103 protein-coding genes and 1 pseudogene (2 of these 104 only partly in view) are annotated in these 112,694 nt (G+C 72.3%); 60 read left to right on the top strand and 44 right to left on the bottom strand.

Translation table 11 applies throughout. The features are described 5' to 3' along the window. The 7 genes and pseudogenes from IO39_RS12965 to IO39_RS12940 all read right to left on the bottom strand — a co-directional run. Window positions 1-457 carry the 5' portion of a GNAT family N-acetyltransferase gene (locus IO39_RS12965; RefSeq protein WP_245641941.1) on the bottom strand. The gene continues 53 nt to the left of window position 1, outside the view, so the window shows 457 of its 510 coding nt (coding positions 1-457); the start codon lies at window positions 455-457; its stop codon lies off the left edge, out of view. Between the two features lie 83 nt (window positions 458-540). Then, window positions 541-1,689: a methyltransferase domain-containing protein gene (locus IO39_RS12960; protein ID WP_043620985.1), complete on the bottom strand. Its 1,149-nt coding sequence runs from the start codon at window positions 1,687-1,689 to the stop codon at window positions 541-543. 220 nt (window positions 1,690-1,909) lie between these two features. After that, window positions 1,910-2,458: pseudogene (locus IO39_RS59635) on the bottom strand (radical SAM protein); the annotation flags it as partial. A gap of 671 nt (window positions 2,459-3,129) precedes the next feature. Next, a complete protein-coding gene (locus IO39_RS12955) occupies window positions 3,130-3,363 on the bottom strand; it encodes a TetR/AcrR family transcriptional regulator (protein WP_043620981.1) in 234 nt (77 codons plus the stop codon). Between the two features lie 139 nt (window positions 3,364-3,502). Beyond that, entirely contained in the window at window positions 3,503-4,873 is a 1,371-nt protein-coding gene (locus tag IO39_RS12950; protein ID WP_052422819.1) for a hypothetical protein, read from the bottom strand. Between the two features lie 254 nt (window positions 4,874-5,127). Next, window positions 5,128-6,873 carry an acetyl/propionyl/methylcrotonyl-CoA carboxylase subunit alpha gene (locus tag IO39_RS12945; RefSeq protein ID WP_043620979.1) on the bottom strand — a complete coding sequence of 582 codons (1,746 nt, stop codon included), beginning with the start codon at window positions 6,871-6,873 and terminating at the stop codon, window positions 5,128-5,130. A gap of 26 nt (window positions 6,874-6,899) precedes the next feature. Continuing rightward, a complete protein-coding gene (locus IO39_RS12940) occupies window positions 6,900-7,640 on the bottom strand; it encodes an SDR family NAD(P)-dependent oxidoreductase (RefSeq protein ID WP_043620976.1) in 741 nt (246 codons plus the stop codon). A 121-nt stretch (window positions 7,641-7,761) separates the two neighbouring features. Between IO39_RS12940 and IO39_RS12935 the strand changes: the two genes are divergently transcribed. From IO39_RS12935 to IO39_RS58875, 3 genes are all read left to right on the top strand, one after another. After that, on the top strand, window positions 7,762-8,034 hold the full coding sequence (locus IO39_RS12935; protein WP_043620972.1) for a WXG100 family type VII secretion target: 273 nt from the start codon (window positions 7,762-7,764) through the stop codon (window positions 8,032-8,034). Between the two features lie 149 nt (window positions 8,035-8,183). Continuing rightward, window positions 8,184-9,392: a S8 family serine peptidase gene (locus IO39_RS12930; protein WP_084772757.1), complete on the top strand. Its 1,209-nt coding sequence runs from the start codon at window positions 8,184-8,186 to the stop codon at window positions 9,390-9,392. Between the two features lie 184 nt (window positions 9,393-9,576). Then, window positions 9,577-11,853 (top strand): serine/threonine protein kinase, encoded by a 2,277-nt coding sequence (locus IO39_RS58875; RefSeq protein ID WP_169789060.1) that lies wholly within the window; start codon window positions 9,577-9,579, stop codon window positions 11,851-11,853. Between the two features lie 62 nt (window positions 11,854-11,915). Here the strand turns inward: IO39_RS58875 and IO39_RS12920 are convergent, their stop codons facing one another. Genes IO39_RS12920 through IO39_RS12910 form a run of 3 tightly spaced genes read right to left on the bottom strand, consistent with a single transcriptional unit; the run spans window position 11,916 to window position 17,371 of the window. Next, window positions 11,916-13,034 (bottom strand): transglycosylase SLT domain-containing protein, encoded by a 1,119-nt coding sequence (locus IO39_RS12920; RefSeq protein WP_043620969.1) that lies wholly within the window; start codon window positions 13,032-13,034, stop codon window positions 11,916-11,918. Further along, window positions 13,031-13,363, bottom strand: coding sequence for a hypothetical protein (locus IO39_RS12915; RefSeq protein ID WP_043620967.1), 333 nt, complete (start codon window positions 13,361-13,363; stop codon window positions 13,031-13,033). The genes IO39_RS12920 and IO39_RS12915 overlap by 4 nt, the downstream gene beginning before the upstream one ends. Window positions 13,364-13,381: 18 nt before the next feature. Next, window positions 13,382-17,371 carry a type VII secretion protein EccC gene (locus IO39_RS12910; RefSeq protein WP_043620965.1) on the bottom strand — a complete coding sequence of 1,330 codons (3,990 nt, stop codon included), beginning with the start codon at window positions 17,369-17,371 and terminating at the stop codon, window positions 13,382-13,384. A gap of 101 nt (window positions 17,372-17,472) precedes the next feature. Between IO39_RS12910 and eccD the strand changes: the two genes are divergently transcribed. Further along, on the top strand, window positions 17,473-19,026 hold the full coding sequence (gene eccD / locus IO39_RS12905; protein WP_245641940.1) for a type VII secretion integral membrane protein EccD: 1,554 nt from the start codon (window positions 17,473-17,475) through the stop codon (window positions 19,024-19,026). 109 nt (window positions 19,027-19,135) lie between these two features. Here eccD and IO39_RS12900 read toward each other — a convergent pair whose 3' ends face one another. Beyond that, window positions 19,136-19,558, bottom strand: coding sequence for a YbaB/EbfC family nucleoid-associated protein (locus IO39_RS12900; RefSeq protein WP_043620962.1), 423 nt, complete (start codon window positions 19,556-19,558; stop codon window positions 19,136-19,138). Window positions 19,559-19,681: 123 nt separating this feature from the next. Here IO39_RS12900 and IO39_RS12895 point away from each other — a divergent pair, with 123 nt between their 5' ends. The 3 genes from IO39_RS12895 to IO39_RS12885 are packed head-to-tail and all read left to right on the top strand — an operon-like array spanning window position 19,682 to window position 21,449. Next, on the top strand, window positions 19,682-20,008 hold the full coding sequence (locus IO39_RS12895; RefSeq protein ID WP_157548264.1) for a hypothetical protein: 327 nt from the start codon (window positions 19,682-19,684) through the stop codon (window positions 20,006-20,008). Beyond that, entirely contained in the window at window positions 20,008-20,961 is a 954-nt protein-coding gene (locus tag IO39_RS12890; RefSeq protein ID WP_043620956.1) for a hypothetical protein, read from the top strand. Before IO39_RS12895 ends, IO39_RS12890 begins: the two co-directional genes overlap by 1 nt. Window positions 20,962-21,014: 53 nt before the next feature. Continuing rightward, a complete protein-coding gene (locus IO39_RS12885) occupies window positions 21,015-21,449 on the top strand; it encodes a YbaB/EbfC family nucleoid-associated protein (RefSeq protein ID WP_043620955.1) in 435 nt (144 codons plus the stop codon). 194 nt (window positions 21,450-21,643) lie between these two features. Here IO39_RS12885 and IO39_RS54315 read toward each other — a convergent pair whose 3' ends face one another. The 6 genes from IO39_RS54315 to IO39_RS12855 are packed head-to-tail and all read right to left on the bottom strand — an operon-like array spanning window position 21,644 to window position 26,095. Beyond that, window positions 21,644-23,092: a hypothetical protein gene (locus tag IO39_RS54315; protein WP_043620954.1), complete on the bottom strand. Its 1,449-nt coding sequence runs from the start codon at window positions 23,090-23,092 to the stop codon at window positions 21,644-21,646. A 19-nt stretch (window positions 23,093-23,111) separates the two neighbouring features. Beyond that, the gene (locus IO39_RS12875; protein WP_043620950.1) at window positions 23,112-23,531 is read right to left on the bottom strand and encodes a hypothetical protein; all 420 of its coding nucleotides are present in this window, start codon (window positions 23,529-23,531) and stop codon (window positions 23,112-23,114) included. After that, complete coding sequence (locus IO39_RS12870; RefSeq protein ID WP_043620949.1) at window positions 23,528-24,997, bottom strand: WXG100 family type VII secretion target; 1,470 nt, start codon at window positions 24,995-24,997, stop codon at window positions 23,528-23,530. Before IO39_RS12870 ends, IO39_RS12875 begins: the two co-directional genes overlap by 4 nt. Then, on the bottom strand, window positions 24,997-25,368 hold the full coding sequence (locus IO39_RS12865) for a hypothetical protein (RefSeq protein WP_043620941.1): 372 nt from the start codon (window positions 25,366-25,368) through the stop codon (window positions 24,997-24,999). The genes IO39_RS12870 and IO39_RS12865 overlap by 1 nt, the downstream gene beginning before the upstream one ends. A gap of 54 nt (window positions 25,369-25,422) precedes the next feature. Continuing rightward, window positions 25,423-25,734, bottom strand: a complete 312-nt coding sequence (locus IO39_RS12860) for a WXG100 family type VII secretion target (RefSeq protein ID WP_169789059.1) — start codon at window positions 25,732-25,734, stop codon at window positions 25,423-25,425. A gap of 31 nt (window positions 25,735-25,765) precedes the next feature. Further along, the gene (locus IO39_RS12855) at window positions 25,766-26,095 is read right to left on the bottom strand and encodes a WXG100 family type VII secretion target (protein WP_043620930.1); all 330 of its coding nucleotides are present in this window, start codon (window positions 26,093-26,095) and stop codon (window positions 25,766-25,768) included. A gap of 259 nt (window positions 26,096-26,354) precedes the next feature. On the opposite strand from IO39_RS12855, the gene IO39_RS12850 reads away from it, so the two are divergent. Together IO39_RS12850 and IO39_RS12845 are read left to right on the top strand one after the other, a co-directional pair. Further along, window positions 26,355-27,500, top strand: coding sequence for a WXG100 family type VII secretion target (locus IO39_RS12850; protein ID WP_043620927.1), 1,146 nt, complete (start codon window positions 26,355-26,357; stop codon window positions 27,498-27,500). A 9-nt stretch (window positions 27,501-27,509) separates the two neighbouring features. Then, the gene (locus IO39_RS12845) at window positions 27,510-28,379 is read left to right on the top strand and encodes a hypothetical protein (protein ID WP_043620925.1); all 870 of its coding nucleotides are present in this window, start codon (window positions 27,510-27,512) and stop codon (window positions 28,377-28,379) included. 119 nt (window positions 28,380-28,498) lie between these two features. Here the strand turns inward: IO39_RS12845 and eccB are convergent, their stop codons facing one another. From eccB to IO39_RS12830, 3 genes are all read right to left on the bottom strand, one after another. Beyond that, the gene (gene eccB / locus IO39_RS12840; protein ID WP_043620923.1) at window positions 28,499-29,917 is read right to left on the bottom strand and encodes a type VII secretion protein EccB; all 1,419 of its coding nucleotides are present in this window, start codon (window positions 29,915-29,917) and stop codon (window positions 28,499-28,501) included. A gap of 93 nt (window positions 29,918-30,010) precedes the next feature. Then, complete coding sequence (locus IO39_RS12835) at window positions 30,011-30,913, bottom strand: M23 family metallopeptidase (RefSeq protein WP_043620919.1); 903 nt, start codon at window positions 30,911-30,913, stop codon at window positions 30,011-30,013. A gap of 127 nt (window positions 30,914-31,040) precedes the next feature. Continuing rightward, window positions 31,041-35,771 carry an FtsK/SpoIIIE domain-containing protein gene (locus tag IO39_RS12830; RefSeq protein ID WP_043620906.1) on the bottom strand — a complete coding sequence of 1,577 codons (4,731 nt, stop codon included), beginning with the start codon at window positions 35,769-35,771 and terminating at the stop codon, window positions 31,041-31,043. A 329-nt stretch (window positions 35,772-36,100) separates the two neighbouring features. On the opposite strand from IO39_RS12830, the gene IO39_RS12825 reads away from it, so the two are divergent. From IO39_RS12825 to IO39_RS12770, 12 genes are all read left to right on the top strand, one after another. Further along, entirely contained in the window at window positions 36,101-36,769 is a 669-nt protein-coding gene (locus IO39_RS12825) for a CpaB family protein (RefSeq protein ID WP_043620904.1), read from the top strand. 1 nt (window position 36,770) lies between these two features. Continuing rightward, the gene (locus IO39_RS12820; RefSeq protein WP_043620901.1) at window positions 36,771-37,487 is read left to right on the top strand and encodes a hypothetical protein; all 717 of its coding nucleotides are present in this window, start codon (window positions 36,771-36,773) and stop codon (window positions 37,485-37,487) included. Further along, the gene (locus IO39_RS12815; protein ID WP_245641939.1) at window positions 37,484-38,779 is read left to right on the top strand and encodes a TadA family conjugal transfer-associated ATPase; all 1,296 of its coding nucleotides are present in this window, start codon (window positions 37,484-37,486) and stop codon (window positions 38,777-38,779) included. The genes IO39_RS12820 and IO39_RS12815 overlap by 4 nt, the downstream gene beginning before the upstream one ends. A gap of 5 nt (window positions 38,780-38,784) precedes the next feature. Then, window positions 38,785-39,636, top strand: coding sequence for a type II secretion system F family protein (locus IO39_RS12810; protein ID WP_043621332.1), 852 nt, complete (start codon window positions 38,785-38,787; stop codon window positions 39,634-39,636). A gap of 110 nt (window positions 39,637-39,746) precedes the next feature. Then, a complete protein-coding gene (locus tag IO39_RS12805) occupies window positions 39,747-40,667 on the top strand; it encodes a type II secretion system F family protein (protein WP_043621330.1) in 921 nt (306 codons plus the stop codon). Continuing rightward, a complete protein-coding gene (locus tag IO39_RS12800) occupies window positions 40,667-40,906 on the top strand; it encodes a hypothetical protein (RefSeq protein ID WP_043620898.1) in 240 nt (79 codons plus the stop codon). Before IO39_RS12805 ends, IO39_RS12800 begins: the two co-directional genes overlap by 1 nt. After that, on the top strand, window positions 40,903-41,352 hold the full coding sequence (locus IO39_RS12795; RefSeq protein WP_052422815.1) for a TadE/TadG family type IV pilus assembly protein: 450 nt from the start codon (window positions 40,903-40,905) through the stop codon (window positions 41,350-41,352). Before IO39_RS12800 ends, IO39_RS12795 begins: the two co-directional genes overlap by 4 nt. 98 nt (window positions 41,353-41,450) lie before the next feature. Next, complete coding sequence (locus tag IO39_RS12790) at window positions 41,451-41,828, top strand: TadE family protein (protein ID WP_043620893.1); 378 nt, start codon at window positions 41,451-41,453, stop codon at window positions 41,826-41,828. Next, entirely contained in the window at window positions 41,815-42,231 is a 417-nt protein-coding gene (locus IO39_RS12785; protein WP_063765260.1) for a TadE/TadG family type IV pilus assembly protein, read from the top strand. The genes IO39_RS12790 and IO39_RS12785 overlap by 14 nt, the downstream gene beginning before the upstream one ends. 110 nt (window positions 42,232-42,341) lie before the next feature. Further along, complete coding sequence (locus IO39_RS12780; protein ID WP_052422814.1) at window positions 42,342-45,191, top strand: BTAD domain-containing putative transcriptional regulator; 2,850 nt, start codon at window positions 42,342-42,344, stop codon at window positions 45,189-45,191. Then, complete coding sequence (locus IO39_RS12775; RefSeq protein ID WP_157548262.1) at window positions 45,188-45,838, top strand: hypothetical protein; 651 nt, start codon at window positions 45,188-45,190, stop codon at window positions 45,836-45,838. Before IO39_RS12780 ends, IO39_RS12775 begins: the two co-directional genes overlap by 4 nt. Next, complete coding sequence (locus IO39_RS12770) at window positions 45,835-46,767, top strand: hypothetical protein (protein ID WP_043620884.1); 933 nt, start codon at window positions 45,835-45,837, stop codon at window positions 46,765-46,767. The genes IO39_RS12775 and IO39_RS12770 overlap by 4 nt, the downstream gene beginning before the upstream one ends. Window positions 46,768-46,853: 86 nt before the next feature. On the opposite strand, the gene IO39_RS12765 is transcribed toward IO39_RS12770, so the two are convergent. Next, on the bottom strand, window positions 46,854-47,285 hold the full coding sequence (locus tag IO39_RS12765; RefSeq protein ID WP_043620879.1) for a MarR family winged helix-turn-helix transcriptional regulator: 432 nt from the start codon (window positions 47,283-47,285) through the stop codon (window positions 46,854-46,856). A gap of 91 nt (window positions 47,286-47,376) precedes the next feature. Between IO39_RS12765 and IO39_RS12760 the strand changes: the two genes are divergently transcribed. Further along, window positions 47,377-48,531, top strand: coding sequence for an MFS transporter (locus IO39_RS12760; protein WP_043620876.1), 1,155 nt, complete (start codon window positions 47,377-47,379; stop codon window positions 48,529-48,531). Between the two features lie 47 nt (window positions 48,532-48,578). Here IO39_RS12760 and IO39_RS12755 read toward each other — a convergent pair whose 3' ends face one another. The 7 genes from IO39_RS12755 to IO39_RS12730 all read right to left on the bottom strand — a co-directional run bounded on the left by IO39_RS12755 (window position 48,579) and on the right by IO39_RS12730 (window position 54,849). Beyond that, window positions 48,579-48,821, bottom strand: a complete 243-nt coding sequence (locus IO39_RS12755; protein WP_157548258.1) for a hypothetical protein — start codon at window positions 48,819-48,821, stop codon at window positions 48,579-48,581. An 89-nt stretch (window positions 48,822-48,910) separates the two neighbouring features. Next, window positions 48,911-49,789: an RpnC/YadD family protein gene (locus IO39_RS12750; RefSeq protein WP_157548256.1), complete on the bottom strand. Its 879-nt coding sequence runs from the start codon at window positions 49,787-49,789 to the stop codon at window positions 48,911-48,913. Between the two features lie 28 nt (window positions 49,790-49,817). Further along, a complete protein-coding gene (locus tag IO39_RS12745; RefSeq protein ID WP_043620867.1) occupies window positions 49,818-50,324 on the bottom strand; it encodes a methylated-DNA--[protein]-cysteine S-methyltransferase in 507 nt (168 codons plus the stop codon). Then, window positions 50,321-51,874 carry an AlkA N-terminal domain-containing protein gene (locus IO39_RS12740; protein ID WP_043620864.1) on the bottom strand — a complete coding sequence of 518 codons (1,554 nt, stop codon included), beginning with the start codon at window positions 51,872-51,874 and terminating at the stop codon, window positions 50,321-50,323. The genes IO39_RS12745 and IO39_RS12740 overlap by 4 nt, the downstream gene beginning before the upstream one ends. A gap of 121 nt (window positions 51,875-51,995) precedes the next feature. Beyond that, on the bottom strand, window positions 51,996-52,937 hold the full coding sequence (locus tag IO39_RS12735; protein ID WP_043620860.1) for an NYN domain-containing protein: 942 nt from the start codon (window positions 52,935-52,937) through the stop codon (window positions 51,996-51,998). A 107-nt stretch (window positions 52,938-53,044) separates the two neighbouring features. Then, window positions 53,045-53,254 carry an acyl-CoA carboxylase subunit epsilon gene (locus tag IO39_RS52525; protein WP_084772748.1) on the bottom strand — a complete coding sequence of 70 codons (210 nt, stop codon included), beginning with the start codon at window positions 53,252-53,254 and terminating at the stop codon, window positions 53,045-53,047. Beyond that, entirely contained in the window at window positions 53,251-54,849 is a 1,599-nt protein-coding gene (locus IO39_RS12730; RefSeq protein ID WP_043620856.1) for an acyl-CoA carboxylase subunit beta, read from the bottom strand. The genes IO39_RS52525 and IO39_RS12730 overlap by 4 nt, the downstream gene beginning before the upstream one ends. A 36-nt stretch (window positions 54,850-54,885) precedes the next feature. Here IO39_RS12730 and IO39_RS12725 point away from each other — a divergent pair, with 36 nt between their 5' ends. From IO39_RS12725 to IO39_RS12715, 3 genes are all read left to right on the top strand, one after another. Further along, window positions 54,886-55,758 carry an ABC transporter ATP-binding protein gene (locus IO39_RS12725; RefSeq protein ID WP_052422813.1) on the top strand — a complete coding sequence of 291 codons (873 nt, stop codon included), beginning with the start codon at window positions 54,886-54,888 and terminating at the stop codon, window positions 55,756-55,758. Further along, window positions 55,758-57,320, top strand: a complete 1,563-nt coding sequence (locus IO39_RS12720; RefSeq protein ID WP_043620853.1) for a hypothetical protein — start codon at window positions 55,758-55,760, stop codon at window positions 57,318-57,320. The genes IO39_RS12725 and IO39_RS12720 overlap by 1 nt, the downstream gene beginning before the upstream one ends. Window positions 57,321-57,433: 113 nt before the next feature. After that, on the top strand, window positions 57,434-60,010 hold the full coding sequence (locus IO39_RS12715) for a phosphoenolpyruvate carboxylase (protein WP_245641938.1): 2,577 nt from the start codon (window positions 57,434-57,436) through the stop codon (window positions 60,008-60,010). A gap of 51 nt (window positions 60,011-60,061) precedes the next feature. On the opposite strand, the gene IO39_RS12710 is transcribed toward IO39_RS12715, so the two are convergent. The 3 genes from IO39_RS12710 to IO39_RS12700 form a co-directional block, all read right to left on the bottom strand. Further along, window positions 60,062-61,153 carry an epoxide hydrolase family protein gene (locus IO39_RS12710; protein WP_043620845.1) on the bottom strand — a complete coding sequence of 364 codons (1,092 nt, stop codon included), beginning with the start codon at window positions 61,151-61,153 and terminating at the stop codon, window positions 60,062-60,064. Window positions 61,154-61,243: 90 nt separating this feature from the next. Further along, a complete protein-coding gene (gene fdhD / locus IO39_RS12705; RefSeq protein WP_043620842.1) occupies window positions 61,244-62,083 on the bottom strand; it encodes a formate dehydrogenase accessory sulfurtransferase FdhD in 840 nt (279 codons plus the stop codon). Continuing rightward, the gene (locus IO39_RS12700; RefSeq protein ID WP_043620840.1) at window positions 62,080-64,284 is read right to left on the bottom strand and encodes an FdhF/YdeP family oxidoreductase; all 2,205 of its coding nucleotides are present in this window, start codon (window positions 64,282-64,284) and stop codon (window positions 62,080-62,082) included. The genes fdhD and IO39_RS12700 overlap by 4 nt, the downstream gene beginning before the upstream one ends. Before the next feature lie 83 nt (window positions 64,285-64,367). On the opposite strand from IO39_RS12700, the gene IO39_RS12695 reads away from it, so the two are divergent. The 9 genes from IO39_RS12695 to IO39_RS12660 all read left to right on the top strand — a co-directional run bounded on the left by IO39_RS12695 (window position 64,368) and on the right by IO39_RS12660 (window position 71,653). After that, the gene (locus tag IO39_RS12695; protein WP_043620837.1) at window positions 64,368-65,189 is read left to right on the top strand and encodes a biotin--[acetyl-CoA-carboxylase] ligase; all 822 of its coding nucleotides are present in this window, start codon (window positions 64,368-64,370) and stop codon (window positions 65,187-65,189) included. Window positions 65,190-65,241: 52 nt separating this feature from the next. Beyond that, window positions 65,242-65,754 (top strand): PH domain-containing protein, encoded by a 513-nt coding sequence (locus IO39_RS12690; RefSeq protein ID WP_043620834.1) that lies wholly within the window; start codon window positions 65,242-65,244, stop codon window positions 65,752-65,754. A gap of 36 nt (window positions 65,755-65,790) precedes the next feature. Next, the gene (locus IO39_RS12685) at window positions 65,791-66,756 is read left to right on the top strand and encodes an adenylate/guanylate cyclase domain-containing protein (RefSeq protein ID WP_043620831.1); all 966 of its coding nucleotides are present in this window, start codon (window positions 65,791-65,793) and stop codon (window positions 66,754-66,756) included. 15 nt (window positions 66,757-66,771) lie between these two features. Next, the gene (locus tag IO39_RS12680; RefSeq protein ID WP_043620828.1) at window positions 66,772-67,857 is read left to right on the top strand and encodes an S-(hydroxymethyl)mycothiol dehydrogenase; all 1,086 of its coding nucleotides are present in this window, start codon (window positions 66,772-66,774) and stop codon (window positions 67,855-67,857) included. Beyond that, window positions 67,854-68,474, top strand: a complete 621-nt coding sequence (locus tag IO39_RS12675; protein WP_043620825.1) for an MBL fold metallo-hydrolase — start codon at window positions 67,854-67,856, stop codon at window positions 68,472-68,474. The genes IO39_RS12680 and IO39_RS12675 overlap by 4 nt, the downstream gene beginning before the upstream one ends. Before the next feature lie 174 nt (window positions 68,475-68,648). Continuing rightward, window positions 68,649-68,825 (top strand): (2Fe-2S)-binding protein, encoded by a 177-nt coding sequence (locus IO39_RS52520; RefSeq protein ID WP_084772747.1) that lies wholly within the window; start codon window positions 68,649-68,651, stop codon window positions 68,823-68,825. 25 nt (window positions 68,826-68,850) lie between these two features. After that, window positions 68,851-69,336 (top strand): bacterioferritin, encoded by a 486-nt coding sequence (bfr, locus tag IO39_RS12670; protein WP_043620822.1) that lies wholly within the window; start codon window positions 68,851-68,853, stop codon window positions 69,334-69,336. Window positions 69,337-69,706: 370 nt separating this feature from the next. Next, window positions 69,707-70,375, top strand: coding sequence for a response regulator transcription factor (locus IO39_RS12665; protein ID WP_043620820.1), 669 nt, complete (start codon window positions 69,707-69,709; stop codon window positions 70,373-70,375). Then, the gene (locus IO39_RS12660; protein ID WP_043620814.1) at window positions 70,376-71,653 is read left to right on the top strand and encodes an ATP-binding protein; all 1,278 of its coding nucleotides are present in this window, start codon (window positions 70,376-70,378) and stop codon (window positions 71,651-71,653) included. On the opposite strand, the gene IO39_RS12655 is transcribed toward IO39_RS12660, so the two are convergent. Next, the gene (locus IO39_RS12655; protein WP_043620811.1) at window positions 71,637-72,119 is read right to left on the bottom strand and encodes a GtrA family protein; all 483 of its coding nucleotides are present in this window, start codon (window positions 72,117-72,119) and stop codon (window positions 71,637-71,639) included. The genes IO39_RS12660 and IO39_RS12655 overlap by 17 nt on opposite strands. 308 nt (window positions 72,120-72,427) lie before the next feature. Here IO39_RS12655 and IO39_RS12650 point away from each other — a divergent pair, with 308 nt between their 5' ends. Both IO39_RS12650 and purE read left to right on the top strand, forming a co-directional pair. Next, complete coding sequence (locus IO39_RS12650; RefSeq protein ID WP_043620810.1) at window positions 72,428-73,576, top strand: 5-(carboxyamino)imidazole ribonucleotide synthase; 1,149 nt, start codon at window positions 72,428-72,430, stop codon at window positions 73,574-73,576. A 106-nt stretch (window positions 73,577-73,682) separates the two neighbouring features. Next, window positions 73,683-74,159 (top strand): 5-(carboxyamino)imidazole ribonucleotide mutase, encoded by a 477-nt coding sequence (purE, locus tag IO39_RS12645; RefSeq protein WP_052422835.1) that lies wholly within the window; start codon window positions 73,683-73,685, stop codon window positions 74,157-74,159. 67 nt (window positions 74,160-74,226) lie between these two features. On the opposite strand, the gene IO39_RS12640 is transcribed toward purE, so the two are convergent. Then, window positions 74,227-75,540: a UDP-glucose dehydrogenase family protein gene (locus IO39_RS12640; protein ID WP_043620805.1), complete on the bottom strand. Its 1,314-nt coding sequence runs from the start codon at window positions 75,538-75,540 to the stop codon at window positions 74,227-74,229. A gap of 125 nt (window positions 75,541-75,665) precedes the next feature. Between IO39_RS12640 and IO39_RS12635 the strand changes: the two genes are divergently transcribed. After that, entirely contained in the window at window positions 75,666-76,829 is a 1,164-nt protein-coding gene (locus tag IO39_RS12635; RefSeq protein WP_043620802.1) for an acyl-CoA dehydrogenase family protein, read from the top strand. 240 nt (window positions 76,830-77,069) lie between these two features. Here the strand turns inward: IO39_RS12635 and IO39_RS52515 are convergent, their stop codons facing one another. Beyond that, complete coding sequence (locus tag IO39_RS52515) at window positions 77,070-77,306, bottom strand: putative quinol monooxygenase (RefSeq protein ID WP_245641937.1); 237 nt, start codon at window positions 77,304-77,306, stop codon at window positions 77,070-77,072. 61 nt (window positions 77,307-77,367) lie between these two features. Between IO39_RS52515 and IO39_RS12625 the strand changes: the two genes are divergently transcribed. The 9 genes from IO39_RS12625 to IO39_RS12590 all read left to right on the top strand — a co-directional run bounded on the left by IO39_RS12625 (window position 77,368) and on the right by IO39_RS12590 (window position 84,142). Continuing rightward, on the top strand, window positions 77,368-78,573 hold the full coding sequence (locus IO39_RS12625) for a helix-turn-helix domain-containing protein (RefSeq protein ID WP_052422811.1): 1,206 nt from the start codon (window positions 77,368-77,370) through the stop codon (window positions 78,571-78,573). Between the two features lie 60 nt (window positions 78,574-78,633). After that, on the top strand, window positions 78,634-78,906 hold the full coding sequence (locus tag IO39_RS12620) for a hypothetical protein (protein WP_157548252.1): 273 nt from the start codon (window positions 78,634-78,636) through the stop codon (window positions 78,904-78,906). A 244-nt stretch (window positions 78,907-79,150) separates the two neighbouring features. Continuing rightward, window positions 79,151-79,342, top strand: a complete 192-nt coding sequence (locus IO39_RS12615; RefSeq protein ID WP_157548250.1) for a hypothetical protein — start codon at window positions 79,151-79,153, stop codon at window positions 79,340-79,342. Window positions 79,343-79,439: 97 nt separating this feature from the next. Beyond that, window positions 79,440-79,781 carry a hypothetical protein gene (locus tag IO39_RS12610; protein ID WP_157548248.1) on the top strand — a complete coding sequence of 114 codons (342 nt, stop codon included), beginning with the start codon at window positions 79,440-79,442 and terminating at the stop codon, window positions 79,779-79,781. A 322-nt stretch (window positions 79,782-80,103) separates the two neighbouring features. After that, the gene (locus IO39_RS56020) at window positions 80,104-80,247 is read left to right on the top strand and encodes a hypothetical protein (protein WP_169789058.1); all 144 of its coding nucleotides are present in this window, start codon (window positions 80,104-80,106) and stop codon (window positions 80,245-80,247) included. Then, window positions 80,244-81,368, top strand: coding sequence for a methyltransferase domain-containing protein (locus IO39_RS12605; RefSeq protein WP_052422810.1), 1,125 nt, complete (start codon window positions 80,244-80,246; stop codon window positions 81,366-81,368). The genes IO39_RS56020 and IO39_RS12605 overlap by 4 nt, the downstream gene beginning before the upstream one ends. Before the next feature lie 277 nt (window positions 81,369-81,645). Then, on the top strand, window positions 81,646-82,446 hold the full coding sequence (locus tag IO39_RS12600) for a hypothetical protein (RefSeq protein WP_052422809.1): 801 nt from the start codon (window positions 81,646-81,648) through the stop codon (window positions 82,444-82,446). A gap of 269 nt (window positions 82,447-82,715) precedes the next feature. Beyond that, window positions 82,716-83,564, top strand: coding sequence for an alpha/beta fold hydrolase (locus IO39_RS12595; RefSeq protein WP_245641936.1), 849 nt, complete (start codon window positions 82,716-82,718; stop codon window positions 83,562-83,564). Between the two features lie 26 nt (window positions 83,565-83,590). Continuing rightward, entirely contained in the window at window positions 83,591-84,142 is a 552-nt protein-coding gene (locus tag IO39_RS12590; RefSeq protein ID WP_043620779.1) for a TetR/AcrR family transcriptional regulator, read from the top strand. 44 nt (window positions 84,143-84,186) lie between these two features. On the opposite strand, the gene IO39_RS12585 is transcribed toward IO39_RS12590, so the two are convergent. Then, on the bottom strand, window positions 84,187-87,255 hold the full coding sequence (locus IO39_RS12585) for a S8 family serine peptidase (RefSeq protein WP_043620777.1): 3,069 nt from the start codon (window positions 87,253-87,255) through the stop codon (window positions 84,187-84,189). Window positions 87,256-87,706: 451 nt separating this feature from the next. Between IO39_RS12585 and IO39_RS12580 the strand changes: the two genes are divergently transcribed. From IO39_RS12580 to IO39_RS12560, 5 genes are all read left to right on the top strand, one after another. Further along, a complete protein-coding gene (locus IO39_RS12580; RefSeq protein ID WP_157548246.1) occupies window positions 87,707-88,678 on the top strand; it encodes a hypothetical protein in 972 nt (323 codons plus the stop codon). Beyond that, window positions 88,675-89,934, top strand: a complete 1,260-nt coding sequence (locus tag IO39_RS12575) for a S8 family peptidase (RefSeq protein ID WP_052422808.1) — start codon at window positions 88,675-88,677, stop codon at window positions 89,932-89,934. Before IO39_RS12580 ends, IO39_RS12575 begins: the two co-directional genes overlap by 4 nt. 134 nt (window positions 89,935-90,068) lie before the next feature. Further along, window positions 90,069-93,365 carry a hypothetical protein gene (locus IO39_RS12570; protein ID WP_043620771.1) on the top strand — a complete coding sequence of 1,099 codons (3,297 nt, stop codon included), beginning with the start codon at window positions 90,069-90,071 and terminating at the stop codon, window positions 93,363-93,365. A gap of 113 nt (window positions 93,366-93,478) precedes the next feature. After that, window positions 93,479-94,630 (top strand): hypothetical protein, encoded by a 1,152-nt coding sequence (locus IO39_RS12565; RefSeq protein ID WP_043620768.1) that lies wholly within the window; start codon window positions 93,479-93,481, stop codon window positions 94,628-94,630. Between the two features lie 106 nt (window positions 94,631-94,736). Continuing rightward, window positions 94,737-95,552, top strand: a complete 816-nt coding sequence (locus IO39_RS12560) for a hypothetical protein (RefSeq protein WP_157548244.1) — start codon at window positions 94,737-94,739, stop codon at window positions 95,550-95,552. 41 nt (window positions 95,553-95,593) lie between these two features. On the opposite strand, the gene IO39_RS12555 is transcribed toward IO39_RS12560, so the two are convergent. From IO39_RS12555 to IO39_RS12535, 5 genes are all read right to left on the bottom strand, one after another. Further along, on the bottom strand, window positions 95,594-96,319 hold the full coding sequence (locus IO39_RS12555; protein ID WP_157548242.1) for a DUF4097 family beta strand repeat-containing protein: 726 nt from the start codon (window positions 96,317-96,319) through the stop codon (window positions 95,594-95,596). Window positions 96,320-96,432: 113 nt separating this feature from the next. Then, entirely contained in the window at window positions 96,433-97,272 is an 840-nt protein-coding gene (locus IO39_RS12550; protein ID WP_043620756.1) for an LLM class flavin-dependent oxidoreductase, read from the bottom strand. Beyond that, a complete protein-coding gene (locus tag IO39_RS50555; RefSeq protein ID WP_052422807.1) occupies window positions 97,269-98,099 on the bottom strand; it encodes a GNAT family N-acetyltransferase in 831 nt (276 codons plus the stop codon). The genes IO39_RS12550 and IO39_RS50555 overlap by 4 nt, the downstream gene beginning before the upstream one ends. A gap of 258 nt (window positions 98,100-98,357) precedes the next feature. Next, complete coding sequence (locus IO39_RS12540) at window positions 98,358-98,705, bottom strand: STAS domain-containing protein (RefSeq protein WP_043620753.1); 348 nt, start codon at window positions 98,703-98,705, stop codon at window positions 98,358-98,360. A gap of 34 nt (window positions 98,706-98,739) precedes the next feature. Next, complete coding sequence (locus tag IO39_RS12535; RefSeq protein ID WP_043620750.1) at window positions 98,740-100,203, bottom strand: LCP family protein; 1,464 nt, start codon at window positions 100,201-100,203, stop codon at window positions 98,740-98,742. Between the two features lie 38 nt (window positions 100,204-100,241). Here IO39_RS12535 and IO39_RS12530 point away from each other — a divergent pair, with 38 nt between their 5' ends. Continuing rightward, window positions 100,242-101,300, top strand: a complete 1,059-nt coding sequence (locus IO39_RS12530; protein WP_500690332.1) for a glycosyltransferase family 2 protein — start codon at window positions 100,242-100,244, stop codon at window positions 101,298-101,300. A gap of 114 nt (window positions 101,301-101,414) precedes the next feature. On the opposite strand, the gene IO39_RS12525 is transcribed toward IO39_RS12530, so the two are convergent. Both IO39_RS12525 and IO39_RS12520 read right to left on the bottom strand, forming a co-directional pair. Further along, entirely contained in the window at window positions 101,415-103,151 is a 1,737-nt protein-coding gene (locus tag IO39_RS12525; protein ID WP_043620748.1) for a CDP-glycerol glycerophosphotransferase family protein, read from the bottom strand. Between the two features lie 26 nt (window positions 103,152-103,177). Then, window positions 103,178-104,614: a bifunctional cytidylyltransferase/SDR family oxidoreductase gene (locus IO39_RS12520; protein ID WP_043620743.1), complete on the bottom strand. Its 1,437-nt coding sequence runs from the start codon at window positions 104,612-104,614 to the stop codon at window positions 103,178-103,180. A gap of 112 nt (window positions 104,615-104,726) precedes the next feature. Between IO39_RS12520 and IO39_RS58870 the strand changes: the two genes are divergently transcribed. The 6 genes from IO39_RS58870 (at window position 104,727) to IO39_RS12490 (ending at window position 110,460) form a co-directional block, all read left to right on the top strand. Continuing rightward, window positions 104,727-106,145 carry a CDP-alcohol phosphatidyltransferase family protein gene (locus IO39_RS58870; protein ID WP_043620740.1) on the top strand — a complete coding sequence of 473 codons (1,419 nt, stop codon included), beginning with the start codon at window positions 104,727-104,729 and terminating at the stop codon, window positions 106,143-106,145. Window positions 106,146-106,156: 11 nt separating this feature from the next. Beyond that, window positions 106,157-106,765: a DUF5941 domain-containing protein gene (locus IO39_RS58865; RefSeq protein ID WP_281200073.1), complete on the top strand. Its 609-nt coding sequence runs from the start codon at window positions 106,157-106,159 to the stop codon at window positions 106,763-106,765. A 77-nt stretch (window positions 106,766-106,842) separates the two neighbouring features. Then, entirely contained in the window at window positions 106,843-107,577 is a 735-nt protein-coding gene (locus IO39_RS12505) for a phosphocholine cytidylyltransferase family protein (protein ID WP_043620735.1), read from the top strand. Between the two features lie 28 nt (window positions 107,578-107,605). After that, window positions 107,606-108,646: an iron-containing alcohol dehydrogenase family protein gene (locus IO39_RS12500; protein WP_043620733.1), complete on the top strand. Its 1,041-nt coding sequence runs from the start codon at window positions 107,606-107,608 to the stop codon at window positions 108,644-108,646. Beyond that, window positions 108,624-109,391, top strand: coding sequence for a CDP-alcohol phosphatidyltransferase family protein (locus tag IO39_RS12495; RefSeq protein WP_043620730.1), 768 nt, complete (start codon window positions 108,624-108,626; stop codon window positions 109,389-109,391). Before IO39_RS12500 ends, IO39_RS12495 begins: the two co-directional genes overlap by 23 nt. 184 nt (window positions 109,392-109,575) lie before the next feature. Continuing rightward, window positions 109,576-110,460: a glycosyltransferase gene (locus IO39_RS12490; RefSeq protein WP_043620727.1), complete on the top strand. Its 885-nt coding sequence runs from the start codon at window positions 109,576-109,578 to the stop codon at window positions 110,458-110,460. 18 nt (window positions 110,461-110,478) lie between these two features. Here the strand turns inward: IO39_RS12490 and IO39_RS12485 are convergent, their stop codons facing one another. Then, window positions 110,479-111,192 (bottom strand): acetoacetate decarboxylase family protein, encoded by a 714-nt coding sequence (locus tag IO39_RS12485; RefSeq protein ID WP_043620724.1) that lies wholly within the window; start codon window positions 111,190-111,192, stop codon window positions 110,479-110,481. Window positions 111,193-111,285: 93 nt separating this feature from the next. On the opposite strand from IO39_RS12485, the gene IO39_RS12480 reads away from it, so the two are divergent. Together IO39_RS12480 and IO39_RS12475 are read left to right on the top strand one after the other, a co-directional pair. Further along, a complete protein-coding gene (locus IO39_RS12480; RefSeq protein ID WP_084772738.1) occupies window positions 111,286-111,744 on the top strand; it encodes a sigma-70 family RNA polymerase sigma factor in 459 nt (152 codons plus the stop codon). Further along, a complete protein-coding gene (locus tag IO39_RS12475) occupies window positions 111,737-112,663 on the top strand; it encodes a hypothetical protein (RefSeq protein ID WP_157548240.1) in 927 nt (308 codons plus the stop codon). The genes IO39_RS12480 and IO39_RS12475 overlap by 8 nt, the downstream gene beginning before the upstream one ends. Here the strand turns inward: IO39_RS12475 and IO39_RS12470 are convergent. Beyond that, a protein-coding gene (locus IO39_RS12470; protein ID WP_043620718.1) for a glycosyltransferase crosses the window boundary here: on the bottom strand, window positions 112,660-112,694 show its final stretch. 928 nt of this gene lie beyond the right edge of the window; 35 of the gene's 963 nt are visible here — the last part of the coding sequence; the start codon falls outside the window, past its right edge — the gene reads right to left on this strand; the stop codon is at window positions 112,660-112,662. The genes IO39_RS12475 and IO39_RS12470 overlap by 4 nt on opposite strands.

Here is a 112,694-nt window from a genome sequence, read left to right as displayed (position 1 = left end):
CGTCGATGAACTGGAACCTGGGCGAGAAGCCCTCGCGCCGGAAGCCGACCCGCTTGACCAGGTTGAGCGAGGCGGTGTTGGCGGGCTGGATGTTGGCCTCCAGGCGGTGCAGCTCCATCTCGCCGAACGCGTACCCGACCAGCAGCCGCAACCCCTCGGTCATGTAGCCGCGGCCGGCGGTGGAGGCGTAGGCCGAGTAACCGACGATGGCGCTCTGGTGGGTGCCGCGCAGGATGTTGTTCACGTTGATGCGGCCGACGATCGCCCCGCTGTCGCGCAGGCAGATCAGGAAGCCCTCGTTCGCGGGGCCGTCGAACCTGGTCAGATAGCGCTCGAAGTCCTCGTACGTCCTGGTGACCGGGGGGCCGGGCAACCAGCGGGCGAACAACTCGGCGCTCTCCTCGTGCAGCGCCGCCAGCTCGTCGAAGTCCCCCAGGCTGAGGTAGCGGATGGCCACACGCGACCCTTCGGCAAGATTCATATCACCAGAAACTTTCACGGTCACGGGCCTCGAATCACCCGCGCCGGACAGCGGGTGCGTCATCGAATGACTTTGCGCCAACCGGCTCTGGCGACGCGGATCGCACCGTCCGGTTGAATGAACACCCGTGCTCCGTACAACGGCAGCGCTCCGTTGAGCAGCCAATATTCACGGATGTCGTCGAGGATGTCCCAGAGCCGGAGCGGACCTGATTGATGGACCTCTGGCAACTCGGCGCCACGTGCGCAGGCCCGCGCCCAGGAACCACCCGGATGCACCAGCAAAGCCGTCCGCCGCCCGTCGTCGTCCTCCTCATAGGCATGCTGGATTCCGCCGGAGGTCATGACCTCCAGCATGGATCTCAGCTCCCACGCGCTGCCGGCGTCCACGACCGGGTAGCGGCCCCGGCTCACCTGCTCGCCCGATGCCCCTTGCGCGAGGCCGAACAGCTCATCCTGCCGGGGCGGATAATCACCACCGGAGCGCGTGGGCATGAACATCGCCCAATCCCGCGCGATGTGCCCCACGGCCCTGCCATCCGCTGTCTTCGTGGCCGTCACGATCAACGAGGTGTTCGCGATCACGGTGACGAGCCGTCCACCTGGCTTCAGCGCCGTCAACCAGCTCGGCGGGATCGGACGTACCGACACCATCGAAACGATGCGCTCGAACTCCCCCGGCAATGGGCCGGTCGCGTCGCAGGCGACGACCTGGGGATGCAGGCCGATGGAACTCAGACGTGCCGAGGCTGCCTCCACCAGGTACGGCTCCACGTCGATGCTGACCACACGGTTGTCACCGAGCAGCCGCGACAACAACGCCGCGCTATAACCCGATCCCGTCGCGACGTCGAGCACCCGCGCCCCGTCATAGACCTCACTGTGCCGCAGCATCCGGACCACCAGGCTCGGCAAGGTGGCCGATGACGTCGGACGCCCGGACACGATGTCGCCGGGCTGTGCGTGATCGGCGTGCCGGCCCGCGACTTCCGTGATCAGCGTCTGGTCGCTGTACGCCGCCGCGAACCAGCTCTCCTCGTCGCCGGTGCCGTCGTGCACCTCCCACTGTCCGAACTCGGCCCCTGGAGGCGTGTCCCACCAGCGGGGCACGAACAGATGACGGGGTGTGGACGCGACCGGCCCGCGCCAGCGCGATCCCGCCGGTGTCACCCCGGCCGCGAGCTGTTCGGCGTACACCTGCCACGTCATATGTCTCCCTACAGATCAGGATCGCAGTAGGACGGATCGCACGCCTCGGTCTCCGCGGGCGCGCAGTCCGAGCCGTCCCCTGTGCTGGGCTTGCACTCAGGGTTGCACGCCATCGTGTGAGGCGACGGTGGAACAGCGGCGACGAGCCGCCGCCACAGATCCCCGCGAGGAGGTCGCCCAGCGGAGCCGCCTTCACGTTGCCCGCTGACATCCACCGCGCCATGACACACGGCCACACCTCACCGTCCGGGCTGACCGCGACCTTGGTTCGTCCGCACTTGCCGCAGAGCTGCCCCACATCGGGCGACGTCGTCGTCCCGCGACCTATGCTCCTGACGCGATCCGTGCCGATCCTGGTGATGCCCAGATTCTTCAGATCGGCGATGGCTCCTTCCACTCGTTGGTCGGGGAACATCTCGACAATTGCCGCTCGAATCGGGATGTTGCGGCGCACTGCCTCCACGATGTTGGCTCGCGTACGGGCATGGCTGCCTGGACGCGTCGTTATCCGGTCATGCATTTCCGGATCATCGCTGTAGTAACTGGTCGCGAGGGAGACACCGGGCAGGGCGAACAGTTCCTCCCACCACGAGTTACGGATATTGAGCAGATTGGAGAAGACCTCCACGGACGAGCCCACGTCCACCGCGTGCCGCAGAAGCGAGGGGAAAGCAGGGTGAATGGTTGCCTCTCCTCCGATGAATTGGACCTGTGTGATTCCGAGGTCCGCCGCCTGGGTGATGACGTCCGACCAGTCAGCCGGTGTCATGCTTCCGTGCGTTCCCAGAGGTCCTGAGCTGGCATAGCAATGTCAGCACTGGAGAGAGCAGCGGCCGGTCAGTTCGAGTTCGGCTACCTTGATCATCATTGGCTTGCTTTCCTTCGGGAAGCCTTACGCTCTGAAGGCCGGTCCTTCCGATCTCGGTGGACGGCTCAGTATCCGACCGGCGGTTGGACCGTACGTAAACAGAGCCCGTTTGTCTACCGTTGCAGTCGGTGACAAAGCTGTGTCCCGGGCCGTCCCTCGGAGAATAGTTATTCGATTTCTCCGTAAATGCACCACCAAGGGCGTCCATGAATCCAGGAGGCTTGAGGGACGGCCGTTGTTGCGTCTGGTCGACGATCAGCGCGGCGCTCTTGCTGATGGCGGAGAGGGGAGGAAAGTGGCAATGCCGAGAACTCGCTTCAGCAGCCCTTGGCCGTCCGCTCGGTCCGTCGAATGTGGCCCAAGCCGTCCGCCGCGCACAGTCTCATCCGGTGGCAGAATTCTCACAACATGAACGCCCCAGATCGCGAGCGGACTGGCCGCAATCTGGGGCATTCACGTTGCTTGCCCGAAGCCGGTCAACGTTGGGGGCCCGGGGGCCGGGAGGTCCCCAACCAGGGGGTGTGGGGAAGCTAGGCTCCCCGCGGCCGTCCCCGCCACGCCGGGTGCGGGGTTCAGGTGAGGGCGAACAGCCGGTGGAGGGCGTCGTTCAGGACGGCGCCGGCGCGCGGGCCGGCCGTTTTCGCCGCGTAGTGCAGGGTGGCGACGGTGATGCCGGCCTCGGCGGCGACGTCGCGCGTGCGCGCCCCTTCGAGACCGGAGCGCACCATGGCGCGATAGCCCGCCGCGATCAGCCGGTCCCGCCGCTCCTCGGCCCTGGGGCCGGGCTTGGCCCGCTTGACCGTCATATGCCCTCGCCGCCGTGTTCTATCACTTGATAGAAAGCCGGAGGCCGGTGCCGACATGACAAAAGCCCCAGATCACGACTTTCGTCATGATCTGAGGCTCTGGTCGTCAGTTCAGACCGGCGTCAGCCAGCAGCGGGGACTACCAGTCGCCGCCGCCGAAGTCGCCACCGCCGAAGTCGCCGCCGCCGCCGCCGAAGTCGCCCCAGCCACCGGCGTCGCCGCCGCCGCCGAAGTCGCCGCCGCCGTCGGCGTAGCCCTCGGCGTAACCGGCGCCGTAGCCGCCGTAGCCGAAGCCGCCGCTGAGCATGCTGCCCATCATGGTGCCGATGAACATGCCGGTCATGACGTCGCCGAAGCCGCCGTAGTAACCGTAGGCGTAGGGCTGGTAGGCCGGGCCCGCGTCGTAGTAGGGCCGGCGCTGGCCGTCGATCATGACCTCGCGCATCTGCGGGTCGAAGCCGCGCTCGACCGCCTCGGCGTCCATCTTGCAGGCCGGCACGTCGCGCACCGCGCCACCGGGCGGGGCCCAGCGGACGTCACGCACGGACGGGCCGTGCTGCGGGTTGAAGAAGCAGGGCGCGCGCCGCTCGGGCACGGGCTCGTTGTTGACCTTGGCCTTCACCACGGCCAGCGCGTAGCGGCCGTCTTCGAGCGTCTGGGTGACCTCGCGCACCTGGTCGGCGCGCTGGACGTTGTCGAGCTGCGTCTTGGCCTTCTCGTAGGAGTCGAGAGCCGTCTGCCACTCGTCGATGTGGGAGCCGCCCTGGCCGGCCAGCGTCACGTCGGTGTCGAGGGCGGTGATCTCCTCGCCGAGCTTGGTGACGTCTTCCTCGACGGTCTGCTTGACCGCGGCGAGGTCCTTGGCCTCCTGGATGGCGCGCTTCTTCTTCTTGTTGCTGGAGTAGAGGAAGTAGCCGCCACCGCCGACGAGGACCAGCGCGCCGAGGGTGATCAGGGCGGCGGTGCCGCCGGCGCCGGGGTTGGCCTGGCTGCCGGAGTCGAGGGCGGAACGGTCGCCCTTGACGGCCATGTCGACGCGGTTGGTGAAGTCTTTCATGCCGGCGACGACGTCACCGCTGTTGGCGGTGGTGGACAGCTTGGCCAGCTGGCCCGCCAGGCCGGGCCGACGGATGGAGTCGGAGGCGGCGTAGAGCGTCGTGCCGTCGAGCACGGCATAGGTGGACGAAGGGCCGCTCTGGGCCTTCATCGCGGAGTTGAGGCTGGACATGAAGGACGCCACGTTGGAGTCGTTGATCGTGCCGTCAGGCAGCGCGACAGCGTAGATCTTGCTGCTCGCCCCCTCCAGCGCGTCACGGATCTCACTCTGCTGGACGGTCGTCAGTGGCGAGCCCGGCTGAACGTAGAGCGGGTCCCTCTTCCATGACGAAACGACCGAGTTGGCATCCGGGGGAGCCGCCGCGTTGGCGGCAGGGGACAGCGCAAGAACGACGATGAGACCGGCGATCAGAGCCGCGAACGCGGCCCCTGCTCGGCGCAGCGAATGGGTCATTGGCAGCAAGCCTCCTTCGCCCTTGAGGACGAATGGGCGGTCGGCAAAGTTCCTCAATCGCACGCTACCCGTCCGGGGACGTGCAAGAGCACATCGGAGCCGAAAGGTCGGCCCCGTTTGTGCGACGACCGGGTCGATCACCGGTCAAGGAGCCGTCACGTCCCCCCTGCACGCCCCCAACGTGCGCGTCCTTGACCACACAGTGGGCGAATCCATCCCAAGGGCGGGCGAACCGCCCCAAGGATGGGCCCTGATCAGGTGTCCTTGATCTCGCAAATGGTGGCGCCGGAGGTGACGGTCTGGCCGATCGCCGCCGTCAGCCCCGTGACCGTGCCCGACTTGTGGGCCGCGAGCGGCTGCTCCATCTTCATGGCCTCCAGGACGACCACCGTGTCGCCCTCGCTGACCACGTCGCCGTCGGAGGCCACGACCTTGACGATCGTGCCCTGCATCGGGCTGACCAGCGCGTCGCCGCCGGAGGCGGACTTCTTGGCCTTGCCGCCGGCCCGCCTGGGCGCCTTGCCCGCCGCGGGCGCGGCGCCGGACGTGCCCAGCCCCGCCGGCAGGACCACCTCCAGCCGCTTGCCGCCGACCTCCACCGTCACCGTCTCCCGGCCGGCGCCCTCGTCCGCCGCGACGTCCCCGTCGTACGGCGGCACCGGGTTGTCCCACTCCGTCTCGATCCACCGCGTGTGCACCGAGAACGGCGCCGACGTGAACGCCGGATCGGCCACCACGGCCCGGTGGAACGGCAGCACCGTCGGCATCCCGGTGATCTCGAACTCCGCCAGCGCCCGCCGCGAGCGCTCCAGCGCCTCCTGCCGCGTCCGGCCGGTCACGACCAGCTTGGCCACCAGCGAGTCGAACGTCCCCGGGACCGTCATGCCCGCTTCGTACCCGGCGTCGAGCCGCACGCCCGGCCCCGAGGGCGGGCGCATGGTGGTCAGCGTGCCGGGGGCGGGCAGGAAGTTGCGCCCGGCGTCCTCGGCGTTGATCCGGAACTCGATCGAGTGGCCGCGCAGCACCGGGTCGCCGTAGCCGAGGGTCTCGCCGTCGGCGATCCGGAACATCTCGCGTACGAGGTCGATCCCCGAGACCTCCTCGGTGACCGGGTGCTCGACCTGGAGCCGGGTGTTGACCTCCAGGAAGGAGATCGTGCCGTCCTGGCCGACGAGGAACTCGCAGGTGCCGGCCCCGACGTAGCCGGCCTCCTTGAGGATGGCCTTGGAGCTGGAGTAGAGGGTGGCCAGCTGCTCCTCCGACAGGAACGGCGCCGGCGCCTCCTCCACCAGCTTCTGGTGGCGGCGCTGCAACGAGCAGTCACGGGTGCTGACCACGACCACGTTGCCCTCGCGGTCGGCCAGGCACTGCGTCTCGACGTGGCGGGGCCGGTCGAGGTAGCGCTCGACGAAGCACTCGCCGCGCCCGAACGCGGCCACCGCCTCGCGCACGGCCGACTCGTACAGCTCGGCGACCTCCTCCAGGCGGCGCGCCACCTTGATGCCGCGCCCGCCGCCGCCGTACGCGGCCTTGATCGCGATCGGCAGCCCGTGCTCCTCCGCGAACGCCACCACCTCGGCCACGTCCGCCACCGGGTCCTTGGTGCCCGCGACCAGCGGCGCGCCGACCTTCTGCGCGATGTGCCTGGCCCGCACCTTGTCGCCGAGCGCGGCGATCGCGGCCGGCGGCGGGCCGATCCAGATCAGGCCCGCGTCGATGACGGCCTGGGCGAAGTCGGCGTTCTCGGACAGGAAGCCGTAGCCGGGGTGCACGGCGTCGGCGCCCGAGCGGCGCGCGACGTCGATGAGCTTGCCGATGTCGAGATAGGTCTCGGCGGGCGACTGCCCACCCAGCGCGTACGCCTCGTCGGCGAGCCTGGCATGCGGGGCGTCGAGGTCCTGGTCGGCGTAGACCGCCACACTGCCGATACCCGCGTCCTGGCACGCGCGGACCACCCTTACGGCGATCTCGCCGCGGTTGGCGATCAGAACCTTCCGCACCGACCTCAGTCCTTCCTGCTAGGGGTTCAGCGGCCCAGGTACGCGCCGCCGTTCACATGGAGCACCTGCCCCGTGAGGTGACCCGCACCGGGGGAGGCCAGAAAGACAACGGTCTCCGCCACGTCCGCGGGGCTGCCGGGGCGGCCGTTGCGTGTGTTCTCCACCCGGGCCCTGATGCCCTCCTCGGTGAGGCGGCCCCTGAAGAACTCGGTGTCGAGGACGAGGCCGGGGGAGACGACGTTCGCGGTGATGCCGCGGGGGCCCAGCTCGGCGGCCAGGTCGGCGGTCCACGACTCCAGGGCGGCCTTGGCGGCGCCGTACGAGCCGGAGCCGGTGCCCCTGGCGGCGATCGAGCCGATCGAGACGACCCGGCCGCCCTCGGCCAGGCGCGGCGCGAGCGCGGTCGTGACGAGCACGGCCGACATGAGGTTGGCGTTGAGGTTGGCCCACCACGCCTCGGCCACGTCCATCAGCTCGCCGGACTGCCTGCGGTCGATGTTGGTGTTGCCGCCGGCGTTGTTGACCAGCACGTCCACCCGCTCGGGCAGGCTGCCGAGCGCCTCGCGCACCGCCACGGGGCTGGCGGCGTTGAACGCCGCGCAGGACACCTCGGGGCCCGCGGCCGCGGCGTTCAGCTTCGCGGCGGCCTCGCGCAGCACGGGCTCGCGGCGGCCGGTGATCGTGACGCGGTCGCCGAGCGCGGCGAAGGCGCCGGCGATCGCGTAGCCGATCCCGGTCCCGCCGCCGGTCACCACGACCTCGCGCATGACGCCCCCACGCGATCCGAACATTCCTCGGGTAGACCATAGCCGCTCGGCATAACGGCGGCGACGGCCGGTGCCCCTTCCTTAGGGTGAGGGCGCTTTCACAGGTTCCCAGGAGGTAGGCATGGGTCAGAGCATGCTCGGCGGAGACCCGCAGGAAATGCAGCAGATGTCCACCCAGTTCACGCAGCAGTCGGAGGCGGTCCGCACCACGATGACCGCGCTCGACCGCGAGGCCTCCAAGGTCGGCACCGCGTGGACGGGCCCCGGCGCGCAGCGTTTCCAGCAGGCGTGGCAGAACTACCGGACGGCGTTCCAGCGGATGACCGAGGAGCTGCAGGAGGCTTCGCGGGTCATCGGCCAGTACCGGCAGAACATCGAGTCCGCCACGAAATGAGCAACGGGAGAGGCCCTGGCCGAGGCGCCGGGGCTTCTTTCGTTCGGCTGCGTCCGGCATTCGTCCGGCGCCGGCGCCGGCGCCGGCGCCGGTAACCGGTAACCGGTAACCGGTAAGCCGGTTGATCGGGCAGGCTACGCTTTTCCGCCATGATTGGTCGCGCCCTCGTGGCGAGCGTGCTCGCCCTGCAGATCCCCCTGGCGCCCGCCGTCGTCCCCGCCTCCACCTCCGGCAGCTCCATCTCCGTCATTGGAGCCTCCGCGAGCGCCGGGACCTCCTCTTCCGATGCCGACTGCTCGCCCGAGCGCGGCACCATGCAGGTGGGCGAGTCGTGGGCGCAGAAGCGGATCGACCCCCGCCGCCTGTGGTCGTTGTCCACCGGCGCGGGCGTCAAGGTGGCGATCATCGACAGCGGCGTCGAGCTGGACCATCCGCAGATCCGCCTGGCGGGCAAGGCCGACCTCACCGGCACCGGCTACCGCGACTGCGTGGGCCACGGCACCGCCGTCGCGGGCATCATCGGCGCCCAGTACACCGAGGGCGTGCTGTTCTACGGGATGGCGCCGGCGGCGCGGCTGCTGTCGTACAAGCAGACGAAGTCGGAGCGGGACGGCGACCCCAAGCTGCTGATCGCCGCCATCAAGGCCGCCGCCGACCACGGGGCCTCGGTCATCAACGTGTCGATCTCGACCACCGACCAGCCCGCGCTCAAGGCGGCCGTGGACTACGCCCTGGCCAAGGACGCCGTGGTGGTGGCCGCGGCCGGCAACATCGACAAGGAGGACGGCACCTCCGTGCCCGCCTACCCGGGCAGCTACGAGGGCGTGCTGGCGGTCGGCTCGGTGGGGCCGAACGGGTCGCTGTCGGACTTCTCCAACCTCAAGACACCCGTCTCGGTGCTGGCCCCCGGCCAGGACGTCACCTCCACGTGGCCGGGCCGCTCCTACAACAGGGACCTCGACGGCACGAGCTACGGCACCCCGTACGTGTCCGGGCTGGCGGCGCTGATCAGGGCCCGCTTCCCGCACCTCGACCAGGCCCAGGTGCGCCGGCGCATCATCGCCACGGCCGACGGCGCCAGCGGCGACGGCAAGGGCGCCGGGATGATCAACCCCATGCTGGCCCTCAGCGCGGTGCTGCCCTTCGAGCCGGCCGACGCGCCCGTGGTCGCGCCCCCGCCGCCCGCCGCGCTGCCGCCCGGCACCGTGGCCAGGCCCGCGCCCGTGGACCGGGACGCGGTCAACCTGGCCCTGCTCGTCGCCGGGTGCGCGCTGGGGGTCGCGCTGCTGGTGGCCGTGGCGCGCGCGATGATCCCGATGGGCCGGCGCCGGGGATGGCGGCCGGGGCGGGCCGATTGATCGACTTCACTGGATCTGCAAGGAAAAGGCCGCGTGAATTGTCGGGTAAGCGGTGAAACGCCTGATGTTTGTGTGACAGATCTGATTGAATGTCGTTCGATCATGCTCTGTTGGTGAAAGGTTAGGCATGCACCCTTTGCGCCCTGGTGATCCAGAGCGGATCGGCGCCTATGGCATTGTCGGATTGCTGGGAGAGGGCCCGAGGGGAGAAGTCTTCCTCGGACGGGAGTCGGACGACGCGCCCCTGGTGGCCGTCAAACTGCTCCCCGCCGTGCCGGAGCCCGGTCCCGACGCGCTGACCGACCACCTCGGAGCCAAACGGGTCTCCAGCTCGTACGTGGCCAGGGTCCTCGACGCCGGGTTCCTCGACGACCGGCCGTACATCGTGCGCGAGCACGTCGAAGGCAAGAGCCTGGCCCAGACGGTGGCCGACGACGGGCCGCTGACCGGGGACGCGCTGGAGCGGGTCGCCGTCGGCATCCTGACCGCGCTGTCGGCCGTGCACCTCACGGGGCTGACGCACCGCTCGCTCACCCCGCACAACGTCATCCTCGCCGCCGAAGGGCCCAGGGTCACCGACGCCGCCGTCGGAGAGCCGGCCGGCGAGCCCGGCTACCAGGCTCCGGAACAGCTCGAAGGGCTGCAGTACGGCCCGTACGCCGACGTGTACGCCTGGGCCGCCACGGTCGTGTTCGCCGGGACCGGGCGGCCGCCGTTCGCCGACCGCGAGGCGGTGCTGAACGCCGAGCCCGAGGTCGGCATCGAGACCGAGCCCATGCGCAGGGTGCTGCTGTCGGCCCTGGCCAAGGAGGTCGGGCAGCGGCCGACCACGTACAGCGCGCTGATGCAGGTCCTCGGCGACGCGAACGGGCCCCGGCCGGCCGCGCCCCGGCCGGCCGCGATCGCCGCGGGCCCGATCGAGGGCGTCCCCGTCAAGGCCGTCCCCCACCAGCCGGACCCGGCCCGCCCCGAGCCCCCCAAGCCCACCCCGGCCACCGCCGGCCCGGCGCAGTCCGGGCCGAACGCCGCCGGTCCGGTTCACTCCGGGCCGAACCAGGCCGGCCCGGTTCCTGGTCCCGGGATGCAGGGACCGCCGCCGCCCGGGATGCCGGGGCCGGTGATCCAGGGGCCGCCGCCCGTGCCGGGTCTTCCGGTGCAGGGCGCTCCCATGCCGGGCCCGATCGTGCCCGGCCCGGGAATGCAGGGCCCCGGGGCGCAGGGTCCGGGAATGCAGGGTCCGGCGATGCAGGGCCCGCCCCAGCAGGGGCCGGTCGTACCGGGGCCGCAGGGGCCGCCGCCGATGCAGGGCATGGCCATGCCGCCCGCGCCGCAGCAGCCCGAGTCGGGCATGTGGGGCCCGCCGGAGCCCGAGCCGCACCCGCCGCACCACATCAGGCTGGAGGTGACCGCGGCGCCCGGCGGGGCCGCCCAGACGCCGCGCCGCGGCTTCCCGGTGGCGCTGATCGCCGCGCTGGCCGCCGTCACGCTCATCGCGGTGGTCGGCCTGTGGGGCGCCAACCGGTACGTCAAGCTGCAGCAGGTCAACCCCGCCGCCGCGGCGGCCGAGGACAACGCGATCGGCGTGCCGGTCCCGGCCAGCGCCTCGGTGACCCCGGTCCCGCAGGGCTCCAACCCGGTCGGGACCAACCCGCAGCAGGCGCAGCCCGAGCCCACGGTCCCGTGGGCCACCTCGGCCGCCCCGGACGACTCGGAGGTCGGCCCGCTGGTGCTGCCCACCGAGTGGGCGTCGAACTCGCCGGCCGTGCCCGAGCTGACCACGGCGCCCACCACCCCGGCCCCGCTCCCGTCGCAGCCGGTCGTGGTGCCGACCACGCCGCCACCGCCGCCCGCGACCACCGCGCAGCCGAGCCCGACCAGGAAGAAGAGCAAGCCCACGGCGACCGTCACCAAGACGGTGCCGCCGAGCAAGACGCCCACCCAGGAGCCGACCAAGGAGCCCACGAAGGAGCCCACCCAGGAGCCCACCAAGGAGCCGACGAAGGAGCCGAGCCGGGAGCCGGAGCCCACGCCGACCAGGACGACGGCCAAGCCCACGCCGACCAGGACGACGGCCAAGCCCACGCCCACCAGGACGACCGCCAAGCCGACGCCGTCGAAGACGTCCGCGGCGCCGGTCAGGAACCCGCACACGCCGACGTCGGTCTGCGGGCCGGGCTTCAGCGTCCAGCGGTCCAGCCCGTTCTCGGGCGGCGTGACGTACCAGCTCTGGAACAACAGCACCGGGCAGAACTGCGCCGTCACCATCAAGACCGCGGACGTCGGCAAGAGCACCCCGGTCGGCGTCACCCTGGACGTGCAGGGCGGCGGCAGCGCGTCGGACAACGGCAGCTTCGAGTACTACGCGGGGCCGGTCAAGCTGGCCGCGAAGGGCAAGTGCGTGAAGGTCTCCGGCTACGTCGGCTCGGGGCGCACCAGCACCGGCTACGCCAACTGCGGCTGACCCTTCTCCCGGGCCCGGACCAGCCGTCCGGGCCTGGCCCGTCGCCGGCGGGCGCGCGCTGGTCAGTAGCCTTCGTAATCGGCGCCGTTCTGGAGCTTGACGATGCCGGGCGCGTTCGACACCGACCCGTACTCCGAGATCGCCCACCGCACCCCGGCGATGATGTTGTGCACCGGGTTCCAGATGTCGTTGTACCCCTTCAGCGAGTACGCGTTGAAGGTCGGGTCGATGGTCTGCATCAGCCCCTTGGACGGCGTGCCCTTGGCGGCGTTGGAGTCCCAGTTGTTGATGGCGTGGGGGTTGCCGCTGGACTCGTGCTGGATGATCACCGCGATGTCATCGGGGTTCATCTTGGAGCGCGGCACGCCGTGCCGCTCCAGGATCTCGATGGCCTGCCTGATCCACGCCTGCACCTCTCCCGACGGCTTGACGGCCGGGGGCGGGCCGCTCGACCCGTACCCGCCGAAGCCGCCGCCACCACCGCCGCCGCCACCGCCACCGCCGTCGCCGATCTGGCGGCCGGTGCCGCCCTGGGTCTGCAGCGAGGTGCGGTCCCGCTCCTGGTAGGCGGGCTCCGGCTCCCAGCCGGTCGTCTTCCCCCGCTCCGGCGTGAACGTCTGGGTGGACACGTCGGGAATGCCGAGAAAGCTGAGCCCGCGCTCGCCCAGGAACCGGTTGATGTCCTCCTTGGCCTTGCGCACGGCCTCGGCCGCGGAGTTCACCCACGGCCGGGCGTCGGCCTTGGCCCGGGTGACCAGCTCGGCCAGCTTCGCGTCCACGTCCTCCTGCGTGGCGTCGGGATGCTCCCTGCGGTAGGTGGTCTCGTACGCGGCGGCGTTGGTGGCGAGGTCGCGGCAGATCGAGGCGATCTCGGCGTGCGACTCGCGCAGGGCGCCGGCCACCGTGCCGAGCGAGGAGGCGGCGCTGGACAGCGCGGACTTCAGGTCGCCCGCCGCGACCTGGTACTTGTTCATGTACGTGTCGAACTGGTCGGCCGCGCGCCCCTTCCAGGCGTCGTCCACGACCTGCACGGCCGCCGACAGGTCGCGGGCGAACTCGTCGACGTCGCCCGACACGGCGCGCCACGCGGTCGCCAGGGTGTCGATGGCGCCCGGGTCGCCCTTCACCTTCCGCAACATCTCGTCGAGCTCCGCGCCGCCCGGCAGGTGCCCGACGCTCATGAGGTGGCCCTGTGCGCCGCGCGGAGGTTCTCCTCCACGGTGTTCAGCGCGCGCTCGGTGTCGGCCAGCTTCCTGCGGGCCTGGTCCATCTCGCCGAGGATGGCGTCCCAGACGTCGTTCGCGGCCGTGGCCAGGCCCCCGGACTCGGCCAGGTCGCCGAACGTCTCGGCCTTGACCGGGGTCCGGTTGTTGCGTAGCTCCCCGGCGTCGTCGTAGGTGATCTCTCCCGGGTTGCGGTCCACCAGAGTGGCCAGGTAGTTGCCCGCGGCCGCGCCGATCGCCGTGCGGCACCTGTCCAGCGCCGAGTAGTGCGCCTCAAGATCTGCCATCGCGGTTCCCTCTCACGATCACTTCTGGCCCGGCTCGTCCGCGCCCAGGAACGCCGTCTGCATCAGGCGCGAGCCGTGCCGCCGGTCCACGAGCTGGCCGCGCCCCGGGGGGAGGGGCTGGGGCCGGATGTTGCCGAACAGCATGCCCTCGTCCTTGTTGCCGGACAGGAGCAGCGCCGGCGTGGCCATGTCCTTCATCCGCTGGATGACGGGGTCGAACATGGCCCGGCCCGCGCCGCCCATCTGGCGGGCGAGCACGAGGTGCAGGCCGATGTCGCGGGCCTGCGGCAGCAGCTCGACCAGGGGGAGCAGCGGGTTGGACGAGGTCGCGACGAGGTCGTAGTCGTCGACGACGACGTACAGGTCCGAGCCCGTCCACCAGCTGCGCTCCCGCAGTTGCTGCGGCGTCAGGTCGGCCGGGGGCAGGCGGTTGAGCAGGGCGCCCCTGGCGTCGTTGATCAGCTCGGCGGCGGCGGCGCTGGAGGCGGCGTAGCCGATGCGGTGCTCGGTCGCGGCGGAGTCGAGCAGCGCGCGCCGGTAGTCGATCACGATGAGCATGGCCTGGCTGGGCTGCTTCCTGGCCACGATGCCCTCGGAGATGAGGCGCAGCAGGTTGGACTTGCCACTCTCGTTCTCGCCGAGCACGATGAAGTGCGGGTCGGCGTCGAAGTCCAGCGCCACGGGGGCCAGCGCGGTCTCGTCGATGCCGATCGGGATCCGGTCGGGGTCGTCCGGCAGCGCGGCGGCGGGCAGCACGGCGGGCAGCAGCCTGACCGGCCGCGCCGGCGGGCCCTGCCAGGATTCGCGGACGGCCTGCACCAGCCCGCGCGCCCCGGTTGCCAGGTCCGCGGCGTTCTGCACGCCGTCGATCCTGGGCAGGGCGGACAGGAAGTGGAAGCCGTCCTTGGTCAGCCCGCGTCCCGGCGTGCCCTCGGGCACCCCGAGCGCCTTCTTCCTGCTGATCTCCGACTCGTACGCGTCGCCGAGCTTGAGCTCGATCTTGGTGCCGAGCAGGTCGCGGATGCTGGGCCGGAACTCTGACCACTTGTTGGACGCGGCCACGACGTGCACGCCGTAGCCGAGCCCGCGCGCGGCGATGTCGGTGATGACCGGCTCCAGCGAGTCGAACTCCTGCCGCAGCGTCAGCCAGCCGTCCACGACCAGGAACACGTCGCCCCAGCCGTCGCCCTCGATCGTGCCCTCCTCGCGCAGCCGACGGTAGGCCGCGATGGACTCGATGCCGTGCTCGCCGAAGCTCCGCTCGCGCTGCTCCAGGATGCCGCTGACCTCGGCCACGGTGCGGCGCACCCGGTCGCCGTCGAGGCGGGCGGCCACGCCGCCCACATGCGGCAGGCCCTCCAGCGAGGACAGCGAGCCGCCGCCGAAGTCGAGGCAGTAGAACTGCACCTCGCGCGGGTCGTGCAGCAGCGCCATGCTCGCCACCAGGGTGCGCAGCACGGTGCTCTTGCCGCTGCGCGTGCCGCCGGCCACGCCGACGTGCCCGCCGCCGGTGGACAGATCCAGCCAGAACGGGTCACGGCGCTGCTCGAAGGGCTTGTCGATGATGCCGACGACCGCCTGCAGCCGGCCCCGGCCCTGCCAGCCGGCCGTGGTGAGCCCGTGCTCGGGGGTGACCGACAGCGGCGGCAGCAGGTGGGCCAGGGTGGGCGGTTCGGCCAGCGGGGGCAGCCAGATGCGGTGCGCCGCGGGGCCGTGCCCGGCCAGCCGGCCGACCACCACGTCCAGCAGGCTGCGCTGGTTGCCGCCGGCCGGCTCGTCGTCCTCCGGCTCCTCGTCGGTGGCGACCGGGGTGGTGACCTCGGGGAGCGGCACGTGGGCGGGGCCGTACTCGACGACCTCGCGCACGGCGGCCGGGTCGCCCGGCACGGCGCCCTGGGCGGGGTCGTCGTGGTGGGCGCCCGAGACGTAGGCGGCCTTGAACCTGGTCATGCCGGTGGTGTCGAACTTCAGGTAGCCGTTGCCGGGGGCGGACGGCAGCTCGTACGCGTCCGCCACGCCCAGCACGACCCGGCTCTCCATGGCCGAGAACGTCCGCAGGCCGATCCGGTACGACAGGTGCGTGTCCAGCCCGCGCAGCCGCCCCTCCTCCAGCCGCTGCGAGGCGAGCAGCAGGTGCACGCCGAGCGAACGGCCCAGCCGGCCGATCATCACGAACAGGTCGACGAACTCCGGCTTGGCCGCCAGCAGCTCGCTGAACTCGTCCAGCACGATGAACAGCGTCGGCAGCGGGCGCAGGTCGGCGCCCTGCTCGCGGGCGCGCTCGTAGTCGCGCAGCGAGGCGTAGTTGCCGGCCGCGCGCAGCAGCTCCTGCCGCCGCACCATCTCGCCGTGCAGCGCGTCGTGCATGCGGTCGACCAGGGGGAGCTCGTCCTCCAGGTTGGTGATGACGGCGGAGACGTGGGTGAGCGTCTCCAGGCCGAGGAACGTGGCGCCGCCCTTGAAGTCGACGAGCACGAAGTTGAGGATCTCGGGGGAGTGCGTGATGGCCAGCCCGAGCACGAGGGTGCGCAGCAGCTCCGACTTGCCCGAGCCGGTCGCGCCGATCACCAGGCCGTGCGGGCCCATGCCGCCCTGCGCCGACTCCTTGATGTCCAGCTCGACCACCCGGCCGTCGGCGCCGAGGCCGATCGGCACGCGCAGCCGGTTGCGGCCGGCCCTGGGCTGCCAGGTGACCGCGGGCTGGAGCCGGGCCGCGTCGCCCACCCCGAGCAGGTCGGTCAGTGTGGTGTTGGCGCCGAGCACGTCCTGCGCCTCGCCGCCCGAGCCCACCGAGGCCCGCAGCGGCGCGAGCTGCCTGGCCAGGCCCTCGGCGCGCGGGTAGTCCAGCTTGTCGGGGTCGCCCAGCCGGGTGGCGGACCGCTTGCCCGCGTGGTCGATCTTGACCATGTGGAAGCCGTCCGGCTGCACCTCCAGGCGCAGCGTGCCGGCCTCCTCGACCGGCCCCGTCGAGTCCGACAGGTCGATGACGGTGACGCCCTGGATGGCGTCGGTGCCGAGCTGGGAGTCGTGCGGCACCTGCCCGCCGTCCACGATCACCACGTAGTACGGCAGCGCCTCGGCCGCCGAGCCAGGCCGGAACCTGGCCCGCTCCTTGAGCTCGTCGCCCACCAGGCCGTCCAGCCACGCCAGGTTCTCGGCCATCAGCCGCACCTGGCCGGCCGCGTCCATCTCCTCGGGGTGCAGCGCGTGCGGCAGCCACTTCACCCAGTCCCAGTGCGGCATCCACTCCTTGCCCGCGCACACGAGGATCCGCATGTCGTCGGGGGAGTGGAAGGTGACGAGCTGGGCGATCACGGCGCGCACCAGGGCGCGCGCGGCGCGGGGGTCGCCGCCGAGCCGGATGCGGGCGAAGGAGTTGAGCGCGACCGAGATGGGCAGCCCCGCGACGGTCGCGTGGGCCCGGACGAACCGGCGCAGCGCGCCGGCGGTCAGCGCGTCCAGGTCCTCGATGGGCTTGGAGTCCGGCGGGATGAGCTGGACGGCCAGCTTCTGCACGCCGGCGCCCAGGCGTACGGTGGCGAAGTCCTCGTCACGGGGGCGGCGCTCCCACAGGCGCGGGCCCATCGCCACCCACCAGAGCGTGTCGGGGGCAGGGCCGCTCCACTCCAGCGCCTCGCGCTGCTGGACGGCCGCCTTGCGGACCCGCTTGCGGATCTGGGACAGGTAGCGGAAGTAGTCGCGGCGCAGGCCGTTGAGCCGGTTCTTGCGCTCGCCCGCGTTGCGGCCGAACTGGCCGATGGTCATGCCCAGCATGGAGACCGCGAACAGGCCGCTGGCCACGTACATGATGGGGCTGGAGTTGCCGCCCGCGGTGAACATGAGCGCCATGGCGGCGCCGCCGGCGAGCATCGGGACGTACATGAGGACGCCCATGAGCCCGGCGGGCTGCACCTCCGGAATTTCCGGCGGCGATTCGAGGAGGATTTCCCCGCGCGGTGGTTTGGGGCTGGGACGGCGCTCGGGACGTCGTACGACAACAATGCTCACGGACCGGACAACCCTCCTGTCACCTGAAACACTTTCTTACCAGACCTACCGTCCCTATATGTTCGGCATGTCGGATTTTGCCAGCCGGACCTGGAGTGGCCGTGACCTCGCTCGCCCATCAGCCGATGCAGCCGATGCGTCCCACGCCGCCGGGAGCGATGCCGCCCGGTGCGGTGCCGCCGGGAGCCGTGCCACCGGGAGCCGTGCCACCGGGAGCCGTGCCGCCGGGGGCGCCGCCGCCCGGGATGCCGCACCCGCAGGCGCAGCCGGCGCCGCGCACGCCGCTGGCGCCGCTGTGCCACGTCACGATCGTCGCGCCGCGCCGCCGCGTGGACCTCGCGCTGCCCGCCGACATCCCGCTGCCCCACGTGCTGCCCGGGCTGCTGCGCGCGGTCGGCGAGGGCGGCGGCGACGCCGGCTCGCCCGGCTGGGTGCTGCAGCGGCTGGGCGGCGAGCCGTTCGACCTCGGCCAGACGCTCTCCTCCCTCGGCGTGCTCGACGGGGAGCTGCTGTACCTGCGCCCGCGCGAGGCCACGCTGCCGCCCGCCCTGTACGACGACGTGGCGGACGTGGTGGCCACCGGCGTGAAGGAGAGCAGCGGCACGTGGGAGTCCCGCCACACCAAGGCCATGGGCACCGGCGCGGCGGCCATCCTGCTCGCGCTCGGCGTCCCCGGGCTGGTGCTGTCGGGCAGCGCGCCGCTGGGCATCACCGTGGTCGCGGGCATCCTGGCCGTGCTGCTGGTCGGCGTGGGCGCGGCCCTGTCGCGGGCGGTGGGCGACTCCTCGGCGGGCGCGCTCGTCGGGTACGCCGCGCTGCCGTACGCCTTCGTCGCCGGCCTGTACGGCCTGGTCAGCGGCTCCACCCTGGCCGGGGTCGGCGCGCCGCACCTGCTGGCCGCGCTCACCTGCACGGCGCTGGTGGCCACGATCGGCGGCACGGTGATCGCCGACGGCGTGGCGGGCTTCCTCGGCACGGCCATCGCCACGGTGGTGGGCGCGATGGCGGCGGCCGTGGTCATGGTGTTCGGCGTGCCCGCCGCGGGCACGGCCGCCATGGCGGTCACCATCCTCATCTCCCTCAGCCCGCTGATCCCCTCGTTGTCCTTCAAGATCGCCCGGGTGCCGCTGCCGACCCTGCCCACCAGCGCCGAGGAGCTGCGCGCCGACAACCAGCGGCTGGACAGCGAGGGCGTGCTCGCCCGCACCGCCCAGGCCCGCAGGTACGCCACCGGCATGGTCACCGGGGTGGCCATGACCGCGATCGCCGCCCTGGTCTACCTGGTCACCACGCCGGGCTGGATGGCGCTGGCCATGGCCGTGGTGCTCTCCCTGGTGATGCTGCTGCGCGCCCGGGTCTTCCACGGCGTCGGGCAGCGGCTCTGGCTGCTCGGCACCGGGCTGGCGGGCCTGGTCGCGGTGGCCGTCGAGCTCAGCGTGGGCGCGGGCACCGTGGCCGCCGCCGCGGTCGCCATGGGCCTGCTCTGGCTGGCCATGCTGGTCGTCGGGCTGGGCCTGTGGCTGCCGTCCGGGCGGTTGTCGCCGTTCTGGGGCCGGGCCGGCGAGATCGTGGACGTGATCCTGCTCATCGCGCTGTTCCCGCTGGCGCTGGGCGTGCTCGACGTCTACATCTGGATCCGCGGCCTGGCCGGCTGACCCGCCCGAGCGGCCCGGGAGGCAGCCACAGGCCCGGCGTCCGCCAGGCGTCCGGCCGCCACCAGGCCCGGCGTCCGCCAGGCGTCCGGCCGGCGCCGGAGCCCGGGGCTCAGTAGTCGTCGCGGGGGTCGCGCTCGCTCAGCCGGCGCAGCCGGTCGTTGCGCTCGATCGTCTCCGCGCCGAACAGCTCCCGGAACTCCGCGAACTGCCGCTGCACGTCCTCCAGCGCGGGCGGCGTGGCCCCGGCCGCGCCCAGCAGCTCGCGGGCCTGCCGGTCCTGGTCCTCCTGGGCCCCCCGTACGGCCTGCACGACCTCCTCCGCCAGGGCGGCGACGTCCAGGCGGAGCACGCGCGGCGCGAAGGTGACGCTCTGGAGCCGGCCGTCGGCGTCCACCACCGCCCTGGTCAGGCCGCTGCGGCTCTCGCCCTTGCCGATGACGTGCCGCAGCTCCGCCGAGGCGTCGGCGAGGCGGAGCAGTTCGCGCTCGTTCTCCTTCAGCAGGTTGTCGACGTCGTGCTCGCTGAATTCCATGAGGTGCAGGCCACCGGGAGCCGGTTAACCGGAGGGGATCGGGGGCTGTCGATTCGCTGAACCCGCTGTGAAGATCACGGCAATTCGCCCTTTCTTCGCTAAAGGTGCACAACAATCGCGTTTGTGTCGAATAATCAGGCAGCTCCGGGCCAGGAGATCTACGTCACGTCGTCCACCATCGCCCACACCCGCTCGCGGATGGACGAGGAACTGCTGCCGGCCATGACGGACATCCACGGGTTCCAGCCTTTGACGGCCGTGGACGGGCTCGGCTTCGGCGTGATCGGCGGCCTCGCGATCGCCCCCGCGTACGAGGAGTTCCGCCGCTGGCTCGACACCACGTTCAGCGACGCCGAGGAGGCCGTGCGGAGCTGCTCGGCCACCCTCGACCGCTGCCGGCGCAACTGGCGGGCCGCGGAGGAGGCGAGCATCGTGAGGTACCGGGGCTGATGGGCACCCCCGGCCCGAGGGCCCGCGCCAGGACCACACCGAACCGGCCGGTGCCGGGCAATCCGGCCCCGCCGCAGGCGGTCTCCGCCTGGCGCAATTCGTACCTGCCCTCGCTCGGCGACAAGGCGCTCGACGTGCTCAAGAGGGCCGGGAAGCTGGCCGCGGGGCTGTCGCCGGCGATCGCCGTCGCGGGCGGGATGCTCGCCAACGAGCCCGGCATGGCCTCGGCCGCCAGCGTCCTGGACAGCGGCATGTCCTCGCGCCTCGACGACGGCATCAAGCAGCTCCTCCCGCAGTTGCTGAACGCGGCGCGCGAGGGCTGGATCGCCATGGACCGCGACGAGTTCGAGCGCTGGATCTGGCAGTTCCACCGGGAGATCGGCGCGCTGCGCAACGTCATCTCCAAGGGCGGCGGCATGCTGGACGAGGTGGCGGCGTCGTACCGGAGCTTCTGGACGTGGGTCCTGCGCATGGGGTTCGCCGCGCTCGGCCTGATCGTCGTCGCCAAGGGGCTGCAACGGGTGCCCAACACCTCGGTGTGGGGGCTGCTGCTGGAGCGGTACATCACCGCCGAGGTGAACATCGCCACGCTCTTCCTCGCCACCTCGGTCGCCACCACCCTGAAGGAGGGGGGTGACGTGCTGTCGACGATGGTGAAGAAGCACCACCAGTTCGGCTACATCACCCCGGGCGGCGACGCCGCGATCGACTTCAAGTCGGTCACCATCGACGCCGACGCGTTCCCCTCCTACGCCGAGCCCAACCCGGGCACCGGCCTGCCGCCCGGCTACCAGGGCTTCGACTGGATCGCGATGAAGCGGACGATCACCCCCGCCGACCCGGGCCCGGGCTCCGGCTCCCCTTCGGGCCCCGGCGCCGGCACCGGCCCCGGTTCCGGCCCTGGCTACGGTTCGGGCGCCGCTCGTGGGGCCGGTCCCGGGGCCGGGCCCTGAGGATAGGGTTTGAGGCCCAGGAGCTTCCGGGCGTTATGTGAGGTGTGTGGGAGATGGAGCGGGAGTTCGGCGCGCTGGACTTCGACAGGATTCTGCGCAACGCCGACGCGCAGATGGCACGGGTCGGCGAGGTGCGGGCCTCCCTGGTCACGATGGTCGGCCGGGCGCAGGACGAGGACGGGCTCGTCACGGTGGAGTTCGGCAACGGCGGGCTCAAGGACCTCACCCTGCACCCGAAGGCCATGCGCCTGACCTCGGGCGAGCTCGCCGAGCGCATCAAGCTCGTCTTCGACGAGGCCGTGGCCGACCTGCAGCGGCAGATGAGCGGGATCATGGAGGAGACGTTCGGCGCGGAGAATCCGCTGCGGTTCGGCGCCGACCCCGAGGGCGCGATGGAGCAGGTCCGCGAGACGCAGGCGGCCTACGACCGCACCTACGAGGACCTCATGGGCCAGCTCGACCGTATCCGGCAGCGTCTGGAGGGCTGACCCGCCCCGGCCGCGAGAGGCCGGCCCCTCCCACGAGCTGAGAGGCCGGCCCTCCGATGAAGAGAGGCCGGCCCTCCGATGAAGAGAGGCCGGCCCTCCTGCGAGCTTCGGCCGACGAGCTCCGGCCGGAGCCCCCGACGAGCTTCGGCCGGAGGCCCTACCGGAGCTTCGGCCGGGTGATATCCCGGGGCGTTTCAGCCGAGCTTGTCCGGCCCCGTGACGATGGACACGGACCACATGTCGCGCTCGGAGTCGTAGTACTCCCGGGTGTGCTCGTCGCTCTCGCCGGACAGCGGCGCGGCCCCGCCGGGCGGGTAGGCCATGAAGCCGGAGCCCGTGCCGGTCACCCCGCCGCCCCTGAGCACCGCCGGGGTGGCCGCCGCCGCCGGGCTGTTCGTGCCGTACCACATGCCGCCGTTCGGCTGGTTGCCGTACGGCGTGCCGGTGACGGGGTTCGTGAGCGTCGGGGGCGGAGTCGTGGTGGTGGCCGGGTTCCAGGCGTTCGGGTTCGTGCTCGTGCCGGGGTTCGCCGAGGTGCCGGGGCCGGGCGCAGGGGTGTTCTCCGCGAGCTGGGTGCGGTCGTCGCCGATGACCGCGGGCACGTCCTGCGGCTGGTCTCCGGCGTCCTGGTCCTGGCCGGCCGGCTGCTCCTGCGAGGAGTCGCCGGGCTGCCGGGGCGCGGACGGGTCCTGCGGGTCCGTGCTGCCGGGCTGGTCCTGGTCCTGGCCGGGGGTGGTCCCGTCCGGGTCCTGCGGCTGGACGGGCCGCTGCGACGGGTCGGTCCCGCCGTCCGCGCCGCTGCCACCACTGTTCCCGGCGCCGCTCCCGGCGCCGCCCGTGCCGCCGGCCCCGCCGGAGCCACTGCCCGAGCCGCCCGGGCCCGTGCCGCCGGCCCCGCTGCCGCCGCCGTTCCAGTACGTGGTCTCGCCGCCTCCCGACCGGCTGCCGCTGCCGACGTCGACCGCGCCCTGCTGCTGCAGGCTCACGTCCATCACGGTGATGTCCGGCAGCCGGAAGGCGAGGCCCTCGGCCATGCTGGAGTTCAGCCGGGCGATCTCCTCGTTCAGGCTCTTCAGGTGCCGTCTGGCCGCCTCGTCGGGGGTGAAGATCGGCTCGTTCGAGGGACCGCCGGTCATGCCGCCCCCGTCGCCTTCGAGCACCGGCGGCGGGGTGTAGCCCGGCTGCCCGGTCCCGAAGCCCGATCCGCCGTTGGCGCCGTAGTTGCCGCCGTTGTGCGTCATGCCGCCGCCGGCGTTCTCCAGGATGGTGTCGGCGGGCATGGTGGCGCGGTACTGCCTGACCTGCTGGGCGTACTGCTCCATGGGCGCGCCGGTGTCGTGCATGGCGGCGCCCAGGGCGCCGGCGCTGGCGTACAGCAGGCGCAGGCTCTCCAGGGCGGTGGTGGCGCCCTCGCCGCGCCACACGCTCGACAGCTCCTCGGCGGCCCGCATGAGGGCGCCCTGGACGCCGTCCTCACCGCGGATCAGCTTGGCCGCGTTGACGAAGCTCTTGCCCGCGGACTCGATCCGGTCCGGGTCGGCCTCGTTCAGCCAGCTGACGACCTGGTCTCGCGTCGTCCCCTCGCCGGGGTCGTTCTCGCCGAGGTAGTCGAAGATCCTGATCGGCTCCCAATGGTCGGCCATCGCTCAACCCCGCCGCTTCTCACACACTGCTGTCCCGATGGAATGTCTCATAGTTGGTGATCGCCTTCTCCACGGCGTCCGCCCACTTCTCGGCGTACTCCAGGAGCTGGCCGTAACTGCCGCCGAACACCTCGCCGGCGTGCGAGATGTTGTATCCGAAGCCGCTGGCGACCTCCCACTTCCCGGCCGCCTCCGGGGCGAGGTTGCCCAGCCCGGACACCTCGCCCACGGTCCCGGGGCCGCTCCACGTGGCGCTCATCGAGGCGGGCGCGCTGCCGCGCAGCGACTCCAGCGCCGTGCGCAGCCGCCCGACGACCCGCCTGAGCTCGGTGTGGTCCACGTACGGTCCGCGGCCGTCGTCGTCGCCGAGCCCGGGGAAGTCCCTGGGCAGCTCCAGGCCGGGGGGTGCGCTTGCGCCGTTGTCCGCGGGACGGCTCATGCCTTGCCTTTCGACTCACCGGTGATGTAGGCGTTCGTGGTGGGCACGTCGCTCGTGAAGTACGAGTCGTCCTCCCAGAGCCACGTCGTCCTGGTCGTCTCCGACTCCTCCTCCTTGCCCGCGGCCGTCCTGGCGCCGGTGGGAGGGATCATCGGGATCATCGGGAACCGGTTGCCCGAGCCGCGCCCGCCCGCGCCGGCGGCGGCGCTGCCGGGGCCGCCCCCCGGGTACGCGGCGCCGTACGGGCTGCCGATCCCCGTGGCGCTCTGGTTGCCCGGCGACGCGTTGCCCGCGCCCGGGTTGCCGAAGGCCGGGCCGTTGTGGGCGGGATTGCCGAACGCCGGGTTGCCCCCGGCCGGGTTGGCCAGGGCGGTCGGGTCGGGCAGGCCCGCCAGGGAGGTCGCGGGCGCGTCCGGGCCCGTGCCGGGAGCGCCGGGGACGCCGGGGAGGTTCGCGCCGTCGGGGCCCTGGCCGCCGGGCAGGCTCCCGTCGGTGCCACCGGCTCCGCCGGCCCCGCCCGTCCCGTCCGCGTTCACGCCGGGGAACGAGCCGGGACCCGAGCCGCCGGGCAGCGCGCTCCCCGGGAAGGCGCCCCCGTCGCCCACGCCGGGAATCCGGTGCAGGCTCGGATCCGTCAGGCCGTCCTGGCCCGTCGGATAGCCCAGGCCGTCGAGGCCGGGGTCGAAGGACTGGTTGAGGCCGGCCGGCGTCGTGCCGTCGAACCCGGGCCCGGTGCGCGGCATCTCCGGAAGCCTCGGGTCGAGCTGGCCGAACTGCGGGATGTCCGTCCTCAGCTCCGCCGGGAACGCCTGGTTGTTCTGATGGGTGGCCTGCGTGAGCAGCTTGATGTGCTCCTTGGCGGCCTTCCTGTCCTTCTCCTCCTTGGAGTCGCCGACGAGGTTGCCGAAGGGCCCGTCGGTGAACAGGGCGGTCACGCCGCCGGCCAGCGTGCCCACCACGGCGCCGATCACCATGCCGGGCGGGCCGCCGATCGAGCCGCCGATGGTCCCGACCGCGCCGCCCTGGAAGGCGCCTTCGAGGACGGAGACGTCCCGGTCCGCGGAGGCGGGCAGGTTCTTCCCGCTGAACACCGACAGGGTGTGCGCCTGGAGGAGCAGCGCGGGGGCGACCCCGGACGGGTTGGCCGGGCACTGCTCGGCGTCGGGAGGCTGGTTGCTGATCGTGGTCGACACGTCGGCGGCGGCGCCGCGCAGCCGGCGCAGCGCGGCCTTGACCGTCTTGGAGTCGTTGCCCGTCGTCCAGTGCTCGTCCAGCGCCCGCAGGTGCCGGTCGAGCACCTGGACCAGGTTGTCCAGGCGGCGCTTGGCGGTCAGGAGCTCCGAGGCGGCCTCGCGCAGCAGCTCGGGCTTGTTCTTGGCCAGGTTCTCGCGCAGGAGGTCGAGGTCGGCGTACTCGACCTCGCTGGTGTCGATCTCCTGGCGGATCGGCTGCTGGTAGTCGGCCATCAGACCTGCACCGACTGGGAGTGGCCCTCGCTGTCGAGCTCGACGCCGTCGTAGTTGCGCAGCGCCTGCTCCAGCAGCTCGATGACGGACTGCACCTGCGTGACGATGTTCGTGTACGACCCGGTGACGGCGGTGATCGCCTGGTGCGCGCTCGTCTGGAACCCCGCGGCGGCCGGCCAGTAGCCGGTCATGGCGTCGTAGTCACTGCGCAACTGCACCACCGGCGAGCCCTGCGCGAAAACGGGTCTGGCGTCGCCGCCGTCGCCGCCGGTCGCGCTGTCGGGACTCAGCAGCGCGAGGGCCTCTTCCAGGTCCGTCCTGGCGGCCCTGATCGCCCGCCTGCTGAGGTTGACTCCACCCTCGTCGCCCATGATCCCCCTTCGCTCTCAGGGCCCCACCGGTATCAACCGTGTCCGAACTCGCTCCTACTTCGGGTTCAGCATGATCGAGTTGATCCGGTCGACCTCCCTCATGTTCATCTGCGTGATGTTGATGTTCGTCTTCAGCTCGTGGATGACGGTCGACATGTGACCCGCCTCGCGCTGCCAGATCGCGCGGACCTCGTCGAAGACCTTCTTGGCGTCGCCCTCCCAGAGCGCGGCCTTGGCCAGGAGCTGCTGCTCCAGGGTTTCGAGCGTCTCGATCATCTCGTTGAAGGCCTTCTGGAAGTCGGCCTCGCCGGCGTCCAGACCGCTGTAGTTGAGCTTGGTGATGTCGAACATGTCTTCTGCGGGCATCATGGCCTCCTGTCGTGAGTGGGGCGAAGTGTCAGCGGGCGGGCGGCATGGCGTTGATCAGCGCGTCGATCTTGTTGACCGCCTGCACGCGCTCCTCGTTGAACGCCGCGTAGTTCCTGTTGCTCCCGCCGATGTTCTCGGCCAGCGTCTGAAGGCTGGTGAGGACCACGTCGAACCGCTGGTGCCACAGCTTGTGCACGCGGTCGAAGGCGTGCTCGGACTGGCCGACCCAGCTCGCCTTCAGGGTCACGCCCGCGGTGTCGAGGTTGCGCTGGATGGTGCGCAGCTTCGTCGCGGCCTCCTCGATGTGGTTGACCGCTGCGATGAGATCGGACTGACTTACTTGTGCCTGCTCTGCCACAGGTGCTCCCTCCCTTGGTGGCCGGCTGACCCAGCCGACACGTCATGTCAGGCTATTTGGTCACATTAGTGAACATCTGTCCCTAGCGTCGCACGTGATCGAGTTAATTTTCCATAGCACTGGGGCGGATCGGAGGTGTATCTCGGTATACGGGCAAGTTTGGGCTCCTGGTGGGAGTTGGGCCTGCCGTCCGAATGTCGGCTGTACGACGCCGGGAGGGCTGGCGTAACTTATGGGACGTACGTGACAAGGGGGGCGCGTGTCCAACTCATCCACGTCCGGCAGTGATCCCTTCGCCAGCGCCTTCGGCAACGCCGGCAGTGCGTTCGATCCCCGGACCAGAGATCCCGAGTTCAAGATGAGGCACTCCAGCGTCAGGACGCTGGGCACGAACGTCAGCGGCTACGGGGAGGGCCTGGAGCAGCTCAGCGGCCAGACCCGGGCCATCGACCTGCACACGCTGACCTTCGGCGTCATCGGCGGCGGGCTCAACGTGGCCCACCGCAACGCGCGCGACAGCGCGGCCGATGCTCTGCGGCAGGCCAGGGACGTGCTGGACTCGTGGCGGCAGACGCTCAAGGCCGCCGCCGACAACACCGAGGCGGCCGAGGAGGCCAGCAAGACCAAGGGCGGCGGCCCCGACATGCCGCAGATCAAGAATCCCGGGGGCGGGCTGGGCGGCCTCCCGTCCGGCGCCGGGCTGGGCGACCTGCCCAAGAACGGCGGCCTGGGAGACCTCGGCAAGGGGATCAAGCCGGCCGGCCTGGACCCGAACGAGTTCAAGCCGGACGACCTGCGCCCCGATGACCTGAACCCGAATGATCTGGACCCCAACGGTCTGGACCCCAACGGTCTGGACCCCAACGACCTGGATCGGAACGGGGTGAACCCCGACGACCTGGACCTCGATCGGCCGGACCCCGGCGACCTGAACCGGCCGGACCTGACCAACCCGGATCTGCAGACCCCCGACCTGCGGCAGCCCGGCCTCGACACCCCCGAGGTGCCCCGGCCGGACCTGAGCGGCCTCGACAAGCCCACCGGCACCGACCTGGCCGGCCTCAACCCCAACCTGCCCAACCCGGCCGCCCCTCAGGTCCGCACCCCCGAGACCCCGGCGTTCGACCCGCGGCTCGCCACGCCGCGCACGGCGGTCGGCCCTCCCGACGGCGGCTTCGGCAGCCCGAGCTCCGCACCCGCGGCCTCGGGCCCCGTCTCGCCCGGCAGCATCGCCAAGGCGCTGAACACGGGGGTCCCGCCGATGTATCCGCCGATGGGCATGGGCGCCACCCCCAACCAGGACGGCAAGGACCGCGACCGGGGCGCGCACGCCGGCGAGGACGAGAGCGTCTGGGGGCTGGACGAGGAGGCTTGGTCCGGGACGATCGGCAAGGAAGAGGTGTAGGCGGGCGACATGGCAGGCTACGAGAACTCCATGGCACTCTTCACCGGCGCGCTGGGGACGGCGACCGTGGCGGCCATGGCCATGCCGTACGCGTGGCCGATCGTCGGGCTCATGTCGATGGTGAACGGCGACCCGGCCGAGCAGGACCGCGGGTCCGACCAGTGGCTCAACCCCAACTCGGTCAACACCTGGCCGGCGTCGAACTCGTCCGGATCGCCGCTCCTGCGCCAGACGGCGCAGCAGGAGTGGCGTCCGCCGATGCCGGCCAACCCGACGCCGGAAGGCGGCCAGAGCGACATCGCCTTCCTGCGCGCCGAGCTGAAGCGCCTGACCAAGGAGATCGGCGAGTCCGGCGACTGGGCGGGCGAGATGTACACGGCGTGGATCGAGAAGGTCAACGTGCTCGACGGGCACCTGGCCAAGCTCGACGACAACAGGATCGCCTGCGGTGAGACGCTCAACTGCTCGGCCCAGGCCTACCACGCGGTCCTGATGTTCTGGGTCGGGATGGCGGGGGTGCTGGGCGCGTGCGCGGCCTTCGTGACGGCGGCGCGGATCTCCGTCGTGGGCGCGGCGTCCGGCGAGGCGGCCGCGATGCGCGCCGTGCTCTCCCTCCACCAGAGGGCGACCGCGGTGTTCCAGCAACACTGGAAGCTGGTGCTGAAGGTCTCCCTGCTCCTGAACACGGCGGGCATCGCCTACAACCAGTTCGCCCAGGACCTCCCCGGCATCCAGGCGGTGCCGACGGCCAAGCCGAACCTCGTCGAGGCCAGGACGGCGTGGGACCCGCTGCAGATGACCATCGGGGAGGATCAGCAGGCCGCGCTCGAGTCCGGTGCGCTCGAGAAGCCGTCGTTCCTGCCGGAGTTCGGCTGGTGACCCGCCGGCGCCCGCGGCGGGTCCGGGGTGACCCGGGGGCGCTTGCGTCGGGTTCGGGGTGACCTGCGGGCGCCTGGGGTGGGCTCGGGGTGGCCTGCGGGCCCGCCGGTCGGCGCGCCCTATCTGCCGCCCACGGGCAGGGGCACCATGGCCGCGGCCGGGTCGAGCGCCGGGCCGCGCGGGATCGCGTGCATGATGCCGGCCGGCACGGGGGCGACGTCCGCGGCGTCGTAGCCCAGCCTGCCCAGCACGTCGGCCGAGGGCAGCGGGTGGCGCACGCCCTGGTCGGTGATCAGCGACAGCGCGCTCGCCACCGCGCCGAGCTGGCCCTCGCCGGGCAGCACGCCGGCCACCACGGCGCTGCCCGGCGGCAGCAGGACCTGGTCGTACTGGCCCTGCACGGCCGAGCCGGACGGCGTGGGGATCGCCATCGTGCTGCCCACCGTCACCTTCGCCGCGAGCGAGCCCGCCACCGTGTCCGGGTAGACCGTGCACAGCGGGGCCGAGCCCGGCACGTCGATCACCCGGGGCATCGTCTGGGGCAGGGTGGGGTCCAGGGGGGTCTGGCGCGAGGGTGAGGCGTTGGCCGAGGCCGCGTCGATCGGGATGGCCTGCGCCGGGCGCTTGCCGTAGGCCTTCTTGCTCACCGGGTCCTCCAGCAGCAGGCGGGCCTGGGCCTCGGAGATCGGCGCGAGCCCGTCGTTGAGCAGCACGTACCAGCGGGCCGGGGTGCCCGGCAGCGGCGGCACCGTGAAGACCTGGCCGACCCGCGCCGTCACCTTGCCGCCCGCGCGCACCGCCCGGCCCCGGTCGGCGACGTCGGGGCCCTTGAAGTCGTGACCGACCGGCAGCGCGTTCAGCCACGCCGCCGGGACCTGCCGGGGCCGGGCGTTGAGCGCCCGCACGCCGTACTGGTTCACCCGCATGCGGCGATCGCCCCAGATCAGCCAGCTCTGCTGCCCGTCGGTGACCACCATCGCGTCCCGGCCCACCGGCCGGCCGCCGACGTCCTGCCCGCCGACCAGCGTCGTGTACGACTTGCGCCCGCCCGTGCTGTTGTCCGGCCCCTCCAGGACGCACACCGACCAGGGCGCCTTGACCAGCTTCTCCTTGGCGGGCAACGAGTCGGGCGCCCCGGCGATGCCGATGAGCGGCCCCCGCGCGAACTCGGCCAGGGACGCCGCCGTCACGCTGCGGGTCTTGATCTCGGCGGTGTCCAGGATCAACCGCGCCGAGACGTAGTTGGCCACCGGCAGCAGCCGCCGCTGCTGCTCGCTGTAGACGAACTTGGCGCCGCTCTCCTCCTCGACCAGCAACTGCCCGGGGTCGGTCAGCTTGGTGGCGTTGCCCGGCCGCACCAGGCCCCAGATGCCGAACACGGCCATCACCAGGATGGCGATCAGGATGCCGCCGAAGGTTGCGATGTTCTGCCGGCGCATCGGCGACTCCGGCACGTCGGGCTCCGCCTGCAGGAGCGCCATGCCGAGCCGCTGCTGCATCAGGCGGTGGGCTTGATAGAGATCCTTGTTGGTCTGCATGGCACCTCCCCGGCTCCGGACCCGCGCATCAGCATATTGGCCCCGGTGTGACCGGTGGCTCCTCGCGTACCACCGGTCACACCGGGGTCAGCGTCAGCCGCAGTGCTCGAACGGGCTGTCGTACTTCTGGCCGCCGATCGAGCCGCCCCACTTGACGCAGGTCTTGGGCGCCTTGGCCTGGACCGGGCCGGCGTAGTACTGGAAGCTGCCGGAGTCGATGCCGCGCTTGTGGCCCTGGACCTCCAGGTAGGCGGTCATGGCGGCCTTGCCGGAGGTCTGGTTGCGCAGGGTGACCACGCAGTTCTTGGCGCTGGCGGCCGAGTAGAGCAGGACGACGCGGCCCTGCGAGCCGAGCGCGGCCGAGTCGATCTGCTTGTAGCCGGCGCCGCAGACCTGCTCCGCCGTGTACGGGTTCGAGCCGCCGCCGTTGCCGCTGCTGCTCCTGCTGCTGGGCGTCGTCGAACCGCCGCCGCCGCAGTTCTTCGAGGTGACCCACCCCTTGGGGTAGGCGAACCGGGAGCCGTTGAACGAGGCGGGCAGCGTGGCGCCGGCCGAGTTGCGCAGCTCGAAGTGGAGATGGGAGATGATGCCCTTGTACTTCGCGGACGTATTGCCCAGCGTGCCGATCTTCTGGCCCTGCGCCACCCTCGCGCCGTTGGCGACCGAGCGGGAGTTCAGGTGGGCGTAGAGCGTGACCGTGCCGTCGGCGTGCCGGATCTTCACGACGTTCCCGAAGCCGTCCGTGGTGCGGTACTCCGACATCACCACCGTCCCGGCCGCGGCCGCCACGACGGTCCTGCCGCGGTCCGCGTTGCCGTCGCTCGGCGTGCCGTTGAAGTCGATCTCCCACTGCGACCGGTGCTTGGAGCTCAGGCTGGCGTCACCGTACCAGCGCTCGTCGCAGGGGAAGGGGAGCTGGTACTTCACGGCGGCGGACGAGGCGTTCGCGGTCGTCGAGGTGTTCGCGGTGGCCGAGGCGTTCGCGGCGCCGGTCATGACGAAGGGGACGGCAGCGATGCCGCAAATGCCCGCTATAAACGTTTTCTTGCGCACGGGCAGCTAGATTGCCATCCCGATCAAGGGCCCGGCTAGATCTTTCGCGTACTGTTCACTTGACGCGGCGTCAGGCGCCGTCCGGCAGGGCCGCCTGCACGGGGGTGATCGTGCCGGTCGTCACCAGGAGCCCGCGCCCCTGCGGCCCGCCCCCGGCCCCGCGCGGCAGCCGGATGGAGAACAGGTCGCCGTCGGTCTGCCCCTGCACGTTCAGCAGCACCCCGGTACGCGACTTGCGCGCCTCCGCCACGAACCCCCGGTAGGCCACCGCCAGGTCTCCCGTCGCCCCGGCGATCAGCAGCCCGTGGTCGCCGTCCCGGCCCGTGCGGATCACCTCCTCCAGCGCCGTCCCCAGCGGGCCGTCGGGGTTGACCAGCTCGGCGTCGTCCACCACCACGACGTAGTGGGGGTGGTCGGCCACCAGGTCGGCCAGGCCGGTGGCGTCGCCGTCCAGCACGGCCAGCGCGCCGTCCAGCTCCCGCAGCGGGCTGCGCCTCGGCGCGACGGCGACGACCGGCGTGCCCCGGGCGATCAGCGACCGGGCGGCCGTCACCAGCACCGAGGAGCGCCCCGAGCGGGACGGCCCCGCGATCACCGCTCCCGGGCCGTGCGCCTGAAGGTCCAGCCCGAGCGGCGCCAGCGCGTCGCCGCCCGCGCCGACCAGCGCCCACAGGGGCGACGGCGGCTCGAAGCCGGGATCGAGGGCCAGCGTCTGCCCGGCGGTGACCCGCAGGGGCAGCGCGTCCACCCGCAACGGCGGCGACCCGCCCCACCGCCACGGCACCCGCCCCGCCCCGAGCCCCTCGCCGGGGCCGCCGGACGCCGGCGCTGGTGCGGTTCCGGCGGCGGCGCGGGCCAGGGACTGGAGGGCGGCGACCTGTTCGGGCCCGGCCGGGTCCTCGGCCAGCAGGGCGATGTGGTGCTCCACGATGCCGTGCTCGCCCAGGGACAGGGCCCGCCCCGGCGGCATGGACGACGGCAGCCCCTTGAGCGGGAAGCCCGCCAGCCCGTAGTCGGTGGCGTCGGACAGCCGCAGGAGCAGGCGGTCGTCGAAGACCGTCGAGACCTGCCCGAGCAGCCCGGAACGATCGCTGGTGACCACCCCTCTGAACCCCACCGCCGCCCCTTCCCGCAGGAGCTGCAGCAGCGCCTCGATCAGCCGCCCGTAGTCGTAGCCCTCGAACGCGGCGACGAAGCCCTCCCACCGGTCGAGCATGAACACCAGCCACGGCAGCCGGTTGCCCGCCTGGCGGTATTCGGCCAGCGACGCGTGCCCGGCCTCGGCCAGCAGCTGCTGGCGCCTGCCGACCTCCGTACGCAGCCGGGTCAGCAGCCGCTCCACCCGGTCGAGCTGGTCGCGGGTCACCACCGCCCCGCAGTGGGGCAGGGCCACCAGCGGCAGCAGCGCGCCCGAGCCGCAGTCGACGGCGTGCAGGTGCACGTCCTCAGGGGAGGCGTGGGCCGCGATCGAGCCCGCGATCGTGCGCAGCGCCGTCGATCTGCCGCTGCGCGCGGCCCCGGCGATCAGCAGGTGCCCGCCGTGCGCCACGTCGAGCGCCAGCGGCTGCCGGTCCTGCGCCCACGGCCGGTCGGTCACCCCGAACGGCAGCGGCGCCACCTCCCGCACCCCGCCGGAAGGGGCGGAAACCCCGCCGGACGGCCCAGGCACCCCGCCGGACGCGCCGAAGACCTCTCCGGACGGCCCAGGCGCCTCTCCGGACGGGCCGGGGGGCCCGCCGGCGGGCAGGTCCAGGACGAGCCGGGCGGGGAGCGGGTCGAGCCACGGGCTCGGCTGCGCCGGCACGCCGGCCAGCCGGGCGGCCTCGATGAGGGCGTCGGCGACGAGCGTGAGGTCGGTGGTCGTGGAGTCCTCCTCGTCCGCCCGCGGTGGCGGCGGCAGCGCCTTGCCCAGCGCGCGCCACTCCACGTCGAGCACCCGCAGGTTCCCCCCGGCCGGACCGCCCGCCCCGCCGCCGGGCTGGACGGGGCTGCGACCCCCGACCCGGGCCGTCTGCACGGCGACCGCCGCCCCCACCCCCGAGCGCACGTAACACCGGCCGGGCGTGGACTTGGAGATGTGCGCCGCGTCCGGCGTGTCGATGACGTCGGCCGACTCGGCGGGCTCGGTCACCCGCAACGCGATCCGCAGCGAGGTGTTGGCCTGGATGTCGGCCGTGACCACGCCGGCCGGCCGCTGGGTGGCCAGGATCAGGTGGATGCCCAGCGACCGCCCCCTGCGCGCGATGTCCACCAGCCCGGTCACGAAGTCGGGCAGCTCGGCCACCAGCGCGGCGAACTCGTCGATGATCAGCACCAGCCGGGGCAGCCCGGGCCCGGTGTAGTCCTCGATATCCTTGGCCCCGGCGGCCAGCAGCAGCCGCTCGCGCCGCCGCAGCTCGGCCGCCAGCGAGTCGAGGGCCCGCTGTGTCAGGTGCCCGTCGAGGTCGCTGACCATGCCGACGGTGTGCGGCAGGCGTACGCACTCCTTGAAGGCGGCCCCGCCCTTGTAGTCGATCAGCACGAACGTGAGCTGGTCGGGCCGGTTGGCCACCGCCAGCGAGCAGATCAGGGTCTGCAGCAGCTCCGACTTGCCCGCGCCGGTGGTGCCGGCGATCAGCCCGTGGGGGCCGTCGAGCCTGAGGTCCACCGAGAACGGCCCGTCGGGGCCGACCCCGATCAGCGCCTCGGTGCTGCCCTTGTCGTCCCACCGGGCGGCCAGCGCGGCGCCGGAGGGGACGGTCATGCCCATGAGGTCGAGCAGGCGCGCGGCGCCGGGGAGGTTGCCGCCGGGATCGTCCCTGCTCACGTCGCGGATGGGGGCCAGCGCCCTGGCCAGCCGGTCGCACCAGGTGGGGGAGACGAGGTCGCCCAGGACGGGCCCGAGCACGTCGAGGCCGCCGCCGCGCAGGTCGACCAGGCCGTCGGAGCCGCACGCGGCCACGGTCTGGCACTCCTCGGGCAGCAGGCGCTGGTCGTCGTCGACGGCCAGGGTGTAGACGCCCGAGCGCGGGCCCTGGCGCAGCACCTGCGGCATGCCGGGCAGGCCGCGCAGCACCTGCGCGCCGTCGAGGATCACCAGCACGTCGTAGGGGCGCACGTCGTAGGAGGAGAAGGCGGGCTTCTCGGGCCCGCCGAGGTCGTCCCAGCCGGTGGGGATCTTGCCCAGCTCGGGGATGGCGGTGTTCTGGCGCTCGTCGATGAGCGCGGCCAGCTCGGAGACCCGGCGGGCGGCCGAGTCGGGGTCGGCGCCGACCAGCGCCACGCAGTCCTCGCCGGCCCGCGGCGCGCAGTGCGGCAGCCAGCGCAGCCAGCCCCAGCACCGTTCGGCGTCGGGGTGCGCGGAGACCACCACGATGGCCAGGTCGCGGGGGCTGTGCAGGGTGGCGGCCTGGGCGACGAGCCAGCTCGCCAGGCTGGTGGCGGCCGGGCGGGGCCCGGTCACGCCGGCCACGCCCAGCCGCCGCATGGGCAGCGCCACCGGCACGGCGCGGCAGATCGGCGGGGCGATGGGCCCGCCCTGCTCCTCCGACAGCTGCAGGTCGGCGGGCAGGTCGGCGAGCCCGACCCGGAGCCTGAGCGCGTCGGCGTCGTGGATCCTGCGCTCCCACAGCCGCCTGCGCGGCCCGGTGGCCGTGAGCAGCACCTGGGCGGGGTCGGGGGTGTCCTCCCTGCGCGCGGCCTCGTCGGCGGCGCGGGCCCGCTCGACGGCCTCGTCGTAGGCGCGCACCTGCTCCTCGTGCTCCTTGACGGCCTTCTTGTGCTGCTTCTTGCCGTGGCGGCGGTCGCTCCACCACTGGCCGATCATGATGATCGGCGTCATGAGGGCGACGAGCAGGTAGTACCACTGCCGCAGCGCGATCGCCAGCGTCAGCCCGAGCACGGCGGGCAGGAACGCGGCCAGCAGTTGCAGCCGCATCCCCTCGTTCCTGGTCGGCGGCTTCGGCCGGACGAACGTGCGCTCGGGCTCGGGCCGCCGCAACCTCGGCGGCCGGTTGTACGCGACGCCGCCCTCGCCGCGCGGCGCCAGGTGCGCGTCCCTCGGCTCGATCGAGGTCAGCACGAACACCGAGGAGCCGCAGGTCAGCACGGCCTGGTCGGGCCATTCGACCGGCTCGGTGAGCGGCCGCCCGTCGAGCTCGGGGACCTCCTCGTAGCCGGCCGCCAGCTCCGCGGCCCGCCGCTCGGCCGTGCGCGCCGTCAGCTCGGCCACCTCGTCGGCCCAGCGCCCCTTGAGCTTGAGCTTGGGCGCCTCGCCGGGGGGCTGCCAGGCCCGCTCGACGGTGATGGCCTCCGGCGTCACGCGTACGGTCGCCGCCTCCGGGGCCAGCGCCGGGTCGGCGACCGCCACGGAGCACATCGGGTCGGAGCCGATGACGTGCACGCCCAGCCCCAGCCGGTGCACCGCCCCGGCGGCCGGCCCGCCCACCACGCGCACCTCGGCGACCCCGCCGGGCTCCTCGACCACGGTGGCCCTGGCCAGGCGGGCGTCGAGCGTGACCTTGTCGCCGTCGCGCAGCACGGCGGCGACCGGGGCGCCCGGGTCGAGCGGCCGGCCGTCGCGCCACAGGGCGGGCGGCCCCATGTCGGAGCGCTCGGGCCGGCGCGGCCGGGGCACGCGGGGCCCGGAGCCGCCGGACGGCGGGCCGTAGGGCGCCCGCGCCTTGGGCAGCCTGACCACCTCCGCCAGCGCTCCCCGGTCGGCGAGCGCCTCGCTCAGCCTGGCCACCGTGGCGTCGTCGTCACCGTCGATCACGACGTCACGATCGCCCTGCCCGCCGATCACGGTGAGCATGATCCGCATGGTGCCGTCTCCTCGGTCGACTTCGGGCGCCAAAGTAGCGTCACGGGCGCGGCGGGGCGGGCCGGTTGACGGCAATGGCATGGGCGGCGCTCACATCCGCCGCGCATCCCCGAAGAGCTGTGAACAGAGTGCCGAAAGGTATTTATGTGGCGACTAATCGGAAAATAGCGGGCCCGTCAACTTGATAGAAACAATAGGCATCGATTATTTCCGCTTGACATCATGTCACCTGCGAAACGAGCATGGGTCCCCGAATTCCGCCCACCTCGCCATGACATCCCCCACATAATGGCGTGAATTCCGCAATTCGCTTCGGGAGCCCCCCACCCATGAGGACCAGTGAAAAACCTGCCGTCAACGCGGCGGCGGGGTTGTCCGGCCCGGCCTCGCGCAAGCTCCCCGTCCCGCCCAGGGAACGCAAGCCGGCCCTGGCCGCGCTGGCCGTCCTGCTCATCCTGGGCGGCGCGCTGGCCACGACCCTGCTCGTGCTCAACACCGGCGACCGCGTCTCGGCCATCCGCGTCACCCAGCAGATCGGCGCAGGTCAGAAGTTCACCCCGGAGGCGATCGAGGAAGTGAAGATCGCCGACACCGGCGTCGAGTTCGTCTCCTGGTCGCAGCGCCAGCAGGTGCTCGACAGCTTCGCGGCCGTCACCATCCTGCCCGGCACCCTGCTGACCAACCAGATGGGCGTGCGCGCCAGCAGCGAACTGGGAGAGGGAAAAGCCACCGTCGGGCTGTCGCTCAAGCCCGGGCAAATGCCCGCGGGAGTGACGGCGGGCGATCGCGTACAGGTGATATTCGTGCCGAGCCGGTCGAGTCAGGGAGAAAGCCGCGTGCTCGCCGCGAGCGCGCTCGTCTTCGCCGCGGGCGACAGAACGAGAACGGGCGGCTCCGGCCAGATCACCGTGGTCGTGAACGCGCCGGCGGCGCCGGAGATCGTGGCCGCCGCCTCCAGCGGAGAGATCGCGGTGGCCGAGCTGCCGGGGGCGCGCTGACGTGGCGCTGATCGTACTGGCCGCGGACAAGGGCGCGCCGGGCGTCACCACCGCCGCCACGGCGCTGGCGGCGGTCTGGCCGCGCCCCGTGCTGCTGGCCGAATGCGACCCGGCCGGCGGCGACCTGGCCTACCGGCTGCCCGCCGCCGGCGGCGGCGTGCTCAACCCCGGCAAGGGGCTGCTCACGCTGGGCGCCACCGCCCGGCGCGGGCTGGAGGCGGCGCAGATCCACCAGCACACCCAGAAGATCGTCGGCGGGCTCGACGTGCTGGTCGGCCTCACCCACGGCGAGCAGGCGGCCGGCCTCACCTGGTTGTGGGGCCCGCTGGGCAGGTCGCTGGCCGCCATCCCGAACGCCGACGTGATCGCCGACTGCGGCCGCCTGGGCGGCCACCCGCAGCTCACCGACCTGATCGCCGAGGCCGAGCAGGTCGTGCTGCTCACCAGGGCCACCCTCGACCACGTGGCCCACCTGCGCGAGCGCCTCCAGCTCACCAAGGCCCACGGCGTCGTCGTGATCGCCGACCCGCGCAACTACCGCGGCTCCATCGAGGACGTGCGCAGGATCGTCGGCCCCACCGTCCAGTACGTGCACGGCCTGGCCTACGACCCCAAGGGCGCCGAGCTGCTGCGCGGCCAGTGGGGCGGCCGCCTGGACCGCTCGCTGCTCATCCGTACGGCACGCGACCTGGCGGGAAGGCTGGTGAGCCACCGGTGATCGACCACGCTCTCGTCAAGCACTTCAGGCAGGAGGTCGGCGACCGCCTGGCCCACCAGCGCCGCCTCGACCAGGCCAGCGGCCTGCCCCCGATGACGGGGGAGGACGAGCGCCAGTTCGCCAGGGCGCTGATCTCCCAGGTGCTGGAGGAGCACGCGCGCAGCGAGATCGGCCTCGGCCGCACCCCGCCCACCGTGGAGGAGGAAGAGGCGCTCGCGGCCGGCATCCACGCGGCGCTGTTCGGGGTCGGCCGGCTGCAGCCGCTGCTCGACGACCCCCAGGTCGAGAACATCGACATCAACGGCTGCGACCGGGTGTTCGTCAGCTACGCCGACGGCCAGGAGCTCATGCAGGACCCGGTCGCCGAGTCCGACGAGGAGCTGATCGAGCTGATCCAGATCCTGGCGGCCTACTCGGGGCTGTCCAGCCGGCCGTTCGACACCGCCAACCCCCAGCTCGACCTGCGCCTGCCCGACGGCTCCCGGCTGAGCGCGGTCATGGACGTCACCGTCAGGCCGGCCGTGTCGATCCGGCGCGCCCGCCTGGGCAAGGTGTTCCTGTCGGACCTCGTGGGCAACGGCACGATCAGCCCCGACGTGCGCCGCTTCCTGTCCGCCGCCGTCGCCGCCCGCAAGAACATCATGATCGCCGGCTCCACCAACGCCGGCAAGACCACGCTGCTGCGCGCCCTGGCCAACGAGATCCCGCCCGGCGAGCGCCTCATCACCGTCGAACGCGCCCTGGAGCTGGGCCTCGACCAGTTCCCCGAGCTCCATCCCAACGTGGTCGCCTTCGAGCAGCGGCTGCCCAACTCCGAGGGCCAGGGCGAGATCTCCATGGCCGAGCTCGTCCGGCGCTCCCTGCGCATGAACCCCAGCCGCGTCATCGTCGGCGAGGTGCTCGGCGACGAGATCGTCACCATGCTGAACGCGATGACGCAGGGCAACGACGGCTCCCTGTCGACCATCCACGCCAACTCCAGCATGGAGGTCTTCAACCGCATCGCCACCTACGCCCTCCAGGCCGGCGAGCGCCTGCCCATCGACGCCACCCACATGCTCATCGCGGGCGCCATCGACTTCGTCGTCTTCATCGAGAAGCGCAACGACTACCACCTGGGCGGCACCCTGCGCCGCTACGTCTCCAGCATCCGCGAGGTCAACGGCTGCGACGGCCGGGTCCTGTCCAGCGAGGTGTTCGTGCCGGGCCCCGACGGCGCGGCCGTGCCGCACGCCCCGGTCTCCTGCCTGGAGGAGCTCATGGCCCACGGCTACGCGCCCGGGGGGTGGTGAGGCCGATGCCCTTCACCTTCGAGCCGCTGGCGCTGCTGGCGGGCGCGGCCGCGGGCGGCGGCCTGTTCCTGTTCGCCCTCGCCCTGTACGGCCTGCGCCCCCGCCCCTCCCGGCCCAAGCGCCACCTCGTCAAGCTGATGACCACCCGCGCCGCCGTGGCCGCGGTGGCCGCCGGCCTGGTCCTGGTCGTCACCCAGTGGCCGGTCATGGCGGTCGGCACGGTGCTGCTCGTGTTCTCCTGGCGCGGCCTGGCCGGCGGCGCGGCCGAGGAGCGCGCCGCCATGCACCGCCTGGAAGGGCTGGCCGCCTGGACCGAGTCGCTGCGCGACACCATCGCCGGCGCGGCCGGGCTCGAACAGGCCATCCCGTCGTCCATCAGGGCCGCCGCCCCCACGCTCAGGCCGCACCTGCGGGCCCTGATCGACCGCCTGCACACCAGGATGGCGCTGCCGGAGGCGCTGGCCCGCTTCGCCGACGAGCTCGACGACCCCTCGGCCGACCTCGTGGTGGCCGCGCTCATCCTCAACTCCAAGCTGCGCGGGCCCGGCCTGCGCGACGTGCTGGGCGCGCTGGCCGTCTCGGCCCGCGAGGAGCTCGACATGCGCCGCCGCGTCGAGGCCGAGCGCCGCTCCACCAGGCGCAGCGTGCAGATCGTGGTCGTCACCGCGCTCGTCTTCGCCGGGGCGCTCGTCCTGTTCAACCCCGAATACGTCGAGGAATACTCCGACGCCCTCGGCCAGGCCGTGCTCGTGGTCGTGGCCGGGCTGTTCGGCGCCGGGTTCGCCTGGATGCGCCGCCTGGCCCGCTTCGACAAGCCCACCCGGCTGCTCATGGGAGGAGGCGGCGGCGATGGCTGAGCGCGCGCCGGGAGAGGTGGCGGCGATGGCTGAGCGCGCGCCGGGAGAGGCGGCGGCGATGGTCGCGGTCGCGCCGGCCGGAGGACCGCTCGTGCAAGGGGGTGGCGGCGATGGTTGAGGGCGCGCTGGCCGGCGGGCTGCTCGGGCTGGGGCTGTTCGTCCTGCTGCGGGCGCTCTTCCCGGCCCGGCCGGGGCTGGTGGCGCGGCTGCTGGCGCTCGACGCCGTGCGCGAGGACGCCGGCGCGCCCCGCATCCAGCTCGTGCTGCCCGAGGAGGAGGTCGGCGCGTTCCGGCGCGGCCTCGGCGCCCGCCTGGCCGGCCTGTACGGCGCCCGCGGCTGGGAGGCCAGATCCGTCAAGGCGGACCTGGCGCTCGTGGGCCGTTCGTTCGAGGCGTTCCTGGCCACCAAGGTCCTGCTGGCGGCCAGCGGCCTGCTGGCCTTCCCGCTGCTGCTGGCCTGGCTGGTGCTCATGGAGTGGGGCGCCTCCCTGGCCGTGCCGTTCTGGAGCGCCGTGGTCGTGGCCGTCGTCTTCTTCTTCCTGCCCGACCTCCAGGTCAAGAAGGACGCCGCGGCCAAGCGGCGCGACTTCCGCCACGTCGTCGGGGCCTTCCTCGACCTCGTCTCCATGAACCTGGCCGGCGGGCGCGGCGTGCCCGAGGCCCTGATGATGGCCGTCTCGGTCAGCGGCGACCAGCCCAACTGGGCGATGGCCCGCATCCGCGACGCCCTGCGCGGCGCCAGGATCGTCGGCATCACCCCGTGGCAGGCGCTCGGCCAGCTCGGCGAGGAGATCAACGTCGACGAGCTGCGCGACCTGTCCGCCGCGCTCGGCCTGGTGGCCGACGACGGCGCCAAGGTGCGGGCCTCGCTCACGGCCAGGGCGGCCACGCTGCGCCGCCGCGAGCTGGCCGAGATCGAGGGCCGGGCGGGCGAGCGTTCGCAGTCGATGCTCGTGGCGCAGCTCCTGCTCTGCGCCGGGTTCGTGATCTTTCTGAGTTTTCCCGCAGCCATGAAGATGTTGGGAGTCTGATGAACCACCCCTGGATCGTCTACCTGCGCGCCTACCTGGGCGTGCGCGTCCACCATGCCCGCACCGCGCCCACCAGGGGCGCCTCCGCCGTCGAGTGGGTGATCATCACCGCCATCATCGCCGGCGTCGCCCTCGGTCTGGCCACCCTGATCAGGAACCTGGTCGAGCAGCAGCAGGGCGAGCTGGAGCAGACCTTCGGCGGCGGTGGCGAGGGCGGCGGAGGCGGAGACACTCCGTGACAACCCGGTCGCCCGGCCGGGTGCGGCGGGGGCGGGGCGAGCGCGGCGTGACGGTGATCGAGCTGGCCTTGCTCATGCCGGTCATCCTCGCGACCGTGCTGCTCATCGTGCAGGTCGCCCTCTGGTTCCACGCCCGCGAGGTCGCCGAGGCGGCGGCCAGGGAGGGCGCCCGGGTGGCCAGGGCGGCGCCGTTCGACTCGGGGGCCTGGGAGGGCGAGGCCACCGGGAAGGCGACCGAGATCATCCGCGCCGTCGGGCCCCGGCTGCTCCAGGGCGCCACCGCCACGACGTCGGAGAAGGAGCCCGACGAGCGCTTCGTCACGGTGACGGGCAGCGCCGTACAGGTCATCCCGCTCCTGCCCGATCTCGCCTTCACCGTCACCGCCACGGCGGGCGGGCCCGTCGAGTGCTTCCGCCCCGACAACGGAGGCGAGGACTGCGAATGAGGCGAGTACGGGGCGAGCGGGCCGGGGGAGCTGAGCGGGTCCGGGGCAGTGGGCGGGCCCGGGGAGCTGAGCGGGCCCGAGGGAGCGAGCGGGGTTCCATGGCGGTCGAGACCGTCATGCTGGCCCCGGTCTTCCTGCTGTTCCTCATGTTCCTGGCCGGGGCCGGCGTGCTGGTGGAGTCGCAGGGGCGGGTGAACGGCACGGCGCGCGACGCCGCCCGCGCCGCCTCCGTGCAGCGCTCGCTGGACGCCGCCGAGGCCGCCGCCGAGGCCATCACCACGAGCGCGCTGCAGGGCCGCTGCCGGTCCTCCGCCGTCTCCCTGGACGCCTCCGAGTTCCGGCAGGGCGGCCAGGTCCAGGCCGAGGTGACGTGCGAGCTGGACCTCGCCTTCCTCGGCTTCGGCGGCACCAAGCGGCTCACGGGCACGGCCGTCGTGCCGATCGAGCAGTTCAGGAGGATCGATGAGGTCCGGTGAGCGCGGGTCGATGGCGGTGTTCACCGTGCTGTTCTCCGTGGTCGTGTTCCTGCTGGCCGGGCTGCTGGTGGACGGCGGGTCGGCGATCAACGCCCGGCTGCGCGCCGCCGACGTGGCCGAGCAGGCGGCCCGGGCCGGCGCCGACCGGCTCGACGAGGACCACCTGCGGGCGACCGGGGAGACGCGGCTGCTGGACGAGGCGCAGGTGTGCGCCAGGGCCGAGGAGATCGTCGCGGCCCAGGGCGACGACGGCGTGCGCGCCGGCCAGTGCACGGTCGGCCAGGGGCAGGCGCAGGTAACCGTCACCGTGTCGGTCCGGTGGGAGGCGTTCTTCCTCGGCGCCATCGGCTTCCCCGGCTCCGAGATGACCGGCGAGGCCACCGCCGCGCCCGAAGCGAGATAGACCGAATCCGGCCACTCGATGGCTGCGGGGACGTCCGAGACACGACGCTGGACCAGGGGAGAGGAGAGGCGATGCCGCAGCGAGAGCCGCCGCGTCCACACGGACGGCACGTGCCCGTGCGTCCCGTGCGCGTCCCGGCCAGGCGCAGCTTCGGCGACGTGCTCGCCGGGATCGGGGCGCTGGTCGTGCTGGTGGCGCTGGTGGGCGGGGTGCCGTACGCGCTGCTCACGTTCGTCGGGCCGCCCGTCGGGCCGGAGCTGCTCGACCCCGGCGTGTGGACCGGCCGCGTCGGCCCGAGCACGATCGTGGCGGTGCTGGTGCTGCTGGTCTGGCTGGCCTGGTTCCAGCTCTTCGTGTGCGTGCTGGTCGAGGTGTACGCCGGGGTCCGCCGCGTCGGCATGCCCGCCCGCGTGCCGCTCTCCGGAGGCATGCAGTTCCTGGCCAACAAGCTCGTCTCGGCCGTGCTGCTGCTGTTCACGGCCGGGGCCATGGTGGCGCCGCTGGTGAAGCTGGCGCCCACGCCCGCCGCCCCGCCGGTCACCGCGGTCGCGTACTCCGCCCCGATCGTCGAGCACACGCTGGAGACCCCCAAGACCAAGAAGGTGTACGTCGTCCAGCCCCCGCACGGCCGCCACCACGAGAGCCTGTGGGAGATCGCCGAGAAGTGCCTGGGTGACGGCCGCCGGTATCCGGAGATCTACCGGCTCAACCAGGCGAAGGAGCAGCCGGACGGCAGCCGCCTGCGGATGGCCGACCTGATCAGGCCCGGCTGGGTGCTGGACATGCCGGAGGACGCCAAGAACGTGCACATCGTGCCCGCCGACCAGCCCCGCTCGCAGACGCTGCGCGAGCACCCCGGCAGGGCGCAGGTGGACCGCGACGCCGGCCGCGACGCGCGTACCGGGGAGAAGGGCGAGCAGGGCGGCAAGGGCGAGCAGGGCGGCAAGGGCGAGCAGGGCGGCAAGGGTGACAGGAAGACCGACGGCAAGGAGCTGGAGACCCCCGGCAGGGGCGAAACCGAGCCCCGGCGGCCCGGAGAGCAGCAGATCGACCAGCAGCCCGTGGTGCGGGAGAGCCAGGACGGCGACCTGCACCAGTACCTCGCCGCCGCCTCCCTGGCCGCCGCCGGGCTGCTGCTCGTGCTGGCCAGGCGGCGGCGCGAGCAGCTCTGGCGGCGGATGTTCGGCCGCCGGATCGTCCGGCCGCGCGACGACGCCGCCCAGGCCGAGGTGGCGCTCCGGCTGGGCGGCGACGCGCCGGGGGCCCGCGTCCTGGACGTCGGGCTGCGCATGCTGGGCGCCGAGCTGGCCGCCCAGCACCGCACCCCGCCCATCGTGTACGGGGCCCACCTGTCGGCCCGCAACCTCGACCTGTGGATCCATCCGCCCGACGAGGACCCGCCCGCCCCGTGGACGGCCACGGACGGCGGCCAGATCTGGCGGCTGCCCGCCCACGAAGGCCGCCTCCTGCCGGACCCCGCCCCCCAGCCCCGCCACGGCCGCCCCCCGTACCAGGCGGATGCGGGCGGGCACGCGCGGGCGGGCGGGGCGTACCAGGCGGGCTTCGGCGGGCAGGTGCGGCAGGGCGGAGCGCCGTACCCGGGGCTGGTGTCGATCGGGACGGACGCCGGCGGCCGGGTGCTGATCGATCTGGAGGCCGCCCAGGGCCTGATCAACGTGCGCGGCCCGCAGACCACCGCCGCGCTGGCCGCCATCGCCGTCGAGCTGGCCACGAACCGCTGGTCCGACCGCATGCGCATCACGCTCGTCGGCTTCGGCGCGGAGCTGACCGCCATCGCGCCGGGCCGCATCAGGGCGGTCGGCGGCCTGGCGGAGGTGCTGCCCGAGCTGGAGGCGGGCGCGGCCCCGCGCGAGGAGGTGCTGACCGGGCGCATCACCGGCGGCTCCCGCACCGCCCACTACCTGCTCTCCGCGGTCGCGCCCACCCACGAGGAGGCCCGCCGCCTGGCGCTGCTGGCCCGCAGGGACACCGCCGGGTACGTGGTGGCCGGCGAGGTGCCGCACGCCACCTGGACCCTGGAGATCGGCGAGGACGGCAAGGCCAGGATCGCCGAGCTGGGCTTCGAGGTGGACGCCCAGCTCCTGCCCCGCCGCCACTACCGCGCGCTGATCGAGCTGTTCCGCACCGCCGACCGGCACGAGGGCGAGGCCATCCCGGAGCCCGAGCCGCTGGAGGGCCTGCATCTGCCGGCCGTGGAGGTCAGGATCCTCGGCCCCGTGGAGATCGACGGCCTGCCCCCGCTGGAGGAGGGCCGGATGGAGCTGGCGACCGAGCTGCTGGTGTACCTGGCCACGCACGTGGGCGGCGTGCATCCCGTGGTGCTCGGCGGCGTGTTGTGGCCGCGCGGCGTCCAGGACATGGTCAGGGACGCCACGATCGCCAGGGTCGCCGAATGGCTGGGGCCGCGGCACCTGCTCACCGACGAGGCCGGCCGGTTGCGGCTGGGGCCCGGCGTCCGTACGGACTGGGCGGTCTTCCGCGAGCTCGTACGCCGCGCCCAGGCCGACTCCTCGGCCCGGGCCGTCCTGCTGGAGAAGGCGCTCGGCCTGGTCAGGGGCCCGTTGCTGGCCGGCCGCCGGCCCGGCGGGTACTCCTGGCTGGCGGCCGACGACCTGGAGTACGACGTGAGCGCGGCGGTGGCCGACACCGCGCACCAGCTCTGCGAGATCCGGCTGGCGAACGGCCAGCCGGACGCGGCCGTGGCCGCCATCCGCGCGGCGTTGCTGCTGGCCACCGACGACGAGGCGCTCTGGCGCGACCTGCTGCGGGCCACGCACGCCACGCAGGACACCGTGCGCCTGCGCGCCGTCGTCGAGGGGCTGGCCAGGCGGGCGGCCTCGCACCCGTACGGAGGCGGGATGGCCCCCGAGACCGAGGCGTTGATCGAGGAACTGCTGCCCACGTGGCGCATCCATGTGGTGAGGGAGTCGTCGGCATGAGACGTGAGACGCCGAGACGGGCGGTCCTGGCTCGCGGCAGGCGAGCGGTGGCGCTGGTCGCCGGCGCGGGGCTGCTGGCGGCGGGTTGCGCCGCGCCCGAACGGCCGTACCGGCCGCAGGAGGGCGCCCCACCGGCCGCGCCCGCCGCCCCCACCGGCCCCGGCGACGGCGCCGGGCGGCCGTCCGACGGGACGGAGACCGTGCGCGTCGCCGACGGCCTGCGGGCGCGCATCGAATGGCCCGCGAACCCCGACCCGCTGCTCAAGGTCATGGTCGACCAGTACGTCGGCACCCGCCGGGCCGTGGCGGAGGGCCGGCGCGTCTACAAGGAGGGCCTCGAACTCGACGCCGCCGTCCAGGCGAGCGACTGGGTGGCATCCTTCGCCGACGAGCGGTGGACGATGCGCGGCGTCGGACGCCTCTACAACCTGCGGGTCAGCGCCCGGGTGGGCAAGGGCGCCCAGGTCGACGCCTGTGTCGACGAATCGGGGATCAGGATGGTCTCCTCCCGCACCGGAAGGGCCATCAGCCCGCAACCCGCGTGGCTGCGCACCCCCTACGGCCAGAGCGTGGCCGCCCGCCGCGGCGACGACGGGGTGTGGCGCATCAGGACGTACGTCGATTCCAGAGAGAGATGCACCCGATGAAACCTTGGCTGGCGGCGTTGCTCATCGCACCGCTGCTCCTCGATCCCGACCCGGGCCCCGGCGGGCAGACCACCCAGGAGAAGATCCAGTCCGGCAACACGGTGGGGTGGCAGGGCAAGCACACCAACGTCGTCGTCTCCGGCGACGTCGGAGGCGGCAAGAGCGACGGCTACCGCATCCCGAGCCCGTGCTGGTACGAGCCGGGCCCCACTCCCGAGGAGATGCTCCGGCAGCGCGACTCGGGCCGGGACGCGGCCAACCGCGCCCGGATCGACGAGGAGGGCCATCAGGCGTTCATCCAGCAGTTCAGGGACAAGCTCGGCGAGGACGGGCGCTGGTGGCTGCCCGCGCTGAACGAGGCCGACCCGAACGGCGTGGCCTGCTGGACCAACCTCGAACAGTTCATCTTCGTGCCCAACGGCACCACCCCGCCGGCGGGCATCACGATCGCGCAACTGGCGCAGATCGCCCGGGCCGCGCTGACCGTGCCCGAGCCGGCCGTCAAGCTGAACCCCGACGCCAAGAGCTACGTCAACCTGCCCACCTGGGTCTGGCTGGAGGGCATCGGCACGCCCCGCCGCAGCGTCACGGCGGAGCTGCCCGGCGTCATGAGCGTGACCGTCGTCGCCACGCTCGACCGCGTCGAGATCGACCCCGGCACGACGCCCGACCGGGCCAAGGTGACCGACAGCGGCTGCGGGACGACCGGCAGGCCGTACACGAAGAGCGGCGAGTTCGCCTGCGGCGTGCAGTACCTGCGCTCGTCGATCGACCAGCCGCGCGAGAAGTACACGCTCGGCGTCACCACCGTGTGGCAGGTCGACGCGCAGGGCCAGGGGCAGGAGGTCACGGTCGAGTTCGCGCCCGTGCAGCTGGAGACCACCCGGGACGTCCCGGTCGGCGAGATCCAGAGCAACGTCCGCCCCTGACGCGGGTCCCGGCCTGAAGAGAGCCCGGGCCGGGAGTTTTCGGGACGCTTGAGGGCCTTGGGACGCCGTGAGGGCCTTGGGGTGCCTCAGGTGATGACGGCGGCGAGCGGGGCCAGCTCCGGCTGCTCCGCCGCCTCGGCCAGCACCTCCTTCAGCACGCTGTCGTGCGTGGGCCCGGCCCGCTCCAGCAGCTCCCGCCCGTCGGGCGTGACCTCGGAGTAGATGCCGCGCCGGTCGTCCTCGCACAGGTAGCGGCGCAGCAGCCCGCGGTTCTCCAGCCGCGTCACCAGCCGGGTGGTCGCGCTCTGGCTGAGCACCACCGCCCTGGCGAGCTGCTGCATGCGCATGTGCCAGCCGTCCTGCCTGGCCAGCACGTCGAGCACGGTGTACTCGCTCACGCTCAGCCCGTGCTCCTTCTGCAGCGCCTTCTCCAGCCGGTCCTCGATCTTGGCGTGCAGCGCCGCGAGCGTGCGCCAGCCCTGGGCGCGCGCCTCGACGGCGTCGTCGGAGATGGCCATGGTGACAGCCTCCTCGGCATGCTTGTATGGTGACTTAGTCGGCGTGTGCAAATAATGTCCACGCTTACTAACGTCGTTTGAGGAGTATTCTATGCCTCTCGCCCTGTTCGCCCTCGCGATCAGCGCCTTCGGCATCGGAACCACGGAGTTCATCATCAACGGGCTGCTGCCCGAGCTGGCCAGGGACTTCGCCGTCACGATCCCGGCCGCGGGCCTGCTGGTCTCCGGCTACGCCCTCGGGGTGGCCGTCGGCGGGCCGCCGCTGACCATGCTCGGCGGGCGGTTGCCGCGCAAGACGATGCTGCTGTGGCTGATGGTGCTGTTCGTCGTGGGCAACCTGCTGTCGGCGCTGGCCCCCTCGTACGGCGTGCTCATGGTCGGCCGGTTCCTCGCGGCCTTCGCGCACGGTGCGTACTTCGGGGTCGGCTCGGTGGTCGCCGCCGACCTGGTCGCGCCGCAGAAGCGGGCCAGCGCCATCGCCCTGATGTTCACCGGGCTCACGCTCGCGAACGTGCTGGGCGTGCCCCTGGGCACGTGGATCGGGCAGTCGTTCGGCTGGCGGGCCACGTTCTGGGTGGTGGTCGTGATCGGCCTGGTCGGGTTCGCCGGCGTCCTGGCCCTGGTGCCGCGTCAGCCCCGGCCCTCGGGAGGCGGCCTGCGCAGCGAGCTGGCCACCTTCCGCAAGGCCGGCGTCTGGCTGGCGCTGGCCATGACCGTCTTCGGCTTCGCGCCGGTCTTCGCCGTCATCACGTTCATCTCGCCGATCATGACCGGCGTCGGCGGCTTCTCGCCGGGCGCGGTGCCGGTGGTGATGGCCGTCTTCGGCGTCGGCCTCGTGGCCGGCAACCTCATCGGCGGCAAGCTCGCCGACCGGGCCGTCATGCCCAGCATCTACGGCTCGGTGGGCCTGCTCACGCTGCTCGCCGTCGTGGTGGCGCTCGTCTCGTCCAACCAGATCGCCTTCATTGTCGCGATCACGCTGTTCGGCGTGGCCGCCTTCGCCACAGTCCCGCCGCTGCAGACCCGCGTCCTGGACGCCGCCGCCGGCGCCCCGACCCTCGCCTCGGCCGCCAACATCGGCGCCTTCAACCTGGGCAACGCCATCGGCTCGTTCGCCGCGGGCCTGACCATCGACGCCGGCCTCGGCTACACGGCCCCGGCCTGGACGGCCGTCGTGCTCGGTCTCGCGGGCCTCGGCGCCGCCGCGCTCGCCGGCGCCCAGGCCCGCCGCCTCGTCCCCGCCTGACCCACCCCCCGGGCCGGCCCGCCACCCGGCCGGCCCGGAGGCCAGGGTCAGTCGAACAGCTCCTCGACGGTGGAGGCGGTGACGGCCCTGTCGATCCAGGTCCCCAGGGTCGCCAGGTCACGGCACTTGAGAATGCGCTTCTCGGTCTCGAACGGAACCGGGATCTGTCGGACGTTCAGGATCCTGAGGAGAGCCTTGGCTTCGCCTCTTGCCGCACCTCGCGCCTCACCGTATTCGACGGCCTCGCGGATGATCGGATTCCTCATCGCTTCTTTGATACCGATGGCCACTTTCAGCTCCTTGAACAGCTGAACGTCGACGAGTCTGGACAGGCTGAACCCGGGGCCGGCTCGCCATACTGCCGGCCCCGGGTTCAGGGTCAGTCGAACAGCTCCTCGACGGTGGAGGCGGTGACGGCCCTGTCGATCCAGGTCTCCAGGGTCGCCAGGTCGTCGCACGCGAGGATGCGCTCCTGGGTTTCGAACGGAACCGGGATCCGCCGCCTGTTCAGGATCCTGAGGACAGCCTTGGCATCGCCCTTGGCTTCACCGTATTCGACGGCCTCGCGGATGATCGGATTCCTCATGGCTTCTTTGATGCCGATAGCCACATTGAGCTCCTTGAACAGCTGGACGGCGTCGGGTCCGGACAGCATGGCGTATACAAGCGCAGCATAACTCGGCTGCCCTTCCAGCGGATGCTGCTCGGCATCGAGCCACGTCCGCAGCACCTCCAGGGCCTCGTCCCCGCCGCGGATGCCGTACGCGATGGCCGAGAGCGCCGCGAGTTCCGGGTTGGCGTACGCCTCGTGGAGATCGGTGACCTTGGGCACGTCGTGCAGGTCGGTGACACACGGGTGGAGCACCCAGTCCGGATGCCCCATGTGGATGGGTCTGGCGCAGGCCACGGCGGTCTCCCTGTTCACGCAGAACACGAGAAGCACCACAGGGCACTTCTGGCGAGCCCGAAGCGTGGCCATGTAGACCGGCCAGGACCATTGTTTGTCCTTGTCGAATCGTCGCTGCACCTCCAGCACCACGGCCGTCACCGGCTTGCCCTGGTGCAACAGGGTGACGACCGAGTCGGCCCGGAACTCCGTCGGCTGGATGTCGGTGAAGTCGCAGTTGCCCAGCTGGGCATCGTCGAAACAGGGCACCTCGATCTTCATGTTGGTCAGCAGCGAGACGACCAGGCTCGGACGGTTGCGTACGAGTTCGAGCAGGTACTCATGTTCTAATGTCGGCGTCATGCCGAGCAAGTTACCGAAGGTAGTCAGTCGATTTCATTCAGTTATTGATACCTCCGCTTTCGTGGGCGATCAGCCACTCTTTCACTGGTACGCCGTAGTAATACCCGCCATATCCCCCGCCAGCCGGCAACACCCGATGGCAGGGCACGAAGGGGGCGATCAGGTTCTGCGCGCAGGCCGAGCCCGCGGCGCGGGCCGCCGTCTTCGGCATTCCCGCGCGTTCGGCCAGCTCCGCGTACGACACGGTCGTCCCCGCCTTGACCTCCCGCAACGCGGCGTGCAGCCGCTTGCGCGTGGGCGAGCCGGGCTGCGAGACCGGGACGGCGTCCAGCGCGTGCAGGTCGCCGTCGAAATAGGCGCGGGTCGCCTCGGCCGCGAGACCGAGATCGTCCACGACCTCCAGCCCCTCCGCCTGCAACGCGGGCGTGAGCCGGACGAACATCTCCGTCGGGTCGGCGGTGAACCCGGCCGCGACCAGCACCCCCTCCCGGGACAGCAGGGCCAGCGGGCCCACCGGCGTCGGTACGAGCTGAGCAGCGATCATGAGGAGCTCCAGAGGTGCAGGGCGGCGTACGCCCGCCACGGGCGCCACCGCTCGATGTGGTCTTCGGGAATGCCCAGGGCGGCCATGCGCTTGTGCAGCACCAGGTCGGCCGTGGGCCAGGCGTCGGGGTCGCGCAGCGCCCGCAGGGCGATGTAGCCGGCCGTCCACGGGCCGATCCCGCGGACCTCCAGCAGCCCCGCCACCGCCTCCGCCGGGTCCATGCCGCCGTCCAGGTCGAGGTGGCCGTGGGCCAGGCGGGCGGCCAGGTCCTTGATCGTGGCGACGCGGCGGCCGGTCAGGCCCAGCCCGGTCAGGTCGGCGTCGAGGAGGCGGGCGGGGCCGGGGAAGAGGCCGCCGGGCGCGCCGGCCCTGGCGACGATCCGGCCGAGCAGCGTACGCGCCCCGGCCACCGAGATCTGCTGGCCCACCACGGCGCGCACGGCCAGCTCGAACCCGTCGAACGCCCCCGGCACCCGCAGCCCCGGCCGCGCCGCCACCAGCGGGGCGAGCGAGGTCTGGCCGAGGACGTCGGAGATGGCCCGCGGGTCCGCGTCCAGGTCGAGCAGGCGGCGGCAGCGGGCCACGACGCGGGCGAGCTGGCGCGTGTCGTCCACGGCCACGTCCAGCGCGATGTGGTCGGGGCGGGGCGTGAGCGTGATCGTCCCACCCGGCACGGCCCTGCGGTACGACGTGCCGTCCGCCACCTCCAGCCCGGGGATCGCCCGGGAGGCGAGGAAGGCGAAGACGCCGTCCGCGTCGTACGGCTCCCGCCGGTGCAGCCGCAACCGCAGCGCCGCCGGCGGCCCGGCCACCGCACCGCCCGCCGCGCCGGCTGTCGCGTCGGCTGTCGTGCCGCCCGCCGCACCACCCGCCGCGCCGGCTGTCGTGCCGCCCGCCGCGCCGGTCGCCGCAGCGCCCGCGGTGACGGCTGCCGCGCCGGCCTTCGGGCCGGAGGTGCGCGGGGCCGGGGTGGGGCGGGGGCCGGAGGTGGCGCGCAGTTCGCTGGGCGTGAAGCCGTACGTCTCCCGCATCGTCGCGTTGAACTGCCGCACGCTGCCGAACCCCGCCGCGAACGCCACCTCCGTCACCGGCAGCCCCGTCTCCGTCAGGAGCTGCTTGGCCAGCAGCAGCCGCTTGGTCCTGGCCACCGCCAGTGGCCCGACGCCCAGCTCGGCCACGAACAGCCGGTGCAGGTGCCGCTCGGTGATGTGCAGCCGCCTGGCCAGCCCGGCCACGCCCTGCTCGTCCGCCGCGCCGTCGTCGATGAGCCGCAGCGCCCGCCCCACGAGGTCGCCGCGCAGGTCCCAGCCGGGGTCCCCGGGCGACAGCTCGGGGCGGCAGCGCTTGCACGGCCGGAACCCGGCGGCCTCGGCCGACGCCGCGTGCCGGTAGAAGCGCACGTTGCGGGAGGAGGGCGTACGGGCGGGGCAGATCGGACGGCAGTAGATGCGCGTCGTCGTCACCGCCGTGTAGAAACGACCGTCGAACCGGGCGTCCCTGGAGGAGACGGCCCGGTAACAGGAGTCGAAGTCGAGTTCCAGTGGCGACATGCTTCCGACAGTATGCGCTCCCCAAGGGGACCCACTGGCGGAAATCAGACACCACCGTCACACCCGGTTCCGCCGCCGCGGGCGGGTCCTCGGCCCGGGAGCGCGGCGGCGGTGGGTGTGCCTATTTGGACGAGACTCCCACCCCCAGGTCGAACTCCCGGTAGACCCGCGCCCAGAACCCGTCACGCAGCCACACCCGCGCCTCCGGGTAGGGCCGCAGCGAGTGCCCGAGCTCCTTCTCCGCCTCGATCAGCAACTCGGTGTCGATGACGGTCGGCAGGATGGGGCCGGGCAGCAGGTCGCGGATGTTGTCACGCCCGCGCGTGAGGATCCACTTCTGCGCGACGTGCTCGCCCACGTCCTCCACGCGCGGCCGGCTCGGGCCGAGCTTGGCGACCTGGCCGGGTTTGGCGTGCGGTTTGACGGGAGCGCGCCCGGCGAAGACCTGGGCGGGCGATGGGGCGGCGGCGGGCGGAGTGACCGGAACGGGTTGCGGAGCACGGCTGAAAAAGGGTCTTAGGAAATCGGCGGTGATCACTTCGACGGTGTCGGACTCCCACACCAGGCGCTCGGCCTGGTTGGTGCCGTAAGGCGGTTCGACGCCCCACAGGTGGATGCGCACGCCGTACGCCTGCGCCGCCTCGACCGCCGGAACCATGTCCTCATCGCCCGCCAGCAGGATCGTGTCGGTGACCGCATGATGCCTGGCCAGTGCCTCCAGATCGCTCCGGATCTGCGCGTCGACGCCCTTCTGCTGGCCACGGGCGTTCAGGTTGCCGAGGCGCACCTTGACCCACGGAAGCTGAGCGATGACCCGCTGGTCGACGGTAGGCACGCGGTCACGGGCTGCGTCATACCAATAGATCCGCAGAAGTTCGCCGGAAATACGTTCCTCTGCATGTTTCTGTAGACTCTGGATGAGCTCATCGGCGGCCACCCGATATTCCTTGCGCTCCTTCGCACCGAGCAGCACTTCGCCTGCCGCAGCGTACAGATAACCGACATCCACTAGGACGGCGTACTTGGCTGCCACAGGATGCGGCATGAGGTCTGGGATGGCCATGTCGTCCTCCAGGCCGCGGTGTTAGTTGATCGGCTGACTATATACGCCTACTTTCTCTAGATAGTCCCAACTCCCGGGGAACTTGACACCCGATTCGCAGGATCTATCTAGGGCAGTGCGCTCATCCGCCATGCCGACTTCCCTGGTGCGACAGGCTTACGCATAGCTCTAGCCGGGTTTCGCCATGTTTGGCGGCGTGGTTCGGGAGGGGTGCGCGGTTCGGCGGGCGGGCTCTGCCGGGCCGCCAGGACTGCCGTCAACGCGGCGATCTCCTCGGGCGTGGCATCCCCGCGGACAATACGCAGATGAGCCGTCATAGCGGGATGTTCCCATGCTTCTTGGGCGGAAGGGATGCCCGCTTGTTCCGCAGGGCCCGCAGCGCCCTGACGACCTGGGGCCGGGTTTCGGACGGCCGGATCACCGCGTCGACGTAGCCGCGCTCCGCCGCGATGTACGGGTTGGCCAGCGTGTCCTCGTACTCGGTGACGAGCCTGGCGCGCTCGGCGTCCGGGTCGGCGGCGGCGGCCAGCGTGCGCCGGTGCAGGATGTTGACCGCGCCCTGCGCGCCCATGACCGCGATCTGGGCGGTCGGCCAGGCCAGGTTCACGTCCGCGCCCAGGTGCTTGGAGCCCATGACGTCGTACGCGCCGCCGTACGCCTTGCGCGTGATGACCGTGATGAGGGGGACGGTGGCCTCGGCGTAGGCGTACAGGAGCTTGGCGCCGCGGCGGATGATTCCGTTCCATTCCTGATCGGTGCCGGGCAGGAAACCCGGTACATCAACAAAAGTCAGGATTGGAATATTAAACGCATCACATGTTCGAATAAATCTGGCAGCCTTCTCGGATGCGTTGATATCCAGACATCCGGCGAAATGCATGGGCTGGTTGGCCACCACGCCCACCGGCTGGCCGTCCAACCGGCCGTACCCGACCACGATGTTCGGCGCGAACAGCGCGTGGACCTCCAGGAACTCCCCGTCGTCCAGCACGTGCTCGATCACCCGGTGCATGTCGTACGGCTGGTTCGGCGAGTCGGGGATCAGCGCGTCCAGCTCGGGGTCGGGCTCCAGGTGCGCGGCCGCCTCGTAGACCGGGGCCTCGTCCAGGTTGTTCGACGGCAGGTAGGACAGCAGCGCCTTGACGTACTCGAGCGCGTCCTCCTCGTCGGCGGCCTGGTAATGGGCCACGCCCGACCGGGTGTTGTGCGCGTGGGCCCCGCCCAGCTCCTCGAACGTGACCTCCTCGCCCGTCACCGTCTTGATCACGTCGGGTCCGGTGATGAACATGTGCGAGGTCTGGTCCACCATCACCACGAAGTCGGTCAGCGCGGGGGAGTAGACGTGCCCGCCGGCCGCGGCGCCCATGATGAGCGAGATCTGCGGGATGACGCCGGAGGCGTGCACATTGCGCTTGAAGATCTCCGCGTACAGGCCGAGCGCGACCACGCCCTCCTGGATGCGCGCGCCGCCGCCCTCGTTGATGCCGATGATGGGGCAGCCGGTCTTGAGCGCCAGGTCGAGCACCTTGACGATCTTCTCGCCGTACACCTCGCCGAGCGAGCCGCCGAACACGGTCACGTCCTGCGAGAACACGCACACCTGCCGGCCGTCGATCGTGCCGTGCCCCGTGATGACGCCGTCGCCGTACGGCCGCCGCTCGTCCAGCCCGAACATCGTGGAGCGGTGCCTGGCGAACGTGTCGAACTCCACGAACGAGCCCTCGTCCAGCAGCGCCAGCACCCGCTCCCTGGCGGTCATCTTGCCCCTGGCGTGCTGCTTCTCCACGGCCGCCGCGGAGCCCGCGTGCAGCGCCTCGTCGAGTCGCCGCCCCAGATCGGCGATCTTCCCTGCGGTGGTGTGGATGTCCGGCTCTTCGGGCGATTCTCCCGGCAACGCCTCGGCAGTGGTCATGCGCGCAAGGTTAACCCTTCCTCCTAGAGTGGAGCCATGACGGACGCGGTTCGCACCCATGGCCTTCTCAAGCGATACGGGCAGCAGATCGCCGTCGCCGGGGTCGATCTCGTCGTCCCCGCAGGCAGCTTCGCGGGTCTGGTGGGCCCCAACGGCGCGGGCAAGACGACCACGCTCAGCATGATCACCGGGCTGCTGCGTCCCGACGGCGGCTCCGCCGAGGTGGACGGCTTCCACGTCTGGCGCGACCCGGTCGAGGTCAAGGCCCGCATCGGCGTGCTGCCCGAGGGGCTGCGGCTGTTCGAGCGGCTGTCGGGCCGCGAGCTGCTCCTCTACAACGGCAGGCTGCGCGGCCTGCCCAAGGCCGACGTCGAGCGGCGCGCCGGCGAGCTGCTGGCCGTGATGGACCTGACCGCCGCCGCCGACAAGCTGGTCGTCGACTACTCCACCGGCATGCGCAAGAAGATCGGCCTGGCCGCGGCGCTGCTGCACAACCCGTCGGTGCTCTTCCTCGACGAGCCGTTCGAGGGCGTCGACCCGGTCAGCGCCAACACGCTGACCGAGGTGCTGCGGCGCTTCACCGCCTCCGGCTCCACCGTCATCTTCTCCAGCCACGTGATGGACCTGGTCGAGCGGCTGTGCGACTGGGTGTCGGTGATGAGCGGGGGCCACATCGTGGCGCAGGGGCCGCTGGCGGACGTACGCGGCGGGCGCAGCCTCAACCAGGCCTTCCTCGAACTCGTCGGCCAACCGGCCAACGGCGGCGGCTCCGACCTGAGCTGGCTCGGCGCCAGACCGGCGGCCCCGGCAGCCCCGTCTCCTGCGGCCTCGCCCGCGTCGGCTCCGTCCCCTGCGGCCCCGGCTCCGGCGGCTCCGCCCGCGGCCGAGCCGCCCTCCGAGGCGGTGTGATGGCCACCGTCGCGCTCTTCGCGCAGCTCAAGCTGCGCCTGCTGGCCGGCAACCTGCGCGGCGACCTCCAGCGCAAGCTCGGCTTCGTCTTCACCCTGGTCTCCGCCGCGGGGCTGGCCGCGCTCGGCTTCTTCCTCATGAGCCTGCTGCGCCTGGCGCCCCCGGACATCGCCTCCTCCCTGGTGACCGTGCTCTTCTCCGCCTTCCTGTTCGGCTGGATGGTGGTGCCGCTGATGGCGTTCGGCCTGGACGACACGCTCGACCCGGCCAAGCTGGCGCTGTTCCCGCTGGGCACGCGGCGGATGGCGATCGGCATGTTCACCGCGTCCGTCACCGGCGTCTGGCCGGCGGCGATGCTGATCGTCACGTTCGGCGCGCTGGTCGGGCTGGCCTCCGGCGCCGGCTGGCTGCTCGGCGTGCTGGCCGTGCTGCTGCAGTTCGGGCTCTGCGTGGTGACGTCCCGGCTGATCACCACGTCGCTGTCCAGCGCGCTGCGCACCCGGCGCGGCCGTGACGTGCTGGCCGTGGCGGCGCTGCTCGTCGTGCTGCTCTCCCAGCTCCCCAACCTGCTGCTGAACTCCGGCTTCCGCGACCCCGAGGCCATGCTGCACCAGCTCGCCGGCGTGCTGCGCTGGACCCCGCCGGGCATGACGGCCCACGCCATCTCCGACGGCGGCCCGGTCGCGCTGGCCGAGCTGGCCTTCGTGGCGCTGCTCGTGGTGGCGCTGGCCTGGTTGTGGATCAAGGCGCTCGGCCGGGCCCTCGTCACGCCCGACGTCTCCACCCAGGCCGCCTCCGTGCGCAGGGAGCGCGGGCTGGCCGACCGGCTCCTGCCCGACGGGCCGCTGGCGGCGGTGGTGACCAAGGAGCTGAAGTACTTCCGGCGCGAGCCCCGCTACCGCGTGGGCTGGTTCAGCGCCGTCCTGGTCACGGTCGTGCTGGCGTTCTCGCTGAGCAGGACGACCGAGGGCGGCGGCGGGTCCGGCGTGCCGATCGCCCTGGCCGCCGTCGCCGCCCTGATGATCGCGCTGCAGTCGGGCAACGCGTTCGGCATCGACGGCCGCTCCCTGTGGATGAACGCCGTCGCCTTCGGCTCCGAGCGCGCCCTGGCCACCGACCTGGCCGGGCGGCACCTGGCCAACGCGGTGGTCGCCGTGCCGCTGCTCGCCGTGATCGCCGCCGCGGCCGGCCTGCTCGTGGGGGAGCCGGGCGCGATCGCGCCCGCCATGCTGGCCGGGTGGGGCACGCTCGGGATCGCGCTCGGCGTCGGGTCGGTGACGAGCGTGGTGCTGCCGTACACGGTGCCCGAACGGATGAACGCCTTCAGCGGCGCCGCCCCGGGCCAGGGCGGGCTGGCCTTCGCCTCCTCCCTCGGGGCCATGATGGGGGTCGGGCTGCTCGCGCTGCCGTTCGTGGTGCCGCTGTTGTTCGGGCTCACCTGGGTCTGCGCGCTCGCGCCGTGCTACGGGCTGCTGGCGGAGACGCTCGGCCGCCGGCTGGCCGCCAGGATCGGCTTCGCCCGCACCCCGGAGCTGCTCGCGGCGGTGTCAAAGCCCACCTGAGCAGTGGTCTAGTCCAATAACTGAGACCGGTCTACGGCGTCGTGAACCGACTCGCTACCCTTCGAAACATGATTGACCAGGGGCTCGAGCGTCGCAGTGCCGCCGTAACCGAGATGCCGGACGAGCTACGCCACGATGTGCGTCTGCTCGGCAAACTGCTCGGCCAGGTCCTGGCCGAGCAGGGCGGCGAAGACCTGCTGGCCGACGTCGAACGTCTGCGCAAGGCCGTCATCGCCGCGCGCAAGGGTGAGATCTCGGCCGACGTGATCACCGAGATGGTCGCCGGATGGGAGATCGAGCGGGCCGTGGCGGTGGCCCGCGCGTTCACCTGCTACTTCCACCTGGCCAACCTGGCCGAGGAGCACTACCGCATCCGCACCTTGCGCGAGCGGGACGCCGAGGGCAGGGTGCAGCGAGAGTCGCTGGCACAGGCCGTACACGAGCTGGGCCACGAGCGGGTCGGCGAGCTGCTGGAGGGCCTGGAGCTGCATCCCGTGCTCACCGCGCACCCCACCGAGGCCCGCAGGCGCGCCGTCGTCACCGCCATCCAGCGCATCAGCGGCCAGCTCACCGAGTACAACACGCCGGGCCGCGGCGCGTCCGAGCGCGCCGAGAGCAAGCGGCGCATGCTGGAGGAGATCGACCTGCTGTGGCGCACCGCCCAGCTCCGCTCCACCAAGCTGGACCCCCTCGACGAGGTGCGCACCGCGATGGCCGCCTTCGACGAGACGCTGTTCCGCATGGTGCCGCAGGTCTACCGCTCGCTGGACGCCGCGCTCGACGAGCGCACCGGCACCCGGCCGCCGCTGGCCAGGCCCTTCATCCGGTACGGAAGCTGGATCGGCGGCGACCGTGACGGCAACCCGAACGTCACCTCCAAGGTCACCCGCGAGACCATCAAGATCCAGTCCGAGCACGTGCTGACGGCCCTGGAGACCGCCTGCTCGCGCATCGCCCGCACGCTCACCTCCTCCGCCCAGTTCGCGCCCTGCTCGCCCGAGCTGGAGTCGGCGCTGACGGAGGCCGTGCACGCCCACCCCGACGTCGTCTCCGAGCTGGCCACCCGCTCGCCGCGCGAGCCGCACCGGCAGTGGCTGCTGTTCGTGGCCGCGCGCATCGCCGCCACCCACCGCCGCCACCTCGACCTGGCCTACCGCTCGCCCGCCGAGCTCCTGGCCGACCTGCGGCTGGCGCAGGAGTCGCTGGCCGCCTCCGCGCCGCGCCAGGCGTACGGCGAGTTGCAGCACCTCATCTGGCAGGTCGAGACGTTCGGCTTCCACCTGGCCGAGCTGGAGGTGCGCCAGCACTCCCAGGTGCACGCGGCGGCCCTGGCCGAGCTGCGGGCCGGCGGCGAGCTGTCGGAGCGCACCGAGGAGGTCCTGGCCACGATCCGGGTGATCGGCTGGATCCAGGAGCGCTTCGGCGTCACCGCCTGCTCCCGCTACGTCGTCTCCTTCACCCGCTCGGCCGAGGACATCGCCGCCGTGTACGAGCTGGCCCGCTTCGCCCTCGGCGACCGCGCGCCCGTGCTCGACGTGGTGCCGCTGTTCGAGTCCGGCCAGGACCTGGCCAACTCGCCCGACGTGCTGACCGGCATGCTCGACATCCCCGAGGTCCAGCGGCGGCTGGCCGACACCGGCCGGCGCATGGAGATCATGCTCGGCTACTCCGACTCGGCCAAGGAGCTCGGCCCCGCCGCCGCCACGCTGCGGCTCTACGAGGCCCAGGAGGCGCTGACCGCCTGGGCCGCCGGACACGACGTGCGGCTGCGCATGTTCCACGGCCGCGGCGGCGCCCTCGGCCGGGGCGGCGGCCCGGCCAACCGCGCGGTGCTGGCCCAGGCCCCCGGCTCGGTCGCGGGCCGCTTCAAGGTCACCGAGCAGGGCGAGGTCATCTTCGCCCGCTACGGGCACATCGCCATCGCCCGCCGCCACCTGGAGCAGGTCGCCAACGCCGTCCTGCTGGCCTCCTCGCCCACCGTCGGCGCCCGCACCGCCACCGCCGCCGAACGCTTCCGCGGCCTGGCCGAGCGGGTCGCCACGGCCTCGGAGCGGGCCTACCGCGGCCTGACCGAGGCGCCCGGCTTCCCCGAGTGGTTCGGCCTGGTCAGCCCGCTGGAGGAGATCGGCTCCCTGCGCCTCGGCTCCCGCCCGGCCCGCCGCGGCCTGGGCGCCCCCCGCTCCCTCGACGACCTGCGCGCCATCCCCTGGGTGTTCGCCTGGGCCCAGACCCGGGTCAACCTGCCCGGCTGGTACGGCCTCGGCACCGGCCTGGCGGCCGTGGACTCCCTGGACGAGCTGCGGGCGGCGTACGCGGAGTGGCCGCTGTTCAACGTGATGCTGGACAACGCGGAGATGTCGCTGGCCAAGACCGACCGCTCGATCGCCGAGCGCTACCTGGCCCTCGGCGGCCGGGAGGACTTCACCCGGCAGGTGCTGGAGGAGTACGACCGGACCAGGGAGCTGGTGCTGCGGGTCACGGGCCACACGCGGCTGCTGGAGAACCGCAAGGTCCTCTCGCGCGCCGTCCAGCTCCGCGACCCGTACGTGGACGCCCTGTCCCACCTCCAGCTCCGCGCCCTGCGCGCCCTGCGCACGGAGACCCTGTCGGACCAGGAACGCGACCGCCTGTCCACCCTCCTCCTGCTGTCCGTCAACGGCGTCGCCGCCGGCCTCCAGAACACCGGCTGACCACCCCCGCGCGGGAGGCGCCCACCGGCCGCCTCCCGCGCGCTGACGTGATCAGCCGAGGGTGCTGAAGAAGGTGGTCATGTCGGTGGTGAGGGTTTCGGTGGCGGAGTGGGCCGTGTAGTGGCCGCGGGCCGGGGCCGGGAGGGTCTTCCAGGAGACGATGTTCGCGTGGTCCCGCTCGGCGAAGCGGCGGATCGAGGCGAAGTCGCCCTCGGCCATGGCCAGCGCGATCGGCACGGTCGTCGGCTCCTTGGGCTGCTCGGCCCGCGCGTTCTCCCAGTAGAGCCGCAGGGCCGAGCCCGCCGTGCCGGTGAACCAGTGGATCGCCGCGTTCAGCAGCACGAAGTCGTCGTCGAGGTCCTCGTCGAAGAGCTGGGCCAGCCAACCCACGAGCCCGGCGGGGGAGTCCATGATCGCGTGGGCGAGCGTCTGCGGCTGCTGGGCCTGAAGGATGTTGAAGGCGCCCTTCTCCTTCCAGAACCAGTCGAGCACGGCCAGCCCGGCCTGCTCCTCCTCGCTCAGGTCCGCGAACTCGGCCGGGTCGCCCGACGGGAACGAGAACAGCTGCGTGACGTGCACGCCCACGACGTGCTCCGGGTCGATCCTGCCCAGCTCGGGGGAGATCATCGAGCCGCCGTCGTTGCCGGCCGCGCCGTAGCGCTCGTAGCCGAGCCGGGCCATCAGCTCGGCCCACGCCCTGGCGATGCGCTGGTTGTTCCAGCCCAGCTCGCGCGTCGGGCCGGAGAAGCCGTAGCCGGGCAGGGACGGGATGACCAGGTGGAAGTGGCGCGAGAGGGGCTCGATGGCCCTGAGGTATTCGGCGATCGTGCCGGGCCAGCCGTGGGTGAGGATCAGCGCGAGCGCGTCCGGGTCGGCGGAGCGGACGTGAATGAAGTGGATGTTCTGGCCGTCGATCTCGGTGGTGAAGTGCGGGTACGCGTTCAGCCTCGCCTCCTGCGCCCGCCAGTCGAACCCGGCGCGCCAGCGGGAGACCAGGCGCTTGACCCGCTCGACGCTCACGCCCTGGTCGGCGCCGGGGATCTCGTCGGCGAAGCGGGTCAGCGCGAGGCGGGCCTGGAGGTCGTCGAGGTCGGCCTGCGGGATGTCGATGGCGAAGGGGGTGATGGCGGGGGCGGCGCTCATGCGGGAACTCCAGGATCTGTTCGGATCGGAACGCTTCGTTCTGTTCCAATAGTAGCAGAACGGAATGCTTCATTCCAATAGGAAACCGGGTCAGGCGGAGACGCGGTCCGCCCCCGCGTACACGTTGCAGCGCTCGCCGCGCAGGAAGCCCACCAGTGTCATCCCGAACTCCCTGGCCAGCTCCACCGCCAGCGACGACGGCGCCGACACCGCGCACACCACCGGCACGCCCGCCGCCAGCGCCTTCTGCATGATCTCGTAGCTGGCCCGGCCGCTGACCATCAGCACGTGCTCGGCCAGCGGCAGCCGCCCCGACAGGGCGGCCCAGCCGACCAGCTTGTCCACGGCGTTGTGGCGGCCCACGTCCTCGCGCGCCGCCACCAGGCGCCCGTCGGCCGAGAACAGCCCGGCGGCGTGCAGCCCGCCCGTCTTGCCGAAGACGCCCTGGGCCGCGCGGAGCGCGTCCGGCAGCGTGTAGAGCAGGTCGGGCGTCAGCTTGAGCAGCCCGCGCGGCACGGTCGCGCACCGCAGGCGCAGCGCCTCCAGGCCGGCCGAGCCGCACACGCCGCACGCGCTGGAGGTGACGAAGTGCCGCTCCAGCGCGGGCAGGTCGGGCACGGGGCCGCGCAGGCGCACCGTCACGGTGTTGTAGCGGGCCTCGGGCGGGAGGTCCTCGTCGGTGCAGTACGCGATCGACGCCACGTCCTGCGGCCCCGCCAGCCCCTCACCGGCCAGGAACCCGGCCGCCAGCTCGAAGTCGTGCCCCGGCGTGCGCATGGTGATGGCCACGGTCCTGCGCGTGCCGTCGGGCGCCGCGAGGCGGATCTCCAGCGGCTCCTCCGTGGCCAGGTCGTCACGCCGCTCCCGGGCCGCCGGGCCGGACAGCTCGGTGATCCGGACCCGGGTGGTCGGCCCGGGGCGGGTCTTCACAGCGCCTTCAGGGTGGCGACGGCGTTGTAGTCGGGGATGCGCGCGTCGGGGGAGCGCCGCGCCTGGTCCAGCAGGACGTTGCCCTCCGGCCAGTGGATCTGCAGGTTGCCCGGCATCAGCGGGGCGCGCAGCACCCGGCCCTGATAGGTGCGCTCGCCGGAGCGCAGCTCGACGCGGGCCCCGTCGGGCAGGCCGAGCCGGTCGGCGTCGTACGCGCTCATCAGCACCGCCTCCCTGAGTGCGCCGTTGAAGCCGTCGCGGCGCTCGTGAACCATGCTGTTGAACTGTTTGCCCCGTCTGGTGGCCACCATGAACGCCCCGTCGGGCCGCTCCAGCGCCGGCGGCTCGACGGCCGAGAACCTGCCCCGCCCGCCGGGCGTCTGGAAGGCGCCGCCGGCGAACAGGTGGCGCCCGCCGTACTGGACGTTGTCGCCGAATTTCGCCAGGCCCGCGATGCCCCGGTAGAAGGGCACCGCCCGCTCGATCTCGGCGCGGATCTGCGGCGTGCCAGAAAAGCGGACTTTTCCCGAAATTTCGGGACGAGTGTGGGCGGCCAGCTCGCCGAAGATCTTCCACTCCGGCCACGCCTCCCCGATCCGCGGCCCCTCCACCTCGGGCGAGAAGATGATCCGCCGCTCCGTGGAGGTCTCGGTCACCCCGCCGGCCATCTCGTAGCGCGTCTGGGCGGGCAGCAGCAGCACGTCGCCCGCCCCCGGCACCAGCATCTGCGACGACAGCACGATGTCGATGTGCACCCGCAGCCTCAGCCGCGACAGCGCCTCCCGGCAGTAGCCGGGGTCGGGCAGCACCTCCAGGAAGTTGCCGCCGGAGGAGATGAGCGCGTCCAGCTCGCCCGCGTGGGCGGCGTCGATCATGTCGGTCGCGGTCAGGCCGGGCGTGTCCGGCACCTCGAAGCCCCACATCCCGGTGAAGGTCGCGGCGTTCTCGGGGGTGATCGGCAGCCCGCCCGGCAGCCCGGTCGCGTACGCCCCCATCTCCGCCCCGCCCTGCACCCCGCTGTGCCCCCGGATCGGCATCAGCCCGCACTTGTCGCGCCCGAGGAAGCCGCGCGCCAGCGCCAGGTTCACGATCGCGCGCACGTTGTCCTCGCCGTAGCTGTGCTGCGTGATGCCCATCGACCACACCAGCACCGCCGACCTCGCCTCGGCGAGCAGCCTGGCCAGCCGGAGCATCTCCGCCCGCGAGGCCCCCGACAACGACTCCAGCCGCTCCCACGACTGCCCGGCCAGCGCGCGGCGCACGTCGTCGAAGCCCGTCGTGTGCTCGGCGACGAACGCGTCGTCCAGCCAGTCGTTCTCGATCAGGTGCTTCAGCACGCCGTTGAGGAAGCCGATGTCGCCGCCCACGTTCACGCCGAAGAACTCATCGGTGATCTTCGTGCCGAACACCGCGGACTCGGCGTTGGACGGCACCCAGTACCGTTCCATCCCCGGCTCGCGGTAGGCGTTGACCATGACCACCCGGGTGCCGGCCTTCTTGGCGTGGTAGAGGTACTTCATCGCGACCGGCTGGTTGTTCGACGGGTTCGAGCCGATGAACACGATGAGGTCGGAGCCGATCCAGTCGGCGTACGAGCAGGTCGTGGCCGCCGCCCCGATCGTCTCCTTGAGCGCCACCGTGGAGGGCGAGTGGCAGATGCGGGCGGCGTTGTCGACGTTGTTGGTGCCGAGCGCGCGCACCGCCTTCTGGGCGGCGTAGTAGTTCTCGTTGGGCACGCCGCGGCTGGTCAGATAGGCCCCCAGGCGGGCGCCGCGCAGCCCGCCGGCCGCCACGCGCAGCGCCTCGTCCCAGGAGAGGCGGGTGAAGCCGGGCTCGCCCGCGCGCCGCAGCATCGGGTACGGCAGCCGCCCCAGCTCCCGCAGCTCCGCGCTCTTCCTGCCCGCCAGCCCCGACACGTCGCGCAGCAGGGAGACGTCGAGGGCCGGCATGGTGTTCAGGGGCAGCAGCCGCAGCCTGATGTTGCACAGATGGATCTCGTCCATCGTCCAGTCGCGCATGCCGTGGGTGCCGAGCGCGCATCCGTCGCACGTGCCCTGGTTGAGGATCCGCCAGGCGTAACGCCGGTTTCCCTTGACCGACTTGAAGGCCTTCCACAGCTCAAGGTAGTTGTTCGGCTTGCGCAACCCGAGTCCGAAGGGCCGCCACGAGGCCCAGTTCCGGGGGTCCAGACGCTTGCTCATCCACCCATCTTGCCCCTTCGCCGGCGTGCGCCCGCCGCGCGGGGGCGGCGCTGCCGGAACGTGCCATCGGGGAAGATGGGGGGATGCCCCACTCCCGCTACTCCGACCTCGACCGCCCTCCGCTGTCCGAGGCGGCGCTCAACCGCGCCCTGGTCCACCCCGGCTCGTTGTGGACGGGCGTCACCGTCGTCGACAGCACCGGCTCCACCAACGCCGACCTGGCCAGGGCCGCCAAGGACGGCGCGCCGGAGGGCACGGTGCTGGTCGCGGAGGCGCAGCAGGCCGGCCGCGGGCGCCTGGGCCGCTCCTGGTCCGCCCCCGCCCGCTCCGGCCTGACCTTCTCGATCGTGCTGCGGCCCGCCGTGCCGGTCGCCGCCCAGGGCTGGCTCTCCCTCCTGTACGGCGTCGCCGCCGCCTCGGCCGTACGCCGCCTGGCCGAGGTCGAGGTGGGCCTGAAGTGGCCCAACGACCTGCTGATCGACGAGCGCAAGCTGGCCGGGGTGCTGGCCGAGCGCTCCGACGACGCCGTGGTCATCGGCATGGGCATGAACGTCACGCTCCGGCCCGAGGAGCTGCCCGTCGAGACGGCCACCTCGCTGGCCATCGAGAAGGCGGCCTGCCTCGACCGCGACCCGCTGCTGCGGGCCGTGCTCAGGGAGGTCGAGAGCCACTACCGCGACTGGACCGAGGCCGGGGGCGACGCGGACGCGTCCGGGCTGCGCGCGGCCTACCTCGCCGCCAGCGCCACCGTCGGGCGGCAGGTCAGGGTGGAGCTGCCCGGCGGCCGGGCGCTGACCGGCCGGGCCACCGGCGTGGACCACGCCGGGCACCTCCAGGTGGAGTCCGGCGGCGAGCGCCACACGCTGAGCGCGGGCGACGTCGTGCACGTCAGAGCGGTGAACTGACCGTTCGGGCGTCGGCGTAGCCGCGGGGCGGCGATGGTGGCACGATTTGGCCATGACCCTTCCCGACCATCATCTGACGCAGGGTGAGCGGCGCGTCCGGTCCTTCCACCCTCACTGGAAGCGGCTCATCGTCCCCTTCATCGCGCTGTTCCTCATCGCCGCGGCCTCGGGCGCGGCGCTGTACTTCATTCCCGGTGACTTCGCGTACGCCTCCTACGCCAGGATCGCGGTCGTCGTCATCGGGCTCGTCCTGCTGACGATCTGGTCGTTCGTGCCCTACCTGCAGTGGAAGAACACGGGCTACGTGCTCACCACGCACCGCTTCACGATCAGCACGGGCGTGCTCAACAAGTCGACCGACGAGATCCCGATCACCAAGGTCAACACGGTCAGCTCCGACCAGACCCTGGCCGAGCGGCTGCTCGGCTGCGGCACGCTGACGGTCGAGTCGGCGGGCGACCGGGGCGAGATCGTGCTGCGCGACATCCCGAGGATCCAGGACGTGCGCACCGACCTGTTCCGGCTCGTCGAGGACGCCTCCGACGGCGAGGCCGACGGCCGCTGATGGGAGTTACCGGGGCGCTGAAGTAGCCTCCTTCGGGTGAACGAAGCCCGTCCCGCCCGCCCGTCCGCCGAGGAGATCGAGCGGCTGCTGGTCGGCCTGCCGCCCCGCCACACCCGGGCCGAGGTCGCCGCGGAGAGCGGCGTGCCCCGCGAACTGTCCGGCCGCATCTGGCGCGCGCTCGGCTTCGCGCAGCGGGCCGAGGACGCCGTCGCGTTCACCGACGCCGACGTCGACGCGCTGCGCCGGGTGCGCAACATGCTCGACAGCGGCCTGCTCGACGAGGAGACCGTGATCCGCATGGCCCGCGCCCTGGGCCAGACCACGGCCAGGCTGGCGCAGTGGCAGGCCGAGATCATGATGGGCCGGCTGCTGCCTCGCGAGCCCGCCGAGATCGATCTGACGGCCGTGCTCGACATGGCGCGGCGGCTGATACCCGACTTCGAGCACGTGCTCATCCACGTCTGGCGGGCCCAGCTCGCCGCCGCGGGCACCCGGCTGCTGGCCATCGCCGACGTCAACGACGAGCTGGTGCCGACCAGGGTGCCGATGGCGGTGGGGTTCGCGGACCTGGTGTCGTTCACCCGGCGCAGCCGCGAGCTCGACGAGAAGGAGCTGGCCGAGCTGGTCGAGGGGTTCGAGTCGCGGGCCTCCGACGTGGTGGCCACGTACGGGGCGCGGCTGGTCAAGACGCTGGGCGACGAGGTGCTGTTCACCGCCGCGGAGCCGGAGCAGGCGGCGGCCGTCGCGCTCGACCTGGTGGCGGCCGAGGAGCTGCGCATCGGCATGGCGTACGGGCCCGTGGTGCCCATGATGGGCGACGTCTTCGGCACGACCGTCAACCTGGCCGCCCGGCTCACCGCCATCGCCCGGCCGGGCACGATCCTGGTGGACGAGGAGCTGGCCGGCGGGCTCGGCGGGCACGAGCTGCACAAGATCCGGCGCCGTCCGGCACGGGGTCTCGGCGTGGTGCAGCCCTATGTCTTGCGGAGATCATCCTCCTGACACAAGATGACTGGCATGCCGTACGAAGTGCAGGGCGTCATCGCCCGGGGCAAGGGCCAGGAAGTTTCGCTGGAGACGGTGCTCGTACCGGACCCGGGTCCGGGCGAGGCGGTGGTGAACGTGCAGGCCTGCGGGGTGTGCCACACCGACCTGCACTATCGGGAGGGCGGGATCAGCGACGACTACCCGTTCCTGCTGGGACACGAGGCCGCGGGCACGGTGGAGGCGGTCGGCGCGGGCGTCACCGAGGTCGCGCCCGGCGACTTCGTGATCCTCAACTGGCGCGCGGTGTGCGGCCAGTGCCGCGCCTGCCTGCGCGGCCGGCCGTGGTACTGCTTCAACACCCACAACGCCGCCCAGAAGATGACGCTCGAGGACGGCACCGAGCTGTCGCCCGCGCTGGGCATCGGCGCGTTCCTGGAGAAGACGCTGGTCGCGGCCGGGCAGTGCACGAAGGTCTCGGCCGAGGCGCCCGCGCAGGTCGCGGGCCTGCTGGGGTGCGGCGTGATGGCCGGCATCGGCGCGGCCGTCAACACCGGCCAGGTGACGCGCGGCGACAGCGTGGCGGTGATCGGCTGCGGCGGCGTCGGCGACGCGGCGATCCTGGGCGCCTCGCTGGCGGGCGCGGCGAAGGTCATCGCGGTCGACGTGGACGACCGCAAGCTGGAGTGGGCGCGCGGCTTCGGTGCCACCCACACGGTCAACTCGCGGGCCGCCGACCCGGTCGAGGCGATCCGCGACCTCACCGGCGGTCACGGCGCCGACGTGGTGATCGAGGCGGTGGGCCGGCCGGAGACGTACGAGCAGGCGTTCTACGCCCGCGACCTGGCCGGCACGGTGGTGCTGGTCGGCGTGCCGACCCCGGAGATGCGCATCGACCTGCCGCTGCTCGACGTGTTCGGCCGCGGCGGCGCGCTGAAGTCCTCCTGGTACGGCGACTGCCTGCCCAGCCGCGACTTCCCCATGCTGATCGACCTGTTCCTGCAGCACCGGCTGCCGCTCGACAGGTTCGTCTCCGAGACGATCGCGCTCGACCAGGTCGAGGAGGCGTTCGCGAAGATGCACCGCGGCGAGGTGCTGCGCTCGGTGGTGGTGCTGTGATCGACAGGGTCATCACCTCGGGCACGTTCTCGCTGGACGGCGGCACGTGGGACGTCGACAACAACGTCTGGCTCGTCGGCGACGCCCGCGAGGTCGTGGTCATCGACGCCGCCCACAGCGCCGCGGCGATCGCCGAGCGGGTGGGCGGCCGCACGGTCCGGGCCATCGTCTGCACCCACGCGCACAACGACCACATCAACGCCGCCAGGGAGCTGGCCGGGCTGACCGGCGCGCCGATCCGGCTGCACCCGGCCGACCAGGTGTTGTGGGAGCAGGTGTACGGGCCGGAGGTGACGTACGAACCGCTGGCCGACGGCGAGAAGCTGGCCGTCGGGGGCTGCGCCCTGCACATCCTGCACACGCCCGGCCACTCGCCCGGCGCGATCTGCGCCCACGCGCCCGAGCTGGGGGCGGTGTTCAGCGGTGACACGCTGTTCAAGGGCGGGCCGGGGGCGACGGGGCGCTCCTACAGCTCGTTCGAGACGATCATCGACTCGATCAGGGAGCGGCTGCTGACCCTGCCGCCGGAGACGGTCGTGCACACCGGCCACGGCGACTCCACCTCGATCGGCGCGGAGGCGCCGCACCTGGAGGAGTGGATCGCGCGGGGACACTGAGCGGAGCGCGGTGACACCGGGGAAGGTCTGGGGCAGGACGACACGCCCGGGCGCCGACAGGCGGGGATAGGGGAGTGTGACCCACCCAACGTAGGCAAGCCTTACCTCAGTGGGCTACTGTTAGGTGTGCCTAACCTCATGGGCGCCCCTCCTGCTTGAAAGGCCTGTCCCCGGATGTACGTGTGCATATGTCGTGCTGTGACCGAAAATGAGGTGCACGACTGCATCGCGGCCGGAGCGACGAGCGCCAAGCAGATCCGCGACACCACTGGTGCCGGTGGGGACTGTGCCCGTTGTGTGCGGAAGATCTGTGCGATCCTGAAACGGTCTGAAGAATTGACGACCGCATAGCCGGATAGCGACGAGGGGCCCGTTCATGCAGGGCGACAAGCAGATCATCGAGCTGCTCAACGAACAGCTGACCGCCGAGCTCACCGCGATCAACCAGTACTTCCTGCACGCCAAGATGCAGGAGAATTGGGGATACACCAAGCTCGCCGAGCACACCCGCTACGAGTCGATCGACGAGATGCGCCACGCCGAGCGCCTGACCGATCGCATCCTCTTCCTGGAGGGCCTGCCCAACTATCAGCGCCTGGGCACCCTGCACATCGGCCAGACCGTCGAGGAGCAGTTGCGCGCCGACCTTGAGGTGGAGATGTCGGTGGTGGAGCGGTTGCGCCCGGCGATCCAGCTCATGCGGGAGAAGGGCGACATCACCTCGGCCAACATCTTCGAGGACATCCTGAAGGACGAGGAAGAGCACATCGACTACCTGGAGACGGAGCTGGGGCTGATCCGCAGCCTCGGGGAGCAGCTCTACCTGGCCCGCTACGCCGAGCCGCCGTCTTCCGACGACTGACCTCGTTCCATCCGTCCATCTTCGCCGACGCGGGGGGCCACCGGCCTCCCGCGTCGGCCGTTTCCGGGGCCCGTCGAGGAACACGGCGGGCCCTCGGGATCGGAACGGTCAGGAGCGGGCGGGCGGGCCCGATCGGCGGCACTGGAAGGCGTCGAGCGACGGTCGCAGCCGGCGGTCGCGAGAGCGGGCGGGTGGTGCGGCACCCGGCCGGGCATGATCATCCGATGAATTCTCGCCGGAAAACGGCGGTGCTTTAATCACGACCTACCGTATTTTCACGGTGTTTGCCCAGGTCAATGGATAGGTCAACGACGAGTCAAACCGCGCGCTGTGCCCGGGAAACGATCGCCTAAGGTCCTACGATCGCTTCATGACCTGCGTACTTCTCGCCGAGGATGACACCTCGATTTCCGAGCCACTCGCGCGCGCCCTGCGCCGCGAGGGCTATCAGGTCGAGGTGAGTCCCGATGGCCCGCAGGCCCTGGAGAGGGCCCTGTCGGGCGGCATCGACCTGATTGTTCTTGACCTTGGCCTGCCAGAGATGGACGGTCTGGAGGTCGCCCGCCGGATCCGGGCGGAGGGCCACGGCACTCCCGTCCTGATTCTGACCGCACGCGTAGATGAGGTGGACACCGTCGTCGGCCTCGACGCGGGCGCCGACGACTACGTGACGAAACCGTTCCGCCTCGCCGAGTTGCTGGCCAGAGTGCGCGCCCTGCTGCGCCGCGGCACCTCGGAGACGCCGGTCGTGCAGGGGGTGCGCATCGACGCCGACTCCCGGCGCGCCTGGATGGGGGAGAAGGAGCTGCACCTGACCACCAAGGAGTTCGACCTGCTGCGCGTCCTGGTCCGCGACGCCGGCAAGGTCGTCACCCGCGAGCAGATCATGCGCGAGGTGTGGGACACGAACTGGTGGGGTTCGACCAAGACGCTCGACATGCACATCTCATGGCTGCGACGCAAGCTGGGCGACGACGCGGCCAAGCCGCGCTACATCACGACGGTCCGGGGGGTCGGCTTCCGGTTCGAGCGCGAGTAGATGCGCCGCCGACTGCTCTCCTCCACCCTGGTCGTCGCGGTCATCGCGGTCCTGCTGCTGGGGGTCCCCCTGGGCGTCGTCGTCAGCCGCCTGATCGTCGATGAGGCGGCCCAGGAGCTCGGGGCGGAGGCCAAGCGTCTCGTGGGAGAGGTGGAGTACGCCCGCGTCCAGGAGACGCCGCTCGACCCCCAGCAACTGGAGCAGAAGTACCCGGGCCGGTTCATCCAGATCTGGGAGCGCGGAACCCCCCTCAACGTGACCGTCGTCGGCGAACCCCCGGCGTCGGGTCACCTGATGACCGAGGACGCGCAGACCAACACCGGTGTCTACGTACGGATCAGCCGCGACCGCGACCAGGTCGAGCAGGACGTACGAGCCCGCCTGCTGCTCATCGTGGCCCTGGCCATCGCCGCGCTGGCGGTGGCCGTGAGCCTGGCCGTCGTGCAGTCCCGCCGCCTGACGCTGCCCCTGCAGGACCTGGCGAAGATCGCCGAACGGCTGGGCTCGGGGGACGCGCGCCCGAGCAAGCACCGCTACGGCATCCCCGAGCTGGACCGCGTGGCCCAGGTCCTCGACCGCAGCGCCACCCGCATCTCCGACCTGCTCACCCGCGAGCGCGAGTTCGCCACCGACGCCTCCCACCAGCTCCGCACCCCGCTCACCGGGCTCACCATGCGCCTGGAGGAGATCGTCGCGTCCTCCCACGAGCCGGAGGTCGTGCGCGAGGAGGGCGAGGCGGCGATCGTCCAGGCCGAGCGGCTCACCGCCGTGATCGACGAGCTGCTGGCGGCGGCCCGCCGCCAGCGGCACGCCCAGGCCGAGCCGGTCGCGATCGACGAGGTGCTCGTCCAGCAGGTCACCGAGTGGGACCCGGTCTTCCGCGAGGCGGGCCGGGAGCTGCGGCTCGAAGGCTCGCGCGGCCTGAAGGCGATGGCCACCACCGGCGGCTTCGGCCAGGTCATCGCCTCGCTGCTGGAGAACTCCCTGCGCCACGGCGGCGGCGCCGTCACCGTCACCACCACCTGCGGCGACAGCTACGTGGTCATCGAGGTGGCCGACGAGGGCCCCGGCATCGCCGACGAGATCGCCCCCAAGATCTTCGAGCGGAACGTCAGCGGCGGCGGCGGCACCGGGCTCGGGCTGACGCTGGCCCGCGCGCTGGCCGCGGCCGACGGCGGCAGGCTGGAGCTGGTGCGGCGCAGACCGGCGACCTTCGCCATCTTCCTGCGGCCGGCGGAGGACGACAGCAGGAACCGGGTGGTCAGCGGTCCTGCCTGACGCCGCCCTCGGGCAGCTCGACCGGGATCGGCTCGGTGGCCTCCAGGAACACCCACCGCTTGTACGACCAGTAGCGGAACAACGTGCCGAGCCCCACGCCCACGATGTTGGCGATGTTGAAGCTGAGCGTGTCGTGCAGGCCGAGCGTGTAGGTGGTGAAGCCGATCGTCAACATGCCGAACAGCAGTGCGATGCCGTTGAGCAGGAAGAACAGGAAGTATTCGCGGCCCAGGCCGCTCTGCTCGCGGTGCCGGAAGGTCCAGAACCGGTTGCCGAGGTAGGCGAAGGTGGTGGAGATCGTCGTCGCCACGACCTTGGAGGTCAGCGGCCCCAGGTCGAACACGACGTTGCAGAGGTTGAGCAGGCTCGTGTCGATGACGAAGGCGACCGCCCCGATGCTCCCGAACTTGGCCAGCTCGTGCACAAGGGAGGAGAACCGCTGGTAGAGGCGCTTGGTGAAGTTCACGTCTCTGCTCGGTCCCTTCCTTCGTCGAGCTTGACGCCCCCAGCGTACCGGCCAGGTCGGAGCAGGGGTGTCGGACGGGTGAACAAAACCCCCACAAAGAACAACTCTCGAAAAATGGCCTTAAGTGGGGTATAAGCGGGCCGGCGGCGCCACGCCGCCCGCCGCTGCCGTCGCATCGCACGCCGGACCGCACACCGCTGCACGCCGGATCGGGTGCCGGGCGCGCCCCGGGCCGGGCGCGGGCCGGGTGCCGTGGCGTGCGGGGTCGCGTCGGGGGAAGTCGGTCCGTCCCGGTAAGCTCACCTGGCGTGAGTTCTTACAGCCCCATCGGTCCGGTCGTCGGCATCGTCGGCGCCGGTCAGCTCGCCAGGATGTCGCAGCCGGCCGCCATCGCGCTCGGCATCGAGCTGCGGGTGCTCGCCAACGACCCCGCGGAGAGCGCGGCCAGGGTCATCGTCGACACGCGCGTCGGGGACTATCGCGACCTCGGTGACCTCCGGGAGTTCGCCAAGGGCTGCGCCGTGATCACGTTCGACCACGAGCACGTGCCCACCGAGCACATCCGGTCCCTGGCCGCCAACGGCTACGTGGTGCACCCTGGCGCCGACGCGCTCGTACACGCCCAGGACAAGGCCGTCATGCGCGAGCGGCTGACCGCGATCGGCGCGCCCTGCCCCGCCTGGGCCCGCGTGTCGTCCCTCGCCGACCTCGCGCGCTTCGCCGACGAGCACGGCTGGCCGGTGGTGCTGAAGGCGGTGCGCGGCGGCTACGACGGGCGCGGCGTGTGGGTGTGCCGGGCGCCGGAAGACGCGGCCGAGGTGCTCGCGTCCGGGCTGGAGCTCATGGTGGAGGCGTTCGTGCCGTTCGAGCGGGAGCTGGCGGTGCTGGTCGCCCGCTCGCCGCACGGGCAGGGCGTGAGCTACCCCGTCGTGGAGACCGTGCAGCAGGACGGCATCTGCGTCGAGGTGATCGCCCCCGCGCCCGGCCTCGACCAGGAGGAGTCCGCGCAGGCCCAGCGCATCGCCCTGAAGATCGCCAACGAGCTGGGGGTGACCGGGCTGCTGGCGGTGGAGATGTTCCAGACCGCGCAGGGGCTCGTGGTCAACGAGCTGGCCATGCGCCCCCACAACAGCGGCCACTGGACGATCGAGGGCGCCACCACCTCGCAGTTCGAGCAGCACCTGCGGGCCGTCCTGGACCTGCCGCTGGGCTCGCCCAGGATGACCGCCCAGCACGTGGTCATGGCCAACCTGCTCGGCGGCGACGAGCCCGACCTGTTCAAGCGCTACGAGCACGTGATGGCCCACGACCCCGGCATCAAGCTGCACTTCTACGGCAAGGAAGTGCGCCCCGGCCGTAAGATCGGCCACGTGACGGCCATGGGCTCCAACCTCGACGAGGTCCGCGCCCGCGCCCGTCACGCCGCCGTCTACCTCACCACGGGGGAGTACACGTGAAAGAGCGCCGCCCGATCTCCGCGCTGCCGATCCGGCCGGACGCCGGCCGGCGGCTTGGAGCCGTCGTGACCATGACCGGGGAGGCGTCGTGACCGTCGGGATCGTCATGGGCAGCGACTCCGACTGGCCGGTCATGAAGGCCGCCGCGGAGGCGGTCGCCGAGTTCGGGGTGCCGTTCGAGGCCGACGTCGTGTCGGCGCACCGCATGCCGGACGAGATGATCGAATACGGCCGGCAGGCGGCCTCCCGCGGCGTCAAGGTGATCATCGCCGGCGCCGGCGGGGCCGCGCACCTGCCCGGGATGCTGGCCTCCGTCACACCGCTGCCGGTGATCGGGGTGCCGGTGCCGCTGAAATACCTCGACGGGATGGACTCCCTGCTGTCGATCGTCCAGATGCCGGCCGGGGTGCCGGTCGCCACGGTCGCGGTCGGCGGGGCGCGCAACGCGGGGCTGCTGGCCGTGCGCATCCTGGCCACCGCCGACGACGGGCTGCGGGAGCGGATGGAGGAGTTCCAGGCGCGGCTGAAGGCGCAGGCGTACGCCAAGGGCGAGAAGCTCCGCGCCGAGGCCGCCGAGCTCTGACGGCTGCTGACGCCTTCCGGCCGCCTCCGTGACCTGCGTCCGGGGGCGGCCGTGAGGTCTTACGGGGTCAGGGGCGGCCGAGGGCGCGGTAGTGCCAGCCCGCCGAGCGCCACATCCCGGCGTTGAGCGCGTTGCGCCCGTCCACGATCCGCCGGGCGGCCACCACCGCCCCCAGCTCCACCGGGTCGAGCTGCACGAACTCCTGCCACTCGGTGAGCAGCAGCACCACGTGGGCTCCCCGAACCGCCTCGACGGCCGACTCGCCGTAGTTCAGCTCGGGATGGGCCTTGCGGGCGTTGTCGAGGGCGATGGGGTCGTAGACGGTGACCTGCCCGCCCTGGTGCCCGATCGTGACGGCGACGGCGAGCGCGGGGGAGTCGCGGATGTCGTCGGAGTTCGGCTTGAACGCCGCCCCCAGCACGCCCACGGTGCAGCCGTGGAAGGAGCCGCCGGCCAGCTCTCTGGCCAGGTCGACCATGCGGGCCCGGCGCCGCATGTTGATGGCGTCCACCTCGCGCAGGAACGTCAGCGCCTGGTCGGCCCCCAGCTCGCCGGCCCGGGCCATGAACGCCCGGATGTCCTTGGGCAGGCAGCCGCCGCCGAACCCGAGGCCGGCGTTGAGGTAACGGCCGCCGATGCGGTCGTCGTACGACAGGGCCTCCGACAGCAGCCCGACGTCGGCGTGGGCGGCCTCGCAGACCTCGGCCATGGCGTTGATGAAGGAGATCTTGGTGGCCAGGAACGCGTTGGCGGCCGTCTTGACCAGCTCGGCGGTGGCGAAGTCGGTCACCACGATCGGCACCTCGCCGAGCGGTTCGTACACCTCGCGCAGCCTCTTCTCCGCCCGCTCGCTGCGCACGCCCAGCACGATGCGGTCGGGGTGCAGGGTGTCCTCGACGGCGAAGCCCTCCCGCAGGAACTCGGGGTTCCAGGCCAGCTCGGCCTGGCTGCCGGCCGGGGCGAGGCGGGCCAGCTTGTCCGCCAGCCGCTCGGCCGTGCCGACCGGGACGGTGGACTTGCCCACGACGAGGCACTCGCGATCGAGGAGCGGGGCGAGGAACTCGACGGCGTTGTCGAGGTAGGTGGTGTCCGCGGCGTACTCGCCGCGTTTCTGCGGCGTGCCCACGCAGACGAAGTGCACGTCGCCGAAGGCGGCGACCTCCTCGTAGGAGGTGGTGAAGCGGAGCCGGCCGGACTCCAGACCGCGGCGGAGCACGGGTTCGAGGCCGGGTTCGTGGATCGGGAGCTCGCCGGAGTTGAGCCGGCGGATCTTGTCAGCGTCGACATCCAGGCCCAGGACCTCGTACCCGAGATCCGCCATGCACGCCGCATGAGTGATCCCGAGGTAGCCGGTCCCGATCACCGTGACGCGATATGGCACGAGTGAGCTCCTTTCGATCGCGCAGGCATGCTACCGGCCCCCGCTACCTCCTACGTGCCACCTGCATCTCCGCGCAAACCGTACCGGCTGGTAACAAGATGGTCGGACGTCCTAGTATCTGAGGCATGAGCTTCCCTCTGTACGCGCCCGCCGAAGAGCACGACATGCTCAGGGAGACGGTCCGCGCCCTGGCCGACGAGAAGATCGCACCGCACGCCGCCGAGATCGACGAGACCGAGGAGTTCTCCTGGGACGTCTACAAGGCGCTCGTCGCGGCGGACCTGCACGCCGTGCACGTGCCCGAGCAGTACGGCGGCGCCGGGGCCGACGCGCTGGCCACGGTCATCGTCATCGAGGAGGTGGCCCGCGCCTGCGCGTCGTCCTCCCTCATCCCCGCCGTCAACAAGCTCGGCACCGTCCCGCTGCTGCTCTCCGCCTCCGAGGAGCTCAAGTCCCGCTACCTGGCGCCGGTGGCGCGGGGGGAGGCGATGTTCTCGTACGCGCTGTCGGAGCCGGAGGCGGGCTCGGACGCGGCGGCCATGAAGACGCGCGCGGTCGCCGACGGGGACTCGTACGTGCTCAACGGCACCAAGATGTGGATCACCAACGCCGGCGTCTCCGAGTACTACACTCTGATGGCCGTGACCGACCCGTCGGCCGGCGCGCGGGGCATCTCGGCGTTCGTCGTGGAGAAGTCGGACGAAGGCGTCTCCTTCGGGCCGAAGGAGAAGAAGCTCGGCATCAAGGGCTCGCCCACCCGCCAGGTCATCCTGGACAACGTACGCATCCCCGCCGACCGCATGGTCGGCGCCCCCGGCACCGGCTTCAAGACGGCCCTGGCCACCCTCGACCACACCCGCATCACCATCGCCGCCCAGGCCCTGGGCATCGCGCAGGGGGCACTGGACTTCGCGATCGGCTACGTGAAGGAACGCAAGCAGTTCGGCCGCCCGATCGCCGACTTCCAGGGCCTGCAGTTCATGATCGCCGACATGTCGATGAAGCTGGAGGCGGCGCGGCAGCTCACGTACCACGCGGCGGCGAAGTCGGAGCGCGCGATGGCGGGCGAGCCCCAGAAGGACCTGACCTTCCTGTCCAGCGCCGCCAAGTGCGCCGCCTCGGACGCCGCCATGGAGATCACCACGGACGCGGTGCAGCTGCTGGGCGGGTACGGCTACACAAAGGACTTCCCGGTCGAACGCATGATGCGCGACGCCAAGATCACCCAGATCTACGAGGGCACCAACCAGATCCAGCGCATGGTCATGGCCAGGCAGCTCCTCAAGTAGGAGCCCGATGGGGTTCGGGGGCTAACTGCGTGGTCATCGCGAAGGGGGCGCTTCGCGCACGGAAGCTCAGGCAGTGACATTGGGGGGGGGGCGCGGCCCCCAACCCCCAGCTCCACTGGCAAGGTCCTCTCGTGGGGCGCTTCGCGCGTGGGGTTCGGGCTGTGACATTGGGGGGCGCGGCCGCCCAAACCCCCAGCTCAAACCCCGCTGGCGCCGCCTCGTCAGCCGGAACGGCGCGGATCAGCGTTTTACCGAGGAGGTTTCGGCTTCTGTGCCGCAGTTCCAGCCGGCCGACCTCCACCGAGGCCGGCAGCTCTTCACGGGCCGCAGGAAGCGCCGGGACTGCTCGGTCTGCTCGTGGGCGTCGAAGGCATCGCGGTCCCGGTACAGCTCGTAGAAGATGCGCTGGAGCGGCTGACCGTCCACCCGGTGTGAGGCGTACACGATCGTTCCCGGCTCGTGCCTGGCTTTTCTCATGCACGGCAAAAGCCCAGCACCGTAGCCTGAGGGTGTCGACGCTTCAGGAGGTGCCGGGCTGATGTACGACGAGACTGCCATCGGGGCCCGCCTGCGGATTCTGCGACGCTGGCGAGGCATGAGCTTGGTCGAACTCTCCGGCCAGGCAGGCATGTCCAAGACCCACCTGTCCGACATCGAGCGCGGTATGAAGGCGCTCGACCGGCGCTCCTACATTGCGAACCTCGCGACCGCCCTGCGGGTGTCCGAAACGGACATCGTTGGCGGCCCACACCTGACCGCAGACCCCGTGCAGGCGGAGCCACACGCGGCCATTCCCCGCATCCGGGAAGCCCTGATCACGAACACGCTGACCGCGCCGGCGGCCGACGGGGCGCGAGCGTTGCCTGACCTCGTGGCCCAGGCGGTGCGGTTGGACCGCAGCACGTACAAGTTCAGGGAAGCCGGGGACGTCCTGCCCGCGCTCATCGACGAACTCCACGTGCACGTCTCGGCACCGGCAGACGAGCGAGCACACCGGCTGGCCCTGCAGACTCTGATCGAGACATTCCAGACCGCGACGTTCATCTGCAAGGACCTCGGGTATGCCGATCTGGCGCACATCGCGGCCATGCGCGCCATGGAGGTCGCGGGTGTTCTGGACGACCCCGTGAGCCTTGGGAAGGCCGCGTCCCTCCGTATCCACACGATGCCCACCACGTCGTGGCGTGCCCGGCTCAACGTGGCCGAGGCGGCGGCTGACGCACTGGAACCCCACGTGGAAACCTCGTCCGTACCTGTTCTCGGCATGCTCACGCTGGCCGCCGCACTCTCGGCCACCGTCGCGGCCAACACGTCCCGGGCAGGTCACTGGCTTGACGAATCCGAAGCGCTGGCCAGTCGGGTGCCCGACACCCCAGGAGAGAACTGGGGCGCGTTCAGCGCCACGAACGTCGGTGTGTGGCGCGTCGCGCTGGCGGTTGAGCGTGGCGAGAGCGGCGGGGCCGTACTTGATCTGGCCCGGGGCGTCGACGAAACGAGGCTGGCGGGCAGGCGCGGGCGGCACTCCGCGTTCCTCGCCGACGTCGGTAGGGGCCTTGCCCGGGATCCTCGCAAGCGCGAGCAGGCAGTCCAGTGGTTGCGCAGGGCCGAGACCGTCGCACCACACAAGATCCGCAACGATCCCCGGGTGGCGAATACCGTGGCAGTGATGCTGGAGCAGTCCCGGGCCGGGGCTGTGGGTCGCGAATTGCGGGGCATGGCCGCGCGCCTGGGGATTCCGCACTAAGTCCACGGGATTCCGCTCCAGCGGAATTTCTCCGTGACGGTCTGCATACAGTCTGTGGTCATGGAGACCGACACGGCCGCTCTCAGCGCCCGAGAGCACCTGGATCGGCTACGCGCCGAGCTCGCCGAACGCGGCTGGGAATCCGAGATTCGTGGCACCAGGGAGAACCCGTACCTGCGCGTCGCCAACCCGTCTGACCCTGGTCTGAACGGGATGGTGGCCGCCCGTGGGGACCTCTTCCGCTGGACGTGGGGGCCGGTGCTGGGGCCCATCAGGGACGCTTCCGTGGCCGCCGACGTGATCGTCACCGTACTTCGCGAGGTCGGCCCATGAGCAGGCGCGAGGTCGGCCACCGTGGACACGGGACCGCCGCCACGCCGCAGGCCCCCGCCTGGCTGGTCACCGCGCTGCGCCCGTTCTTCGAGTGGACGGCGCAGGCGAGTGCGCACCGCTGCTGCGGAGGCATTGCCATCCGGTTGATGGGCGGCGCGCCATGACCGCCGGACGGACCGGGAAGTGCCCACCGTGGTGCACCTCGACGCACATCGAGCATGAGCAGCATCACGGCATTGTGTCCGTGGTTCCCCTGGACAGGCCCCTGAGGCAGGCGAAGACGGTGTGGGCCGACCTTCTGCAGGCCCTGGACGATGACAGGCCCGAGGTGCACGTCGGTCTCGGCGGGACGCACATCGTGCGGCTCGCGCCGGACGACGCGGTTGACCTTGGCTGGGCGCTTCTGGAGCTGGGGCTGATGGGGCGTGAACGATGACCGGCCCCGGCGGGCCCAGGCCGGGCCGCAGCCCCCACAACCCCCTGGGTTTCGGATGCGGGGCGAGGCTGCGCCTGGCCGTGGAGGGGTGGAGCGGATGACGACGACAGCACCGCATGCCCGCGCCGGGCATGGCGAACAGCAGGTGGAGCGGTACGTGCCTGAGCAGAGCGGTTATGACCCGTCCTGGATCGACCACAAGGAGCCGGTCACCGTGCGGGACATCCGGCTGTTGCATCGGCAGGCGCTGGATGCCGGTTGCGACCCGGAGGCCCTGAGGCGGGGTTTGGAGGCCGCGGTCCGGGAGGCGGGCGGGATCGAGGAGCTTGCCCGGCGGTGGAGGGCCGGGACGGACGACGACAGGCAGCGGCTCCGCGACCTGGTGGCCCGCTATCCGGACCTGGCCCGCGAGGCTCTCGGCGGCGGCGAGGTCGCCTGAACGGCCCGGCGCTTGACAGCGCGCCGGGGCCGGGGCCGCCCCTGGAGGGCTCGGATCGCGCCGCAGGACTCGCGTCCCGTCCTGGCGCCGCTGCGACCGAGCCAGTACGCACTCCGGGGGCGGCACTCTCACCGACCGGGCCGGTACGCACTCCGGGGGTGGCCCCCACCGACCGGAGGAGAACGATGGAGTTCGTGCAGGTGCCGCTCTGCGAGCCGGCATGGCGCCGGGCTCCCAAGAACCCCCGGCGGGCCGGTCGTGGCCGGTCTCTGCCGGGTCTCACCCCTCTTTCCTGTCCGCACATTCCGAGAGGAAGACCCGCATGGGTGGCAAGCACGAAGACCCCGGCAGCCCGAAGACCAAGCCGCTCCAGCCCGAGCCCGGCACGCCCGACCACAACCAGGAGTCGCAGGGGCAGCACGGCAAGCCCAAGGAAGGCGGCAAGCCCAAGGAAGGCGGCAAGTGAGGGACCAGGGCGGGCTCGTTGAGGGCCTGGCCGAGTACGTCGCCGGGCTCGGCAACCCGGGCTGGGTCGTGGACGCCTTCCGGGCGGTACCGCGGCACCGGTTCGTTCCCGGGGTGGCGCTGGCCACCGAGGGCGAGCCGTACGTCATCGACCTGGACGACGACCCGGACGCCTGGTGGCGGGCCGTCTACTCCCGCCAGGCGATCGTCACGCAGCTCGACGACGGGGCCACCGACCTCCGGGCCGGGAAGGGGGACTACACGTCCTCCTCCTCGGCGCCGGCCACGGTCGCCGAGCTGCTGCGGCTGCTGGACCCCGAACCCGGGGACCACGTCCTGGAGGTGGGGACGGGCACCGGCTGGACGGCGGCGCTCATCTCCCACCTGGTCGGCGGCCACGGCCGGGTGACCTCCGTCGAGGTGGACGCGGCGGTCGCCGGGCAGGCGGCGAAGAACCTCGCCGCGATCGGGTGCTCGCCGGTCCTGCTGGTGGGCGACGGCGCGCTCGGCTGCCCGGACGGGGCGCCGTACGACCGGGTGCACGTCACCTGTGGTCTACGGCGTGTGCCGTACGCGCTGGTGGCGCAGGCCCGGCCGGGGGCGGTCATCGTGACGCCGTTCGCGCCGGGCGTCGGCGAGCGGTTCGTGGCGCGGCTGCGGGTGCTGCCCGACGGGACCGCCGTGGGCCGGTTCCCGGGCTTCGCCTCTTATATGTGGATGCGGTCGCAGCGGCCGCCCGCCGTCCCGGACGACGGCGGCGGCCGGACCTCCCCGTCGCGGGTGCACCCGCGCGTGATCGGGCGCGCCCCCGCCGGGGCGGACCTGGCCATGTCGGCGCTGACCGGGCTGAACGCTCACGTGGGCCGGGAGGAAGACCGGTACGTGGTGTACGTCTACGATCCGGCCGACCCGGGCCACTGGGCGGCGGCCGTCCACCAGGACGGCGAGCGGGACCACACGGTCCACCAGGTGGGAGACCGGCCGGTGTGGGACGAGCTGTGCGACGCCTACTTCCAGTGGGCGTCCTGGGGAGAGCCCGACCACGACCGGTTCGGCCTGACGGTCACGCCGGACGGCCAGTCGCTCTGGCTCGACACGCCCGGCCGGGTGCTGCGGGCCTGACCCGACGACGCCCCGCCGGCCAGAGGGCAGGCGGGGCGTTCCGCTGGGAACCCGACGAATGAGGTCCAAGTCGTCATATCCGGTGGCGACGAAGGCGCGCTCCTGCAGCTGGCACCGCGACCACCACGAGCCCGAGTCGAAGGTAGCGGCTCGTCACGAGGGCGGTGGAAGCCTGGCGTTTCCTTCCTTGATGTCACGTTAGTTTGCAGGGGTGCGCAGAGACGAACTGCCGGGCGGAGGCCTGAGGCTGAGCGTGACCGAGCCTGCACTTCCGCGAATGCGGATCGAGGTCGCTGGTCCGAGCCGGTTCTGGGTGTGGCAGGAGACGCGGCCGCTCTTGCTGGCCCAGGTGGCGCGCTGGAAGTACGGCGTGCACTATCTGCGGCTGCCTGGGGCCGTCCCGGTGCTGCCGCCGATCACCGCGGTGTCAGCGCGGACGGCGCCGTCGTGGCCACACCGGTACGCATCCTGGCTGGCCGGCGCGCCAGGACCGTTGCACGCCGGCTGGTGGAGCCTGCGTCCATGGCGGCCACCGTGGCCAGAGTCCGTCTGGCGGAGCGAGGTCGCTGACGCTGATCCAGTCGGGTACCTGGACTGGCTCGAAGGCTGGCAGGGTGTGCTGCCGATGCGCCGGCTGCCTGCCGTTGACGAGGGCAGAGTGAAGGCTTACCGCAAGCTCGCCCAGGAAGGGCTGCTGCCGCCGCTGCTGCTGTGGTGGATCAGCGGCCTGGACGGCCGGCTGCTGCTGGACGGGCACGCCCGCCTGGCCGCGGCTCTTGCTGAAAGGCTCATCCCACCCATGATCAGCCTCTACCTCGCTCCCTCGCCCGGACGGATCGATGAGGAGATCACGCACGCGATGCGGCAAGATTCCGTCATCGCGGATCAACTGGAACACGACCGCCGGGCCGGTGTGGACAGTGGCGCCCGAGCTCGACGGCGACATTTCGCCGACGTGTACGCCTCTGTTCCCAGCGAACGTGAGCGCACGCGAGCCTGGCCCCTGCCGGGTGGTGTGCCTGTCTGGCAGGACGCCGCCGCCGCGGCACCGCCTGGCTGGCCAACCGATCCTGACTAGCTGAGGAAGTGCTGGGCCGGCCCCTGGACGAGCCGGGACCGAGCAGATTCTTCCGGGGCTGCCGCGTCACGAGGAGAACCTGTCGCGCCGGCTCCTGAGCCCGGCGGGGGCCGACCTTTCCGCTCTCCGCCGCTGCGTGACCAAGGTCCTGCACGCCTAGCTCCGTCCGGCTCTCCCACCTGCCGGATTCCCGGCGTGACGGCCTCTCCTGGCTTGGGCGGACGGGAGGCTGCTTGACGCGGTTGGCTAATGGTATTAGCCTTCTAGCTATGAAGGTGAGCCTGGAGGCGAAGATGACCGAGTTCCTGACTGTCGACGGTGGGCAGCTCGCGTACGAAGTGGCGGGGGAAGGGCCGCTGATCGTGCTGGCCCACGGCATGGGTGATGGTCGCAAGGCGTTTCGCCACCTGACGCCGCTGCTGGTCGAGGCCGGGTACCGGGTCGCCGCCCTGGACATCCGGGGGCATGGCGAGTCGAGCGCCGAGTGGCCCTCGTACACGCGGACGGACGTCGCCGGTGACATCGCCGCGCTCGTCCGGCACCTGGGCGGGCCGGCCGTCGTCGTGGGGCACTCGTTCTCCGGCGGGGCCGCGACCATCGTGGCGGCGCGGCACCCCGAGCTGATCAGCGCTGTCGTCGAGCTGGGGCCGTTCACGCGGGCGCAGAAGGTCGACGTGGGCGGGCTGCTGCGCAACGCGTCGCACCGGAGAGGGATGCTGCGGCTCATGGGCGCCGCGCTGTTCAAGAGCGTGGGCCTGTGGAAGAGCTACCTCGACGTCGCCTACCCCGGCGTCAAGCCCGCCGACTACGACCCGTACGTCGCCGCGCTCGAAGCCGATCTGCGGCGGCCGGGCCGGATGGCCGTGGTCGCCACGATGGGGCAGTCGGCGCCCATCGACGCCGGTGAGCGCCTGTCCGGCGTCCGGAGCCCCGTCCTGATCGTGATGGGCGCGCAGGACCCCGACTGGGCCGACCCCGTGGCCGAGGCGAACGGGATCGTCGCCGGCATGGCGCCCGGCGTGGGGAGCGTCGCCGTGATCGAGGGGGCCGGGCACTACCCGCACGCGCAGTACCCGGCCGAGGTCGCCCGGGCCATCCTCGGCTTCCTCAAGGGCTGAGACGAGACGGGGAGGCGGAGACATTGATGGCAAGGGCGGCCCTGTCCCGGGACGCGGTGGTCGAGATCGCGTTGGGGCTCGTCGATGACGAGGGGGAGCGAGGGCTGACCCTCTCGGCGGTGGCCGGCCGGGCGGGCGTGGCCACACCGTCCCTCTACAAGCACGTGCGCAACCTCGCCGAGCTGCGGGAGCTCGTCTCCATCCGGATCATGAACGAGCTGGCCGACGAGGCGGGCGCGGCGGTCCTCGGGCGGTCGGGTGACGAGGCGGTCCGGGCGCTGATGCGGAGCTGGCGCACGTACGTCGTGCGCCACCCGCGCCGCTACTCGGCCATGCTGCAGGTCCCGCATCCGGGCCTGGCCGAGGCGGGGTCCCGGCTGCTCGGCATCGTCCTGGCGGCGCTGCGGGCGTACGGCCTGGGCGATTCCGGGGCGATCCACGCGGCCCGCTGCCTGCGCGCGGCGATGCACGGGTTCTCGGTGCTGGAGGCGGAGGGCGCGTTCGGGCTGCCCGAGAAGCTGGACGAGAGCTACGACCTGCTGATCGACATGCTGACCTCCGGGCTGGGCACGGACTGATCACCAGGCCGCTCGCGGCCCGGACGGTCGTCTGCTTCACCTCATCACTTGACGGCGTAGGTCCGGAGGATCGTCTGCTTCACCTCCGCGCCCGCCGAGTCGGTGGCCGTGGCGCGCAGCGAGACGTATCCGGTCGAGGGCGGGTTCGGGATCCGGGCCAGCCCGTCAGACTCGCCGGCGCGCGTGACGGGGACACGGCGCCAGGTTGTGCCGTCGTCGTACGACAGTTCCAGGCGGACCGAGCGGAGGGCGGGCTTCGGGGCCGAGCCGGGGTTGTGCTCGATCCACAGGGGCACGCGGGTCACGGTGCCCGGCCTGGCGCGGTTGTGGTCGTCCAGCCCTTGAGGGGCGAAGCGGACGGCCATCAACGGCAGCGGCCGGGCCTTCGGGGCCGAGGCGGAGCGGAACGTCCACTCCGAGTGCACCTTCGTGGACAGCTCCGACTGCCGGGCGGCCGACGCGGTGAGCGTGTAGTCGCCCGGTCCGGCGGGAACGTCGGCACGGAGCTCGCAGGTTCGTGCGAGGTCGGGGAGCATGCACCCGGCCAGTTGGGCCGTGGCGAGGGGCTTGCCGTTCAGGGCGAGGGTGGCCGTGCCGGTGGCGGCGCCGTCCGAGCCGCTCCGGCCCCGGGCGCCGTCGGCGAACAGGCCGGCCCCGGAGAAGGTGAGCCGGTCGCCGGTGCGGCTGCCCGCCGGCAGGGAGAACGACGGGCCGGTCACGGCGGCGTTCCAGACCTCGGTGGTGTGGCCGCGCCTGGCCACCTTCGCCTCGCCCATCAGCAGGGCCGGCCCGGTCTTCAGGCCGCTCTCGAACGTCAGGCCGGGCGTGCGGTACTGGACGAGCGTGCCCGGCAGCGCGATCTCGTCGAGCACGGGCCACAGGGAGGTGCCGGGAAGGTCGTGGAACACCAGTCCGATCAAGGGCCGGCCGGTGGGCTGCGTGCCGGTCGCCCGGTAGGTGGTGGTGATCTCGGCCAGGTCCCGGCGCCTGGCGTGGTAGACGGGGTTCGCGGGGAGGCCGCCGGTGTGGTGCATGGCCAGGTTGTAGACGTACGGGTGCCGGCCGGCGGCCCGGCTCGTCCAGGTCGTGCCCAGGGTGTAGCTCAGGCCGGGCACGTCGGCGGGAATGACGAACAGCTCGCCGTTCACGTCGATCCCGCCCTGGAAGCCCCAGACGTACCAGGCTCCGTGCACCAGCCCGTACTGGCTGACCGGCCTGATCGCGGCGTCCGGGTCGTCGATGGAGACCGCGGTCGGCCGGCCCTGCCGGGCGTCCACGGTGAGCTCCCGGTCGGCCCCGTCGACGGTCAGCGGCTGCACGGCGGTCGTCTCCGAGGACTCCGCACCGTTTCTCTCCCGGATGGAGACGTGCAGGTGCCACTCGCCCTCGGGCAGCCGGAGTTTGGCCGTCGCGCCGATGAAGGGCACGAAACGGCTCTCGCCGGTCTTCGCGTCATAGACCTCGCTCGCCATGGGGGCGACCGGCCGGCCCTGCCTGCCGATCGTGGTGACGGTGACGTCGTAGGACTCGGGCTCGACGTACGCGCCGGCCGGCGTGCGGATCGCCTGCCCGCCGGAGGTCGCGGTGATCATGCCCGGGTAGTCGCCCGGCGTCCTGCCGCGGGCGTCGATCGTGAGGGTGACGGACGCCTCGCCTCCGGCCGGGACGTCGAGCCGGTCGGCCGCCGGCTTCAGGACCTCGCCCTCCGCCGACAGGGCGAGGGTGACCGGGGTGTCGCCGGTGTTCTCGTACGTGATCGTCCTGGTGGCCACGGGCTCGCCGTCGCCGCCCCAGGGGAAGACGGCCCACACGCTGGACTGGCGGGCGACGACCGGCTGCGCCAGCGTGCGCGGCAGGTCGATGAGGCCGGCGCCCTGCTGGTACGGCGTCGCGCCCTCGGCGGGGATGGCACTGCCGATCAGCGCGGCCTTGAGCCGGGATCCCGTCCAGCCGGGATGACGCTGGGCGAGGATGGCCGCGGCGCCGACGACGTGCGGGGCGGCCATCGAGGTGCCGCTCATCGTCGTGTACGCCCCGGTGCCCGCCTCCGCCGCCATGATGTCCACGCCGGGCGCGGTGACGTCGGGCTTGATCGCGTGGTCGTGCGCCCGGGGGCCGCGGCTGGAGAAGTGCGCGAGCGCGCCCTTCTTGTCCACCGCCCCCACGGTCAGCGCGGCGTCGGCGCTGCCCGGGCTGCCCACGGTGCCGCTGCGGCCCTCGTTGCCCGCCGCCACGACGAACAACGTGCCGGTACGCTCCGACAGCGTCTCCACCGCCTGCTCCAGAGGGTCCACCTCGGGGCCGTCCGGGGCGCCGAAGCTCATGTTGACGGCCTTGGCCCCGAGCTCCACGGCGGCCCACTCCATGCCCGCCAGGGCCGCCGACTCGGTTATGCCGCGCATGCCGCCGACCTTGCCGATGGCCAGCCTCGCCTCCGGCGCCACGCCCCGGTACTTCTCGTCCCGGCCCGCCACGATCGAGGCGACATGGGTGCCGTGACCATGGTTGTCGTGCATGTCGGGCTCTTCGCTGAAGTTCCGCTCGTGCGCCACCGCGTCCTTGAGGCCGGGATGGCCGGCGTCATAGCCGGAGTCGAGCACCGCGACGGTGACGCCCGCCCCGGTCAGCCCCTGCTGCCACGCCTGCGGCGCGCCGATCTGCCTGACGCTCTCGTCCAGCGCGTACGACCTGCGCCCGTCCAGCCACAACTTCGTCCGCCCCGCCGCGAGCGCCCGGGCCCCGCCGCCGGTCAGCTCCTTCCACGCCCGGGTCGCGCCGGCCTTCGGGACGCGGGCCGCGCTCATCCCGAGGCCGGCCATCGCCCGCACGCCCACGGCGTCGGCCGGCGCGGGCGGCTGCCCCTGCTCGGCCTGGGAGATGACGGGGATGTCCGGTCTGTCGGCGTCGCCGTAGTGCCATTCCAGGAGCTGGGTCACGTCGAACAGCCGCGGGTCCAGCGCGCCCTGGGCGATCAGGGGCAGGGCGTCGGACGGGATCACGTGCAGGTGCCCGTCGCGTACCCGGCTGGTGAAGCTCACCTCCCTGCCCGGGCCCGGCTCCACCCAATGGGAACGGCCGGTGACCAGGACCCGGTCCCCGGTGATCAGGGTCACCGCGTTCGCCCGGCCGGGGCCTCCTGGGGGAGCCGGAGAGGCCGGGGGTGACGGAGAGGCCGGAGGTGACGGAGAGGCCGGGGGCGAGGCGGTCGCCGGGTGGGCGGCGAGCGCCGTCATGGCGGAGAGGGCGGCGACGACGAGTGCGCCTAATTTCAGTTTTCTGCTCACGTAAAGGCGAATGTCGGGCTTTTGGGGTCTGTTTCACGCCAAAGCGCGCGGCGTGCGGAGGGCCCCCTGGCGGGGAGCAGTGGGACTTCGAGGATGAGGCGGAGGTTCGGCGCAGGCTGCCGCGGATCGCGCGGCACGGTGGCATCTGACCCGGTGTCCGGGGTGGGGCCCGTGGTGCGTGGTGGGCCGATAAGGTCAGAGCGCGCAAAAACGATCAGATGGGGTCAAACGGAAACGTGCTTCGGACCCTGATCGGCAGGCTCGCACGACAGGAGAGACGATGATGTATCCCCCGTCCGGCTCCGGGCCGGGGTTCCATCCCCCTCAGCCGCCCGCCGGGCACCCCCACCCGTACGCGCCTGGGCAACCGCACCCGCCTGGGCAACCGCACCCGCCTGGGCAACCGCACCCGCCTGGGCAACCGTACGCGCCGGTCCCGCAGGGCGGGCCGCCTCCGTACGGGCAGCAGTACCAGCAGCCCTACCAGCCCCAGCAGGCGCAGCCGCCCGGGCGGCCGCCGCGCAGCGCGTGGCGGGTGCTGCTCGGGCTGGTCGTCGGGGGGTTCGGGCTGCTGGCCGTGGTCGGCGGTGGCGCGCTGGTCGCGCACGCGTACAAGAACAGCCGGCAGGAGATCCACAACCCGGAGTACTCCCGGCAGTTGTGGCGCAACGTGCCCGTCGAGACGCTGTTCCCGCCGCGGCTCGGCCGGCAGCGGCCCGAGAAGCCCTACTCCGCCCCGAACGACGAGCGCGGCTGGACCAGGGCGGCGATCTCCACCGACACCTCCTGCCAGAAGGCGCTCTCCGGCGCGCTGGCCCGGGCGGTGGCCGAGCGGGGGTGCGTGGCGGCCATGCGCGCCACGTACGTGGACGACACCGGAGGCACCGCCGCCACCGTGGCCCTGATCGCCTTCCGCGACGGGGATGTGCCCCGCACCGACCTGCCGGACGTCGTCCGCGAGGCGCAGGACCGGCCGGACCACGCGGTGCGCGCGCTCGCCGCCCCCGGCACCCGGTGGAACGACTCCGCGCGCACCGGCAACGGCGGCTGGACGGTCGGGGACGCGCCCCTGTTCGTGGCGGTGACCGCGGGACCGGCGGACGGGCGCAGGCCGGGGCGGCTGCCCGAGCCGTGGGGCCGGCGGGTCTACCACCAGCAGGAGGACCGCGAGGCGTGGGCGTACACGGCGGAAGGGCTGGCCAAGAGCCTGGCCACCCGGGTGTACGCCGAGAACCGGAAGGTGGGGCCGTGATCCGCGGGCTGACGGGCGCGTGCGCGGCCGTGGTGGCCGCCGCCCTGGTCGCATCCGCGTCCGTATCCGCCGCCCCGGCCGTCGCCGCGTCCCCTCGCGATGGGAACCGGCAGGTCACGTCGGCTCCGAAGGGCTGGGAGCAGCAGGTGATGAGGGTGCCCGCGGCGCAGCGGCTCGGGCAGGGCAAGGGCGTCACCGTCGCGGTCCTGGACACCGGCGTCGTGCGCGACCACCCGGAGTTCAAGGGCCGCGTGACCACCGGGCCCGACTTCATCGGCGGGGGAGCCAGGCCGGGCCAGTCGTACTGGGGCGATCACGGCACCGCGATGGCCTCCAGCGTGCTGCGGGTCGCCCCGCAGGCGAAGGTGCTCTCCGTACGGGTGATCTGGGACGACGAGGACCCGGCGCGCAAGCGGGCCGAGGCCGCCGCCAAGGCCGGCCCGACCGCCGAGGACGAGGAGAGCCTCAAGGCGGCCACCGCGCTGGCCAAGGGCATCCGGTACGCCGCCGACCAGGGCGCCCAGGTCATCTCCATGTCCCTGGGCACCGACGAGTGGGGCTTCGGCGACGGCTACGAGGAGGACACCGCGGCGGCCGTCGACTACGCCCTCGGCAAGGGCGCGGTCCTGCTGGCCAGCGCCGGCAACGGCGGCTCCACCGACCCGCTGGAGGTGGACGCGAACAACGTCGTCTCCTACCCGGCGGCGCACCCCGGGGTGATCGCGGTGGCGGCGATGGGGCCGGACGGGGCGCGGGCGACGTTCTCCCAGGTGCATACGTACACCACGATCGCCGCGCCCGGCGTGGGCATCTACGCCGCCGACAACCGCGGCGGCCACCGCCTGGCGAACGGCACCTCGCCCGCCTGCGCGCTCGCGGCGGGCACCGTGGCGCTGATGTTGTCGCGCAACCCGGAGCTGACGCCGCGGCAGGTGCGCGACATCCTGGTGCGGACCGCCAGGAAGCCGCCGTCCGGCTACAACGTGTTCCTCGGCTTCGGGCTGATCGACGCGGCGGCGGCGGTGAAGGCGGCCGGCGCGGCCGGGGACGCCGAGGCCGAGGCGGCGCCGTACAAGGGGGAGAAGTACTTCGGCGACGGCCCTGTCGCCCCGCCGACCAGGAACCCGCCGATCGACATGGTGTACGTGGGCATCGGCGGCACGGCGGTGGCGGTGGGGCTGGCCTTCCTGTTCGGCGCGGCGCTGCTGCTGCGCCGCCCCCGCGCCCGGGGGCCTGCCCCGCGCGGCGGCGGGTGAGCGGGGGCGGCGGCGGACGTCGCAGAACCCGGCACGCCTAGAGAAACACGGCACACCTGGCGGAACCCGGCACGCCTATCGGGGCCCCTGGCGAACCAGGCGGGACCCGGCACACCTAGACGAACGGAGCGTCAATGCGGTCGAACACGCCCACGCCGGCGGAACTGCTCGACGAGGTCGAGCCGCTGTCGCACGTCCGGCGGTGCCGTCGCCTGGCCGGCTACGCGCGGGAACGGGCCGGGCGGCCCGAGCCGGCGGAGCTGCTGGCGGGCCTGGCCCGGCTCGGGCAGTACGAACGCGTCCTCGCGGTGCTGCTGGCCACGGCGGCGCGCGACCTCGGGCACCTGACCCGCGCGATGTCCGACCCCGACCCCGAGGTCGCCCGGTACGCGACCCTCCACGCGATGAGGCTCGGCGCCCCCGACGACGCCGTCGCCGAGATCGTCCGCACGGCGCCCGCGCAGCAGCGCAGGGTCGTCTACCACGCCATCAGGCGGACCGGCCGGCGCGAGCTGGCCGAGCGGCTGATCGACGAGGTGCGGGCGCGGTGGGGCGACGAGGAGGCGGCCGGCCTGCTGCCGGCCTGCGGGGCCGGGGCGGTCGCCGCCAGGCTGGCCGCGCTCGGGCACGCGGTGCCGAACTGGAAGTCCCTGGCCAAGCGGCACCCGATGGTCGTGCTCGGCCACGTCGAGACGGTGCTCGCCGAGTCGCCGCGCTACCTGCGGCGGGGATGGTGGCAGGCGTTCGCGCCCGGTGTCGAGGTCATCGCCGGGCAGGCGCCCGAGCGGGTGATCGCGCTGCTCGAACGCTTCTGGACGCCCGCGGTCCGGCGGTGCGCGGGCCTGCTCCTGGACGCCGACCCGGCGCGTACCCTCGCCCTCTACCTGGCCCCGGGACGGCAGGCAGAGCTCAGGACCCTCCTGCGGCGGCGGTCGGTGCGGCGGCGGCTGGCCGCGCTCACCGACGCCCGGCTGGGCGAGGTGGGCCGGGCGGTGCGCGACGACGAGCAGGCCGTGGCCGACCTGCTGCTCGCGGTGCCGCCCGGCCGCAGGGACGCGCTGTTCACCGAGGTCATGCGGGGCGCCGACCTGTCCCGGGCGATCCACTCCGAGCGCCTGCTGAACGTCCTGCCGCTACGCCGCCGGGTCGCCGAGGCCCGCCGCATGCTCGGGCTGCGCGCCGTCGCCGAGTCGCCGCGGCGCACGCTGGAGGTCACCGCCTTCCTGCCGTACGACGAGGCCGAGCCCGTCCTGCGTGCCGCCACCCGCCGCTCCGACGCGCTCGACCGCGCCCACGGCTACAGGCAACTGATCGCCTGCGCCGGGCGCAGCCGCGATCCCGCCGTCCTGACCCGGCTGACCGGCGCGCTCGGGCGGCTGCGCAACGAGCAGGACCCGGTGCGCCAGGCCGCCGTCGAGGCGCTGGCCGGGCTGCCCACCCGGCTCTTCCGCGCCGGGCACGCGCCCTTCCTCGACCGGCTGGCCGAGGACGCGACCGCCGCCAGGGACTGCTCCCACTCCACCCGCTACCGGCTGGCCCGCCTGGCCGCCCGCGTCTTCGAGCAGGGCGCGCGGCAGGACGACGCGGCCCTGCTGGAGTGCGCGCTGCGGACCTTCGAGCGGCTGGCGGATCACACGGGGACGGTCTCGCTCGGCCCCCTCACCCACGTGCTGCGGCGCGGCCAGGAGGCCGGGCTGGTGCGCAGGCTGGCGCCGTACCTGGAGGCGGAGGCCGACCTCGACCGGCACCGGCTGGCCTTCCTGCTCGCCGACGCGCTCGACCGGCGCGGGCACGACCTGCCCGAGCTGCAGCGGGCGCTGGAGCGCGGGCTCGGCGCCGTCCGCGACGACGACGCGGTGCGGGCGATCGAGCTGTGGCTCGGGCCGTCGCGCACGCGGGACGAGCGGGTGGCGCGGCTGCTGGAGTCGGACCCGTCCGTGGTGACGGTTCCGGCGGTGTTCGGGGTGCTGGCGTGGGAGCGTACGGACCTGCTCGACGTCGTGCTCGGCAGCCGGGAGCCGGTGGGGCGCTTCGCCAAGGGCGGCGTGCGGAAGGTGCCGCGCGCCGGCCGCGAGGCCGTGCGGCGGTGGACGCCCCGGCAGCGGGCGGCGTACGCGCGGCTGCTGGAGGGGGCCGCACGCAACGGCGGGCTGCCCGCGTACGAGCGGGCGCTGGCCGTGCGGGAGCTGGGCGAGGTGCCCGGGATCGAGGCCGAGCGGTTGTGGCCGTACCTGGACCGGGATGAGGCGCTGCTGCGGCGGGCGGCGCTGACCGCGCTGCCGTGGACGGCCCGGCCGCAGGACGTGCTGGCCGACCTGCTCTCCTACGCGAGCGGGGACGACGCCCACGTGGCGGTGTACGCGGCGGCGCGGGCGGCCGGGTTCGTGCGCCCGGACGAGCTGGTGGCGGCGCTGGAGCCGGTGCTGGCGGGCGGCAAGGTCACCGCGCGCAAGGAGGCCGTCCGGCTGCTGGCCCGGCACCGCGCGCCCGGCGCGATGGCCCGGCTGCGGAGCCTGTGGGAGCAGGAGGGGCAGCACAAGGACGTGCGCGTGGCGGTGGCCGCGTCGATGCCGGCGCTGCTCGGCGAGCCCGCGGCCTGGGAGCTGCTGCGGGAGGCGGTGGCGGAGGGCGGCGACGTGGCTGCGCCGGTGCTGAGGAAGAGCCCCCTGGACGTGCCGGAGGGGGCGCGGGCGGCGTACGGGGAGCTGGTCGTCGCCGCGACGCGGGCCGGGGACCGGGAGACCCGGCAGGCCGCCGTCCGGGCGTTGCCCCACTGGGTGGCGTACGCGCCGCGGGCCGTGTCCCGGCTGGCCGAGATCGTCTGCGACCTCGGCGAGAGCGCGACGTGGGGGGACGCCGCGCTGGGGCTGGTCGAGGGGGCAGGTTCGGGGTTCGGGCGGGCGGAGCTGCGGCGGGTCGTCGACGTGCTCGCCGCGGCCCCCGGCGAGCCGGACGCCGGCCGGGAGCGCGACCGGCCGGCCGCCCAGCGGCTCGCCGGCGTCGTGCTGGCGCTGCGGGAGACGCACGGCCAGGAGCCGGAGGCGATGGCGGCGCTCGTGCCGGAGGTGGCCGGGCGCCTGCCCGGGGACCTGGCGGCTGAGCTGCTGGCCGCCACCGTGGACTGGCGGTCGCCGCGCGAGGTGCTGGCCCGGCTGGCGCGGAGCGTCCCCGGGGTGCTGGCCGCCGTGGAGGCGGGCCGGCTGCTCGCGGAGTCGGCGGAGGAGACGCCCGCCGAGCACGTGCTGCCGCACGCGCGGTGGCTGGCGGGCGAGGGCGAGACGGGCGCGCTGCTCGCCACGGCGCTCGCCGCGTCGTGCGGGCCCCGCTCCGGATGGGCGGAGCCGTGGCGGGAGCTGCTGCGCCGGGTCCGTACGAGCGGCTTCCCCGAGGCGGCCCACCAGGCGCTGCGGGTCAGGACGGCCGAGGAGTGACGCGGGAGGTTCGGCGGCCCTTCACTGGCAGTTCAGGAAATTGTCAGATATCAGCATAAAGCGGGTATAGCGTCACCGTTTGATCAACGCACCTCGAAGACGGGTACCGCACCATGCGCAAGGTCCTGACGTTCACCCTCGCCGCCACCCTCGCCGCCACCTCCGCCCTCGCCCTCCTCGCCGCCCCGGCCGCCGCCACTCCCGCGGACCGGCCTCATGACCTGCCGCCCGAGATCTACGGCGGCGCCTGGACCGCCGGGCACGTCCAGGGCATGGCCATCGACCAGCGCAAGGGGCACATGTACTTCTCCTTCACCAACCTGCTGGTCAAGACCGACCTCCAGGGCAAGCTGATCGGCTCCGTCACGGGCTTCACCGGGCACCTGGGCGACCTCGACTTCAACACCGAGGACGGCCGGGTGTACGGGTCGCTGGAGTACAAGGCGCAGGAGTCGTTCTACATCGCGATCTTCGACGTGGACCGCATCACCACCCCCGGCATGGACGCCCAGACCAGCGACGTGGTCAAGACCGTGTACCTGAAGGAGGTCGTGGCCGACTACACCGCCGACATGAACGGCGACGGCGCCTTCGACGGCAACGTCGGCAACACCCCCGACCACCGGTACGGCTGCAGCGGCATCGACGGCGTCTCCTTCGGCCCCGCCTTCGGCAGGAAGCACGGCAGGCAGAAGCTGACGGTCGCCTACGGCGTCTACGCCAACGCCGGCCGGTCGGACAACGACCACCAGGTCCTGCTCCAGTACGACATCCGGCAGTGGAAGAAGTACGAGCGGCCGCTCACCGAGAGCGCCCCGCACAAGAGCGGCCCCGAGCGGGTGGACGGCAAGTACTTCGCCTACACCGGCAACACCACCTACGGCGTGCAGAACCTCGAGTACGACGAGCACACCGGCAACTGGATGATGGCCGTCTACAAGGGCACCAAGCCGCAGTTCCCGAACTACACCTTCTTCATGGTGCACGGCGGCGACCGGCCCAGGACGGGCGAGATCGCCGGCCAGCCGCAGCCCGAGCGCGGCAAGCTGCTCACGCTCGCGCCGGGCGGGCTCCAGGACCCGGCGACCGGCGTGCGGGGCTGGCAGATGACCGGCGAGTACGGCCTCGTCTCGCTCGGCCACGGCCGCTACTACGTGGCCAAGGCCGGCAAGGTCACCGAGGACGGCGTCTCGAAGCACACCGCCCACGCCCAGCTCCACCGCTGGACCGGCCAGGCGCCCACGCCCTTCGAGCGCGTCGGCTGACGCGCGTCGTGCCAGGCCGGACCGGTCAGGTGGCCTGCGGGCGGCGGGCGCGGACTGTTAGGGTCGTTCCTTCTTGCACGAGTAAAGAATCCTGCATGGGAGGGTCATGCGGACCGCAGGGAAGACCACAGTCGTCACGTCGGTGCTGGCGGGGGTCGCCGTCGCGATGGCACCCGCCGCCGGGGCGCAGGCGGCTCCGGCCTGGTACGCCTATCACGGGCAGACGGCCCAGCAGAGCATCGAGCGGGTCAACGAGCTCAAGGACAAGGGTTACCGGCCGATCACGGTAAACGTTTCGGACGGCGAGCGCTACGCCGCCGTGTGGGTCAAGGACGGCTCCTCCAGGGAATGGGGCATCTGGCAGGGCATGTCCGCCGGCGGCTTCCAGAAGCGGTTCGACGCCGCGGTCAAGGAGGGGGCGCAGCCGGTCTCCGTCTCCGCCACGGGGCCGGCCGACTCGCCGGTGTTCACCGCCGTCTTCGAGAAGAAGGGCGGCGCCTTCCTCACCAGGTCCGGCCTCACCCCCGCCCGCTTCGGCGCCGCCAACAAGCAGGCCCTGGCCAAGGGGCTGGCGCTGACCTCCGTGGACGCGTACGGCACGCCGGGCGACATCCGCTACGTGGGCGTGTGGACCGCCAACACCGGCGGCGCCTGGTACTACACCTACGGCAAGAGCCTCAAGCAGCACGAGGCCGAGGTCCACGCCAAGAAGGCCAAGGGGTTCCGGCCGGTCAGGGTGGCGGTGGCGCCCGACGGCACGTACGCGGCCGTGTGGCGCAAGGACGGGGTCCGCTCCTGGGCCCACTACGTCGACATGAACGCCTCCGGCTACCAGAAGCGCTTCGACGAGCTGAAGAAGAAGGGGCTCGCGCCCGTGCAGGTCAACGCGGAGAACGGCAAGTACGCCGCCATCTGGCAGTAGCCCTCCGCGTCACGGGCGCCGGAGCCGGGCCTTCCCGGGGGCTATCTCCTCAGGACGCGGACGTCGCCGGTGGTGCTGCGGACCACGATCTTGCGGGCGCCGTCGCGGTCGTTCGTGACCTCGGAGCGTTCGCTGCCCTCCCTGCTCGCCGTCGTCACCGCGTACGCGCCCGGCGGCACTCTCGCGGTCACCCTTCCGTCCCGGGACTGCAGGTCGAGGGTGGCCGGCGGGTCGGTGAAGGCCAGGTCGATGGAGCCGTCCCAGGTGCGGCCCCGGACCTGGCCCGACCTCAGCCCCTCGCCCTTGATCGAGCCCTCGCTGCGCAGCCGCAGCCGCCCGGAGGCGTTGGTGACCTGGATGCGGTCCCGGCTGACCGCGTCGACGTCCTGGGTGAGGTCGTTCAGGATGATGCCGTCGGCCGCGTCGATCGACAGCCGCACGCCGGGCGGGACCTTGACGTGGTAGCGGGCGCCGCAGTCGCCGAAGACCAGACTGCAGTCGGCGCTGAGCCGCAGCGTGCCCTCGCGCAGGGACCAGGCGGGCCCGTCGGCCGCCCTGCCGCGCACCCACCGCTCCACCTGCACGGCGCCGCCCGTGCCCGGCAGGACGCGCACCCCGCCCAGCGAAGCGTCGATCTTCAGGTTCGTCCCCGTGAAGGGGAACGACTGGGCGGCGTGGACCTCTTCGGCCTTCAGGTCCACGCCGCAACCGCCGGTGACTGCCACCAGGAGTGCCGTACCTGCCACGACTGCCGCGATCTGCCTCATGACGACGATCGTGACCGAACGCCGCCTTCCGGCCATCGACCGTCCGGACGAGTCGACGCCCGCCCGCATCGGCCATTCGGTCACCCGCGCGCCCTGTAGGGCGCGCCCGCGTCCTACAGGGCCGACAGCAGCGCGGTCACCTGGCCCAGGGGGTCGGGGCCGATCGGGCGCACCGCGACGGAGTCGGCGCCGGCCGCCCACAGGGCCTTGACGTGCGCCGCCGCCTCCTCGGCGGTGCCGGACGCCATCGCCACGTCGGCGGGCGCGACCCCGAGGAAGCCCGCCTGCCCCTCCACCGCCGAGCGCGTCACCTCGGCGGTGCCGGACCCGATGTGCAGGAACGTGAACACCACCAGCTCGTGATCCTCGCCGCCGCCGATCCGCTCCCGGACCCCGGGCAGCTGCTCGGGCCCGACGCCCTCGGGGATGATCGTGCCCTGGGCCACGCGGCCCGACAGCGCCAGCGAGCGCGGGCCCTTGACCCCGGCCAGCAGGGGCGGCGGCTCGGCCGGCGGGTGCACGAGCGCCACCTCGTCCAGATGGACCGAGGTGCCGTGCAGGGTGACGGCACGGCCGCGCAGCAGCTCGCCCACCGCCGTGATCGTCTCCTCCAGCAGGCCGAGCGGCGACGGGACGGCGGCGCCCACCTGCCGCATCCACTCCTGCACGCCGTGCCCGATCCCGGCCGCCAGCCGGCCCGGGTGCACCCGCGCCAGGTTGCCCAGCTCCATCGCCAGCAGCGCCGGGTTGCGCAGCGGCGCCGGGGCGATGCCGAGGCCCACGCGCAGCCGGGAGGTGACGGCCAGCGCCGTGGCCGCCGACGAGATGCCGCCGGTCCAGCCCAGGTCCTCGACCACCCACAGATCGTCGACGGAGGTCTCGTCGAGCGTCCGGGCGAACGGGATGAGCTGCTCCGGCGGCAGGTCCCGGTCGTACATGACTCCAAGCCTCATGATGCTCTCCAGTAGTAGCGGAACAGTCGGCCGACTTCCGAGTATCCGGCACGCAGGAAGGCATCGGCAGTGGGGACGTTCGCGACATCGGTGGCGGCCACCACGCGCTGCACGCCGGCCTCGGCGAGCGTGCGGGTGCCCCGGGCCAGCAGGTCGTCGACGTAGCCCTTGCCGCGGTGCTCGGGCACCACGCCGATGTAGGCGATGGAGTTGTCGTCGGGGGCCACCAGGCCGACGGGCTCCTCGTCCAGGTGGGCGATGACGAACCAGTCGGGCTTGCCCTTGCGGCTCATCAGGTCGTCGTACATCCAGCGGGCCTCCTTCTCCGCGCCCGACGTGGCCACCTCGACCCGCGTGTCGTGGTCGAGCGAGCCCTCCGAGACGCGGACGAGCACGTCGATCACCTCGGCGGGGGACATGCGGCGCGCGGGCCGGTAGGTCAGCCTGCCGGGGTCGGGCGGCAGGTCGCTGCCGGCCGCCCACTCCAGCAGCAGCCGCTCCACCTCCATCGCGAACCCGGCCTCGATCAGCGCCTCGTGCTCGACGGCACGGTCGACGACGGGGTCGAGCCCCGGCTTGAGCGGGATGTCGTGGATCGCCTTGGTCAGGCCCATCGCGGTCATGCTGTGGCGCAGCAGCCCGGCGGCGGCGACGGGGTCGGGGCCGGGGTCGAACTGCCAGACGATCGCAGGCTCCGAGCCGGGGAAGGGCGCCCAGTAGGCCAGGCGGGCCTGTCCCTCCGCGAAGCACCACTCAGGACGGGTCCTGCCCTCGTCGAAGGCGGACCTGAGCTGGGATCGCGCGGGCTCGGGGAACTGGTCGAACAACGTGAAAGCCTCCGCAGGTGAGGGGGCTCTCCCGCGACCGCAGAGCGTCGAGGGGAGGTGTGCCCGGTGACATGACCATTTTCGCGCACACCTCTTACCGGCCGGGCCCCGCCGGGACCACGCGACCGGCCCGCCCCGGCGCATGAGACGGGACTCCGCCGGACCGCGCGACCGGACCCTGCCGGAGCCGCGCGGCGGGTCGTCGGGCAGCGTCCTCCGGGGCCGGGGGCGTCAGGCCGCGTCCTCGGGGCCGGGGCGTCAGGCCGCGTTCTCCAGGGCCGCGCGGGCCTCGCCGAGGGATTGGCTCGTCTCGAAATGCCGGTCGAGATTGGTGATCGTCAGCAGATGCCGGATCATTCCCGGCGCGAGCACCAGGATCATCCGGCCGTTCATCCGCTGCACGTGGTTGAGCGCGGCGACGAGCACCCCGAGCCCGACCGAGTCGCAGAACGGCACCTCGGTCAGATCGAGGACCAGAGCGAGGGGGTCGGCGGCGGCCAAGGCTTGTTCGAGCTCCGCCCGCAGCCTGGGCGCGCCCGCCACGTCGAGGTCTCCCACGACGTGCAGCACCGTACAGGGCTCCTCTCGCCAGCACCTGACCACCATGGGCCTCACCTGCCCGACGCCTAGATAATTATGCCTATTTCTTACATATGTTCTGCATTGCCGTTTTGGTGGTTGGTGTAACACTCGGTTGGGCGGATGGGGTGCCGGCCGACTTCTGTTGCCGGATTTTCGGCTGGTCGCTGCCCAGGATCAGCTCGATGCCCTCGACGTCCACCTCGCGCAGCTCCGCGCCGGGGATGGCGGCGGCCACGACCCTCGCCTGCGCCTCCAGCCCCTTGCCGTAGCGGATGAACGTCTTCTCGTAGTCCTTCTTGGTGGTGTTGCCCGGCTTGCCGGGCACCTTGAACCCGTACGCGACCAGCGCCTCCTTCGTACGAGCCGCCAGCCCCGTGATCATCGTGCCGTTCTTCACCTTCAGCGTGATCTCGCCCGGCGCGGTCGCGGGCGGCTTGGCCGACGGCTTCGCGGAGGGCTTCCCGGAGCTGGAGGCGGAGGGCGCCGGCTCGGTGAGGTCCTGGTCCGCCTCGATCCGGTCGAACATGGCACGGGCCGCCTGCTTGTCCCACAGCACCGCCGACTCGCCGGTGGGCGTCTTGAAGTTCACGTCGGCCAGCGGCACCTCGGCGAACTTCACGTCGTCCAGCGAGACGTCCCTGAGCTGATTGGCCAGCCCGAGCAGCCCGTCGTCGGGATCGACCTTGACCGTGCTCAGCGTCGAGTTGACGAACGCGGTCAGCTTGGCCGGGTTGGCCAGCGTGTCGGCGCTCAGCGCCCGGTTGAGCAGGGCCGAGATCACCTGCTGCTGCCGGTCGATGCGGTCGAGGTCGGAGCGGGCCGTGGCGCGGGTGCGGGCGTAGCCGAGCGCGCGCACGCCGTCGAGCTGATGGGTGCCGGCCGGCAGGTTGAGCGCGATCCTGGTGTCGTTGATCGGCACGGGCGTGCAGACCGTGACCCCGCCGAGCGAGTCGACGACGTCGATGAAGCCCAGGATGTTGACCTCGATGTAGCGGTTGATCTCCAGTCCGGTGGCCGCCTCCACGGTCTGCCTGGTCAGCTTGGGCCCGCCGAACTGGTACGCCGAGTTGATCTTGTGGTCGCCCTTGCCCGGGATCGTCGTCCAGGTGTCGCGCGGCAGGCTGACCACGGTGACCTTCTTGTGGTCCTCCGACAGGTGGATGACCATCATCGTGTCGGTGCGCTGGCCGGACTCGCGGCCCAGCTTGAGGCGGTTCTGCTCCTGGCGGGTGAGGTCGTCGCGCTTGTCGACGCCGACCAGCAGGATGTTCTCGGCGCCACGGGAGGACGCGGGCGCGGTCACCCCGGCGTCGACCGTGCCGATCTGGCGCGGCGTCGCCCACACCACCCCGGTCGTGACCAGCACCCCGATGGACAGGAAACCGGCGATCAGGATGTTGCGCCGCCTGGCCCTGGCGCTCCTGCGCGGTTTGCGGGCGCGGACGGGCGGGAGCTTGACCCCGCCGTAGGCGTCGCCGCCCACGAGCACGCCGTCGTCCTCCTCCTCGCCCGGGTCGCGCATGCCGTCCCCCCTTTGTCGCCCCGGCGGATGGGCTTTCGATTGCCCTCCTCCCGTGGTCGTACAGTAGCGTGAGCCCCGCCATGAAGCAGTTCCCCGACTCGCCGCACGCGCCCGCGGAGACGCGCGGCTGGCCTCCCATCTCCGTCGTCATGCCGGTCCTCAACGAGGAGCGGCACCTCCGCGAGGCCGTCGATCAGGTCCTCGCCCAGAACTACCCCGGCGAGATCGAGGTCGTCCTCGCCGTGGGTCCGTCCCAGGACCGCACCCAAGAGGTCGCCGACGCCATCGCGGCGGCCGACCGGCGGGTGACGGTGGTGCCCAATCCGACGGGCCGCACCCCCAACGCGCTCAACGCGGCCATCGCCGCCTCACGCAACGGCATCATCGCCAGGGTCGACGGGCATGCCATGCTGCCCTCCGACTACCTGCGGGTGGCCGTCGAGACGCTGGCGGAGACCGGCGCCGACAACGTGGGCGGCATCATGGCGGCCGAGGGGGTCACCCCCTTCGAGCAGGCCGTGGCCTGCGCCATGACCTCCAAGATCGGCGTGGGCGCCGCCGCCTTCCACGTGGGCGGCACCCCGGGCCCCGCCGACACCGTCTACCTCGGCGTCTTCCGCCGCTCGGCGCTCGACCGGGTGGGCGGCTACGACGAGCACTTCCAGCGCGCCCAGGACTGGGAGATGAACCACCGCATCCGCCAGACCGGCGGCCTGGTGTGGTTCCAGCCCCGCATGCGCGTCTCCTACCGGCCCAGGCCCAACGTCAAGGCGCTGGCCAAGCAGTACTTCCACTACGGCCGGTGGCGGCGCGTGGTCGCGCGGACCCACGAGGGCACGATCAACCTGCGCTACCTCGCGCCCCCGGCCGCCGTGCTGGCGATGCTGCTCGGGCTGGTCGTCTCGCCGTTCCTCCCGCTCGCGCTGATCGTCCCCGGCGGCTACGCGGTCGCCATCGTGGCCGGCTCGGTGCTGACCGGCGGCGGGCTGCCCGCCGCGGCCAAGCTGCGGCTGCCGCTGGTCTACGCGACCATGCACTGCTCGTGGGGCTGGGGCTTCCTGACCAGCCCGAAGAAGCTCGCCCGGCCCGAGCGCTAGTCTCCCGTCGCCCGCCCCCACCCCGCCGCACCCCGGCGGGGTGCCTACCCCCGGCGTGCCGGCGGAGAAGGCGGTCAGTCGGCGGAGAAGGCGGTCAGCCGGCGGAGAAGGCGGTCAGCCGCCGGAGAAGACGCGCTCGACGGCGGCGTTGAAGCGGGCCATCGCGTCCGGATACTCCGGCCCGAGCAGATAGCTGCGCAGCTTGACCCTGGCCCGCGCCAGCGTGTCCTCTCCGTCCAGGAACCCGGCCAGCTCGGCCAGGGCCGCGCCGAGCAGCACGCCGGCCTCGGTGCTGGGGTAGCGCTCGTGGAAGGCGCGCTCGGGCAGGCCGGCCACGTTCGTCACCGCGTACGGCTTCTCGCTGGCCAGGAAGTCGGTCACCACGCTGGAGATGTCGGTGATCAGCAGGTCGCACTGGTTGAAGCAGTCGTACAGGTGCGGCTCCGGCCCGGTGACCACCAGGTGCCGGATGCGCGGCTCGGCCCCGTCCGCCCGCGACGGGTGGCGGGCCTTCGACTTGGCCAGCTCGGCCGCCTCGATCATGGCCACGATCTTCCGGTGCGCCCGCGTGGCGCTCTTGTCGCGGTGCCCGGTGAGCGGGTGCGGCTTGTAGATCACCCGCAGCGCGGGCCGGTGGTCGAGCAGCGCCCGCACGATGCGCGGGCCCATGGTGACCAGCGAGGTGTGGAACAGGTCGTCGTTCCACCCCTCCCAGGTCGGGGCGTACAGGACGGTCCGGAACGGCAGCCCCGGCCCCTCCGTCGAGATGCCTTCGAGCTGCGGCCGCCCGACCTCGTGGATGTTCTCGTCCCTGACGCCCACCTTGGCCCGCCGGTAACGGTCGCGGCCCGCGGGCCCGGCCACCCACACCTCGTCGTAGACCCGCGAGAACGGGTTGAACGACGCCTCCTTGTCGCTGTCGCCGTGATTGAGGAACACGCTGCGCAGGGTCGGGATGCGCAGCATGTGCACGTTCCTGCCGACGTTGGCGACGTACAGGCACAGCCGGGCGTCGGTCAGGGCGCGGAAGCTCATCAGGTCGGCCGACGACGGGATGCACACCATCGGCAGCCGCGTGCCCTCCAGGTGCCGGGCCATGCCCCGCTCGCGCAGGACCACGATCGCCCGCCTGGACAGGCGCTCCAGCGTCGGCAGCCACATCCTGGCCTGGTAGGCGGCGGCCGTCGCGCCGGAGAAGTACAGGATCACCTCCGGCCGGTACTTCTCGATCTGCTCGCCCACGACCTCCAGGACCCGCTCCCGGTCGGTGAGGGGGGCGGCGCGGCGGACGTACGGGATGAGGGCGAGCGCCCCCGCCAGCCCCGCCGCCAGCGCCAGCCCGGCGCCCACGGCGGCGGGCACGACGCCCAGCACCGCCCCGAGCACCGGCAGGCCGTCCAGGTAGAGGAAGGGCACGCTGCCGGCGTCACGCAGCCGCCCCGGCGGCAGCTTCGGGATGCGCAGGGCGGAGACGTCGAGGTTGCGGGTGGTCACCGGCATCCGGCTGAGCATCTGCCGCAGCCGCAGCGCCAGGCCCGTGTGCAGGGCCCGCACGGCGTGGATCGCGAGCATGCCGGCGGCGACCGCGGCGAACCACGGCGAGTCGGCCCCCGCCGTCCGCGCGATCAGCAGCAGCGCCATGGTCTCCCTGGCCGCGAAGCGCAGCGTGATCCCGAGGTGCACCTTGGCCAGCAGCTCGGGCAGCGGCCTGGCGGCGCGGGTGGCGGCGTACTCGACGGCGTACGAGGCCGCCGCGGCCACCCCGAACACCACCGGCGCCGGCCAGAGCGCCGACACCAGCAGCACGGGGTAGCAGCCCAGTAGCGCCGCGATCACGATGAGTCTCCTCATGCGATCGCACGGTAACAAGCGTCAGGTCAAGCGCCGTCCACGCGAACGTCTATGACGTGCCCGGTTAGGCCGGAGATGAGGATGTCCAGCGACGTCTGAGCGACCACGAGCGGAGAGGCGCCGGTATTGACGCAGTTGACCCGGATGCCGTCGGCCGCCCACTCGGCGGCCAGCGCCCGCGTCAGCGCCGCCACCGCCGCCGCGCCGGACTCGCGGGCGGCGCCGGAGCCGGGCGGGACCGCCAGCAGCAGGCTGCCGCGCCCCGGCCGCAGGTGGGGGCGGGCCGCGCGGGCCACGTTGAGCGCGGCCAGGTGATGGGCGGCGACCGCCTCGGCCGACGCGTCGCCGCTCGCCCCCGCCGGCGCGCCGGTGCGGGCGGGCCCGCCGGCGAGCACCACGTGGTCGGCCGGGCCGACGTCGTCCAGCGCCTTGGCCACCGAGTCGAAGTCCTCGGCCCGCACGCCGCCGGCCCGGCCCAGGACGTGCACCTTCGCGCCGTACGCGGCGGCCTCCCGCACAAGAGCCTCCGCGGCGGACACTCCGGACGCGCCGGAGGCGCCGGCCGCTTCGGACGCGCGGACACCGGCTGCTTCGGACGCGCCGGGCGCGGCGTCCACGCCGGCATCCGCGCCGGGCTCGGCGCCGACGACGACGATCACCTGGCCGGCCAGCGCGCTCCTGTCGCCCGGGGGCACCTGGACGGGCAGCCGGAAGAGCAGCTCCGCGATGTGCAGGTCGGCCGGGTGGGTGACCTTGATGTTGTGCTCGCTGCCCGGCACCAGGTGGATCGGCACCTCGGGCAGGTAACGCAGCACCACCCCGCAGTCGTCGGTCGCGGGCAGCCCGGCGAACCCCGGGTCGGCCATCGCCCGCTCGTAAGCCTTTCTGATCACCGACAGCCGGAAGCACTGCGGGGTCTGGCTGCGCCGCAGCCGCGACCGGTCCAGCACCTCCCCGATCACCTCCCCGCCCGCCTGACCGCCTCCCGCCTGACCGCCGCCCGCCTGACCGCCGGGTGCCGGGGCGGCCACCAGGACCGTGTCAGAGCTCGGGATCGCCACGTTGACGGCCTCGTGGGTCTCCAGGGCCCTGACACATTCCGTGATGATCCGGGGCTCCAGGAGGGGGCGTACAGCGTCGTGCAGCAGCACATTGCACTCTTCCTCGCCCAGCGCCCGCAGCGCCCGCCAGGTGCTCTCCGTACGGCTCGCGCCGCCGTCGACCACCTTCCTGACCTTGCGGTAGCCGCCCCGGGCGACGATCTCGCGCACCCGGTCGGCGTATCCGGGCGTCATGAGCACCACGATCTCGTCGATCTCGGGCGCGCCCTCGAACACGGCCAGCGAGTGCTCGATGATCGTCCTGCCCGCGACCTCGACGAGCTGCTTGGGCGTGGCGAGCCCGACCCGCTGCCCCACGCCGCCCGCGAGGAGCACCCCTACCGACCGCAGCCGTGAATCCATACCGCGAGCGTAACGGTCCCGGTCCGTGATATCGCGTTGACCTGTCGCTACGCTGTGTCTACGCACCCCCCCAGTCCACGTGCTCCACCCCGACCGGGAGGAGACCGGAGCTTTGCCCGACTCACTCACCCGCGAGAACGCGACCCTCTCGGCCGTGCTGCTCGCCACGACACCCGCGTGCAGGCTCCACAGCGGCGACGGCACGCTGCTCGACCGGCTCGGCGACCAGCTCGCCCGGCTGCCCGTCCGCGAGGTCCAGGTCGTCGGCTCCGCCGGCGGCCTCGGCGGCGACCTGCGCGGCGTGGCCAAGATCGCGCGCACCGCCGCGGGCGCGCTCGCCGTGCTGCCCGCCGACCTGGTGACGCACACCGAGGCGCTGGCGGTGCTGCTGGAGCATCCCGCCCGCAGCACCGGCGCGCTCATCTCCCACGACGTCACCGGCGGCCCCCTGCGCCCGCCCGTGCGGGTGGAGGGCGGCCGGGTCGTCGCGGCCGGCAGCTCCTTCCACCTCGTCCCCGAGTCGAACGCCACCTTCAGGGGCGTGCTGCAGGTGGGCGAGGCCGACCTGACCGCGCTCGCCGACGTCGCCGAGGAGCTGGCCGAGCTGGCCGACACGGGCAAGCTCGGCCCCGTCACGCCCGTCGAGACGGTGGACCTGCTCCTGGTCGGGCTGGTCAGGTCGGGCGTGCGGGTGCGCGCGGCCGGGATCGGCCCGCTGCACGCCGACCGGGTGATCGGCCAGGACGCCGCCGACGCCGCGCTGGCCAGGCTGTCGGAGGTCGACGAGGCCAAGGTCCGGCTCGACACCTCCGTCAAGGAGGACGACGGCTTCTTCGCCACGTTCTTCGTCTCCTCCTGGACCCGCCACCTCATCAAGCCCGCCGTGCGGCTCAAGATCGAGCCCAACACCGTCACCGGCGTCTCGGCGGGGCTGGCCCTGCTGGCGGCCGTCTGGTTCGCGGCGGGCACGCCGGGCGGGCGGCTGGCCGGGGCCGCGCTGCTGTACCTGTCATTCGCGCTCGACTGCCTCGACGGGCAGCTCGCCCGCTACACGCGCACGTTCTCGCCGCTGGGCGCCTGGGCCGACGGCATGTCCGACCGGCTCAAGGAATACGCCGTCTACGTCGGCCTGGCCTTCGGCTTCGGCGGCACCGAGATCTGGTATCTGGCGGTCGCCGCGATGATCGCGCAGGTCGTCCGGCACGCCATCGACTACTCCTACGCGGGCGCGGTCGCCGACGCCGCCCGCGTCGGGGCCATGTGGGGCCGCCCGGCGCGCTCCCTGCTGGAGTCGCGGGACGTGCGGCGGGCCCCGGGCGGCGTGCTCAGGTTCGCGCAGCGGCTGGAGCGCGACACGATCGCGCGCTGGCTGAAGAAGATCATCGTGCTGCCCATCGGCGAGCGCATGGCGCTGATCGCCGTCACCGCCGCCGTCTGGGGCGCGCGGGTCACGTTCCTGTCGTTGCTCTGCTGGGGTGGGGTGGCGGCCCTCTACCAGCTCGCCGGTCGGATCGCGAGGTCTTCGAGGTGATTTCGGTTCACATGTCGCCCGTCCCCACCAGCACGGTCGTGGCCTACCGCGACGACGGGCCGCTCTCGCGCGCCATGGGGCTGCTGGTGGCCGGGCAGCTCCCGCCGCTGCCGCCGGTGCTCGCCGGCACGTTCGTCACGGGCGTGCTGCTGATGCTCGGCGTGGCCGGCACCGACGGACTGGCGGTGTTCGCGCCCGCCGTGACGCTGCTGCTGGCCGGGCCCGGCAGCACCCACCCCCACGACGGCAGGTTCGACTGGCTCGTGCCGCCGATCCTGCGGCTCATCGAGTACACCTTCATCGCCGCCTGCGGCTTCGCCCACGACGTGCACCCCGTGCTGATCTTCCTGCTGCTGGGCGCGCTCGCCTTCCACCACTACGACCTGCTCTACCGGCTGCGCCAGCACGTCTACCCGCCGGCCTGGCTGGCCACGGCCGGGCTCGGCTGGGACGGCCGGATGATGGTGGTCTCGCTGGCCGCGCTGTCGGGCTGGCTGACGGGCGGCTACGTCGTGCTCGCGATCTACCTGTGGGCGTTGTTCGGCTGGGAGAGCCTCACGTGCTGGCTGGCCGCGCCCCGATCCGGGGTGGAAGCAGCCGATATGGGAACGCAAGACTAACGCCGGATTACCCGCACGGGGGCCAAAGGCGAATACTCTTTGGGCCATCGGAGTCATGCTCGACTGAGGAGTGCACGTTGCTGGGAATGGTTCTGGCCGCTGGGGCCGGACGACGCCTGCGGCCGTACACCGACACGCTGCCCAAGGCGCTCGTGCCGGTTGACGGCGAAACCACGATCATGGACATCTCGCTGCGCAATCTCGCCGAGGTGGGCCTGCGTGACGTCGTGGTCGTCGTCGGTTACGCGGCGCAGGCCGTACACGAGCGGAAGGACGCCCTGGAGGAGCGCCACGGCGTCAAGCTCACCCTGGTGCACAACGACAAGGCCGAGGAGTGGAACAACGCCTACTCCCTGTGGTGCGCCCGCGACTACTTCGCGCAGGGCGTGCTGCTGGTCAACGGCGACACCGTGCACCCGGTCTCGATCGAGAAGACGCTGCTGTCCGCCCCCGAGACCAGCGACGTGCTGCTGGCCGTCGACAACGTCAAGAAGCTGGCCGACGAGGAGATGAAGGTGACGCTCTCGCCCGAGGGGGCGCTGCGCCGCATCACCAAGCTGATGGACCCGGCCGAGGCCTACGGCGAGTACATCGGCGCCACCCTCATCAGGCCGGGCGCGGCCGACCGGCTGGCCGACGCGCTCAAGGCCACGTTCGAGCGTGACCCGCAGCTCTACTACGAGGACGGCTACCAGGAGATGGTCGAGCGCGGCGAGCTGATCCACGCCGCGCCCATCGGCGAGGTCGACTGGGTCGAAGTGGACAACCACGACGACCTGGCCAAGGCCCGCACCATAGCCGTCCACTACTGAGGGAGCGCGGATGCCGCTTCTCGCGAGGATGTTGCCGGCGCCCCTCACCATGGACGTCAGGCGGGGCGCCGTGGCACAGCTCGGCGCCCTGCTGGCCGACAGCAGGGTGGCGACCTCCGGACGCGTCGCCGTGGCCGTCGGCCCCGGGCAGGGCGACCACATCGAGAGCCTCATCGCGCCCACGCTGGGTGAGGCCGAGGTGTTCAGGGTGGCCGACGGCACGGTCGACGCGGCCGTCTCGCTCGGCGCCGACCTGCGCAAGGCGGCCTACGAGGTGGTGGTGGGCGTCGGCGGCGGCAAGACGATCGACGTGACGAAATACGCCGCCTCGCTGGCCGGGATCCCGATGGTCGCCGTCGCGACCAACCTGTCCCACGACGGCATCTGCTCGCCCACGGCCTCCCTCGTGCACGAGGGGGGCAAGGGCTCCTTCGGCGTGCCGATGCCGCTGGCCATCCTGGTCGACCTCGACTTCGTGCACAACGCGCCCGAGTCGCTGGTGCGGGCCGGCGTGGGCGACGTGGTGAGCAACCTGTCGGCCATCGAGGACTGGCAGCTCGGCAACGTCGAGCGCGGCGAGCCCATCGACGGGCTGGCCTGCTCGATGTCCCGCACCGCCGCCGAGGCGCTCATCGGGCGCACCGACTCCATCGAGTCCGACGCGTTCCTGACCGTGCTGGCCGAATCGCTGATCCTGTCCGGCATGTCGATGGTCGTCGCCGGCTCCTCGCGGCCCGCGAGCGGTGGAGATCATGAGATCCTTCATGCCGTGGATCAGCTCTTCCCCGGCACCTCCAACCACGGCGAGCTCGCCGGCATCGGTGCCGCCTTCTGCTTCTTCCTCAGGGAGGACGGCGCGCGTGTCAAGCAGGTGGTCGAGTGCCTGCGCCGGCACGAGCTGCCCGTCGTGCCCGCCGACATCGGGCTGAGCGCCGAGCAGTTCGCCGAGGTCGTCGCGCTGGCCCCGGCCACCCGCCCCGGCCGCTACACGATCCTTGAGCACCTGCGCATGCAGGACTCGGAGATCCGCGATCGGGTGGGGGACTATGTCCGGGCCTTCGGTAGCTGAGCTGCGCCGGGTGGCCCAGCCACCCGGCCACCTGGAGCGCAGGAACGGCGAGCACTGGGCGGGCGTGCTCTACATGCGCCGGCTGTCCATCTACGTCACCTGGATGATGGCCAAGACCTCCGTCACGCCCAACCAGCTCACCTGGGTGATGACGGTGGCCGGGGTCGCGGCCGGCTTCGTGCTGGCGCTGCCCGGGCTGTGGGCCGCGGTGCTCGCGGCCCTGCTCGTCCAGGTCTACCTGCTGCTCGACTGCTCCGACGGCGAGCTGGCCCGCTGGACGGGCCAGACCTCGCTGGCCGGCGTCTACCTCGACCGGGTCGGCGCCTACTTCGCCGAGGCCGCGGTGCTGGCCGGGCTGGGCTGGCGCGCCTCGGCCGTCCTGCCCGACTGGTACACCGTGCTCGGCTTCGCCGCCGCGCTCGGGGCCATCCTCATCAAGGCCGAGAGCGACCTGGTGGAGGTGGCCAGGGCCAAGGGCGGGCTGGGCGCGGCGAGCGACGCCTCGGCCGGGCAGTTCCGCTCCGGGCTGCTGGGGCTGGGGCGGCGGGTGCTCGCGGCGACGAAGTTCCACCGGATCGTGCAGCCGATCGAGCTGTCGCTGCTCGCGCTGGGCACCGCGCTCATCGACGCGGTGACCGGCGAGATGACCGCCACCCGGGTGCTGGTCGTGGCCTGCGCGGTCGCCGCCGCGCTGCAGACCGTGCTGCACCTGATCAGCATCATGGCATCGAGGCGACTTGCTTGATCCAGGCCGGAACCGGAGGCGTCTCCCGTCCGTCGTATTGATCGGACGTCCGCCGTTCGGTGGGGGTTCATTGCCGGTTCCGATACGCTTAGCTTCACCATTTCCAGACCACGCAGACCAGCAGACTCGGTGATCATGAAAGAATGCTCCGCTCGTGCTCTCAACGCGTCAGGACAGTGATTCGTTGAAGATCTCGTGCGTCATCCTCACCATGGGCAACCGGGTCGCGGAGCTGAACCGGGCGGTCGAGTCCGCGCTCAACCAGGTCGACGGCGACGTCGAGGTGGTGATCGTAGGCAACGGTGCCGACGTGCCCGAGGTGTCGGCGACGCCACCCGAGGGATCGGCCGCGGTCGTGAAATCGATCCGGCTCGACCAGAACACGGGCATCCCCGCCGGCCGTAACCGGGGGGTGGAGGAGTGCTCGGGCGACGTCGTGCTCTTCCTCGACGACGACGGCTGGTATGCCAACCAGAAGGTCGTCGCGCACGTACGCGAGCGCTTCGCCACCGAGCCCGACCTGGCCGTGATCTCCTTCCGGATCATGGACCCTGACGGCGGCAGCGGCCAGCGCCGCCACGTCCCGCGCCTGCGCGCGGGCGACCCCCAGCGCTCCTCCCCGGTCACCACGTTCCTGGGCGGCGCCTCGGCGATCAGGCGCTCGGCCTTCCTCCAGGTGGGCGGCCTGCCCGAGCGGTTCTTCTACGCGCACGAGGAGACCGACCTGGCCTGGCGGCTGCTGGGCGAGGGCTACCGCATCGAATACGACGCCGAGACGGTGATGTACCACCCGCAGGTGCCGCCGACCAGGCACGCCGAGTTCCACCGGCTCAACGCGCGCAACCGGGTCTGGCTGGCGCGCCGCAACCTGCCGTGGCCGCTGGCGTTCTTCTACCTGACCAACTGGGTCGTGCTCACCGTGATCCGCGAGCGCGGCTCCTCGCGCTCGCTCAAGGCGTGGTTCGCCGGCTTCTTCGAGGGGCTGCGCACGCCGGCGGGCGAGCGCCGTCCCATGGCCTGGAGCACGGCCTGGCGCATGTTCAAGCTGGGCCGCCCGCCCATCGTCTGAGCGGCCCCCACGTGCGACTCAGACCTCGCGGGCGGCGCCGAAGCTCATCTCGGCGTGCGAGATCGTGGTGCTGAACAGCGCCCGCTTGGGCAGCCCCAGCTCGCTCAGCTCCTTGGCGATGGGATGGTTGCCCAGCCTGATCAGCGCGCCGCTGGGGCGGATCCGCGCGCCGCGGGCGCGTACGGACCAGGGGATGCGCCGCGTCACCCCGTCGCGGTGCGTGTAGGCGTCGAGCGGCGCCATCGCGGTCGCCCCCGGCATGGGCAGGCCCGGTTTGACCAGCAGGTCGAGCACCAGCCGGCCGTCCTTGCGCAGGATGCACCTCTTGTACGGCGACGACAGCCGCAACTCGATGTCGGCCAGCTCCTTCGGGAACCCCCACAGGGCGCGCCCGGCCTCCAGCGTGAACGCCTGGTCCACCGGCAGCCAGTGCACGAAAACCCCGGCCCGCCGCAGCTCCGCCGGCCTCGGAGGGCCGGACGAGCCGGGCGGGCGCACCAGGAAGGCCATGCCGAACTCGTGATAGGTGTCGAGGTCGCTGTCGCGATAGTCCACGAACAGCAGCACGCAGACGGCCTTGCCGGGCAGGACCTCGGCCACGTCGAGGCCGGAGTAGGCGATCACCGCCCTGGCGGCGTCGGCCCGGACCGGGTAGGCGGCGCTGCACACCTCGGCGTCCCGCACCCGCACAGGCATGTCCACCGTCCGGCCCTGGATCAGATGTGATGCCATGCCCCCAGTACATCAACAGGCAGGCCGTGTGACCATTCCCGACCCGGTTGCGTCTATGTGTGACGTGACAATCGAAAGGATTCGGGGGGCGTCATCATCGAGGAGCTTTATCGCGAGCACTGGCCGCTCGTGTGCGGGTTCCTCCTGCGCAGGACCCGAGACCCGCATCTCGCCGAGGACCTGGCCCAGGAGACGTTCGTCAAGGCGACCAGGGCCCTGCTGGGCTGGCGGGGCGAGAACCCGGCCGCCTGGCTGCTCACCATCGCGCGCAACGTCCTCATCGACCACCTCCGGCGCGTCCGCCGCGAGCTGGACCTGCCCGACGCCGACGAGCTCGGCGTGCCGGCCCTCCACGTGGCCGCCACGGACGTGCGTGACGCCCTGGAACGGCTGCCCGAGCAGCAGCGCAGGCTGCTCAAGCTGGTCTATTTCGAGGGATTCTCGCTGGTGGAGGTGGCCGCGATGACCGGCAGGACGCACAGCTCGATGAAAACGGCCCTCTGGCGGGCCAGGAACGCCTTCGCCGACGTCTATGGAGCTTCCCATGACTGATGACTTTCCGGAAATGCCGGATTTCGATCCCAAGCGGACCCGGCGGTCCGTGCGGCGCGGGCTGGCCAGGACGACCAGCAGCGTCCTGACCGTCCTGCTGGCCCTCGCGCTGGTCGCCACGCACGGCTCGGCGCTCGTCCAGCAGCGCGGCGACCGGGAGAGGCGCATGATGGACGTGCTCGGCACCGCCTTCAAGCTGTACAACCCGGCCTACCAGGTGACCGTCGGCGCGTGCTGCGAGACCACGCCGGTGTCGATGTCGTTCGAGGTCGGCGCGAGCCCGACGCGCGCCATCGGCGGGTTCTGGCCGGGCGGGGGTGACACCTACCGGATCACCCAGGACTTCTTCGGCCGGGTGTCGGGCCACCTGCCCCTGGGACACACCGCCAACACGCGGCTCTCCCTCGCCCTGTTCGGCATGGGCGGCAGCCTCGCCCCCAAGGAGCAGGTCCGCAAGGTGCTGGGCCGGCTCCCGGAGCGGCTCAACACCCTGGCGGCGGTCGAGTTCGCCGCGCCGCTCGACGAAGCCGGCCTCATCGGCTTCCTGAAGGAGGCGAGGACATGTCCCGACAAGGTGGTCTACGAGCGCAGGACGGGGTCGCTGCCCATCGTCTGGGGTGACACCTTCTGGAGCCCGCCTCTCGCGGAGGGCGAGGAGGACACGTTCGGGGAACGGGCGTGCGGCGAGCAACTGGCCGACTTCCGCGCCTGGGTCGGGCTGCTGCGCGAGCACGACGACGCGAACCTGCGCAGCTTCGACCTCTCCCTGGCCCGGCTGCGCAAGGCGGCCGGCGACGGTCTGGCCTATGGTTACGTGGACCAGCTCTCCTCGGTCGCCGAGCTGCGGAAGCTGATCGAGGACCCGCGCGTGCGCACGATCCGCCTGGCCGACGTCACCTTCGACCTGGACCGGCCTTAGACGGCCAGCGCGTGGGTGGTCACGCCAGCCC

Source organism: Nonomuraea candida (genome assembly GCF_000725485.1).
In the GTDB taxonomy this organism is placed as follows: domain Bacteria; phylum Actinomycetota; class Actinomycetes; order Streptosporangiales; family Streptosporangiaceae; genus Nonomuraea; species Nonomuraea candida.
The sequence above is the reverse complement of the archived record's forward strand: the minus strand, read 5'-3'. Positions and strand labels throughout refer to the sequence as shown.

Coding starts and splice junctions, on each gene's coding strand:
- IO39_RS12960 (WP_043620985.1), bottom strand. CDS start 1,689: ATGACGTGGCAGGTGTACGCCGAACAGCTCGCGGCCGGGGTGACACCG.
- IO39_RS12955 (WP_043620981.1), bottom strand. CDS start 3,363: ATGACGGTCAAGCGGGCCAAGCCCGGCCCCAGGGCCGAGGAGCGGCGG.
- IO39_RS12950 (WP_052422819.1), bottom strand. CDS start 4,873: ATGACCCATTCGCTGCGCCGAGCAGGGGCCGCGTTCGCGGCTCTGATC.
- IO39_RS12940 (WP_043620976.1), bottom strand. CDS start 7,640: ATGCGCGAGGTCGTGGTGACCGGCGGCGGGACCGGGATCGGCTACGCG.
- IO39_RS12935 (WP_043620972.1), top strand. CDS start 7,762: ATGGGTCAGAGCATGCTCGGCGGAGACCCGCAGGAAATGCAGCAGATG.
- IO39_RS12930 (WP_084772757.1), top strand. CDS start 8,184: ATGATTGGTCGCGCCCTCGTGGCGAGCGTGCTCGCCCTGCAGATCCCC.
- IO39_RS12920 (WP_043620969.1), bottom strand. CDS start 13,034: ATGAGCGTCGGGCACCTGCCGGGCGGCGCGGAGCTCGACGAGATGTTG.
- IO39_RS12915 (WP_043620967.1), bottom strand. CDS start 13,363: ATGGCAGATCTTGAGGCGCACTACTCGGCGCTGGACAGGTGCCGCACG.
- IO39_RS12900 (WP_043620962.1), bottom strand. CDS start 19,558: ATGGAATTCAGCGAGCACGACGTCGACAACCTGCTGAAGGAGAACGAG.
- IO39_RS12890 (WP_043620956.1), top strand. CDS start 20,008: ATGGGCACCCCCGGCCCGAGGGCCCGCGCCAGGACCACACCGAACCGG.
- IO39_RS12885 (WP_043620955.1), top strand. CDS start 21,015: ATGGAGCGGGAGTTCGGCGCGCTGGACTTCGACAGGATTCTGCGCAAC.
- IO39_RS54315 (WP_043620954.1), bottom strand. CDS start 23,092: ATGGCCGACCATTGGGAGCCGATCAGGATCTTCGACTACCTCGGCGAG.
- IO39_RS12875 (WP_043620950.1), bottom strand. CDS start 23,531: ATGAGCCGTCCCGCGGACAACGGCGCAAGCGCACCCCCCGGCCTGGAG.
- IO39_RS12870 (WP_043620949.1), bottom strand. CDS start 24,997: ATGGCCGACTACCAGCAGCCGATCCGCCAGGAGATCGACACCAGCGAG.
- IO39_RS12865 (WP_043620941.1), bottom strand. CDS start 25,368: ATGGGCGACGAGGGTGGAGTCAACCTCAGCAGGCGGGCGATCAGGGCC.
- IO39_RS12860 (WP_169789059.1), bottom strand. CDS start 25,734: ATGCCCGCAGAAGACATGTTCGACATCACCAAGCTCAACTACAGCGGT.
- IO39_RS12845 (WP_043620925.1), top strand. CDS start 27,510: ATGGCAGGCTACGAGAACTCCATGGCACTCTTCACCGGCGCGCTGGGG.
- eccB (WP_043620923.1), bottom strand. CDS start 29,917: ATGCAGACCAACAAGGATCTCTATCAAGCCCACCGCCTGATGCAGCAG.
- IO39_RS12835 (WP_043620919.1), bottom strand. CDS start 30,913: ATGACCGGCGCCGCGAACGCCTCGGCCACCGCGAACACCTCGACGACC.
- IO39_RS12830 (WP_043620906.1), bottom strand. CDS start 35,771: ATGCGGATCATGCTCACCGTGATCGGCGGGCAGGGCGATCGTGACGTC.
- IO39_RS12825 (WP_043620904.1), top strand. CDS start 36,101: ATGAGGACCAGTGAAAAACCTGCCGTCAACGCGGCGGCGGGGTTGTCC.
- IO39_RS12810 (WP_043621332.1), top strand. CDS start 38,785: ATGCCCTTCACCTTCGAGCCGCTGGCGCTGCTGGCGGGCGCGGCCGCG.
- IO39_RS12805 (WP_043621330.1), top strand. CDS start 39,747: ATGGTTGAGGGCGCGCTGGCCGGCGGGCTGCTCGGGCTGGGGCTGTTC.
- IO39_RS12800 (WP_043620898.1), top strand. CDS start 40,667: ATGAACCACCCCTGGATCGTCTACCTGCGCGCCTACCTGGGCGTGCGC.
- IO39_RS12790 (WP_043620893.1), top strand. CDS start 41,451: ATGGCGGTCGAGACCGTCATGCTGGCCCCGGTCTTCCTGCTGTTCCTC.
- IO39_RS12785 (WP_063765260.1), top strand. CDS start 41,815: ATGAGGTCCGGTGAGCGCGGGTCGATGGCGGTGTTCACCGTGCTGTTC.
- IO39_RS12775 (WP_157548262.1), top strand. CDS start 45,188: ATGAGACGTGAGACGCCGAGACGGGCGGTCCTGGCTCGCGGCAGGCGA.
- IO39_RS12770 (WP_043620884.1), top strand. CDS start 45,835: ATGAAACCTTGGCTGGCGGCGTTGCTCATCGCACCGCTGCTCCTCGAT.
- IO39_RS12765 (WP_043620879.1), bottom strand. CDS start 47,285: ATGGCCATCTCCGACGACGCCGTCGAGGCGCGCGCCCAGGGCTGGCGC.
- IO39_RS12760 (WP_043620876.1), top strand. CDS start 47,377: ATGCCTCTCGCCCTGTTCGCCCTCGCGATCAGCGCCTTCGGCATCGGA.
- IO39_RS12745 (WP_043620867.1), bottom strand. CDS start 50,324: ATGATCGCTGCTCAGCTCGTACCGACGCCGGTGGGCCCGCTGGCCCTG.
- IO39_RS12740 (WP_043620864.1), bottom strand. CDS start 51,874: ATGTCGCCACTGGAACTCGACTTCGACTCCTGTTACCGGGCCGTCTCC.
- IO39_RS12735 (WP_043620860.1), bottom strand. CDS start 52,937: ATGGCCATCCCAGACCTCATGCCGCATCCTGTGGCAGCCAAGTACGCC.
- IO39_RS52525 (WP_084772748.1), bottom strand. CDS start 53,254: ATGACGGCTCATCTGCGTATTGTCCGCGGGGATGCCACGCCCGAGGAG.
- IO39_RS12730 (WP_043620856.1), bottom strand. CDS start 54,849: ATGACCACTGCCGAGGCGTTGCCGGGAGAATCGCCCGAAGAGCCGGAC.
- IO39_RS12725 (WP_052422813.1), top strand. CDS start 54,886: ATGACGGACGCGGTTCGCACCCATGGCCTTCTCAAGCGATACGGGCAG.
- IO39_RS12720 (WP_043620853.1), top strand. CDS start 55,758: ATGGCCACCGTCGCGCTCTTCGCGCAGCTCAAGCTGCGCCTGCTGGCC.
- IO39_RS12715 (WP_245641938.1), top strand. CDS start 57,434: ATGCCGGACGAGCTACGCCACGATGTGCGTCTGCTCGGCAAACTGCTC.
- IO39_RS12710 (WP_043620845.1), bottom strand. CDS start 61,153: ATGAGCGCCGCCCCCGCCATCACCCCCTTCGCCATCGACATCCCGCAG.
- IO39_RS12700 (WP_043620840.1), bottom strand. CDS start 64,284: ATGAGCAAGCGTCTGGACCCCCGGAACTGGGCCTCGTGGCGGCCCTTC.
- IO39_RS12695 (WP_043620837.1), top strand. CDS start 64,368: ATGCCCCACTCCCGCTACTCCGACCTCGACCGCCCTCCGCTGTCCGAG.
- IO39_RS12690 (WP_043620834.1), top strand. CDS start 65,242: ATGACCCTTCCCGACCATCATCTGACGCAGGGTGAGCGGCGCGTCCGG.
- IO39_RS12680 (WP_043620828.1), top strand. CDS start 66,772: ATGCCGTACGAAGTGCAGGGCGTCATCGCCCGGGGCAAGGGCCAGGAA.
- IO39_RS52520 (WP_084772747.1), top strand. CDS start 68,649: ATGTACGTGTGCATATGTCGTGCTGTGACCGAAAATGAGGTGCACGAC.
- bfr (WP_043620822.1), top strand. CDS start 68,851: ATGCAGGGCGACAAGCAGATCATCGAGCTGCTCAACGAACAGCTGACC.
- IO39_RS12665 (WP_043620820.1), top strand. CDS start 69,707: ATGACCTGCGTACTTCTCGCCGAGGATGACACCTCGATTTCCGAGCCA.
- IO39_RS12660 (WP_043620814.1), top strand. CDS start 70,376: ATGCGCCGCCGACTGCTCTCCTCCACCCTGGTCGTCGCGGTCATCGCG.
- purE (WP_052422835.1), top strand. CDS start 73,683: ATGGGCAGCGACTCCGACTGGCCGGTCATGAAGGCCGCCGCGGAGGCG.
- IO39_RS12635 (WP_043620802.1), top strand. CDS start 75,666: ATGAGCTTCCCTCTGTACGCGCCCGCCGAAGAGCACGACATGCTCAGG.
- IO39_RS52515 (WP_245641937.1), bottom strand. CDS start 77,306: ATGAGAAAAGCCAGGCACGAGCCGGGAACGATCGTGTACGCCTCACAC.
- IO39_RS12625 (WP_052422811.1), top strand. CDS start 77,368: ATGTACGACGAGACTGCCATCGGGGCCCGCCTGCGGATTCTGCGACGC.
- IO39_RS12620 (WP_157548252.1), top strand. CDS start 78,634: ATGGAGACCGACACGGCCGCTCTCAGCGCCCGAGAGCACCTGGATCGG.
- IO39_RS12610 (WP_157548248.1), top strand. CDS start 79,440: ATGACGACGACAGCACCGCATGCCCGCGCCGGGCATGGCGAACAGCAG.
- IO39_RS56020 (WP_169789058.1), top strand. CDS start 80,104: ATGGGTGGCAAGCACGAAGACCCCGGCAGCCCGAAGACCAAGCCGCTC.
- IO39_RS12600 (WP_052422809.1), top strand. CDS start 81,646: ATGCGGATCGAGGTCGCTGGTCCGAGCCGGTTCTGGGTGTGGCAGGAG.
- IO39_RS12595 (WP_245641936.1), top strand. CDS start 82,716: ATGAAGGTGAGCCTGGAGGCGAAGATGACCGAGTTCCTGACTGTCGAC.
- IO39_RS12590 (WP_043620779.1), top strand. CDS start 83,591: ATGGCAAGGGCGGCCCTGTCCCGGGACGCGGTGGTCGAGATCGCGTTG.
- IO39_RS12580 (WP_157548246.1), top strand. CDS start 87,707: ATGATGTATCCCCCGTCCGGCTCCGGGCCGGGGTTCCATCCCCCTCAG.
- IO39_RS12570 (WP_043620771.1), top strand. CDS start 90,069: ATGCGGTCGAACACGCCCACGCCGGCGGAACTGCTCGACGAGGTCGAG.
- IO39_RS12565 (WP_043620768.1), top strand. CDS start 93,479: ATGCGCAAGGTCCTGACGTTCACCCTCGCCGCCACCCTCGCCGCCACC.
- IO39_RS12560 (WP_157548244.1), top strand. CDS start 94,737: ATGCGGACCGCAGGGAAGACCACAGTCGTCACGTCGGTGCTGGCGGGG.
- IO39_RS12555 (WP_157548242.1), bottom strand. CDS start 96,319: ATGAGGCAGATCGCGGCAGTCGTGGCAGGTACGGCACTCCTGGTGGCA.
- IO39_RS12550 (WP_043620756.1), bottom strand. CDS start 97,272: ATGAGGCTTGGAGTCATGTACGACCGGGACCTGCCGCCGGAGCAGCTC.
- IO39_RS12540 (WP_043620753.1), bottom strand. CDS start 98,705: ATGGTGGTCAGGTGCTGGCGAGAGGAGCCCTGTACGGTGCTGCACGTC.
- IO39_RS12535 (WP_043620750.1), bottom strand. CDS start 100,203: ATGCGCGACCCGGGCGAGGAGGAGGACGACGGCGTGCTCGTGGGCGGC.
- IO39_RS12525 (WP_043620748.1), bottom strand. CDS start 103,151: ATGAGGAGACTCATCGTGATCGCGGCGCTACTGGGCTGCTACCCCGTG.
- IO39_RS12520 (WP_043620743.1), bottom strand. CDS start 104,614: ATGGATTCACGGCTGCGGTCGGTAGGGGTGCTCCTCGCGGGCGGCGTG.
- IO39_RS58865 (WP_281200073.1), top strand. CDS start 106,157: ATGTCGCCCGTCCCCACCAGCACGGTCGTGGCCTACCGCGACGACGGG.
- IO39_RS12500 (WP_043620733.1), top strand. CDS start 107,606: ATGTTGCCGGCGCCCCTCACCATGGACGTCAGGCGGGGCGCCGTGGCA.
- IO39_RS12495 (WP_043620730.1), top strand. CDS start 108,624: ATGTCCGGGCCTTCGGTAGCTGAGCTGCGCCGGGTGGCCCAGCCACCC.
- IO39_RS12485 (WP_043620724.1), bottom strand. CDS start 111,192: ATGGCATCACATCTGATCCAGGGCCGGACGGTGGACATGCCTGTGCGG.
- IO39_RS12475 (WP_157548240.1), top strand. CDS start 111,737: ATGACTGATGACTTTCCGGAAATGCCGGATTTCGATCCCAAGCGGACC.